102 protein-coding genes, 1 tRNA gene, 2 pseudogenes and 1 riboswitch (2 of these 106 only partly in view) are annotated in these 113,270 nt (G+C 72.1%); of the genes and pseudogenes, 57 read left to right on the top strand and 48 right to left on the bottom strand.

Annotation, left to right across the window (positions count from 1 at the left end; genetic code table 11):
- Nucleotides 1-2,296, top strand: the 3' portion of a protein-coding gene (locus ACIQM3_RS01125; protein ID WP_401617121.1) for a helicase-associated domain-containing protein. The gene continues 170 nt to the left of window position 1, outside the view; the window shows 2,296 of its 2,466 coding nt (coding positions 171-2,466); the start codon falls outside the window, past its left edge; the stop codon is at nt 2,294-2,296.
- A 38-nt stretch (nt 2,297-2,334) separates the two neighbouring features.
- Here the strand turns inward: ACIQM3_RS01125 and ACIQM3_RS01120 are convergent, their stop codons facing one another.
- Entirely contained in the window at nt 2,335-3,144 is an 810-nt protein-coding gene (locus tag ACIQM3_RS01120) for a uracil-DNA glycosylase (RefSeq protein WP_401617118.1), read from the bottom strand.
- A 272-nt stretch (nt 3,145-3,416) separates the two neighbouring features.
- On the opposite strand from ACIQM3_RS01120, the gene ACIQM3_RS01115 reads away from it, so the two are divergent.
- Nucleotides 3,417-5,060, top strand: coding sequence for a DNA repair helicase XPB (locus tag ACIQM3_RS01115; RefSeq protein WP_401617115.1), 1,644 nt, complete (start codon nt 3,417-3,419; stop codon nt 5,058-5,060).
- Between the two features lie 20 nt (nt 5,061-5,080).
- Here ACIQM3_RS01115 and ACIQM3_RS01110 read toward each other — a convergent pair whose 3' ends face one another.
- Together ACIQM3_RS01110 and ACIQM3_RS01105 are read right to left on the bottom strand one after the other, a co-directional pair.
- A complete protein-coding gene (locus ACIQM3_RS01110) occupies nt 5,081-5,272 on the bottom strand; it encodes a hypothetical protein (RefSeq protein ID WP_401619916.1) in 192 nt (63 codons plus the stop codon).
- 147 nt (nt 5,273-5,419) lie between these two features.
- Nucleotides 5,420-5,635 (bottom strand): annotated as a pseudogene (locus ACIQM3_RS01105) (zinc-binding dehydrogenase); the annotation flags it as partial.
- Between the two features lie 285 nt (nt 5,636-5,920).
- Here ACIQM3_RS01105 and ACIQM3_RS01100 point away from each other — a divergent pair.
- Nucleotides 5,921-7,981 (top strand): HelD family protein, encoded by a 2,061-nt coding sequence (locus ACIQM3_RS01100; RefSeq protein ID WP_401617112.1) that lies wholly within the window; start codon nt 5,921-5,923, stop codon nt 7,979-7,981.
- 76 nt (nt 7,982-8,057) lie between these two features.
- Here ACIQM3_RS01100 and ACIQM3_RS01095 read toward each other — a convergent pair whose 3' ends face one another.
- Entirely contained in the window at nt 8,058-8,723 is a 666-nt protein-coding gene (locus ACIQM3_RS01095; RefSeq protein WP_401617109.1) for a GPP34 family phosphoprotein, read from the bottom strand.
- A gap of 216 nt (nt 8,724-8,939) precedes the next feature.
- Here ACIQM3_RS01095 and ACIQM3_RS01090 point away from each other — a divergent pair, with 216 nt between their 5' ends.
- Nucleotides 8,940-9,914 carry a lytic polysaccharide monooxygenase gene (locus tag ACIQM3_RS01090; protein ID WP_401617106.1) on the top strand — a complete coding sequence of 325 codons (975 nt, stop codon included), beginning with the start codon at nt 8,940-8,942 and terminating at the stop codon, nt 9,912-9,914.
- 69 nt (nt 9,915-9,983) lie between these two features.
- Here ACIQM3_RS01090 and ACIQM3_RS01085 read toward each other — a convergent pair whose 3' ends face one another.
- From ACIQM3_RS01085 to ACIQM3_RS01065, 5 genes are all read right to left on the bottom strand, one after another.
- Nucleotides 9,984-10,673 carry a copper homeostasis protein CutC gene (locus ACIQM3_RS01085; RefSeq protein ID WP_401617103.1) on the bottom strand — a complete coding sequence of 230 codons (690 nt, stop codon included), beginning with the start codon at nt 10,671-10,673 and terminating at the stop codon, nt 9,984-9,986.
- Nucleotides 10,674-10,848: 175 nt separating this feature from the next.
- Nucleotides 10,849-12,261, bottom strand: a complete 1,413-nt coding sequence (locus ACIQM3_RS01080) for a lipase family protein (protein ID WP_401617100.1) — start codon at nt 12,259-12,261, stop codon at nt 10,849-10,851.
- A 150-nt stretch (nt 12,262-12,411) separates the two neighbouring features.
- A complete protein-coding gene (locus ACIQM3_RS01075; RefSeq protein ID WP_401617097.1) occupies nt 12,412-13,272 on the bottom strand; it encodes a biotin-dependent carboxyltransferase family protein in 861 nt (286 codons plus the stop codon).
- Nucleotides 13,269-13,904 (bottom strand): allophanate hydrolase subunit 1, encoded by a 636-nt coding sequence (locus ACIQM3_RS01070; protein ID WP_401617094.1) that lies wholly within the window; start codon nt 13,902-13,904, stop codon nt 13,269-13,271. Before ACIQM3_RS01070 ends, ACIQM3_RS01075 begins: the two co-directional genes overlap by 4 nt.
- The gene (locus tag ACIQM3_RS01065; protein ID WP_401619913.1) at nt 13,901-14,650 is read right to left on the bottom strand and encodes a LamB/YcsF family protein; all 750 of its coding nucleotides are present in this window, start codon (nt 14,648-14,650) and stop codon (nt 13,901-13,903) included. Before ACIQM3_RS01065 ends, ACIQM3_RS01070 begins: the two co-directional genes overlap by 4 nt.
- 156 nt (nt 14,651-14,806) lie before the next feature.
- On the opposite strand from ACIQM3_RS01065, the gene ACIQM3_RS01060 reads away from it, so the two are divergent.
- From ACIQM3_RS01060 to ACIQM3_RS01035, 6 genes are all read left to right on the top strand, one after another.
- Nucleotides 14,807-15,532 (top strand): GntR family transcriptional regulator, encoded by a 726-nt coding sequence (locus ACIQM3_RS01060; protein ID WP_401617091.1) that lies wholly within the window; start codon nt 14,807-14,809, stop codon nt 15,530-15,532.
- A 191-nt stretch (nt 15,533-15,723) separates the two neighbouring features.
- A complete protein-coding gene (locus tag ACIQM3_RS01055) occupies nt 15,724-16,455 on the top strand; it encodes a DUF969 domain-containing protein (RefSeq protein ID WP_360368389.1) in 732 nt (243 codons plus the stop codon).
- Nucleotides 16,452-17,420 carry a DUF979 domain-containing protein gene (locus ACIQM3_RS01050; protein ID WP_401617087.1) on the top strand — a complete coding sequence of 323 codons (969 nt, stop codon included), beginning with the start codon at nt 16,452-16,454 and terminating at the stop codon, nt 17,418-17,420. Before ACIQM3_RS01055 ends, ACIQM3_RS01050 begins: the two co-directional genes overlap by 4 nt.
- A 71-nt stretch (nt 17,421-17,491) precedes the next feature.
- Entirely contained in the window at nt 17,492-18,532 is a 1,041-nt protein-coding gene (locus ACIQM3_RS01045) for a DUF2891 domain-containing protein (RefSeq protein WP_401617084.1), read from the top strand.
- A 49-nt stretch (nt 18,533-18,581) separates the two neighbouring features.
- Nucleotides 18,582-19,250 (top strand): hypothetical protein, encoded by a 669-nt coding sequence (locus ACIQM3_RS01040; RefSeq protein WP_401617081.1) that lies wholly within the window; start codon nt 18,582-18,584, stop codon nt 19,248-19,250.
- A gap of 72 nt (nt 19,251-19,322) precedes the next feature.
- The gene (locus ACIQM3_RS01035) at nt 19,323-20,558 is read left to right on the top strand and encodes a Cmx/CmrA family chloramphenicol efflux MFS transporter (RefSeq protein ID WP_401619910.1); all 1,236 of its coding nucleotides are present in this window, start codon (nt 19,323-19,325) and stop codon (nt 20,556-20,558) included.
- On the opposite strand, the gene ACIQM3_RS01030 is transcribed toward ACIQM3_RS01035, so the two are convergent.
- Both ACIQM3_RS01030 and ACIQM3_RS01025 read right to left on the bottom strand, forming a co-directional pair.
- A complete protein-coding gene (locus tag ACIQM3_RS01030) occupies nt 20,509-20,781 on the bottom strand; it encodes a DUF4031 domain-containing protein (RefSeq protein ID WP_362941310.1) in 273 nt (90 codons plus the stop codon). The two genes, ACIQM3_RS01035 and ACIQM3_RS01030, sit on opposite strands and share 50 nt — an antisense overlap.
- The gene (locus ACIQM3_RS01025; protein ID WP_401617078.1) at nt 20,778-21,146 is read right to left on the bottom strand and encodes a hypothetical protein; all 369 of its coding nucleotides are present in this window, start codon (nt 21,144-21,146) and stop codon (nt 20,778-20,780) included. Before ACIQM3_RS01025 ends, ACIQM3_RS01030 begins: the two co-directional genes overlap by 4 nt.
- A 104-nt stretch (nt 21,147-21,250) precedes the next feature.
- Between ACIQM3_RS01025 and ACIQM3_RS01020 the strand changes: the two genes are divergently transcribed.
- The 5 genes from ACIQM3_RS01020 (at nt 21,251) to ACIQM3_RS01000 (ending at nt 25,612) form a co-directional block, all read left to right on the top strand.
- On the top strand, nt 21,251-22,168 hold the full coding sequence (locus ACIQM3_RS01020; protein WP_393757478.1) for a MurR/RpiR family transcriptional regulator: 918 nt from the start codon (nt 21,251-21,253) through the stop codon (nt 22,166-22,168).
- A 65-nt stretch (nt 22,169-22,233) separates the two neighbouring features.
- Complete coding sequence (gene murQ / locus ACIQM3_RS01015; protein WP_401617075.1) at nt 22,234-23,199, top strand: N-acetylmuramic acid 6-phosphate etherase; 966 nt, start codon at nt 22,234-22,236, stop codon at nt 23,197-23,199.
- Nucleotides 23,200-23,234: 35 nt separating this feature from the next.
- Nucleotides 23,235-24,752 (top strand): PTS transporter subunit EIIC, encoded by a 1,518-nt coding sequence (locus ACIQM3_RS01010; protein WP_401617071.1) that lies wholly within the window; start codon nt 23,235-23,237, stop codon nt 24,750-24,752.
- Nucleotides 24,753-24,896: 144 nt separating this feature from the next.
- The gene (locus ACIQM3_RS01005) at nt 24,897-25,067 is read left to right on the top strand and encodes a hypothetical protein (protein ID WP_031093367.1); all 171 of its coding nucleotides are present in this window, start codon (nt 24,897-24,899) and stop codon (nt 25,065-25,067) included.
- A 191-nt stretch (nt 25,068-25,258) separates the two neighbouring features.
- Nucleotides 25,259-25,612 carry a PRC-barrel domain-containing protein gene (locus ACIQM3_RS01000; RefSeq protein WP_393757472.1) on the top strand — a complete coding sequence of 118 codons (354 nt, stop codon included), beginning with the start codon at nt 25,259-25,261 and terminating at the stop codon, nt 25,610-25,612.
- Nucleotides 25,613-25,681: 69 nt separating this feature from the next.
- Here the strand turns inward: ACIQM3_RS01000 and ACIQM3_RS00995 are convergent, their stop codons facing one another.
- Nucleotides 25,682-26,287 carry a Uma2 family endonuclease gene (locus ACIQM3_RS00995; protein ID WP_401617068.1) on the bottom strand — a complete coding sequence of 202 codons (606 nt, stop codon included), beginning with the start codon at nt 26,285-26,287 and terminating at the stop codon, nt 25,682-25,684.
- Nucleotides 26,288-26,547: 260 nt separating this feature from the next.
- On the opposite strand from ACIQM3_RS00995, the gene ACIQM3_RS00990 reads away from it, so the two are divergent.
- The gene (locus tag ACIQM3_RS00990; RefSeq protein WP_401617065.1) at nt 26,548-27,540 is read left to right on the top strand and encodes a hypothetical protein; all 993 of its coding nucleotides are present in this window, start codon (nt 26,548-26,550) and stop codon (nt 27,538-27,540) included.
- Nucleotides 27,541-27,555: 15 nt separating this feature from the next.
- On the opposite strand, the gene ACIQM3_RS00985 is transcribed toward ACIQM3_RS00990, so the two are convergent.
- Together ACIQM3_RS00985 and ACIQM3_RS00980 are read right to left on the bottom strand one after the other, a co-directional pair.
- The gene (locus ACIQM3_RS00985; protein ID WP_393757466.1) at nt 27,556-27,789 is read right to left on the bottom strand and encodes a hypothetical protein; all 234 of its coding nucleotides are present in this window, start codon (nt 27,787-27,789) and stop codon (nt 27,556-27,558) included.
- Complete coding sequence (locus tag ACIQM3_RS00980; RefSeq protein WP_401617062.1) at nt 27,779-27,979, bottom strand: hypothetical protein; 201 nt, start codon at nt 27,977-27,979, stop codon at nt 27,779-27,781. The genes ACIQM3_RS00985 and ACIQM3_RS00980 overlap by 11 nt, the downstream gene beginning before the upstream one ends.
- Nucleotides 27,980-28,136: 157 nt before the next feature.
- On the opposite strand from ACIQM3_RS00980, the pseudogene ACIQM3_RS00975 reads away from it, so the two are divergent.
- Nucleotides 28,137-28,834 (top strand): annotated as a pseudogene (locus tag ACIQM3_RS00975) (Scr1 family TA system antitoxin-like transcriptional regulator); the annotation flags it as partial.
- 121 nt (nt 28,835-28,955) lie between these two features.
- On the opposite strand, the gene ACIQM3_RS00970 reads toward ACIQM3_RS00975, so the two are convergent.
- The gene (locus ACIQM3_RS00970) at nt 28,956-29,195 is read right to left on the bottom strand and encodes a hypothetical protein (RefSeq protein WP_401617059.1); all 240 of its coding nucleotides are present in this window, start codon (nt 29,193-29,195) and stop codon (nt 28,956-28,958) included.
- Nucleotides 29,196-29,698: 503 nt separating this feature from the next.
- Here ACIQM3_RS00970 and ACIQM3_RS00965 point away from each other — a divergent pair.
- Both ACIQM3_RS00965 and ACIQM3_RS00960 read left to right on the top strand, forming a co-directional pair.
- A complete protein-coding gene (locus ACIQM3_RS00965) occupies nt 29,699-31,351 on the top strand; it encodes a sensor histidine kinase (RefSeq protein ID WP_401619907.1) in 1,653 nt (550 codons plus the stop codon).
- An 88-nt stretch (nt 31,352-31,439) separates the two neighbouring features.
- Complete coding sequence (locus tag ACIQM3_RS00960; protein WP_401617056.1) at nt 31,440-32,093, top strand: response regulator; 654 nt, start codon at nt 31,440-31,442, stop codon at nt 32,091-32,093.
- A gap of 14 nt (nt 32,094-32,107) precedes the next feature.
- On the opposite strand, the gene ACIQM3_RS00955 is transcribed toward ACIQM3_RS00960, so the two are convergent.
- Nucleotides 32,108-33,061 (bottom strand): NAD(P)-dependent alcohol dehydrogenase, encoded by a 954-nt coding sequence (locus ACIQM3_RS00955; RefSeq protein ID WP_401617053.1) that lies wholly within the window; start codon nt 33,059-33,061, stop codon nt 32,108-32,110.
- Nucleotides 33,062-33,119: 58 nt separating this feature from the next.
- On the opposite strand from ACIQM3_RS00955, the gene ACIQM3_RS00950 reads away from it, so the two are divergent.
- Nucleotides 33,120-33,761 carry a TetR/AcrR family transcriptional regulator gene (locus ACIQM3_RS00950; RefSeq protein WP_401617050.1) on the top strand — a complete coding sequence of 214 codons (642 nt, stop codon included), beginning with the start codon at nt 33,120-33,122 and terminating at the stop codon, nt 33,759-33,761.
- A gap of 12 nt (nt 33,762-33,773) precedes the next feature.
- On the opposite strand, the gene ACIQM3_RS00945 is transcribed toward ACIQM3_RS00950, so the two are convergent.
- Nucleotides 33,774-34,355, bottom strand: coding sequence for a hypothetical protein (locus ACIQM3_RS00945; RefSeq protein WP_401617047.1), 582 nt, complete (start codon nt 34,353-34,355; stop codon nt 33,774-33,776).
- A gap of 309 nt (nt 34,356-34,664) precedes the next feature.
- Between ACIQM3_RS00945 and ACIQM3_RS00940 the strand changes: the two genes are divergently transcribed.
- The 4 genes from ACIQM3_RS00940 to ACIQM3_RS00925 all read left to right on the top strand — a co-directional run bounded on the left by ACIQM3_RS00940 (nt 34,665) and on the right by ACIQM3_RS00925 (nt 40,318).
- Entirely contained in the window at nt 34,665-36,914 is a 2,250-nt protein-coding gene (locus tag ACIQM3_RS00940) for a hypothetical protein (protein WP_401617044.1), read from the top strand.
- A gap of 156 nt (nt 36,915-37,070) precedes the next feature.
- The gene (locus tag ACIQM3_RS00935; protein WP_401617041.1) at nt 37,071-38,276 is read left to right on the top strand and encodes an NAD(P)/FAD-dependent oxidoreductase; all 1,206 of its coding nucleotides are present in this window, start codon (nt 37,071-37,073) and stop codon (nt 38,274-38,276) included.
- Nucleotides 38,273-39,193: an RNA polymerase sigma-70 factor gene (locus tag ACIQM3_RS00930; protein WP_401617038.1), complete on the top strand. Its 921-nt coding sequence runs from the start codon at nt 38,273-38,275 to the stop codon at nt 39,191-39,193. The genes ACIQM3_RS00935 and ACIQM3_RS00930 overlap by 4 nt, the downstream gene beginning before the upstream one ends.
- Nucleotides 39,194-39,487: 294 nt before the next feature.
- Complete coding sequence (locus tag ACIQM3_RS00925) at nt 39,488-40,318, top strand: hypothetical protein (RefSeq protein ID WP_401617035.1); 831 nt, start codon at nt 39,488-39,490, stop codon at nt 40,316-40,318.
- 11 nt (nt 40,319-40,329) lie between these two features.
- Here the strand turns inward: ACIQM3_RS00925 and ACIQM3_RS00920 are convergent, their stop codons facing one another.
- Nucleotides 40,330-43,080: an AAA family ATPase gene (locus ACIQM3_RS00920; protein WP_401617032.1), complete on the bottom strand. Its 2,751-nt coding sequence runs from the start codon at nt 43,078-43,080 to the stop codon at nt 40,330-40,332.
- A 359-nt stretch (nt 43,081-43,439) separates the two neighbouring features.
- Here ACIQM3_RS00920 and ACIQM3_RS00915 point away from each other — a divergent pair, with 359 nt between their 5' ends.
- From ACIQM3_RS00915 to ACIQM3_RS00905, 3 genes are all read left to right on the top strand, one after another.
- Nucleotides 43,440-44,096 carry a LuxR C-terminal-related transcriptional regulator gene (locus ACIQM3_RS00915; protein ID WP_401617030.1) on the top strand — a complete coding sequence of 219 codons (657 nt, stop codon included), beginning with the start codon at nt 43,440-43,442 and terminating at the stop codon, nt 44,094-44,096.
- Between the two features lie 163 nt (nt 44,097-44,259).
- Nucleotides 44,260-44,940 carry a DUF4255 domain-containing protein gene (locus ACIQM3_RS00910; protein ID WP_401617027.1) on the top strand — a complete coding sequence of 227 codons (681 nt, stop codon included), beginning with the start codon at nt 44,260-44,262 and terminating at the stop codon, nt 44,938-44,940.
- Nucleotides 44,937-47,084: an ATP-binding protein gene (locus ACIQM3_RS00905; RefSeq protein WP_401617025.1), complete on the top strand. Its 2,148-nt coding sequence runs from the start codon at nt 44,937-44,939 to the stop codon at nt 47,082-47,084. The genes ACIQM3_RS00910 and ACIQM3_RS00905 overlap by 4 nt, the downstream gene beginning before the upstream one ends.
- A 30-nt stretch (nt 47,085-47,114) precedes the next feature.
- On the opposite strand, the gene ACIQM3_RS00900 is transcribed toward ACIQM3_RS00905, so the two are convergent.
- Both ACIQM3_RS00900 and ACIQM3_RS00895 read right to left on the bottom strand, forming a co-directional pair.
- Nucleotides 47,115-48,500: a hydrolase gene (locus ACIQM3_RS00900; RefSeq protein ID WP_401617022.1), complete on the bottom strand. Its 1,386-nt coding sequence runs from the start codon at nt 48,498-48,500 to the stop codon at nt 47,115-47,117.
- Nucleotides 48,501-48,616: 116 nt separating this feature from the next.
- A complete protein-coding gene (locus tag ACIQM3_RS00895; RefSeq protein ID WP_401617019.1) occupies nt 48,617-50,158 on the bottom strand; it encodes a DUF4157 domain-containing protein in 1,542 nt (513 codons plus the stop codon).
- A gap of 241 nt (nt 50,159-50,399) precedes the next feature.
- Between ACIQM3_RS00895 and ACIQM3_RS00890 the strand changes: the two genes are divergently transcribed.
- From ACIQM3_RS00890 to ACIQM3_RS00835, 12 genes are all read left to right on the top strand, one after another.
- Entirely contained in the window at nt 50,400-51,986 is a 1,587-nt protein-coding gene (locus ACIQM3_RS00890) for a phage tail sheath subtilisin-like domain-containing protein (protein WP_401617016.1), read from the top strand.
- A gap of 65 nt (nt 51,987-52,051) precedes the next feature.
- Nucleotides 52,052-52,495, top strand: a complete 444-nt coding sequence (locus ACIQM3_RS00885) for a phage tail protein (protein WP_104787890.1) — start codon at nt 52,052-52,054, stop codon at nt 52,493-52,495.
- Nucleotides 52,495-52,992 (top strand): hypothetical protein, encoded by a 498-nt coding sequence (locus tag ACIQM3_RS00880; protein WP_401617013.1) that lies wholly within the window; start codon nt 52,495-52,497, stop codon nt 52,990-52,992. The genes ACIQM3_RS00885 and ACIQM3_RS00880 overlap by 1 nt, the downstream gene beginning before the upstream one ends.
- A complete protein-coding gene (locus ACIQM3_RS00875) occupies nt 52,989-53,147 on the top strand; it encodes a DUF6760 family protein (protein WP_393757426.1) in 159 nt (52 codons plus the stop codon). The genes ACIQM3_RS00880 and ACIQM3_RS00875 overlap by 4 nt, the downstream gene beginning before the upstream one ends.
- Nucleotides 53,148-54,992: 1,845 nt before the next feature.
- On the top strand, nt 54,993-56,630 hold the full coding sequence (locus ACIQM3_RS00870) for a hypothetical protein (RefSeq protein WP_401617010.1): 1,638 nt from the start codon (nt 54,993-54,995) through the stop codon (nt 56,628-56,630).
- Nucleotides 56,631-56,696: 66 nt separating this feature from the next.
- Nucleotides 56,697-57,119 (top strand): phage tail protein, encoded by a 423-nt coding sequence (locus ACIQM3_RS00865; protein WP_104787882.1) that lies wholly within the window; start codon nt 56,697-56,699, stop codon nt 57,117-57,119.
- A 27-nt stretch (nt 57,120-57,146) separates the two neighbouring features.
- On the top strand, nt 57,147-57,869 hold the full coding sequence (locus tag ACIQM3_RS00860) for a LysM peptidoglycan-binding domain-containing protein (RefSeq protein WP_401617007.1): 723 nt from the start codon (nt 57,147-57,149) through the stop codon (nt 57,867-57,869).
- A complete protein-coding gene (locus ACIQM3_RS00855) occupies nt 57,869-59,770 on the top strand; it encodes a VgrG-related protein (protein ID WP_401617004.1) in 1,902 nt (633 codons plus the stop codon). Before ACIQM3_RS00860 ends, ACIQM3_RS00855 begins: the two co-directional genes overlap by 1 nt.
- A gap of 58 nt (nt 59,771-59,828) precedes the next feature.
- Nucleotides 59,829-60,281 carry a GPW/gp25 family protein gene (locus tag ACIQM3_RS00850; RefSeq protein ID WP_401617001.1) on the top strand — a complete coding sequence of 151 codons (453 nt, stop codon included), beginning with the start codon at nt 59,829-59,831 and terminating at the stop codon, nt 60,279-60,281.
- Nucleotides 60,281-62,239, top strand: coding sequence for a putative baseplate assembly protein (locus ACIQM3_RS00845; RefSeq protein ID WP_401616998.1), 1,959 nt, complete (start codon nt 60,281-60,283; stop codon nt 62,237-62,239). The genes ACIQM3_RS00850 and ACIQM3_RS00845 overlap by 1 nt, the downstream gene beginning before the upstream one ends.
- A gap of 28 nt (nt 62,240-62,267) precedes the next feature.
- Nucleotides 62,268-62,825: a phage tail protein gene (locus tag ACIQM3_RS00840; RefSeq protein WP_401616995.1), complete on the top strand. Its 558-nt coding sequence runs from the start codon at nt 62,268-62,270 to the stop codon at nt 62,823-62,825.
- Nucleotides 62,822-64,153, top strand: a complete 1,332-nt coding sequence (locus tag ACIQM3_RS00835; RefSeq protein WP_401616992.1) for an NADase-type glycan-binding domain-containing protein — start codon at nt 62,822-62,824, stop codon at nt 64,151-64,153. The genes ACIQM3_RS00840 and ACIQM3_RS00835 overlap by 4 nt, the downstream gene beginning before the upstream one ends.
- A 120-nt stretch (nt 64,154-64,273) precedes the next feature.
- On the opposite strand, the gene groL is transcribed toward ACIQM3_RS00835, so the two are convergent.
- From groL to thrC, 4 genes are all read right to left on the bottom strand, one after another.
- Complete coding sequence (groL, locus tag ACIQM3_RS00830) at nt 64,274-65,896, bottom strand: chaperonin GroEL (RefSeq protein WP_351272810.1); 1,623 nt, start codon at nt 65,894-65,896, stop codon at nt 64,274-64,276.
- A gap of 333 nt (nt 65,897-66,229) precedes the next feature.
- A complete protein-coding gene (locus tag ACIQM3_RS00825) occupies nt 66,230-66,436 on the bottom strand; it encodes a cold-shock protein (RefSeq protein ID WP_003967346.1) in 207 nt (68 codons plus the stop codon).
- Between the two features lie 449 nt (nt 66,437-66,885).
- Nucleotides 66,886-67,161, bottom strand: coding sequence for a MoaD/ThiS family protein (locus ACIQM3_RS00820; protein ID WP_033297195.1), 276 nt, complete (start codon nt 67,159-67,161; stop codon nt 66,886-66,888).
- A gap of 29 nt (nt 67,162-67,190) precedes the next feature.
- Complete coding sequence (gene thrC, locus ACIQM3_RS00815) at nt 67,191-68,492, bottom strand: threonine synthase (RefSeq protein ID WP_401616988.1); 1,302 nt, start codon at nt 68,490-68,492, stop codon at nt 67,191-67,193.
- Nucleotides 68,493-68,510: 18 nt separating this feature from the next.
- A riboswitch (SAM riboswitch) is annotated at nt 68,511-68,638 on the bottom strand.
- Between the two features lie 153 nt (nt 68,639-68,791).
- Here thrC and ACIQM3_RS00810 point away from each other — a divergent pair.
- Nucleotides 68,792-69,742, top strand: a complete 951-nt coding sequence (locus tag ACIQM3_RS00810) for a glucosyl-3-phosphoglycerate synthase (RefSeq protein WP_401619904.1) — start codon at nt 68,792-68,794, stop codon at nt 69,740-69,742.
- A gap of 69 nt (nt 69,743-69,811) precedes the next feature.
- Entirely contained in the window at nt 69,812-71,188 is a 1,377-nt protein-coding gene (locus ACIQM3_RS00805) for a trehalose-6-phosphate synthase (protein WP_401616986.1), read from the top strand.
- Between the two features lie 5 nt (nt 71,189-71,193).
- Here the strand turns inward: ACIQM3_RS00805 and otsB are convergent, their stop codons facing one another.
- From otsB to ACIQM3_RS00790, 3 genes are all read right to left on the bottom strand, one after another.
- Nucleotides 71,194-72,042 carry a trehalose-phosphatase gene (otsB, locus tag ACIQM3_RS00800; protein ID WP_401616983.1) on the bottom strand — a complete coding sequence of 283 codons (849 nt, stop codon included), beginning with the start codon at nt 72,040-72,042 and terminating at the stop codon, nt 71,194-71,196.
- 200 nt (nt 72,043-72,242) lie between these two features.
- Nucleotides 72,243-72,503, bottom strand: coding sequence for a DUF3263 domain-containing protein (locus ACIQM3_RS00795; RefSeq protein WP_401616980.1), 261 nt, complete (start codon nt 72,501-72,503; stop codon nt 72,243-72,245).
- A 14-nt stretch (nt 72,504-72,517) separates the two neighbouring features.
- Nucleotides 72,518-73,795 (bottom strand): ABC transporter substrate-binding protein, encoded by a 1,278-nt coding sequence (locus ACIQM3_RS00790; RefSeq protein ID WP_401616977.1) that lies wholly within the window; start codon nt 73,793-73,795, stop codon nt 72,518-72,520.
- Nucleotides 73,796-74,023: 228 nt separating this feature from the next.
- Between ACIQM3_RS00790 and ACIQM3_RS00785 the strand changes: the two genes are divergently transcribed.
- The 3 genes from ACIQM3_RS00785 (at nt 74,024) to ACIQM3_RS00775 (ending at nt 77,167) form a co-directional block, all read left to right on the top strand.
- Nucleotides 74,024-74,917, top strand: a complete 894-nt coding sequence (locus ACIQM3_RS00785) for an ROK family protein (RefSeq protein WP_401619902.1) — start codon at nt 74,024-74,026, stop codon at nt 74,915-74,917.
- On the top strand, nt 74,917-76,071 hold the full coding sequence (gene nagA / locus ACIQM3_RS00780) for an N-acetylglucosamine-6-phosphate deacetylase (RefSeq protein WP_401616974.1): 1,155 nt from the start codon (nt 74,917-74,919) through the stop codon (nt 76,069-76,071). Before ACIQM3_RS00785 ends, nagA begins: the two co-directional genes overlap by 1 nt.
- A 163-nt stretch (nt 76,072-76,234) precedes the next feature.
- A complete protein-coding gene (locus tag ACIQM3_RS00775) occupies nt 76,235-77,167 on the top strand; it encodes a 1-phosphofructokinase family hexose kinase (RefSeq protein WP_401616971.1) in 933 nt (310 codons plus the stop codon).
- Between the two features lie 79 nt (nt 77,168-77,246).
- Here ACIQM3_RS00775 and ACIQM3_RS00770 read toward each other — a convergent pair whose 3' ends face one another.
- Nucleotides 77,247-78,233, bottom strand: a complete 987-nt coding sequence (locus tag ACIQM3_RS00770) for a carbohydrate-binding protein (RefSeq protein ID WP_401616968.1) — start codon at nt 78,231-78,233, stop codon at nt 77,247-77,249.
- Between the two features lie 132 nt (nt 78,234-78,365).
- Entirely contained in the window at nt 78,366-80,018 is a 1,653-nt protein-coding gene (cdgB, locus tag ACIQM3_RS00765; RefSeq protein ID WP_401616965.1) for a diguanylate cyclase CdgB, read from the bottom strand.
- A gap of 347 nt (nt 80,019-80,365) precedes the next feature.
- Between cdgB and ACIQM3_RS00760 the strand changes: the two genes are divergently transcribed.
- Nucleotides 80,366-80,872, top strand: coding sequence for a flavin reductase family protein (locus ACIQM3_RS00760; protein WP_401616962.1), 507 nt, complete (start codon nt 80,366-80,368; stop codon nt 80,870-80,872).
- 31 nt (nt 80,873-80,903) lie between these two features.
- Here the strand turns inward: ACIQM3_RS00760 and arfB are convergent, their stop codons facing one another.
- A complete protein-coding gene (arfB, locus tag ACIQM3_RS00755; protein WP_187355791.1) occupies nt 80,904-81,338 on the bottom strand; it encodes an alternative ribosome rescue aminoacyl-tRNA hydrolase ArfB in 435 nt (144 codons plus the stop codon).
- Nucleotides 81,339-81,510: 172 nt separating this feature from the next.
- Between arfB and ACIQM3_RS00750 the strand changes: the two genes are divergently transcribed.
- Together ACIQM3_RS00750 and ACIQM3_RS00745 are read left to right on the top strand one after the other, a co-directional pair.
- Complete coding sequence (locus ACIQM3_RS00750) at nt 81,511-82,086, top strand: TerD family protein (protein ID WP_104787851.1); 576 nt, start codon at nt 81,511-81,513, stop codon at nt 82,084-82,086.
- A 211-nt stretch (nt 82,087-82,297) separates the two neighbouring features.
- The gene (locus tag ACIQM3_RS00745; RefSeq protein WP_401616957.1) at nt 82,298-83,875 is read left to right on the top strand and encodes a M4 family metallopeptidase; all 1,578 of its coding nucleotides are present in this window, start codon (nt 82,298-82,300) and stop codon (nt 83,873-83,875) included.
- Between the two features lie 22 nt (nt 83,876-83,897).
- Here ACIQM3_RS00745 and ACIQM3_RS00740 read toward each other — a convergent pair whose 3' ends face one another.
- Nucleotides 83,898-85,319, bottom strand: coding sequence for a M1 family metallopeptidase (locus tag ACIQM3_RS00740; RefSeq protein ID WP_401616954.1), 1,422 nt, complete (start codon nt 85,317-85,319; stop codon nt 83,898-83,900).
- Between the two features lie 48 nt (nt 85,320-85,367).
- Nucleotides 85,368-85,925, bottom strand: a complete 558-nt coding sequence (locus tag ACIQM3_RS00735; RefSeq protein ID WP_401616951.1) for a heme-binding protein — start codon at nt 85,923-85,925, stop codon at nt 85,368-85,370.
- Nucleotides 85,926-86,174: 249 nt separating this feature from the next.
- On the opposite strand from ACIQM3_RS00735, the gene ACIQM3_RS00730 reads away from it, so the two are divergent.
- From ACIQM3_RS00730 to ACIQM3_RS00720, 3 genes are read left to right on the top strand one after another with little or no spacing between them, the layout of a single operon-like run.
- Nucleotides 86,175-87,512, top strand: coding sequence for a sensor histidine kinase (locus tag ACIQM3_RS00730; protein ID WP_401616948.1), 1,338 nt, complete (start codon nt 86,175-86,177; stop codon nt 87,510-87,512).
- On the top strand, nt 87,509-88,153 hold the full coding sequence (locus ACIQM3_RS00725) for a response regulator (protein WP_401616946.1): 645 nt from the start codon (nt 87,509-87,511) through the stop codon (nt 88,151-88,153). Before ACIQM3_RS00730 ends, ACIQM3_RS00725 begins: the two co-directional genes overlap by 4 nt.
- Nucleotides 88,154-88,206: 53 nt before the next feature.
- Nucleotides 88,207-88,704 carry a hypothetical protein gene (locus ACIQM3_RS00720; RefSeq protein ID WP_033297163.1) on the top strand — a complete coding sequence of 166 codons (498 nt, stop codon included), beginning with the start codon at nt 88,207-88,209 and terminating at the stop codon, nt 88,702-88,704.
- Between the two features lie 12 nt (nt 88,705-88,716).
- Here ACIQM3_RS00720 and ACIQM3_RS00715 read toward each other — a convergent pair whose 3' ends face one another.
- Nucleotides 88,717-89,424 carry a pentapeptide repeat-containing protein gene (locus tag ACIQM3_RS00715; protein ID WP_401616944.1) on the bottom strand — a complete coding sequence of 236 codons (708 nt, stop codon included), beginning with the start codon at nt 89,422-89,424 and terminating at the stop codon, nt 88,717-88,719.
- Between the two features lie 100 nt (nt 89,425-89,524).
- Between ACIQM3_RS00715 and ACIQM3_RS00710 the strand changes: the two genes are divergently transcribed.
- Both ACIQM3_RS00710 and ACIQM3_RS00705 read left to right on the top strand, forming a co-directional pair.
- A complete protein-coding gene (locus ACIQM3_RS00710) occupies nt 89,525-90,721 on the top strand; it encodes an NAD(P)-binding protein (RefSeq protein ID WP_401616941.1) in 1,197 nt (398 codons plus the stop codon).
- 74 nt (nt 90,722-90,795) lie between these two features.
- Entirely contained in the window at nt 90,796-91,785 is a 990-nt protein-coding gene (locus ACIQM3_RS00705; RefSeq protein WP_401616939.1) for a zinc-binding dehydrogenase, read from the top strand.
- A gap of 7 nt (nt 91,786-91,792) precedes the next feature.
- Here the strand turns inward: ACIQM3_RS00705 and ACIQM3_RS00700 are convergent, their stop codons facing one another.
- Both ACIQM3_RS00700 and ACIQM3_RS00695 read right to left on the bottom strand, forming a co-directional pair.
- Nucleotides 91,793-92,269, bottom strand: a complete 477-nt coding sequence (locus tag ACIQM3_RS00700) for a GNAT family N-acetyltransferase (RefSeq protein ID WP_401616936.1) — start codon at nt 92,267-92,269, stop codon at nt 91,793-91,795.
- Between the two features lie 32 nt (nt 92,270-92,301).
- Complete coding sequence (locus ACIQM3_RS00695) at nt 92,302-93,213, bottom strand: aminoglycoside phosphotransferase family protein (RefSeq protein ID WP_401616933.1); 912 nt, start codon at nt 93,211-93,213, stop codon at nt 92,302-92,304.
- Nucleotides 93,214-93,272: 59 nt separating this feature from the next.
- Here ACIQM3_RS00695 and ACIQM3_RS00690 point away from each other — a divergent pair, with 59 nt between their 5' ends.
- Nucleotides 93,273-94,673: an NAD(P)/FAD-dependent oxidoreductase gene (locus ACIQM3_RS00690; RefSeq protein ID WP_401616931.1), complete on the top strand. Its 1,401-nt coding sequence runs from the start codon at nt 93,273-93,275 to the stop codon at nt 94,671-94,673.
- A gap of 30 nt (nt 94,674-94,703) precedes the next feature.
- On the opposite strand, the gene ACIQM3_RS00685 is transcribed toward ACIQM3_RS00690, so the two are convergent.
- From ACIQM3_RS00685 to ACIQM3_RS00670, 4 genes are read right to left on the bottom strand one after another with little or no spacing between them, the layout of a single operon-like run.
- Nucleotides 94,704-95,849, bottom strand: coding sequence for an XdhC family protein (locus ACIQM3_RS00685; RefSeq protein WP_401616928.1), 1,146 nt, complete (start codon nt 95,847-95,849; stop codon nt 94,704-94,706).
- Nucleotides 95,842-97,971 (bottom strand): xanthine dehydrogenase family protein molybdopterin-binding subunit, encoded by a 2,130-nt coding sequence (locus ACIQM3_RS00680; protein WP_401616926.1) that lies wholly within the window; start codon nt 97,969-97,971, stop codon nt 95,842-95,844. The genes ACIQM3_RS00685 and ACIQM3_RS00680 overlap by 8 nt, the downstream gene beginning before the upstream one ends.
- On the bottom strand, nt 97,968-98,960 hold the full coding sequence (locus tag ACIQM3_RS00675; protein ID WP_401616924.1) for an FAD binding domain-containing protein: 993 nt from the start codon (nt 98,958-98,960) through the stop codon (nt 97,968-97,970). Before ACIQM3_RS00675 ends, ACIQM3_RS00680 begins: the two co-directional genes overlap by 4 nt.
- On the bottom strand, nt 98,957-99,556 hold the full coding sequence (locus ACIQM3_RS00670; protein WP_401616921.1) for a (2Fe-2S)-binding protein: 600 nt from the start codon (nt 99,554-99,556) through the stop codon (nt 98,957-98,959). Before ACIQM3_RS00670 ends, ACIQM3_RS00675 begins: the two co-directional genes overlap by 4 nt.
- 239 nt (nt 99,557-99,795) lie before the next feature.
- On the opposite strand from ACIQM3_RS00670, the gene ACIQM3_RS00665 reads away from it, so the two are divergent.
- Nucleotides 99,796-100,425, top strand: a complete 630-nt coding sequence (locus ACIQM3_RS00665) for a TetR/AcrR family transcriptional regulator (RefSeq protein ID WP_401616919.1) — start codon at nt 99,796-99,798, stop codon at nt 100,423-100,425.
- Between the two features lie 15 nt (nt 100,426-100,440).
- Here the strand turns inward: ACIQM3_RS00665 and ACIQM3_RS00660 are convergent.
- Nucleotides 100,441-100,515 (bottom strand) — tRNA-Thr (locus ACIQM3_RS00660).
- Nucleotides 100,516-100,691: 176 nt separating this feature from the next.
- Here ACIQM3_RS00660 and ACIQM3_RS00655 point away from each other — a divergent pair.
- The 3 genes from ACIQM3_RS00655 to ACIQM3_RS00645 all read left to right on the top strand — a co-directional run bounded on the left by ACIQM3_RS00655 (nt 100,692) and on the right by ACIQM3_RS00645 (nt 103,222).
- The gene (locus ACIQM3_RS00655) at nt 100,692-101,828 is read left to right on the top strand and encodes an ABC transporter ATP-binding protein (RefSeq protein ID WP_401616916.1); all 1,137 of its coding nucleotides are present in this window, start codon (nt 100,692-100,694) and stop codon (nt 101,826-101,828) included.
- 224 nt (nt 101,829-102,052) lie between these two features.
- Nucleotides 102,053-102,466, top strand: a complete 414-nt coding sequence (locus tag ACIQM3_RS00650) for a hypothetical protein (protein WP_401616914.1) — start codon at nt 102,053-102,055, stop codon at nt 102,464-102,466.
- A 36-nt stretch (nt 102,467-102,502) separates the two neighbouring features.
- Nucleotides 102,503-103,222, top strand: a complete 720-nt coding sequence (locus tag ACIQM3_RS00645; protein ID WP_401616912.1) for an NDP-sugar synthase — start codon at nt 102,503-102,505, stop codon at nt 103,220-103,222.
- Between the two features lie 74 nt (nt 103,223-103,296).
- Here ACIQM3_RS00645 and ACIQM3_RS00640 read toward each other — a convergent pair whose 3' ends face one another.
- The 8 genes from ACIQM3_RS00640 to ispF form a co-directional block, all read right to left on the bottom strand.
- Nucleotides 103,297-104,931 carry a DoxX family membrane protein gene (locus tag ACIQM3_RS00640; RefSeq protein WP_401616909.1) on the bottom strand — a complete coding sequence of 545 codons (1,635 nt, stop codon included), beginning with the start codon at nt 104,929-104,931 and terminating at the stop codon, nt 103,297-103,299.
- Nucleotides 104,932-105,136: 205 nt separating this feature from the next.
- Complete coding sequence (rlmB, locus tag ACIQM3_RS00635; RefSeq protein ID WP_401616906.1) at nt 105,137-106,093, bottom strand: 23S rRNA (guanosine(2251)-2'-O)-methyltransferase RlmB; 957 nt, start codon at nt 106,091-106,093, stop codon at nt 105,137-105,139.
- Between the two features lie 106 nt (nt 106,094-106,199).
- A complete protein-coding gene (gene cysS, locus ACIQM3_RS00630; protein WP_401616904.1) occupies nt 106,200-107,597 on the bottom strand; it encodes a cysteine--tRNA ligase in 1,398 nt (465 codons plus the stop codon).
- A gap of 60 nt (nt 107,598-107,657) precedes the next feature.
- Complete coding sequence (locus ACIQM3_RS00625) at nt 107,658-108,914, bottom strand: MFS transporter (protein ID WP_401616901.1); 1,257 nt, start codon at nt 108,912-108,914, stop codon at nt 107,658-107,660.
- 46 nt (nt 108,915-108,960) lie between these two features.
- Complete coding sequence (locus tag ACIQM3_RS00620) at nt 108,961-110,673, bottom strand: ABC transporter permease subunit (RefSeq protein ID WP_401616898.1); 1,713 nt, start codon at nt 110,671-110,673, stop codon at nt 108,961-108,963.
- A gap of 4 nt (nt 110,674-110,677) precedes the next feature.
- On the bottom strand, nt 110,678-112,195 hold the full coding sequence (locus tag ACIQM3_RS00615) for an ABC transporter substrate-binding protein (RefSeq protein WP_401616896.1): 1,518 nt from the start codon (nt 112,193-112,195) through the stop codon (nt 110,678-110,680).
- Between the two features lie 27 nt (nt 112,196-112,222).
- Nucleotides 112,223-112,822 (bottom strand): GNAT family N-acetyltransferase, encoded by a 600-nt coding sequence (locus ACIQM3_RS00610; RefSeq protein WP_401616893.1) that lies wholly within the window; start codon nt 112,820-112,822, stop codon nt 112,223-112,225.
- Nucleotides 112,823-112,987: 165 nt separating this feature from the next.
- Nucleotides 112,988-113,270, bottom strand: partial view of a 2-C-methyl-D-erythritol 2,4-cyclodiphosphate synthase gene (gene ispF, locus ACIQM3_RS00605; RefSeq protein ID WP_401616890.1) — the 3' portion only. 230 nt of this gene lie beyond the right edge of the window; only the last 283 of its 513 coding nucleotides appear in the window; the start codon falls outside the window, past its right edge — the gene reads right to left on this strand; it ends in the stop codon at nt 112,988-112,990.

Raw genomic sequence — 113,270 nt, 5'->3', positions numbered from 1 at the left:
GGAGCACCTCGACCGCTTCGCCCTGCAGACCGCGGAGGCGCTGGCCGTGGCGCCGGACCCGGCGCCGTACGACACGCTGCTCGCGCTCCTCACCGGTGACGGCCAGGACGACGGCGACGGGCGCGACGACGCGGGTGCGGCGATCACCGCCGCGCTGCCCGGCGCCCTCTCGACGCTCCGCGAACAGGCCCTGGTCTGGGGCGAGGACACCCGGCTGCACCTCGTGCGCACCGCGCGCGAGCTGCTCGCCCCGTCACCGCAGCACCCCTCCCCCACGGGCCTCGGCCCGACCGTCTCCGAGGCCACGGCCGGGATGTCGCCCGGCAGGCTGCAGGAGATCCTGGCCGCCGCCGGGCTGCCCGCCACCCACGACCCGGTGTCCGCCGTCTCGGCGCTGGCCGGGCTCTTCACGGACCGGACGAGGATGGCGGAGCTGCTGGACACCGCCCCCGTCGAGGCGCTGTCCGTGCTCGACCGGCTGGTGTGGGGGCCGCCGTACGGGGAGGTCACCCCGAACCCCGCGCCGCCCGTGCAATGGCTGCGCGACCGCGGGCTGTTGCTGCCCGTGTCCACGCGCACCGTCGTCCTGCCGCGCGAGGCGGCGCTGCATCTGCGGGCCGGCCGCGCCCACCGGGTGCCCGAGCCCGTGCCCCCGGTGATCGTGGCGGCGGCCGAGCGGGATCCCCAGGCTGTGGACAGAGCGGCGGCGGGTCAGGGCTTCATGGCGCTGTCCACCGTCGAGGAGCTCCTCAAGCTCTGGAACGACGGCGGTCCGGCCATCCTCCGCGCGGGCGGCCTGAGCGTGCGCGAGCTGAAGCGCGCCGCGAGCGCGCTCGACGTCTCGGAGACCGTCGCCGCCTTCTGGATCGAACTCGCCTACGCGGCGGGCCTGCTGGCCTCCGACGGCGAGACCGACGAGCGGTACGCCCCGACGCCCGCGTCCGACGAGTGGCTGGACCTCCCCGCCCAGGACCGCTGGACCCACCTCGCCACCGCCTGGCTCGCCGCCACCCGCACCGCGGGTCTGATCGGCGGCCAGGACGCCAAGGGCAGGGCGCTGTCCGCACTCGGCCCCGATCTGGACCGCTCGGCCGCCCCCGAGGTACGCCGCCGGGTGCTGGCCCTGTTCGCCTCGCTCCCGCCGGGCACCGCTCCCGACCCGCAGACGCTGCTCGCCCGGCTCCGCTGGGAACGGCCGCTGCGCTCCCAGGCCCCGGGCGGACCGCCGGCGCCGGGCGACGCCTCCGACCTCCGTTCCCGGATCGCCCTGTGGACGGTCAACGACGCGGAGCTGCTGGGGATCACCGGCCGCGGCGCCCTCTCCTCCCAGGCCCGCGCGCTGCTCGACGAGGGCCCCGACGCGGCCGCCGCCCGCCTCGCCCCGCTGATCCCCGAACCCCTGGACCACGTGCTGCTCCAGGCCGACCTGACGGCGGTCGCCCCCGGCCCGCTGGAACGCCCGCTCGCCGACATGCTCTCGGTGCTCGCCGACATCGAGTCCAAGGGTGGTGCGACGGTCTACCGCTTCACCCCCGGCTCCGTACGCCGCGCGCTCGACGCCGGACAGGCCGCGACGGACCTGCACGCCTTCCTGGCCACCCACAGCCGTACGCCGGTGCCGCAGCCGCTGAGCTACCTCATCGACGACGTGGCCCGACGCCACGGCCACCTGCGGATCGGCGCCGCCTCCGCGTACGTACGCTGCGACGACGAGGCCGTGCTCAACGAGATCCTGGCCGACAAGCGCTCGGCCACCCTGCGGCTGCGCCGGCTGGCACCGACCGTCCTGGCCTCGCAGGCCGACCCGGGGTCGCTCCTCGAAGGGCTGCGCGAGATGGGGTACGCCCCCGCCGCCGAGTCCGCCGAGGGTGACGTCCTGATCACCCGCGCCGGCGCCCGCCGCACTCCGCCGCGTACGCCTCCCGTCCCCGTCCCCGAGGGCCCGCCGGTCCCGGACGCCACCCTGCTGAGCGCCGCGGTCCGGGCCGTCCGGGCGGGCGACTCGGCAGCCAGAGCCGTCCACAAGGAGGGCCCGGACACGGCCACGGCGGGCTCACTCCCCCGCACGGCCCCCGCCGAGACCCTGGCCACGGTGCAGGCGGCCGCGATGACCGGCTCGGCCGTCTGGATCGGCTACGTCAACGCCGACGGCGCGGCCAGCCAGCGGGTGATCGCCCCGGTCAAGGTGGAGGGCGGCTTCGTGACGGCGTACGACCACACGGCCGACGAGGTCCGGACGTATCCGCTGCACCGGATCACGGGCGTGGCGGAGCTCGCCGACGAGCAGATGCCCTGAGAAGTCGTCGGGAAGTTACGGACACACATCGGTCCCATTTACCCGATATCGCCGTCCGCAACTTCCCCACGACCGGGCCGTCCGACGGTCGCGGCCTCGCGGAGCACGTCGACCAGCATGGGCATGGTGAGCCGGCCGGTGAACGTGTTGCGCTGACTCGGGTGGTAGCTCCCCAGCAGGTGCAGTTCCTGCCTGCGCTCCGTGGCGGGCAGCACGACGTGCGCACCGTGGCCGAAGGCGGGACGCGGGCGCGGCAGCCGCCACCCCGCCTCGGCGAGCACCGGGAGCACCGCCTGCCAGCCGAACCCGCCGAGGACGACCACCGCGCGCAGTCCCGGGCTCAGCAGGTCCAGTTCGGCGGCCAGCCAGGGACGGCAGTTGTCGCGTTCCTCCGGCGTGGGCCTGTTCGCCGGGGGCGCGCAGTGCACGGGGGAGGTGAGCCGTACGCCGCGCAGCGTGAGCCCGTCCTCCGCGTGGACGGAGGACGGCTGGGAGGCCAGGCCCACGGTGTGCAGCGCGGCGAAGAGGAAGTCGCCGGCCGCGTCGCCGGTGAACATCCGGCCGGTCCTGTTGCCGCCGTGGGCGGCGGGGGCGAGCCCGACCACCGCCACCGTGGCGTCGGGCGGCCCGAAGCCGGGGACGGGCCGCGCCCAGTAGTCCCAGTCCTGGAAGGCCGCGCGCTTGGTCGCGGCGATCTCCTCCCGCCAGGCGACCAGCCGGGGGCAGGCGCGGCACCGCGTGACGAGGGCGTCCAGCTCCCCCGGCGTGCCGCACCGCGGCGCGTGGTGCGCCGGGAAGCCCCGGTCCTCGGCGCCCGGCGCCCGTCCTGCGGCTTCCGCTCCGTCCATCCCTCCACGCTACGGGCCCGGGGCCTTCGTCCGGGTCAGCGCCGGAGGAACATGGCCGGCAGCACTGCGGATCGCGGACGACCGCGGCGGTCGGAACGGACGTCGTCCGTGCCATGACGTGCGTCACAGGCGGTCTCAGGGTACGTACGCGCGGTGCCCGCTTCCAGGGGCGTCGGCCGCAGGAGCCCCGCCCGTCGGCGGCCGATGAGGCACACTGGACGTTTGGCCGTTCGCACCCGGCGGCCACCCCACGCCGGAAAGGGCCGACGCGCGTGACCGGACCCCTCATCGTCCAGAGCGACAAGACGCTGCTCCTCGAGGTCGACCACGACCAGGCCGAGGCCTGCCGCCGTGTCATCGCACCCTTCGCCGAGCTGGAGCGTGCCCCCGAGCACATCCACACCTACCGGGTGACCCCGCTCGGCCTGTGGAACGCCCGCGCCGCGGGGCACGACGCCGAGCAGGTCGTCGACGCGCTCGTGGAGTACTCGCGCTACCCCGTGCCGCACGCGCTCCTCGTCGACATCGCCGAGACGATGGCGCGGTACGGCCGCCTCACCCTGTCCAAGCACCCGGTCCACGGGCTCGTGCTGACGTCCAACGACCGGCCGGTGCTGGAGGAGATCCTCCGCTCGAAGAAGGTCCAGCCGCTGGTCGGGGCGCGCCTCGACCCGGACACCGTGGCCGTGCACCCCTCGGAGCGCGGCCAGATCAAGCAGACACTGCTGAAGCTGGGCTGGCCCGCCGAGGACCTCGCCGGATACGTCGACGGCGAGGCGCACCCGATCGAGCTCGACCAGGAGAGCTGGTCGCTGCGCCCGTACCAGAAGCAGGCCGTCGAGGGCTTCTGGCACGGCGGCTCGGGCGTCGTCGTCCTCCCCTGCGGCGCGGGCAAGACCCTGGTCGGAGCCGGCGCCATGGCGGAGGCCAAGGCGACCACCCTGATCCTGGTCACCAACACCGTCTCCGCCCGGCAGTGGAAGCACGAGCTGGTGAAGCGGACCTCGCTGACCGAGGAGGAGATCGGCGAGTACAGCGGTACGCGCAAGGAGATCCGGCCGGTCACCATCGCCACGTACCAGGTGCTGACGACCCGCCGTAAGGGGATCTACCCGCACCTGGAGCTGTTCGACTCCCGTGACTGGGGGCTCGTGATCTACGACGAGGTGCACCTGCTGCCCGCGCCGGTCTTCAAGTTCACCGCCGACCTCCAGGCCCGCCGTCGTCTCGGGCTCACCGCGACGCTGGTGCGTGAGGACGGGCGCGAGTCGGACGTCTTCTCGCTCATCGGGCCCAAGCGGTTCGACGCCCCGTGGAAGGAGATCGAGGCGCAGGGCTACATCGCGCCCGCCGACTGCGTCGAGGTCCGCGTGAACCTCACGGACTCGGAGCGCCTCGCCTACGCGACGGCGGAGGCCGAGGAGAAGTACCGGTTCTGCGCGACGACCGCGACGAAGCGGAAGGTCACCGAGGCGCTCGTACGCAAGCACCAGGGAGAGCAGACCCTGGTCATCGGGCAGTACATCGACCAGCTCGACGAGCTCGGTGAGCACCTGGACGCCCCGGTGATCAAGGGCGAGACGAGCAACGCGCAGCGCGAGAAGCTGTTCGAGGCCTTCCGTCAGGGCGAGATCAGTGTGCTGGTCGTCTCGAAGGTCGCGAACTTCTCGATCGACCTGCCGGAGGCGACGGTCGCCATCCAGGTGTCGGGGACGTTCGGCTCGCGCCAGGAGGAGGCACAGCGGCTCGGCCGGGTGCTGCGGCCGAAGGCGGACGGGCACGAGGCCCGGTTCTACTCGGTGGTCGCGCGCGACACGATCGACCAGGACTTCGCGGCGCACCGCCAGCGGTTCCTGGCCGAGCAGGGGTACGCGTACCGGATCGTCGACGCGGACGAGTTGCTGACGGAGAGCTGACAGGGATCGGTGGCCGGGGCCTAGCGGTGGCGGCGGACGACGCCCGCCTCCTCCGCGTACTCCCCGAGGACGGCCACACCGAACGCGGTGCGTGTGAAGACCGAGACGGCGCGCACCGCGTTTCCTATGCGGTGGCCGCGTGGGTGACCGGTGGCCGCCGTGGCGCCGTGCGCGGGGCCGGTCCTTCGTGGGTTCAGCTGGACGGTGCTCATGTACTCCATGGTGCTCCGCCGGCCCGCTCCCCTGCATCGGCCGACCGGCCGAAGAATGTGCGGATCCGGGTCGGCCGAAAGACGGACCCGTCCCCTACGGGACGGACGGTGCCGCGCCGCTCGCGGTCGGACCGTCAAGACGGTCTTACCGACCTGTTGTCCCCGCTCCAGGTACCGGTGCGCCCGGACGATCTCGTCGAGGCCGAACTCCCTGTCGGCGGCGGGCCGTAGCACCCCGGTGCGCAGACCGGCGTACCACCGTGGGATCGGGCGTGTGCTCGGAGCCGGCGGGACCCTGCGGCGAAGCCGCCATCGACTTCCAGGGGTCGGAGCAGGACGCTTCCGACGGCCGGTAGGCGACACCGGGCGCCCCGACGCCCGGCGGGGACGTCCGGTCCCCGTGATCTATTCGTTCGCCCCCGGGGGCGGCGGTCGATACAATCGCCGGTCTGCCCGCCTCCCGCACCGTGGTACCGGCCTGCCCTTCGAGCGGCCGGCAGCCGGGGGAGCGCCGCCGACCGGACGGAAACCGGCCGACAACAGCCGCACGCGCCCACCCCGCGTGCGCATCTGTGTGTGAACGTCCCCGAGCGGACCGGGCGGTGAGCCCTGTCCGCCGTCCTGCGACGAAAAGCCGGAGGCAACACCGTGCCCGCGCACGAAGAGTCAAGCAATCCACTGGTCAGGGAGCGGGCGCACCTTGCCGCGTCCCGTGCCGCGCTGCGCGCCATGCGCGAGGACGTGCAGGCGCTCGACATCCGCGACGTCACCGCGAACTGGGTCAACGCCGCGGTCCTCCAGTCGCAGATCGACGACCGCATCAAGGCGCTCGCCGACCTCACCCACACCCCGCTGTTCTTCGGACGCCTCGACTATCTGCACGTGGTCGGGGCCGAGAAGGCGGAGGGCGCCGAGGGAGAGCGGTTCTACATCGGGCGCCGCCACGTCCACGACGCCCATGGCGACCCCATGGTCATCGACTGGCGCGCCCCGGTCTCCCAGCCGTTCTACCAGGCCTCCAGGAACAACCCGCTGGACGTCGACCACCGCCGCCGCTTCGGCTACACCGGCGGGGAGCTGACCGCGTACGAGGACGAGTACCTCACGGACCCGGCGGAGACCGAGCAGACCAGCAAGCTCCTCCAGGCCGAGATCGAGCGGCCCCGTGTCGGCCCGATGCGCGACATCGTGGCGACGATCCAGCCGGAGCAGGACGAGATCGTCCGAAGTGGTCTCGGCGGCACGGTCTGCGTCCAGGGAGGCCCCGGGACCGGGAAGACGGCCGTCGGCCTGCACCGTGTCGCCTACCTCCTGTACGCGCACCGCGAGCGCCTCGCCCGCACCGGCACCCTCGTCGTCGGCCCGAACCGGTCGTTCCTCCACTACATCGAGCAGGTCCTGCCCGCGCTGGGCGAGCTGGAGGTGCAGCAGGCCACCGTCGAGGACCTGGTGGCGGCGCGCGTCGAGGTGCGTGGCACGGACGAGGCCGCCGCCGCGGTGATCAAGGGCGACGCACGGATGGCGCAGGTCCTGCGCCGGGCGATCCGCTCGCACGTGACGCCTCCGACGGAGCCGGTCGTGGTGGTGCGCGGCTCCCGCCGCTGGCGGGTCCCGGCGTACGAGGTCGAGGAGATGACCACCGAGCTGCTGGCCCGCGACATGCGGTACGGGGCCGCCCACGAGGCCCTTCCGCAGCGCATCGCCCACGCCGTCCTCGTGCGGATGGAGGAGGCGGGCGAGGCCCCCGACGACCGGGTGCAGAACGCGGTGGCGCGCAATCCCGCGGTGAAGGCGGCGGTGAAGGCGGTCTGGCCGGCGGTGGACCCGGCGAAGCTGGTGCTGCGGCTCCTGACGGACGCGGAGTTCCTGGCCGCGCACGCGGAGGGGCTCCTCACCGATGACGAGCAGAAGCAGATCGTCATGGCGAAGCCCGCCCGCAGCGTGAAGTCGGCGAAGTGGACGGCGGCGGACGCGGTCCTGATCGACGAGGCGGCCGACCTGGTGGCCCGGACGCACTCGCTGGGCCATGTCGTGATCGACGAGGCGCAGGACCTGTCCCCGATGCAGTACCGCGCGGTGGGCCGCCGCTGCTCGACCGGTTCGGCGACGGTGCTCGGCGACCTGGCGCAGGGGACGACGCCGTGGTCGACGGGGAGCTGGGAGCAGGCGCTCTTCCATCTGGGCAAGGCGGACGCGGTGGTGGAGGAGCTCACGGCCGGTTTCCGTGTGCCGCGCGAGGTCATCGCGTACGCCTCCCGGCTGCTCCCCGCGATCTCGCCGGGCCTGGCCCCGGTGGAGTCGGTGCGTGAGACGCCCGGCTCCCTCGCGGTGCGTGAGGTGGCGGAGGCCGACGAGCTGGACTCCGCGGTGGTCGCGGCGTGTGCGGAATCGCTGCGGAACGAAGGCTCGATCGGCCTGATCGCCGCCGACGCCCGCATCCCGGCCCTGGCGGCGGCGCTCGGGGCGGCGGGCCACGCGTATCTCTCCCCGGGCGAGGAGACGACCGCCGCGTCCCGGCTGACGCTGGTCCCGGCCTCGCTGGCCAAGGGCCTGGAGTACGACTACGTGGTGCTGGACGAACCGGCGGCCGTGGTCGACGGCGAGCCCGACGAACGCACGGGCCTGCGCCGCCTGTACGTGGCCCTGACCCGCGCGGTGTCGGGCCTGGTCGTGCTGCACGCGGCCGCGCTGCCGGAGCAACTCGGCTAGTCCGGACCGCCACACGCGGGACCCGACCGGCACACGCGGGACCCGACCGGCACACGCCGGGAAAGGTCGGCTCAGGTCAAGCGGTCACCACCACCGTCGTGGCGACGGTGACCGCCACCATCGCCGCCTGCATGTTGCGGATCGCCGTACGCACGTCATCGCCCGCCCACTGGCCCTCCGCGATCTTCTCCATGCGCGGCTTCAACTCCCGCACCGGCACCTCGGGGAACGCGAGCCGGTGCAGCTTGGCGGCGTGGATCAGGGCGACGAGGCCGGCCGTGCGGTCGTCCGGATCCGCGCCGTGCAGCACCACCGAGGCCAGGCGCTCGCGCAACTCCGCCTCGGTCGACCCGTCCGCCTCGGGGTAGCGGCGCACCGGGAAGACGCCGAGCACCTTGCGCCGCTCCTCGCTCACGAGGCCACCTGCCCGCAGGCTCTCTGTCGTGGCCTCGACCGCCTTGCCGTGATCCCTCGTCAGCCAGTCCGTCACCTTGGGCGGCTTGCTCTTCTTCGCCACCCAGGCGTCGATCAGACCGAGCCGGTCGTCGAGCAGGGCGACACCGGTGGGCGTGCGGTCGGTCACCGACAACCGGCCGCCGTCCACCGAGAGCCGCCCCGCCAGGACGAGTTCGAGCAGGATGCCGCCCGCGACGGCCCATCCGGCGGCCTGCCGGTCCTTGGCCGCCCCGGACTCGTCGTCCAGGGACAGCAGCATGATCTCTTCGCCCAGTGTGACCGTCACGATTCCACTCCCCGTCCATTTGCTTACTCTTAGTGACGAACAGGGGCGGCGATCAGTTCCCGGCCACCCAGATGTCCGTAACTCCCGCACATTCGCGGGAAGTTGCAGCAGTCGCTGCGCGAGGCGTTTACAGACCACCCGGCGCGCGCTACGTTTTTGGGAGCGCTCCCACAGACCCTGGCACTCTCCTTCATCCCCCCAGAGGAGATCAACCTCATGGCCATGCGAACCCTCTTCCGGAGCACGTCTCCGATGCGCGCGCCTCGCGTGCTGAGCCTCCTGGGGGCCGGCCTGTTGGGCCTCACCCTGGCCGGCCTGCCCTCCCCCGCATCCGCCCACGGCGTCGCCATGGATCCGGGCTCGCGCAGCTATCTGTGCTACAAGGACATGATCGCGAGCGGGAACCAGATGCCCTCGAACCCGGCCTGTGCCGCAGCGGTCGCGGCCACCGGCACCACTCCGCTGTACAACTGGTTCGGCGTCCTGGACTCCAACGGCGGCGGGAAGACCAAGGGTTACATCCCGGACGGCGAGCTCTGCAGCGGTGGCCACAACGGCCCGTACAACTTCTCGTCGTACAACGCGGCCCGCAGCGACTGGCCGACGACCCACCTCACGGCGGGCACCACCGCCCAGGTGAAGTACAGCAACTGGGCAGCCCACCCGGGCAAGTTCAACGTCTACATCACCAAGGACGGCTGGTCGCCGAGCCAGCCCCTGGCGTGGGACGACCTGACGCTCACCCAGACCGTGACCAACCCGCCGCAGGCGGGTGGCGCAGGCTCGGACGGAGGCAACTACTACTGGAACCTCCAGCTCCCGCAGGGCAAGTCCGGCAAGCACATGATCTTCATCCAGTGGATCCGCTCGGACAGCCAGGAGAACTTCTACTCCTGCTCCGACGTCGCCTTCGACGGCGGCAACGGCGAGGTCACCGGCATGAAGGGCGGCGGGATGTCGGCGGCCGAGCTGGCGGCGGCCGAGAAGAAGGCCGGAATCAAGCCCGCGCAGGTCCATGCGGAGCACGCCGGGCATGTGGCCGAGGCCGGTGAGGCGGACCTGGTGTCCGCCGACTCCTCGGCCGGTTACCTGCCCGTCGCGACGGCGGTGTCACTGACCGGCGCCGCCCTGATGTTCGCCGCCGGGGCCGTGGCTCAGAGCCGGCGCCGCCGACGAGCCGAACAGGACTGACGGCGCGGGACAGTTCGTGGCCCCGGCCCGGTGACCACCGGGCCGGGGCCACGACGCACGCCCCCCGCCTCACCCGTCCAGGGCATCGCGCCACTCCCGTACCGCCGCCTCGCCCACCGGGCCGCTCCAGCCGCCGGGCCGCGCCGCCCCTCCGATGTGGAAGGCCCCGATGCCCGCGGCGCGCAGGCGCGGCAGGTGGTCCAGGCGCAGGCCGCCGCCCACCATGATCTGCGGCTCGTAGCCGGGCAGGTCGGAGTGTTCCGCTTCGGCGAGCAGGGTCTCCAGGCCCGCGTCCACGCCGTTGGGCGAGCCCGCCGTGAGGTAGGTGTCCAGGCCCGGGAAGTCGGCGAGGTGCTTGCGCAGGACATCGCGGTCGGCCGCACGGTCGATGGCGCGGTGGAAGGTCCACGAGCAGCCGTTCAGCGCGGCGACGAGCCGCTCGACGGCGACCAGGTCGACGTGGCCGTCCTGGTCGAGGAAGCCCAGGACGAATTCGTCGGCACCGGCGCCGCGCATCGTGCGGGCCTTCTCCACGAGGACGCCGATGTCACCGGCCGCGAAGCCGTCCGCGACCCTGAGCATGACCCGCAGGGGGATCGCCACGGCGGCCCGGATCTCCTCGAAGGCGGCGAGCGAGGGCGTCAGGCCGTCGGCCGCCATGTCGGTGACCAGTTCGAGGCGGTCCGCACCGCCCGCCTGCGCCGCGACCGCGTCCTCCGCGTCGAGAGCGATCACCTCCAGGAGTGCACGGTTGCTCATGGTGTTCCCATCCTTCGGAGCGGCTACGGACTACAGGTCTAGTCCAATAAACCAGACTACGGGTCGCCCACCCGGCGCGCAGCTCCCCATGGGGACACGTGCGTGAAAATACGCGAGGCCGCGGCGGCATCCGGGAACGGACGCGCCGCGGCCTCGATGGTCACGAGGAGGACGGTCAGGGCTGGAGCGGCATCGACCAGCAGTTGGAGGCGGCCTTCCTGCCGGAGAGACGGTCGGTCATCCAGGAGATGGCACTGCCCTGATCGGTGAGGTAGGGGGCGAGGTGATTGGTGAGGATCTTGTCCCCGAGGTTGGGCAGCTGCACGGCCTCGTACGTGACGTTCGCGCCCTTGCGGCACCAGTCCACCGCGAGCTGCCTGGCCTGCTCGTGACCGACGATGTCGTCCTGCACCCCGGTCGCCAGCCGCACCGGGGCCGCCGGCTTCAGATTGCCGATGCGCTGCTGGGCGAGGACCGCCTGCAGCTTCGGCTCGGCCGCGATGACGTCGGCGATCGGCTTGCCGTTCGCGGTCCACTTCTTGCTGTTGGTGAAGCCGTGGCCGAGGATCGCGTCGCCCACGCACATGGTCGAGGCGTCCTTCAGCGCGGCTTTGCCGACGTCGTTCGTGTTCGCGTCGACGACCGCCTTCAGGGACGGGTCGGACTGGGCGAAGCCGTTGATCGACCAGGCCAGCGCGCCGGCCAGGGCGCTGCCGTCGATGCCCTTAATGACCTCGGTGAGGTCGGCGGGCGGGGCTCCGGCGTAGGTGCCCGCCAGATTGACGTCGGGTGCGTACGACGACTGCAGCTCGGCGGCCGAAGCACTGGCCCCGCCGCCCTGGCTGTAGCCGTAGAGACCGACCCGTGAGGCGGAGGTGATCGAGGCGCCGGAGACGGAGCGCGCCGCGCGGGCCGCGTCCAGGAGGGCGTGCCCCTCGTCGACCCGGTTGACGTAGGTGTGGAGCCGGTCGGTCGCGCCGAGGCCGGCGTAGTCGGTGACGACGACGGCGGCACCGGCGGCGAGGAAGCGGTAGACCGCGATGTTGTCGTAGCCGATGGAGACCGTGCCCTCGCCGATGGTCAGCGGGTGCTGGAGCGAGAGCGAGGGGGCGCACTGGTCGCCCTGGCCCATGGTTCCCGAGGCCAGCGCCACCAGGGGGCGGGGGCCGTCGCCCCTCCACGCGGCGGACGGCTCGATGTACGCGCCGGTGACGGCGACGGGCCCGCCGCCGGCGTCGGTGGACTTGTACATCAGCCGCGTCGCGGTGCCGGGTATTCGCCGGCCGTCCAGCCCGGGGAGGCTGAGCCCGAGCGGCAGCGGCTCGGTACGGACGAGGGACCCGTCGGCGGAGGGCAGCTGCGCCGGCGGGTTGTAGAAGGCGGGGATGGTCACTCCCCGGGACACCACCGGCTCCGGCCCGGCGGAGGTGGCGGCGGCGGAGGCGGGTACGGCCACCGCGCCGAGACAGGCCGCGGCGGCCACCGAGGCGGCCAGCAGGCGCCCCGTACGGCGTCCCGGCCGTCGGGGTCCAAGGAGGTGGGGGGTGTTCACGGTCGAGCTCGAACGGGTGGTCTTGCGCGGACTCACGGCTCACTCCTCGCTCTGCTCCGATGAAGGTCTGCGCAAGCTAGCACCGTGGCGTTACCTTAGGTAACTCGTCGGTAAGTTACGCTTCGGTAACGTGAGATTCCGAGGCGGGCCCGCCCCCGGTCCTGCCCGAGACGCGTCCGGCTCCCGTCACGCGCGTACGAAGCGCACCGGCGTCCCCGGGGCCGCCTGCGCCGCGCCCGCCAGCGCGGCTTCGGCGACCACGCCCACGACCGGATAACCCCCCGTCGTCGGATGGTCGTTGAGGAACACCACGGGCAGGCCGTCCGGTGGGACCTGGACGGCCCCCAGCACCATGCCCTCGCTGGGCAGTTCGCCGTCCCGGGTGCGCCGCAGGGCAGGGCCCTCCGTGCGCAGCCCGATGCGGTTGCTGCGCTCCGAGACCCGGTACGCGGCGCTCGTGAGCGTGTGCAGGGCCTCCTCGGTGAACCAGCCGTCGCGCGGGCCCCGGTGCAGGGGCAGCACCAGCTCGGCCGGGGTGCCCGGCCAGGGCACGGGAGCGGCGTGCGGGACGTCGCCAGGACGGCCCAGCGGCAGGACGTCGCCGTCGCGCAGGACCGGCGGACCGAGGCCGGAGAGCAGGTCGGCGGACCGGCTGCCGAGCACCTGCTCGGGCACCAGGCCGCCCGCGAACGCCAGGTAGCCGCGCAGCCCGTGCACCGCGGGGCCGGCCTCCAGCACCGCGCCGCCGGGCACCCGGACGGGTTCGCCCCATGCGACGGGGCGGCCGTCCACCGTGACCCGGCACCCCGCCCCGCCGACGACGGCGTACACCGGCCGTGTGCCGGTCACCCGGACCGCGCACCCCGTGAGCGTGGTCTCCAGCACGGCCGCGTCCGGCGCGTTGCCGACGAGCCGGTTGGCCAGCCGCCGGGCCGGTGCGTCCAGCGCCCCGGCCCTGGGTACGCCCAGGTGGGCCCAGCCGGCCCGGCCCTCGTCCTGCACCGTGGTCAGGGCGCCGGCCCGGACCACTTCGAGCCCCGGGCTCATCCGGACACCCCCGTCGGCACGAAGCGCACACGGACCCCGGGGCCGAGCAGCGCCGCGGGCTCACGTCCCGGGTCCCAGAGCGCGTCCGGCCCGGGCATCCGGCCGATGAGCTGCCAGCCGCCGGGCGACTCGCGCGGATAGACCCCGGTGTACGTCCCCGCGAGGGCCAGCGCCCCGGCCGGCACCCTGGTCCGGGGCGTGGCCCGGCGCGGCACGCTCAAGTGACCGGGCAGGCCCGTCAGATAGCCGAAGCCGGGCGCGAACCCGCAGAAGGCCACCCGGAATTCCGTACGCGCGTGGATGTCCCCCACCTCCTCCACGGCGACACCCCACGCGTCGGCCACATCGGAAAGGTCCGGGCCGTCGTAGACCACGGGTATCTCGACGGCCTCCCCCGCGCTCCGGCTCAGCGACGGCACGGTCCACGACCGCAGCCGCCCGGCGAGCGTCCGGTCCTCCACCCCGTCCAGCAGCACGGTCCGGGCACCGGGGACGATCTCGCGTACGCCGGGGAGCTCCCCGGCGGCCCGGCGGCGGAGCAGCTCCGCGTGGAAGGCCTCCGCGTCCTCGCCGGACGCGAGCTCCACGAGCAGGGCGCGGGGCCCGGCCTCGAAAACCTGGACGCCGCTCACGCGAACGCCTGTACGCGGACGCCCGCCTCTTCCAGCGCCGTACGCACCCGCAGGGCGAGCGCGGCGGCACCGGGGGTGTCCCCGTGGACGCACAGCGACCGGGCCGCGACGGCTATCCGGCTGCCGTCCACCCCGGTCACGGCACCGTGGACGGCCATGCCGACACTGCGGCGTACGACCTCGTCGGCGTCGTGCACCACGGCGCCGGCCCGGCCCCGTGGCACGAGGGTGCCCTCGGGGGTGTACGCGCGATCGGCGAAGGCCTCCTGGACGGGGGCCAGGCCCGCCGCCTCCGCGTGGGCGAGCAGCCGCGAACCGGGCAGCCCGAGGACCGCCGGCCGGCCACCCGCGAGCAAGACGCCCGCGACGACGGCGGCGGCCTGCTCCTCGTCCCGGACGACACGGTTGTAGAGGGCCCCGTGCGGTTTCACGTACGACACCGTGGACCCGGCCGCCTCCGCGAAGACCCGCAGGGCACCGATCTGGTAGGCGATCTCGGCGGTCAGCTCGTCCGCCGGTACGTCCATGGCGCGCCGCCCGAATCCGGCCAGGTCGCGGTAGGAGACCTGCGCGCCGATGCGCACACCCCGCTCGGCCGCCGTGTCGCAGACCCGCCGCATCACGGATGCGTCGCCCGCGTGGAAGCCGCAGGCCACATTGGCGCTGGTGACACAGGTCAGCAGCGCCTCGTCCTCGGTGAGGGTCCAGCGCCCGAACCCTTCTCCCAGGTCCGCGTTGAGGTCCATCGGCCGCGCCGGGCGCGTCACACTCGTCAGATCCGTCACGGACGCACGCTAGCGATCGTTCAACAATCTGACAAGGGCCCGCTCACCGCCCGAGACGCCCGTACGGTTCACTGGGCACTGAACACAGCTGACGGAACACCAGGCAAGGGGCGGGGCATGGCGGGGACGACGAACGGCGGGCGGGCCGGCTCCACCCCGGATCTCTCGGAACTGGCGACGCACAGCGCCTCCCTGGAGCGGTCCGGCACGGCCGAGCGGGTCGCCGCCATCCTGCGGGACCGGATCACCGAAGGCTACTTCCCGCCGGGCAGCCGCCTGTCCGAGGAGAGCATCAGCGGCGCCCTGGCCGTGTCCCGCAACACGCTGCGCGAGGCGTTCCGCCTGCTGTCGCACGAACGCCTCCTGGAGCACCGCCTCAACCGGGGCGTCTTCGTCCGCGTCCTGACCGTGGACGACCTGGTCGACATCTACCGGGTGCGACTCCTCGTCGAATGCGCGGCCCTGCGGACCCTGGGTGAGCCCCCGTTCGACCTGGCGGCGGTCGAGGCGGCGGTGTCGACGGGCGAGCAGGCAGCCCTCCGTGACGACTGGCCCGCCTGCTCCACCGCCAACATCCGCTTCCACCAGGCGCTGACCGGCCTGGCGGACAGCCCCCGCACCGACGAACTGATGCGCAGCGTCCTCGCAGAACTGCGGCTCGCCTTCCACGTGATGGCCGACCCCCGCCGCTTCCACGAGCCCTATCTCACCCGTAACCGTGAGATCACGGACAAACTGGCCAAGGGGGACGCGGCCGGGGCCGAGCGGATGCTCGCCTTCTACCTGGAGGATTCCCGGCGTCAGCTGGCGGAGGCGTACGCGCAGCGGCTCACCGAGAGGTAGTCCCGGATTGTCCTCCGGTCCGCACCCCGCTCACCACCCCGAAAGCGGTCTTCCCTCCCGTACCGCCTGATTCCGATCGATGTAGCCCACACTCTTGTGGGATTGTTGAACGAACCCTAAGGTCTCGCGTAATACCCCCGTCTGAGCAGGACCGTGCACCGCCACGCCCCTGCGCGGAAGAAGGCCGACGCGTGATCGTTCTCCTCGGCGTGCTCGTGGTGATCCTCGGATTCGCCACCCGCCGCAATCCCCTCCTTGTCGTGGGTGTCGCTGGCATCGTCACGGGGCTGCTGGGCAAGATGTCCCCGCAGGAGGTGCTGGCCTCCTTCGGGGAGAGCTTCGCCTCCGCGCGTTCCGTGACGGTCTTCGTCATCACGCTGCCGGTCATCGGGCTCCTGGAGCGCTACGGACTCCAGGAGCAGGCCCGTACCCTCATCGGCAAGCTGGGCAAGCTGACCACCGGCCGTTTCCTGACGCTCTACCTGCTGATCCGGCAGCTCACCGCCGCCGTCGGCCTCACCAGCATCGGTGGCCCCGCGCAGAGTGTGCGGCCGCTGATCGCCCCGATGGCCGAGGCCGCCGCCGAGACCAAGGCGGGTGGTCCGCTGCCGCAGAAGCTGCGCGAGAAGGTCCGCTCGCACGCGTCCGGCGCCGACACCATCGGAGTGTTCTTCGGCGAGGACTGCTTCCTCGCCATCGGATCGATCCTGCTGATCACCGGCTTCGTGAACTCCACGTACGACCAGCACCTGGAGCCCCTGCACCTGGCGATGTGGGCGATCCCCTCCGCGATCTGCGCCTTCCTGATCCACGGGGCCCGTCTGCTCAACCTGGACCGGCAGCTGGAGCGCGAACTCGCCGTCGCCGCCGCCGAGAACGACCTGACGGCACACGCCGGGCTCCGGACGGAGGACGCCAAGTGATCAAGTCCGAGTACTTCTTCTGGCTGGTCGGCGCGGTGTTCCTCGTCATGGCCGCGCAGATGGCCATGGACCGCACCAACCCCAAGCGCTTCGGCTCCGCCGGCTTCTGGGGTCTGCTCGGCGCCGCGTTCTTCTACTCCACCGGAGTCGTCGACAAGTCCCTCCCCGCCGAACCCCTGGGCGTCGTCGTCCTGATCCTGATCGTCCTCGGCGGCTTCGGTCTGACCGGCAAGGGCGAGGCACACACCCCGGCCCGCGAGAAGCGCGCGGCCTCGGCCGCCCGCTTCGGCAACAAGCTGTTCCTTCCGGCTCTCACCATCCCCGTCGTCGCGATGATCTGCGCGACGCTCGTGAAGAACTGGAAGATCGGCGGCGAACCGGTCCTGGAGCCGGGGTCCGAGACCATCCTCGGCCTCGGTGTCGGCGCGATCGCCGCGCTGGCCGTGGGCATGGTGCTCCTGCGCGAGCGGAAGGTCTCCGTGCCGCTGCACTCCGGCCGCAACATGCTCGAATCGATGGGCTGGGCCCTGCTCCTCCCGCAACTGCTCTCCGTCCTCGGCTCGATCTTCCAGACCGCCGGCGTCGGGGAGCAGGTCGGAAGGATCACCGAGGCGGTGCTGCCGGACGGCCAGAAGTTCGTGGCCGTGGCCGTCTACTGCTGCGGCATGGCGCTGTTCACCATCGTCATGGGCAATGCCTTCGCCGCGTTCCCGGTGATGACCGCCGCGATCGGCTGGCCCGTCCTCATCGAGCAGATGAACGGCAACGCGCCCGCCGTCCTCGCGATCGGCATGCTGTGCGGCTTCTGCGGCACGCTCGTCACGCCGATGGCCGCCAACTTCAACCTGGTCCCGGCTGCGCTCCTCGAACTCAAGGACCAGTACGGCCCGATCAAGGCCCAGCTCCCCACGGCAGCGGCCCTGCTGGTCTGCAACGTCGTGATCATGGCCCTCTTCGCCTTCTGACCCGAGCCGCCCTCCTGCCCGAGCCGCCCCTTGACCCGAGCCGCTCACCCACCACCCCTGGAGTGACCCCGATGTCCCCCGCGCTCCCCGCCGCGTACGCCGTCCCCTTCGCGGAACTGGCCCTCGCCAACGTCGTACGCGAATACCCCAACGCGCCCGCCCACCTCTACGCCGGGCCCGAGGAGCTCGTCGCACCCCGCACGCTGCACCCCGCGTTCTACGGGGGCTACGACTGGCACTCCACGGTGCACATGCACTGGCTGCTCGTCCGCATCGTGCGCCGCTTCTCCGCCACCGGCGATCTCCCGGCCACCGTCACCACCCGTATCCGCGAGGTGCTCGACACCCACCTGACCCCCGGGAACATCGCCGTCGAGGCGTCCTACCTGCGCGGCCGGCCGCACTTCGAGCGCCCCTACGGCTGGGCCTGGCTGATCGCGCTCGCCGGGGAGTGCCGGGCGCTCGCCACGCCCGACGGCGACCGCTGGGCCGAGGCTCTGGTCCCCGGCGTGGAGGCGGTCGGCGACCTGCTCGGCGCCTGGCTGCCCAAGGCGACCTACCCGGTCCGGCACGGCGTCCACAACAACAGCGCGTTCGGTCTGGGCCTGATCCTCGACGCGGGCGGGGCGGCCGGGCTGCCGGCACCGGTCCTCGACGCGGCGACGGACCGGCTGCGGACCTGGTTCACCGACGACCACGACGCCCCCGCCCACTGGGAACCCTCCGGCCAGGACTTCCTCTCCCCCGCCCTGGCGGAGGCGGACGCGATGCGGCGGGTGCTGCCGGTGACGGAGTTCCGTACCTGGATCGCCACGTTCCTGCCGGACCTGGTCTCCGCCACGCCCGACTCCACGCTGCTCGTCCCACCGGTGGTCTCCGACCACGCCGATCCGCAGATCGGCCACCTCCTCGGTCTCACCCTGAGCCGGGCGGCCGCCCTCCGGTCGATCGCCGGCGCGCTCCCGGACGGCCCGGCCCGCACCGCGCTCCTGGCCTCGGCCGAGGCCCATCTCACGCTCGGCCTGCCGACGGTGTCCTCCGGGGACTTCTCCTCGGACCACTGGCTGGCGACGTACGCCGCACTGGCCCTGGACACGGCGCCCGGTCACTGACCGGCGGGGGTGGGCCGTGCGCGCGGGGCGCACGTCCTACCCTCGGCGTATGAGCGACAGCGCCCCCGACACGTCCGGCACCTCCGCGCTCCGTGGCCGCTGGCGCGAGGCCCTGCTCGCCGCACGCGGCGGGACGGGCCTCGCGCCCGATCCCGAGCCGTACGCCGACGCCCTCCTCGCGCGCTGGGCCGAACCCCAGCGGCGCTACCACACCACGGCTCACCTCACCCAGGTCCTGGACCGCGTCGACACCCTGGCCGGCCACGCCGCCGACCCGGACCTGGTGCGCCTCGCCGTCTGGTTCCACGACGCGGTGTACCGCCCCGACCGCTCCGAGAACGAGGAGCGCAGTGCCGCACTCGCCGAGCGGGCCCTGCCCGAGGCCGGTCTCCCCGACGCGGCGACGGCCGAGGTCGCCCGGCTGGTCCGGCTCACCGTCACGCACGACCCGGCGGACGGCGACACCAACGGCGAGGTGCTGTGCGACGCGGACCTCGCGATCCTGGCGGCGTCCCCCAAGGAGTACGCGGCGTACGCGGCGCAGGTACGGGAGGAGTACGGCTTCGTCCCGGACGACGCCTTCCGCGAGGGGCGGGCCGCCGTCCTGCGGCAGCTTCTGGAGCTGCCCTGCCTGTTCCGCACGCCCCACGGGGCGCAGGAGTGGGAACCGAGGGCCCGGCAGAACCTGACCACCGAACTGGAGCTTCTCAGCCGCTGAGACATGGGAATGACAGGGACGAAAGCACTGTTGGCCACTGTCATGCCCGACTCTGTTTCCAGCCGCTCCCGTATGCCGATGGCCGTCTACATCCTCGGCCTGTCGGTCTTCGCCCTCGGTACCAGCGAGTTCATGCTGTCCGGGCTGCTGCCGCCCATCGCCGAGGACATGGACGTGTCCATCCCGAAGGCGGGACTCCTCATATCCGCCTTCGCGATCGGCATGGTGGTCGGAGCCCCGCTGCTGGCCGTCGCCACGCTGCGGCTGCCTCGCCGCACGACCCTCATCGCCCTGATCTCGGTCTTCGGGCTGGGCCAGGTCGCCGGTGCGCTGGCACCGACGTACGAGGTGCTGTTCGTCTCCCGGGTGATGAGTGCGCTGGCGTGCGCCGGCTTCTGGGCGGTCGGCGCCGCGGTCGCCATCGCGATGGTGCCGGTGAACGCGCGCGCCAGGGCGATGGCCGTGATGATCGGCGGGCTGTCGATCGCCAACGTGCTCGGGGTGCCGCTGGGCGCCTTCCTCGGGGAGAGCTTCGGCTGGCGTTCGGCGTTCTGGGCGGTGGGCGCCGCGTCAGCCGTGGCACTGGCCGGGGTCGTCACACGCATCCCGCGCATTCCACTGCCGGACGAGAAGCCGCAGCTCAAGAAGGAAGTCGCGATCTACAGGGACCGTCAGGTGTGGCTGTCCATCGTGATCACTGCTCTCGCGGCCGGCGGCGTGTTCTGCGCGTTCAGCTATCTCGCGCCCCTGCTCACCGACGTGGCGGGGCTGAGCTCGGGCTGGGTGCCGTGGGTCCTCGCGCTCTTCGGCGCGGGTGCGCTGATCGGTACGACGATCGGCGGCCGGGTCGCGGACGCGCATCTCTTCGGTGTGCTGCTCAGCGGCATCAGCGCCTCGACGGTCTTCCTGGTGGCCCTGGCCCTCTTCGCGTCGAACCAGGTCGCCGTCGTCGTCCTGGCGTTCCTGCTGGGGCTGTCGGCGTTCTACACGGCCCCGGCGCTCAACGCCCGGATGTTCAACGTCGCGGGTGTGGCCCCGACGCTGGCGGGTGCGACGACCACGGCCGCGTTCAACCTGGGCAACACGAGCGGGCCCTGGCTGGGCGGTGCGGTGATCGACGCGGACTTCGGCTTCCGGGCCACGGCCTGGGCGGGGGCCGCGATGCTGCTGCTCGGCCTGGTGGCCGTCACGGTCTCACTGCGGCTGGGCGGCGACGGGAAGCCGTCCCGGCGCATCGCCACGGGCACACCGGCGCACGTCATCCCGGCGCAGGACGCCCCTTCGGCCTCCGCAGCCCCGCGTCGGTGAGCCGGCGCACGATCTCCTTCGAGCCGACCTCCAGCGCCCCGGCGCGCACCGCGTCCGCGTAACGCGCCTCGGGCACGTCGTAGTGGTCGCGCTCGAAGGCGCGGGGCGGGCAGCCGATCGTGGCGGCGAAGGCGTGCAGCTCGTCGAACGACACGTCGCTGACCAGGTGCGACCACATGCGGCCGTGCCCCGGCCAGGTCGGCGGATCGATGTAGACGGTCACCGCCCGAGCACCTCGGCGAGCGACCCCACCCGTGCGACGGACACCGTCGCCTTCGTGCAGACCCAGTGCGGATCAGGGCCGAGCTCCGGCTCGACGTCCAGGGCGTGCGGTCCTTCCTCCGTGCAGACCGGGCACAGCGGCCAGCGCCCGTGCTCCTCGAGGAGAGCGTCCTGGACGTCCTGCGCCACGAGCCCCGTGACGAAGGCCACACCCTCGGGCCACTGCTCGACCCACCACCGCCGGTGGGCCACCGCGTCCTCGACCATCGAGACGATTCCGGCCTCGGCCACGTCGCCCGCGACGAGGTCGGCCATCACCAGCGCACGGGCGGTGTGCAGCTCCTGTTCCAGGGTGTTCAACTCCATGGCTCCATTGTCCCCCGGCCGCGCGACAGCCCGGGTCTTGATCCTTCAGAGGTAGGGACCAAAGGGGGGTTGACGGGATTCATGACTGAAAATATCTTTCAAATGTGACCAATGACGTGAAGGAAAGTTTCAACCCGGACTCCCCGCCCGCCCCCGCGGCTCTCGCCGCCAAGGTGCGCACCCTCGCCCCGACCATGACCCGTTCCATGCAGCGGGTCGCCGAAGCGGTCGCGGGGGACCCCGCCGGGTGTGCCGCCCTCACCGTCACCGGTCTCGCCGAGCTCACCGGCACGAGCGAGGCGACCGTGGTCCGCACCGCCCGCCTTCTCGGCTACCCGGGCTACCGGGACCTGCGTCTCGCGCTCGCCGGCCTCGCCGCCCACCAGCTGTCCGGCCGGGCACCCGCCGTCACCGCCGACATCGCGGTCGACGACCCGATCGCCGACGTCGTCACGAAGCTCGCCTACGACGAGCAGCAGACCCTGGCCGACACGGCGGCCGGTCTCGACACCGTGCAGCTCGGGGCCGCAGTGGCCGCCGCCGCGACCGCTCGCCGCATCGACATCTACGGCGCCGGGGCGTCCTCCCTGGTCGGCCAGGACCTGGCCCAGAAGCTGCTCCGGATCGGCCTGATAGCCCATGCACACATGGACCCGCACCTCGCCGTGACCAACGCGGTGCAGCTCCGCTCCGGCGACGTGGCCATCGCGATCACCCACTCCGGCTCCACGGGCGACGTCATCGAGCCGCTCCGGGTCGCCTTCGACCGCGGCGCGACGACGATCGCGATCACCGGCCGCCCCGACGGGCCGGTCTCGCAGTACGCCGACCACGTGCTCACCACGTCCACCGCCCGGGAGAGCGAGCTGCGGCCCGCCGCCATGTCGAGCCGCACGAGCCAGCTCCTCGTCGTGGACTGCCTCTTCATAGGGGTCGCCCAGCAGACGTACGAGACGGCCGCACCCGCACTGTCCGCCTCGTACGAGGCGCTCGCCCACCGCCACACCCCCCGCAGCCGCTGACCCCGGCAGCACCCCGCACCCGCACCCGCGAACCGTACGAGCCCGAGAAAGCAGAGCCGCTGTCCATGACCTCCACCACCGACCCCAGCACCGACGCCGAGCCCGGCGGTTACGGCGAGCTGCGCGCCCAGCTCGCCACCCTCACCACCGAGGCGTTCCGCCCCGAGCTCGCCGAGATCGACCAGCTCCCCACGCAGGACATAGCGCGGATCATGAACGGCGAGGACACCACCGTCCCCGCCGCCGTGGCCGAGAAGCTGCCGCAGATCGCCGCCGCGATCGACGCCACCGCCGAGCGCATGGCGCGCGGCGGCCGGCTGATCTACGCGGGCGCCGGCACCGCCGGCCGTCTCGGTGTGCTCGACGCCAGCGAGTGCCCGCCCACCTTCAACACCGACCCGTCCGAGGTCATCGGCCTGATCGCGGGCGGCCCCTCCGCCATGGTCACGGCCGTCGAGGGCGCCGAGGACAGCAAGGAGCTGGCCGCCGCCGACCTCGACGGACTGAACCTCGGCGCCGACGACACCGTGGTCGGAATCTCCGCCTCGGGCCGCACGCCGTACGCCATCGGGGCCGTCGAGCACGCCCGCGCCAAGGGCGCGCTCACCATCGGCCTCTCCTGCAACGCGGACTCCGCGCTCGCCGCCGCGGCCGAACACGGCCTGGAGATCGTCGTCGGCCCCGAGCTCCTCACCGGCTCGACCCGGCTCAAGGCGGGCACGGCGCAGAAGCTCGTCCTGAACATGCTCTCGACGATCACCATGATCCGGCTCGGCAAGACGTACGGGAATCTCATGGTCGACGTGCGCGCTTCCAACGAGAAGCTGCGCGCCCGCTCCCGGCGGATCGTCTCCCTCGCCACCGGAGCCTCCGACCAGGAGATCGAGGCGGCGCTCGCCGCCACCGACGGCGAGGTGAAGAACGCCATCCTCACCATCCTCGGCGGGGTCGACGGCCCCACCGCCGCCACCCTCCTGACCGACTCCGACGGTCACCTCCGCGCCGCTCTCGCGGCCGTCCGAACCACCTGACGCACCACTCCCCGCACAGCAAGGCACCACGCACCATGGCTACTGAAGACAAGAACCGCGCCACTGCCGCCGCGATCCTGCCGCTTGTCGGTGGCGCCGCGAACGTCAGCTCGATCGCCCACTGCATGACCCGGCTCCGGCTCGGCCTGCACGACCGTTCCCTCGTGGACGACGAGGCCCTCAAGGCGGTCCCCGCCGTGATGGGCGTGGTCGAGGACGACACCTACCAGATCGTCCTCGGCCCGGGCACCGTCGCCCGGGTCACCCCCGAGTTCGAGCAGCTGGTCGAGGAGGGCCGGGCGTCCGGCACCCCCGCACCCGCCCCCGCCCACACGGCCGAGGAGCTCGCCGACAAGGGCGCGTCCCTCAAGGCGCAGCGGAAGGCGAAGAACGCCACCCCGTTCAAGCTGTTCCTGCGCAAGATCGCGAACATCTTCGTCCCGCTGATCCCCGCCCTGATCGGCTGCGGCATCATCGCCGGCCTCAACGGCCTCCTGGTGAACCTCGGCTGGCTGCCCTCGGTCACCCCCGCCCTGGCGGCGATGGCCTCCGGCTTCATGGCCCTGATCGCGGTCTTCGTCGGCTACAACACGGCGAAGGAGTTCGGCGGTACGCCGATCCTCGGCGGTGCGGTCGCGGCGATCATCGTCTTCCCCGGCGTCGCCAACATCGACGCCTTCGGCCAGACCCTCTCCCCTGGCCAGGGCGGCGTGCTCGGCGCCCTGGGCGCGGCGGTCCTCGCTGTGTACGTCGAGAAGTGGTGCCGCCGCTGGGTGCCGGAAGCCCTGGACGTCCTGGTCACCCCGACCCTGACGGTCCTGATCTCCGGCCTCGTCACGATCTTCGGCCTGATGTACGTGGCCGGTGAGGTCTCCACCGCCATCGGCACCTTCGCCGACTGGCTGCTCTCCACGGGCGGCGCGGGCGCGGGCTTCCTGCTCGGCGGCTTCTTCCTGCCCCTGGTGATGCTGGGTCTGCACCAGGCCCTGATCCCGATCCACACGACGCTGATCGAGCAGCAGGGCTTCACGGTCCTGCTCCCGATCCTCGCGATGGCCGGAGCCGGCCAGGTCGGTGCGGCGGCCGCGGTCTACCTCCGCCTCCCCCGCAACGAGTCGATCCGCAAGACCATCAAGTCCGCCATGCCTGCGGGCCTGCTCGGCGTCGGCGAGCCCCTGATCTACGGCGTCTCGCTCCCGCTGGGCCGCCCGTTCATCACGGCCTGTGTGGGCGGCGCGTTCGGCGGTGGCTTCGTGGGCCTGTTCAACCAGCTCGGCGACTCGGTCGGCTCGACGGCCATCGGCCCGTCCGGCTGGGCCCTGTTCCCGCTCCTCGACGGCAACCACGGCCTCGGCTCCACGATCGCGATCTACGCGGGCGGGCTGCTCGTCGGCTACGTCGCGGGCTTCGTGGCGACGTACTTCTTCGGCTTCAGCAAGGCGCTGCTGGAGGAGTTCGACGTCTCCCAGGAACCGGCCCCGTCGACGGTCGCGGCGACCGGCCCGGCCGCCGCTTCCGGCGGCTCCCCGGCGAAGGAACCGGCGGGCGTCTGAGCCGTCGCTGGGAAGCTACGGACCACCGAACCGTCACATATCCGCCTCCCGCCCGTCCTCAATCTCCCAACGACCCACCAAGTGTGATGGGCCGGTGTGTAAGGGAAATTCTTTCGGGCACTAGGGGGGCGGAGGTTGATAACAATGGTTCCCCTGCTTCTCGTTCTTCTGCTCGCCCTGATCCTTTTCGGTGCCGGTTTCGCACTCAAGGCACTCTGGTGGATCGCGGTGATCGTGCTCGTGGTCTGGCTGATCGGATTCTTCGTCCGCCCGGCTGCCGGTGGTGGCAAGCGGGGCCGGTGGTATCGCTGGTAGTCCGACCTGACCAGCAATGACGCGGGTGGCGCGGGACCTTCGGGTCCTGCGCCACCCGCGTTTTCTGCGTTCGCCGAATTCACGGGGTGTGGACCGGAAAAGTACGGGCAGCCGAAATAGTGAGCGGCACTCGTCCTCATCACGATGGGATTCGCCGTACCGAATGAAACCGTCGAGGAAGGAGCCGTAAAATGAGCGACAACCTGTGGGGCTACCAGCCCACGAGCGGTCACACCGCGGGCGCCGACCTGACCGGATTCTCGGTCGAGGCGACGGACGGAAGCATCGGCAAGGTCGACAAGCACTCCGACGAGGTGGGCTCGGCCTACCTGGTCGTCGACACCGGGGTCTGGATCTTCGGAAGGACCGTCCTGCTTCCGGCAGGCACGGTCAAGGGGATCGACACGGAGCACAAGACGATCTTCGTCGACCTGACCAAGGACCAGATAAAGGACTCCCCGGTGTTCGACAAGCACAACCACGCGAACGACCCGGGTTACCACGCACAGGTCGGCGGCTACTACGACAGCTACCGCATCATGTGACCCCGACGCACAGCGCACCATGATCAGAGGCGGGGCCGGCTCCCATCACGGAGCCGGCCCCGCTGTCGTTCAGCCCGGGAAGTCTCCCGTGAGCAGGGTGACAGCGAAGGGTTCGGGCAGCGGAAGCGGCTTCCCGAAGGGCACGGCGTCGGAACGCTTGTATGTTCCGTCCTCGTTCGGCTCGGTGAACAACGTGGCCGTCGCACCTCGCGTGTCGAAGCGGTCGATCAGCAGGTACATCGGGACGCCTGCCCGCGCATAGGCGCGGTACTTCTTCGTCCTGTCCTCCCGGGCGTTCCCCTTGGACGTGATCTCGACGATCAGCAGCGCCTCCGACGCGTCCATCGGTTCGCTGGTCTCCGGGTCGGCGGCTGCGATCAGCTCCCTGGGCATCACGACGAGGTCGGGCACGTAGAGCTTGTCGAGCGGCGCAACATGTACACCGAGCGTCTGGTAGATCCCCAGCCCGCCGGGAAGACCTCGGTAGAGGAGGCTCTGTACCACCTCGGCAATGCCGTTGTGGTGCGCATGAGGCGGCGGTACCAAGACGATCTGCCCTTCGTCGATCTCGGCGCGCCACCCCTCGGGCACGTCCAGTTCCTGCCATGTCCGCAGCAGGTACTCCCACGGGCGGCCTTCGGAGCCCTGATCGCTTTCGACCATCGCGGCGGTCATCGCGGGTCCCTTCTCCTGTGGCCTGATCTGGAAGCGTAGATCGACGTTCGAGCAGCGGTGAGCCACTCCGTCCAGCGTCCCACGATCGGGTGAGGCCCGCACTGACCCCGTCGCAGGTGTCCTCGCGTCGCGGCGATGCCCTTCCCCAGGAGCTGCCGATTCTGTCCCCGCCGGAGAACCGTGCGGCCGTCCCCCCGCATCTCAGTGTGCAGACGCTGATCACCGAGCAGCGCGCATCTGGACGGCGAAAGGCGGAAAGCATGACGCAGGGTCCCACCACGCCCGAGCAAGCGCGGGCGGAGGAGGGCGGGCACGGGCCACTTCATGGCATCGTCCGCACAGCCTTCAGCGCCCTGCGCCGCGACGGGCGCCCGCTGTTCGGAGTGACGGCGCGCGTGACCGGGTTGGCCGCGCTGGGGGGCATGGCGGTGACGGTCGTGGCATTCCTCGTCATGTGGCCCACGTTCACCGAGATACGCCTGGGCGCGATCCGGGCCCGCATCGACGAGGACTCCTACGCCCCCGACGGCAGCCGGGTGAACGACATGTGGCTCACCCTCCTGGCCTGCCTGCCGTTCCTGATACTCCTGCTGCACCTCGCGTGCGCCGCCATCCAGACCGCTGCGGCCCGTGCGACCGGCGGGGGACGCGGCCGCTTCCGCGCGGTCCTGGGCGTGTACGTGCTGCGCGGAGTGCTCGTGTGGGCCCCGGTGGTGCTCGGGATCCTGGTGGAGGAGTACTTCACCACCACCACGTTCAGGGAGTACACCGCGCTCGTCCCGAAGTGGGAGTACCCCAACCTGTTCGAGGTGCTGCGCTACGGCCCGCCCCTGCTGGGCATGACGACCGCACTGGTGCTCCGGCTCGGCTGGACCCTGGCCCCGGCCACCGCCGCGACGGAGGGCCTCGGGCCCTGGGCCGCGATGCGACGCTCCTGGTCGCTCGTGTGGGGCCGGGCCTCCGCCTGGTTCCGGACCGTGGCCTTCGCGCTTCCCCTGGGCGGGCTCACCGTCGGCATGTACGTCCTGCTCCACCTCGCCGCACGGCCCCTGCGCTCCGGCACGGTCCACGTCTTCCTGGAGTGGGGCCCGGACAACACCTACGCGGCGTACGTCGTCGGGCTCCTCGTCCCGATCGCCGTCGCCCTGCTGCTCACCGGCGCCCTGGCCCTTCCGCCTGCGCACGCCATCCTCGCGGTACTCCAGCAGCGGCTCGCCCGGTCCCGGGAGCGGCAGGCTGCGGCCCGGACGTGACGCCCCGGGGCGGCTTCACGGCAGCCGCCCCTCCCGGTTGATCTCCCGTACCCGGGCCCGGAGCACGAGCCCCGGCGGGGCCGGCCGGACGGCGTCCGGCGGGCAGTCCCACTCCGCGCCGCCGCCCGGCGGACGCAGTTGTACGTACGGTCCGACGTGGCCCATCACCCGGCCCACCCTGCCGTCCCTGCCGTCCACCGCGAACGTCCCGGGCTCCGGCTTGCACGGCTCCAGTCCTTCAACTGTCATGAGCCGCCGCCGCTTCCAACTGCACGCTCAGCCGCGTGGCCGTCTCCAGCGAGCACCGGCCGAGGTCGACGAGCGGGGTCGGCTCGTCCCCCGCACACGAGACCAGGTCGATCCGCAGCGAGGGCAGCTTCACGCCGACCCCCGCGAGGCCGGCCCGCAGCCGCGCCACCGCGTCCTCCGCAGCCCGCACTCTGCCCGCTGCTTCTTTGCGCCGTTCCGTAGCCGTCATCATGATCTTCCCCATTTCCACGCTGAGTAGTGGCTATGCCTACAGAGCGTGTCCAATTCGTCGCTACCGTGGAAGAGGCGCAGTTCCGACACCCGCAGATGTGTCACAGGGAGTCGCCTTGCCCGGACCCGAGAAGCTCGATCCCTCGTCCTCGCCTCGCGCGCTCCTGGGCGCCGAACTCCGCCACCGCAGGGAGGCGGCGGGCCTCTCGCAGGACGAACTGGGGGCACCGCTGTTCGTCAGCGGCTCCTTCATCGGCCGGCTGGAGGCCGGCACGCGGCGCATGCAGGTGGCCAGGCCCAGAAACTGGACGAGGTGCTGGGCGCGGGCGGGTTCTTCGTACGGAACTGCGCGGCCCTGAAGAAGTCCAAGTACCCGGACCACTTCGCGGAGGCGGCGGAGGCGGAGCGGGAAGCGATCACCATCAAGGAGTACGCGCCCCTCCTGATCCCGGACCTGTTGCAGACCGAGGCGTACGCGCGCGCTGTGTTCCGGGCCGGCCTGCCGACCGCGACCGAGGACGCCATCGATGAGCTGGTGGCCGCACGCCTTGAGCGAGCGCAGTTGCTGACCGATCCAACAACGCCCCTGGTTTGGGTGGTTCTCGACGAAGCGGTCCTGCGCCGCGAGTCGGGTGGCGGAGCCGTGATGGCCGCTGCGCTCAAGCACATCGCCGCGCTCGCTCGGGAGCACCGCGTGATCGTGCAGGTTCTGCCGTTCTCCGCCGGGGCGCACATGGCTCTCGAAGGACCCCTGAAGCTGATGTCCTTCTCCGGCGCTCCCCCGCTCGCCTATCTGCAGGGCCTGGGCACCGGGTGTTCCGGACCGCCGCATGGTCCGCCTTCGTCGCCGGCCTGAAGCGCGGCTGACCGGGTCCGGCTCCCCCGGCGGGCGCGCTCCGCCGGGGAAGCCGGAAATGCCTGTCAGGTAAGGGTGATCAGCCCTTGTAGAACGGGGTCAGCTCGTACGTGTTGGGCTCGGAGCCCACCATGCAGGCGAAGTCCTCGACCGTACCGTTCGCCTTGAGCGCCTTGCCCCAGTTCATGCAGTCCTGGAAGCTGCCGGTTCCCATGATGTCCGGGCCCTGCACCGACGCCTGAGCGGCGCCGGCGGTGATACCGGTGAGGGCAAGGACGCTCGCACCGACGACTGCGGCCTTGATGAGGGTCTTGCGCATTGTTCGCTCTCTTTCGCCTGAGGGCACGCGCGCCGAAGGGCGCACGACCGCTGGTGGGGGGACGGACGCGGGGACATCACACGTTTCCGCCCTACCGCCCCGGCCCGCGTCGATACGGGGCCGGAGGGGCGACGCAGCTGATACGCCTCGCACTCCGGAACGGTCGAGGATTCAGACCGGGCGGAGCACTGGTACGCGCCGGGGATTCCCCGGGCATTTGTCATCTGATCACACTCGCAACGGCTTCCACAGAGATCGACAAGCCCTGTTACAGGCCCCGGACGAAGCCTTGAAGAGGCCATTACGCCGACGCTGGAACGACTTTCGTCGTCCGCCGTCGCGACCAATGGCTACAGCGGTGCCGGCCCGGGGCTCTCTACCGTGGGCGCGTGACTCGTGTTGATTCCATGGCCCCCGCAGACCCCTCCCCCCTGGCATCGGCGGTGAGGACGCGGCTGGTGTCCTGGTCGGCCGTGCCGGGGCGGGCCCTCCTCGCGCCCGGGATGTGGCCGGCCCAGCGCATCGTGGGGGAGATCTTCCTGAGCCTGGTGCTCGCGCTGCTGGCGGTGGGCGCCGGGCTGCTGGACGACGAGAGCACGGTGCAGGCCCTCGTGGTCGGGGTGCTGGCCGGGCTGTTGTCGCTCCTGCGCCGCGGGCTGCCCGCGGCCGTGCTGCTGGCTGCCGCGGCCGGTTCCGCGCCGTTCTTCGGTTTCGCGCCCCTGCTCCTCGTCGTCGCCTGGTCGGCCGGGCGGCGGATCGGCGGCCTCGGCAGGGCATGTGCCGTCTTCGCTCTTGCGTACGGTCTCTGCCTCGGCCTGACCGCCGCATGGGAGTCGCACGCGTCGTGGTCGCTGCTGGCCGTCGCCGGGATGTTCATCCTGGTCGCGATCATCGTCCCGGGACTCGCGGGACGCTACTGGTCGCAGCGCCGGACGCTGACCGACACCCTCCACGAGTACAACGCCCAACTCCTGCGCGAGCGGGAGATGCTCGTCGGGCAGGCCAGGATGCTGGAGCGTCAGCGCATCGCGCAGGACATGCACGACAGCCTCGGCCACCAGCTCGCGCTGATCGCGGTGCACACCGGCGCGCTGGAGGTGGACCGCGAGCTGACCGGGCAGCAGCGCGAGGCCGTCGGTGTGCTGCGTGAGGCGTCGGTGGCCGCGATGCACGAACTGCGCGACGTGGTGGGCGTGCTGCGGGACGGCGCGGACGCTCCGCCCGCCGGGGACAGCGCTCAGGGCGAGGACCTCGGGGCGCCGTCGCGTGGTGTGGGGGGCATCGACAGCCTGGCCGAGACGTCCCGGAGGGCGGGCGCGACCGTGGAGATCCGGCGCTCGGGCGAGGCACGTCCGCTCGCGACGACCGCCGACCACGCGGCGTACCGCGTGGTCCAGGAGGGTCTGACCAACGCCCACAAGCACGCTCCGGGTGCGCCGATCACCATCGGCCTGCGGTACGAGCCGGACTCACTGGTCGTGGAGGTCGCCAACGGACCGGTGCCGGTCCCGGTGCGCGGCGGTGTGGCGAGCGGGGGCCAGGGGCTGCCCGGTCTCGAGGAGCGGGCCCGGCTCGTCGGCGGCATGGTGCACGCGGGTCCCACGGCCGGCGGAGGGTTCCGCCTGGCCGGCGTGCTGCCGTACACGTCGCCCGGTGACACGAGGAAGACGTTCGTCGCTCCGCCCGACGACTTTCGGGCGCAGAGTCCGGCGGGCCCCGCGGGTGAGAGTGATCCGGTCATCGACTGGAACGGTCTCCCGAAGGAGTTGGCCAAGGCAGTGAACAGGACCAAGAGGGGCAACGGAGTAGCCATCGGGTGCGGGGTGGCGGCTCTGGTCGCCGTCGTGCTCGTGATCGGGGTGGTCGTGGCGGGGGTCCTTCTCGTACGGGAGGCGGACAAGGCGATGATCGAGCCCAAGCAGTACGACGCGGTGACGGTCGGCCGGTCGGAGCGGTCCGTACGCGATGAACTGCCCAGCGGCGACTCGTTCATGAACACCGGTCCGGGCGACGGCGCACCGCCGGAGCCGGACGGCGCGACGTGTCTCACCCTGCTCTCCACGGAGATCGGGTCCAGCCTGGACGCCGATCCGGTCTTCCGGTTCTGCTTCAAGGACGGCAAGCTGATCGAGAAGAAGTCCTTCGAGGCGGGCTGAGGGAGCGCAGGCCCCCGGCGGGCCGGGTGATCGGGGATGATGGCCCGATGCCCGCAGAGTTGACCGATCAGCACCGCTCAGGAGAGTCGTGATCAGGGTTCTAGTGGCGGATGACGAGCCGCTGATCCGGGCGGGCATCCGGATGATCCTCTCCTCGGCCGACGACATCGAGGTCGTCGCCGAGGCGGCGGACGGCCGCGAGGCGGTCGAACTCGCCCGTTCCCAGCGGGTGGACGTCGCGCTGCTGGACATCCAGATGCCGGTGATGGACGGGCTGACGGCCCTGACCGAGCTGCGCCGGGCGGTCCCCCAGGTGAGGGTGCTGATCCTGACGACGTTCGGGGAGCGGCAGAACGTGCTTCGTGCCCTGACCGGGGGGAGCGCCGGCTTTCTGCTGAAGGACTCGGCGCCCGCGGAGCTGATGCGGGCGGTCCGGGCGGCGGCGGCCGGGGAGGCCTATCTGTCGCCGGGCGCCACCCGGCATGTCGTGGACTCGCTGGCCTCCGGAGGCGCCACGCAGCGTGCGGAGGACGCCCGCCGCAGGCTGGAGAAGCTGACGGGCCGCGAACGTGACGTTTTGGCCCTGCTCGGCGAGGGCCTCTCCAACGCGGACGCGGGTCAGCGGATCCATATGAGCGAGGCGACGGTGAAGGCGTATGTGAGCCGCATCCTCGCCAAGCTGGAGTGCGAGAACAGGGTGCAGGCCGCGCTGCTGGCACGGGACGCCGGCCTCGGCGTGTGAGTGCGGGGCGCGTCTCAGACCACCTGGATCACATGCTTCCCCCGTACGCCGCCGGCCTCAAGGGCCCGGTGGGCTGCGGCGATTCCGGAGAGCGGGTGGACGGTGTCCACGACCGGGCGGATGGCACCGCTCTCCACGTACCGGGTGAGTTCGGCGAGCAGGCTGTGGGTCGGGTTGCCGCTGAAGAAGCGGACACGCCCCCGGCCGTGGGCCGTCGAGGCCAGCATGTAGCCGAGGCTCGCGGCGATGTGGTCGATGTCGAAGGAGATGGAGACCATGCGGCCGCCGGGTGCCAGCTGCCTCCGGAAAGCCCGCAGTTCGGTGCCGACGGTGTCCATGATGACGTCGAACCGGCCCAGGTCGGACGGTCCGGTGGTCGCGTAGCTGTGGGCCTCGTCCGCGCCCAGCTCCCGGACGAGGTCGAGGTTCTTCGTGCTCGCGAGGCCCGTGACGTGGGCGCCGAGAGCCTTGCCGAGCTGGACGGCGATGCTGCCGACTCCCCCGGTGGCCCCGCGTACGAGCAGGCGCTCGCCTGCCTTCAGCCCTGCCTTGGTCCGGAGGGCGGTGATGGCCGTCGTGCCGACGGGAAGGGAGGCGGCCTCGACGAGGCCGAGGTTCTCGGGGGCGTACGCGAGGTTCCGGGGGCGTACGGCGACGTATTCGGCCGCGCTGCCGAAGGTGCGGGGCAGGACGCCCCACACCCGGGTGCCGGGGCGCAGGCCGGTGACGGCCGGGTCCACCTCGGCGACCTCGCCGGCGAAGTCGATCCCCGTGCGCTTCGGGAAGGTACGGCCGGTCACCAGGCGCACGCGTCCGGCCCGTCCGTACAGCTCACCGCCGTTGACGCTCGCCGCGTGGACGCGGACCAGCACCTCGCCCCGCTGTAGTGCCGGTACCGGGACCTTGCCGACGTAGAGCACTTCGGGAGGGCCATAGCTGTCGTAGAGCGCCGCGCGCATGTCGTTCATGACTCCAGGCTATGCGCGTAAGTGGATGACCCCCTCCACTTGGCCTAAAGTGAGAAACATGCCTGATCAGACCTCTCACAAGTCGTCCGGTGACGGCCTGCGCGCCGATGCCCGGGAGAACCGGGAGCGGATCCTCCGGGCGGCGCGCGAGGCCTTCGCCGCGCAGGGCATCGACGTCCCCGTGGCGGCGGTCGCCCGGCGGGCCGGGGTCGGGGTCGCCACGCTGTACCGGCGGTTCCCCACCCGCGACGCGCTCGTGACGGAGGCATTCGCGGAGGAGCTCACCCACTGTGTCTCCGTGCTCGACGAGGGGCTGGCGGACCCGGACCCCTGGCGCGGGTTCTGCACGGTGATCGAGCAGGTCTGCCTGATGCAGGCGGTGGACCGGGGGTTCACGCAGGCGTTCCTCGCGGAGTTCCCCGGCCAGGCGGACTTCGCGCTCGAACGCACCCGCGCCGAGGAACGTCTGGCCCTGCTGGTCCGACGGGCCAAGGACGCGGGCGGGCTGCGCCAGGACTTCGACCCGAGCGACATCACCCTGCTGCTGCTCGCCAACTGCGGGGTCGCGGTCGGCTCGGGCAAGGAGGCGGCCGCCGCGTCCCGGCGTCTGGCCGCCTATCTGCTCCAGGCATTCCGGGCCGACCGGGCAACACCCCTGCCGCCGCCCGCGTCTCTGGGGCTGGGCGACATCGCCCAGTAGTCGGCGGGCGTCTCAGCCGTTCCGGTGGTAGCGGCAGTCCGGGTCGTCACATGAGGCGGGGACCTCCCACCGGGTGTCGATCCGGTGCAGCAGCCCCCGCTCCGGCGGCCGTGCGGGCAGGGAGCAGATGACGTCGGTCGGCGTGTACACCGGCCGGGCGTCCTCCTCGATGTGTTCGGGGTCGGTGAAGTAGAACTCGTCCCGGCGGTCCCACGGCGGTGTGATGCGGGGCTTCGGCAGACCGCTGCCACCGGGGGTGAGGCGCCACCCGGTGCCGGAGGCCCGGTTGTGGACCTCGCCGAGATACCAGGCGGCCACCGTGATCTCCGCCTCGCCGGCCTTCTCGCGCGCCCGGTCCGGGCTCGCGTACGCGGCGCGGACCATCGCCTCCAGCCGGACCAGGGAGTCGACGGTGAAGTCCCACGGTCCCCACTCCTCCCGGTGCCGCTTCCACGTCTCGAACGCCTGCTCCTGGGCGTCCAGCCACGCCGTCAGGGCCGGGTTGTGGGCTGCCTCCTCCTCGGCCTGCTTCTCCTCGCGCAGGTAGGCGGCGTGCTCCTCGGGATCCATGTCGCGGGGGTCTGTCCATTCCATGGGGCGCGAGCCTAGTCCCTCACCGAGAGACGGCCGCGCGGCCGTGTGTGCGGAGTGTGACGTTCCGGTGGAACAGCGGAGTTGACGGCCACGCCACGCCAAATACCCCGTGCGGAGGGCCAGTTGAGTCCCTAGTGTGAGCGGTCGCTCGGGCGGCACCGATCGACCACGGGGGCCCGTGGTGCCGCACGGAGCACTGTGCTGATCTGGGCCCCCTGGGGGTTTCGCGTGACACAAGCGAACCGTGCCCGCCGGCGAAGCTGGTGGGCGAGAACTGCGATAGCCGCGGCCTGTGCCGGGGCCTTGACCATGACCGGTCTGCCGTCGCTGACGGCGGCGGAGGCGGCGCCGAAGGCCCTCAAGCCCGGCAAGCGCTGCGACGAGATGTTCAGCGATCTCTACGACTTCACCGATGTCGTGGAGGGCGCCATGCCCGACGACGGCTTCGAACGTAACAAGGCCGACTGGGACGAGTTCGACTACGTCAACGGGCAGAAGCAGTGGGACGGGCTGAGGGAACCCACCCAGGCAGAGCTGGACGGCATCAGCGACGACCCCGACGACTACAAGAAGGGCGACAAGCGCCGCGTCTGGGCCTACTGGAAGCGGGCCAAGGAGACCAGCCGGTGGAAGAACGCGTCGTTCACCGCCTACCGGGACGACTTCTACATCCCCCAGGGCGGTCATGACCCGCGCGGCCGTGCCTACATGGCGAAGCTCGTGCACGACCGGGGTCTCGTCGGGCCGGACTGGATCTGCGAGAAGGAGATCGAGGTCCGCGACCCCGAGACCAAGAAGACCTACGTGCGGCGCCTGGACGCGTACAACACACGCACCGGGGAGGTCGTCGAGGGCAAGTCGAACAACAAGCCCGACCGCACGCAGCGCCCCAAAGACATCGCCATGCTCAAGGACCCCGCCCACAAGGGCAAGAGCCTGACCTACGCCTACGGTCAGGAGCCGAAGGGCGGCGCCAAGAACCATGACGAGGCGATGCGGAAGCTCGCACCGGACCGGGTGAAGAAGGTCTACTACCGGTCCGACGCCGTCGAGAACGCCCCCAAGGGGACCCAGAACGCGCCCACCCGCCGCGTCGACCCCTACATGAACGCCAAGCCCGGCACCTCCACCGGCTCGCGTGGCGGCGGCAACGACCTCATCAACAGGTCCGCCCCCACCCCCGAGGACATGAAGCAGCGGCTGGAGCGGATCGGGAAGATCCCCAGCATGGACCGGGGCATGAAGGGCCCGGGCGGCGTCGACTTCACCACGATGGACCTCCAGTACGTCGGAAAGCCCGTGAAGGGCCAGGGGCTCGACTACTCGTTCGCAGCGAACGAGGCCCCCGAAGGCCAGGAGATGGGCTGGGGCGGCAAGACCCGCGCCCAGTTGATCTCCGACTCGTTCTTCACCTGGCTGGCCCTCACGCCGGACAAGTTTTGGGTCAATCTGAACCCGGACCAGCCCGGCAAGGTCATGGACACCAAGTTCGGCAGGACCGACGCCGGGCGTGTCCTGCTGGAGGCCGACCTGGAGATGAAGCACGACTTCGCCGAAGCCGTGAACCCCGACAAGCACGCGGGGGCCAAGCGGTACTGGGACACCGCACCGCGCCGTGACGGCATCCCGTGCTTCCCCGGTGTGCGCATGTGGATCAGCCCCGAGACGGCGAAGGTCCGCCAGCAGGACGGCGGCATCTACATCCTGGACGCACCCCTCAAGGTGGACGTCCAGTGGCTCGACGTCGACTACACGGTGCCCGGCAGCACCGAGTGCAAGGATCTGTCCGACGCGGAGAAGACGTCCATCGAGCGGAGCATCAGCACCAACGTCATGCCCGTCGTCGAGGAGCGCATCAACAAGGACGCGGACTACGCCGACCTGCGCGCCGTCTACACCGCCCGCGTCGCCGCCGAGTACATCCGGCAGCAGGACGCCCAGCAGCCCACCGACTACCGCACGATCATCAACAGCGACGACGCCTCCGCGTGGCCGCTGCGCGCACCGAACCAGGACTGGACCCGCGAGGGCGTCTGGGAGCGGTACATGAAGAGCATCCGCGACGGTGTGGAGTGGTTCGAGCTCCGTTACGGCGGCAAGGTCTACAACCAGGGCGTAGGCGGCGTCGACTTCTCCAAGCAGCCGAAGCGGAACGTCTCCCAGGCCGAGTTCCGCGTCGAACACCCCTACCGGCCCCGCCAGACCAGGACGTCGGTCAAGACCGTCACCAACGACACCCGCACCGATGACCTGCTCCTCCTCGGCGGCAACAGCGCGGGCCGCAACGACGAGGGCGACACCACGCCCACCCCGACGCCGACCCCGACGGGCACCGGCAAGCCGACCGACCCCCCGACGTCACCGGCTCCGGACCCCACCACCCCCGGCCCCGGTGACACCGGCAGGCCGGCCCCGCCGGCCGGGGAGCCGGGCGGCGACCTCGCCGGCACCGGCTCCGACACCCCCGTCGGCCTCATCGCAGGCGCCGCCGCCGCTCTCGCGGTCGCGGGTGGCGCCCTGATGTGGTGGATGCGCCGTCGCAAGGCTGCCCAGGAGTAGCCGACAGCACAGCGATACGACTGGAAGGGCCCCACCCGAGGCCGGGTGGGGCCCTTCACGTCACATGTGACGCAGGTCACATTCATGTCGCGTCACAGGCGGGCCCGCAGCTTCCGTCCCGAGGTCATCAGCAAGCGACGGAAGAAGGCGGAAGCGATGAACGCACAGCACGAGACGGACCGGCCGGCCCCCCACCACGTCCTGATCCTGGGCGCCGGGTACGCGGGCATGGCAGCGGCGATCCAGCTGGCGGCCCGGGTCAAGCGGCAGAAGGACGTACGCGTCACCCTGGTCAACGCGCAGGACCACTTCACCGAGCGGCTGCGGCTGCACATGACCGCGACCGGACAGCAGGTCGACGAGCTGAGCATCCCGGAGCTGCTCGACGGCACGGGCGCGCAGTTCGTACGCGGCTGGGTGACGGCGGTGGACGCGGACGCGAGGACCGTACGGATCGACGACGACCGGGTCCTGCACTACGACACGCTCGTGTACGGGCTGGGCAGCGTGGCCGACACCTCGGCGGTGCCGGGCGTCGAGGAGTACGCGTACACCCTGAACAGCCCGCAGGACGCCGAGGCGGTGGCCCACCGGCTGGCCCGGCTCGACAGCGGCACGGTGGTCGTCGGCGGCAGCGGGCTGACGGGCGTCGAGTCGGCCGCGGAGATCGCCGAGCAGCACCCCGGACTGGACGTCGTGCTCCTGGGCCGCGACGAACCCGGCGCGCTCATGAACCCGAAGGCCGGGGCGTACGTACGGTCCGCGCTGGACCGCCTGACCGTCCGGGTGCGCGGCGGGGCCGAGGTGGTGAAGGTGCTGCCGGACTCGGTCGAACTGGCGGGCGGGGAGAGCATCCCGGCCGACCTCGTCCTGTGGACCAGCGGCACGCGGGTGTCACCGCTGGCCGCCGCCGCAGGCCTGGAGGTCGACGAGCGCGGCCGCATCGTCACGGACACCACACTGCGGTCCACGTCCCACCCGGACGTCTACGCCGTGGGCGACGCGGCCGCCGTCCGCCAGGGGTACGGCGTCATGCACGGCACCTGCCAGAGCGGGATGCCGACCGGCGTGCACGCGGCGGTGTCGGTCGTCCGCGCCCTGCGGGGAAAGCGCCCCAAGCCCTTCCGCTTCGGCTACTACCACACGCCGGTCAGCCTCGGCCGGCACGACGCCGTCGTGCAGTTCACCCGGCCCGACGACAGCCCGCGGAGGATGTACCTGACAGGCCGTTCGGCCGCCAGGTATAAGGAGACCGTGACCGCATCCCCCTGGGCGACCTACGTCCGCATGAAGAAGATGCCCGCGTCGGGCGCGTTCTGGCCCCGTGGCGGCCGCTTCACCCGGATCCGGGGTGCCCGATGACCCGGACGGCACCCGACACCGGCCAGGACGCCTTCGACCGGTACCGCAACCTGCTGTTCTCGGTGGCCTACCGCATCCTCGGCACCGCGGCCGACGCCGAGGACACGGTGCAGGACGCCTGGATCAAGTGGTCGGCCGCCGACCGCTCCCAGGTGGCCGACCCCAAGGCCTACCTGGCGCGGATCGTGTCGAACCTGGCGATGGACCGGCTGCGCTCCACCCGGCACAAGCGCGAGGTCTATGTGGGGCCGTGGCTCCCGGAGCCGATCCTGACCAGCGCGGACACCGCCGACACCGTCCTGGACGCCGAGTCGGTGTCGATGGCGATGCTGGTGGTGCTGGAGACGCTGAGCCCGCTTGAGCGTGCGGTGTTCGTGCTGAAGGAGGTCTTCGACTTCAGCCATGCCGAGATCGCGGAGGCGGTGGAGCGGTCCGAAGCCTCGGTGCGGCAGGCCGCGCACCGCGCCCGCGAACACGTCCGGGCCCGGCGCCCGCGTTTCACGGCGGACCGTTCGCAGCAGCGCGACGCCACCGAACGGTTCTTCACCGCAGCGACCGGCGGGGACATGAACTCCCTGATGGAGCTGCTGTCCCCGGACGTCACGCTGTGGACGGACGGCGGCGGCAAGGTCCGCCAGGCCCTGCGCCCGGTCGTGGGCGCGTCCACGGTGGCCGCCTGGTTCGCGGCCATCGGGACCGTCACCTACCAGGGCGTCGAGCCCGCCGACATGAAGGCCGAACTCGTCGAGATCAACGGCGGTCCGGGCCTGGTCTTCAGCGGCGCGGGCCGCGTGATCGCCACGGTCACCTTCGACTTCGACGAGGACGGGCGCATCTCGACCATCCACAACGTCGCCAACCCAGACAAGCTGCGGGCGGTCGGCTCGGGCGCACCGTATCCCCTCCGGACGCGGTGAGCCGGTCGCGGGCCCGAGGCTCAAGCCTTGGGCCCCGAGCGCTCTTTCCAGGGAATGGATGGTGGGTCTCTTTCCCACCCACCCACCCTCCCCGCCTGCGAAGTTGACCGGATGTGACCGACTTGCCACGGACCGTCGCCACGCTCTAGCGTGCCAACAACCAGACGACCCCCGTCGGTGCGCCAACACCTGACAGGGGTCTGACCAACGAGATCGACTGAATTGGAACCCGATCTGATGGCTGTCGACCAGCTTAGTGCTGCCTCCCGCCCCCCGTACGTGACCCCGCACCCCATGGCGAACCCCGGTTACGGAAAGCGTTCCGCCCCGGACCAGCGCCCGCGCGACGAGCGCGACTTCTCGCATCTGGCGCCTCGTGAGGCCGCCGTCGCCGCCTACATCGACCGGCTTCCTGACGGCTCCGACATCTCCGTGAAGACACTGGCCAAGGTGCTTCCGTACGGACAGTGCGCCCTGCGGACCGCGCTCAACAGGCTCCAGGCGGCCGGGCATCTGCGCCGGGGCCGGGAGTGCGTCGCCACCGACGAGGTCATGCTCTGGGTGACCCGGACGTTCTTCTCCCGGACCGCGCGCGACGACGACTGGTGGGTGGCGTTCATCCGGGGCGACGTACCGCAGGAGAGGCAACAGCCCACCCGCACACGGGCGTTCGTCCTGCTGGCCGCCCTGGGACGTACGGCTCCCGCGCTGAGCCTGTCGGCGGCGGAGTGCGCGAGCCTGGAGCCGCAGGTCGGCGAGTGGTTCGAGCGGGGTGCCACGGAGGCGGAGCTGCTGCACGCCCTGACCGACGGGCTCCCCGTGCCGGTCCATCACGCGGCCTCGCTGCTCCGCAGGCGGCTCACCGACAAGTTGCCCCCGTATCGCCCGGCCCCGGAGCGGCGGACCGCGCTGCTCACGCTGGAATGCGGCGAGTGCCGTGCGCCGGGCAGCCCCGAGGCGCTGGCGGGCGGACTCTGCGCGCCGTGCCGGGGCGAGGCGGCGTACGTGCCGGCGGGTCCTCCCGGCGCCGTGTCCACCGGCGGGGTGCAGGAGCGGATGGCGTCGGTGCGGGCGGGTCTCGTCCCCCGCCCGGACAGGACGTCCTGGGCGCGCCGCCGTCGCTGAACGCGAGACGCTCAGGCCTCCTCGCCGCGCTTCCCCAGCGCGCCGGTGAGCTCGGACCTGCGCCGTATCCGCAGCTTGCGGTAGGCGTGGGTGAGGTGGGTCTCCACCGTGCGCCGCGCCAGGTGCAGCAGCCCGGCGATCTCCGCGTTGGTGCGTCCGTCCGCGGCCAGTTCGGCGACGCGCCGCTCACTTGCCGTCAGGGCGGCGGACCCGGTCCGGGACGAGGAGTGATGGCGGGCGCCTCCCTCGCGCAGCGCCCGGGCGGCCAGGGCGTGGAACCGTACCGCACCCTTGCGTTCCGCCCGTTCCGCGGCCTCGCGCAGGCAGTCGCGGGCACGGGAGCGCTCCCCTGCGCCCATGAGCTGGCGGCCCTGCGCGAGCAGCGCCGGGATCAGCTCCATGTCCGTGTCGGCCGTCGCGCCGCGTAAGATCCGCACCGCTTCCCCGGCCAGTTCCAGGCCGCGCCGTCCACCGGTCACGGTGCCCAGTACCCGCAGGGCGCGGCCGACCGTGCGCGGGGTGTTCCACACCTCGGCGAGCCGCAGCTCCTCCTCCGCCAGCTCCACCGCCTCCCCCGCCCCCGGCCCCGGGCCGCACTCGGCGACCGCGGTCCGCCACGGCGTGACGACCGGGCTGACCACCTCGCGCGCCAGCTGGCGCCTGCCGCACTCAAGCCAGTCGTGGAGCGCTCCCGCCGAATCGCCCACGGCGGCCCGCAGCACGCCCCGGGCGTACAGGAAACGGTTCAGCTCCCAGGAGTCCGGCGCCCGGCGCAGGTCGAACCCCGCGGCGAGCCGCTGTGCCTCATCGGTGCGGTCGGCGTGCACGAGCGCCATCAGCACATGGGCGTCGATGTTGCCCGGCCCCGCGTCGGCCGGTATCCGGCGCGGATCCGCGGCGGCGGCGAGCAGCGCGGCCTGGTCGCCCCGGGCGGCGGCGATGTCGGCCCGGGTGTTGACCAGGGCGCGGTGCATCGGGTGCAGCAGGGAGCAGCTCTGGAGGGCCAGGCCGCGCTCCACGAGCCTTTCCGCCTCGTCGAGTTCGTCCGCCCACTGGGCGACGGCGGCCGCCGTGCCCAGCAGGAACGGCTCCGCGGACGGGTCGGCGGGCACGGCCAGCAGGGCGTGCACCTGTTTCATCGCGTCCTGTGCCGAGACCAGCCCGGCCGTCGCCGCGTACCGCACGAGCAGGGCCTGTCCCGCGGTGCCGACCAGCTCCGGGGAGCGCGCGGCCGTCTCACCCAGCCATCCGTACGCTTCCTGCCGCTGGACCTGGTCCTGGTCGGACAGGATCGCCGTGGCGGTCTGCACGGTGCGGGCCAGCCCGGGGTGCTCCGACAGTCCTGCCTCGGTCCGGCGCAGCATCCCCATCGCCGTACGGACCTCGCCCTGGCCTGCGAGCGCGGTGCCGAGGGCGATCGCCGTGTGCACCCGGTCGCGGGGATCGCCCTCCAGGTGCAGGGCCTCCGCCAGCCTCGATATCGCGGCCCCGGCGTCCGCCGAGTGGTATTCCAGGGAGCCCAGTTCGGTCAGCAGGCGCTGCCTGCGGGCGTCGGACAGCGGTTCGTCGAGCGCCCGGCGCAGATAGGCGACGGCGTCGTCGGCCCGCGCACCGTCGACGGCCACCGTCACCGCGTCCCGCAGGACGCGCAGCGCCCACGGCTTGCCGACGACCGGGGCACGGAGCAGATGCCGGGCGACCGCCTCCACCCGTCCGCCCCGGGACAGCAGCGCTTCCGCGGCCGCCCGGTGCACCTCCTGCCGCCGCGGTGTCGGCCAGCCGGTGAGCACCGCGTCCCGCAGCAGCGGGTGGGCGTAGCGGGGCTGCCCGTCGGGGCCGAGGCGCAGCAGTCCGAGCCGGGTCATCGCGGTGAGCCAGCCCGCGACCCGGGCGGGATCGGCTCCCGTCGCCTCGGCGAGCAGAGCGGGCGGATCGTCGCCGGGGTCCGGCGTCCCCACCTCCTCCAGCGCGGCGAGGGCGCGCGCCACGTCGGCGGTCGCCGTCCCGGCGCTGTCCAGCCACCAGGCGACGGCCGCCGGATACGCCCCCGGGTACAGGGCGGCGCAGGAGTCCGGCAGCGGGAGCGGCGGAGTGCCGCGCAGATCGTCCAGCAGGGCGAGCAGCAGCAGCGGATGGCCCGCCGAGGCCCGCACGCACTCCGCCGTCCACTCCGGGTCCGCCCCGGGGAGGAGGGCTCCGAGCATCTCCGCCGACGCGCCGTCGGTGAGCGGGGCGAGGGTGTGCGTGCGGACGAAGGAGGCGGAGAGCGCGTGGGTGAGACCGGCGGGCTGCGGTTCGATGTCGTACTGGCTGCGCTCGGTCGCCACCACCAGGACCGGCATCCGGTCCAGGTGACCGGCGGCCTCGGCGAGCCAGCGGCGCGAGGAACGGTCGGCCAGATGGACGTCGTCCACGGCCAGCAGCAAGGGGGACCGCGCCGCCAGGGAGCGGAGCAGCTCCCACAACCGGGCGGCTCTGCGGTGGTAATCGGAGGACGGCATGCCCGCGTACTCCGGAACGTGGCCGAGAAGTCGCCCTACGGTCGAGAGGGGCATGCCGTCGTCCTCGGGGGAGCAGCGCGCACGCAGCACGCACACCCCGCGCTCCACGGCGTGTGCGGCGGCGGCCTCCAGCACGGCGGTGCGGCCGGTGCCGGTCGCGCCGCGCAACAGGACGAGGCCGCCCACGCCACGGAGGGCGCGCTCGGTCCCGGCCGCCAACAGTGTGTGTGCGTCGTCGCGTTCGCGCAGCGCATTGATCATGCATGCCTCCTGAGAAGATGGTGCGCGCCGTCGCACTGTGAGAGTGACCGGCGCGCGCCCGGGTGGCGTGATATGACCCACAGGGCAGATTTTCTGCCCCCTTTTCTGCCCTTGGTGTGTCGAGACTCACGGCATGGATGTGCATCGCTCCCGCAAGGCCACCACCCCGCGTACGCACCCGCGTTGACCTGCGGTGATACGGCTTCCCGGCGGGACGTTCGGGTGACCGCCGCGCTTCTCTCGTGGTCCGCGTCGTGGTGGTCCACGATTGCCCGTTCCGCGGGATTCGCAGAAGTGTGGATCAGGTCCTTCCGCCGACGGCCCTCACGCCCGGCGGATCCGTGAACAGAGGAAAACGGTTGCTCAGCTCACCCCGGACCACTTCGGACACCGCCCTGGGAAGCCGGGTGCCCGTGTCCGTGACCGCCCCCGACCCGATCAGCCGCGAAGGTGCCGTCAGTCAGCTGCGCCGGCATCCGGAGGTCGAACTGCGCGAGGAGTCCCGCCCCGGCACGGTGGCCCTGCTGATCGAGGACGCCCTCGACGAGACGGCTCTCACCCGGCTGCGCCGGGTCGTGCGCAGCGAGGGTGCGCGTGCCGTGCTCGTGGTGGACACGATCCGCGAGAACGAACTGCTGGACGTCATCGAGTGCGGTGTCGGGGCCATCGTGTGGCGGCGCGAGGCCACCGCCCACCGGCTGGTGCAGGCGGTGCTGGCCGCCGCCCGTGGCGAGGGCGACCTGCCTGCGGACCTGCTCGGCCGGCTCATCAACCAGGTGGGGACCCTGCACCGGGGCGGCACCGGACGGCAGGGCAGCCCCTCCCTGGGGCTCACCCCCCGCGAGGTCGATGTACTGCGGCTCGTCGCCGAAGGCCTCGACACGGGCGAGATCGCCGGAAAGCTGTCCTATTCCGAACGCACCGTCAAGAACGTGATGCACGGGCTCACGACCCGCCTCCATCTGCGTAACCGCGCGCACGCCGTGGCCCATGCCCTCCGGGAGGGCTACATCTGACCGTTGGGGCAATCCCGGGCGGGCCGCCGGGCAGAACCGCTGTCCGACGGCCGTCCCCGGCGAGCCTGGGGCTCCGGCGGCACACAGGGCACGATCGGTGGCATACGGCGCCCAACGGCGCCGGACGTACGGCAGGCACCACGGCAGGGCAGGAGCGGCAAGAGTGATCCACGAGGTGGACGAGGTCCTCAAACGCCTGCTCAGCGGCGGGTCGTTGGCCGGCTCCGGGATCGAGGTGTCCTTCGAGGCGCCCACCCGTGACTGGGCGGCCCGGCGCAATGCCCCCGTGGTCAACACCTACTTGTACGACATCCGGGAGGACGTGACCCGGCGGCAGCGCGGCCACACGTCGGTGCGCGACGAACGGAACATCGTGGTGCGCCGCAGCCAGCCGCCGCGCTGGTTCCGGCTGTCGTACCTGGTGACGGCGTGGACGAAGACCCCGCAGGACGAACACCGGCTGCTCTCCGCCGTGCTGGCGACGCTGCTGCCCCGGGAGCTGCTGGCCCCCGAGGAGCTCCCCGGCTCGCTGGGGCGGCTCGGCCTGACGATTCCGCTGACGGTGGCCGGTCTCCAGACCGAGTCGCGCTCCTTCGCCGAGATCTGGTCCGCGCTGGGCGGTGAGCTCAAGCCCTCCCTGGACCTGGTGGTGACCGCGCCCTTCCCGGCCTTCCCCGAATACGACGCCGGGCCCCCGGTCACCGAGGGCGCGACGGTCCGCGTGGGCGACCTGGAGGGCGAAGCCTCCCAGTCCCGGGGGCGCTCCCACCGGCCGCACCAGGTGGCGGCGGCCCGCGCCGCCCACGAGGAGGCGGCGGCGGCCCGCCGCGCGGAGAAGCGATGAACGCCCCGCACCCGCCCGCCGAGGCGCTGCACGGCGACATCCCGGACACCCCGCCCCGCGACCCCTCCCACCCGCTGCTCACGCGGCTGGCCGGACTGCGGGAGGCGGTGACCGCGCTGGTCGAGCAGCGCTCCGCCACCGACCCGACGGCGGGCGACCCGCTGCGCGGCCTGTATCTGTCCGACGAGGCCGTGCTCCACCTGCTGAACACCTGGCCCGCCACGGACCCGGACGGCTCCCTCCCGCCGGGGACGCGGGCCGGACAGCCGGACGACGCCGACGACCGGCTGGCCCGGACCGCCGCCCGGCTGCGGCTGACCGAGTGGGACGCGGCCGTCCTGCTCATCGCGCTCGCCCCGGACCTCGACCGCACCTTCGAGCCGCTCTACGGCTACCTCAACGACGACGTGAGCCGCCGCCGCGCCACGGTGGGCCTGGCCCTCGAACTGTGCGGGCTCCCCGCCCATCTGCCGGAGGGCCGCGCGCGCTTACATCCGACGGCGCCGCTGCTCGCCCTCGGGCTGCTGGAGGTCGAGGAGCCCGAACGCCCCTTCCTCTCCCGCTCGTTGCGCGTGCCGGACCGGGTGGCCGCACATCTGCTGGGTGACGACACCCCGGACGCCGCGCTGCTCGGCCGTCTCCAGCCCATGCCGGACCCGCTGTCCGCCGCAGAGCAGGACGAGGCCTTCGGCCGGCAGCTGGCCGCCCGGCTGCACGCCGGTCCGATCGCCGTCTACCTGCGGGAACACCGCGAGGGCGACGGCCTGGCCGCCCTCGCGTCCGCCCTGCACACGGCGGGCGTCGACGCGCTGCGCTACTCGGGCCACTCCGGCCCCCCGGACCCTTCCGGCCACGCCCACCCCTCGGACGCCCCCGGCACCTCCCTCGGCACCTCTTCCGGCACCTCTTCCGGCGCCTCGGCAGCCGGCACCGACGACAGCGTGCACGCGCTGCTGCGCGAAGCGCGCCTCAGCGGCCGGGCGATCGTGGTGTCCGGCCTGCCCGGCCGGCCGGGCCCGCTGGTCGAAGCGCTGACCCGGGCCACGGACGTGACCGTGCTGCTGGCCGACCCACGCCCGTACGACCCGCACTGGTCCCCGGACGACCCGCTCGTCCTGGAGGCGCCACGGCGACCGGCCGGCGGCGCCGCCGTCTGGCAGGCCGCTCTGGGCCCCGACGCCGGCCATCTCGACCTGACCGCCACCGTGGCGCCGTACCACCTCGGCGGCGAGCGCATCGGGCGTGCGGCCCGTGCCGCCCTGTCACTCGCCGGCTTCGACGGGACACCGCTCACCGCCGAGCACATCCGGCTCGCGGCGCGGCAGCAGTCGGCGTCGGGCCTCGAACAGCACGCCCGCCGGATCCGGCCCGCCGTGGGCTGGGGGGACCTCGTCCTCCCCGACCAGCCCCTCACGCAGCTGCGCGAACTCGCCCTGCGCGCCCGCCACCGCGACCGGGTCCTCGGCGACTGGCGGCTCAGCGCCGGCGGGGGGCGCGGCCGTGGCGTCGTCGGCATGTTCGCGGGCGAGTCCGGCACCGGGAAGACCCTGGCGGCGGAGGTCGTCTCGGCCGATCTGGGCCTCGACCTCTACGTGGTCCAGCTGTCCTCGATCGTGGACAAGTACATCGGCGAGACCGAGAAGAACCTCGAACGGATCTTCACCGAGGCCGACAGCACGGACGCCGTGCTCCTCTTCGACGAGGCCGACGCCGTCTTCGGGAAGCGCTCCGAGGTCAAGGACTCCCACGACCGGTACGCCAACATGGAGAGCTCCTACCTCCTGCAGCGGCTGGAGTCCTTCGACGGCATCGCCCTGCTCACCACCAACCTGCGGTCCAACATCGACGAGGCGTTCACCCGGCGTCTGGACCTGGTGGTCGACTTCCCGTTCCCGGACGCCGGCCAGCGGCTGGCGCTGTGGCATCACGGCCTGGCGCACGTCCCGTCGGCCGAGGACATCGACGCCACGCCCCTGGCGCGGGACTTCGAGCTGGCCGGGGGGTCGATCCGCAGCGCGGTGGTCACCGCCGCCTACCTCGCCGCCGGGCGGGACGAACCGGTCGGCGCGGACGACCTGCTGGAGGGTGCCCGCCGCGAGTACCGCAAGGCGGGCCGGCTGGTGCCGGGCGAGGCGAACTGGTGACGGTGCCCGGCAAGACGCGGGCCGCGCTCGTCACACCCTGAGCCTGATGGCTTCCAGCTGGAGCTTCAGGTTCATGGGACTGCCGCTGTAGACCCATTCACCGGGCTTGGTGCAGGAATGGCCGTACCATCCCTTGTCCTTCACGTTGCTGTCCTGGCAGACGCTCCCCTCGGTGACCCCGATGGTGAAGCCCTGCATGGAGGAGTACGACTCCTTGGTGCTGCCGAGGTACATGTCCTTACCGGTGCTCTGCTGCTGCCACTTGTCGCCCTTCCTCCAGCCCTCGACCACGTAGGCGGACGCGCCCCGGACGCCCTTGGTCTTGGACACCGCGATGTTGATGGCCTTGATGGGCAGGCCCTTGCCGACCGTGCCTGCCGTGGCGCCGTCGCACACCGGGTCCTGCCAGCCGCGGTCAGCCACGTAGACGCGGTAGCAGATGTGACGGCCCTCGCTGAGCGCGGCGATCTCGTGCACCGCGACTGCCGCGGTCCGCTCCGGCGGCTTCTTCGTCTCCGAACCGCCGCCGCCACCGCCGTCGCCGTCGGGGCTCTTGGTCTCGGTCTCGGGGGTCTTCTCGGGCTCCGGGGTGGGCGGAGCGGACGTGGGCGCGGCGCTCTCCTTGGGCGGCGGGATGGCGCTGACGGTCTCCGAGCTCTTCTCCGTCGCCATGCTCCGCACCTGGGGCTTGTACGCCAGCCAGATCACCACGAACGCGATGGTCAGCGTCAGGAGCAGACCGAGCACGGTGGCCAGCCAGCCCGGCAGGAACCCCCGCTGGACGTAGGTGCCGTCCACGTCCACGCTCTTGGCACCGGAGCGCCGCAGGGCCAGCGCGTAGGGCTGCTCCTCCTTCGACCCGAACCAGATGATCTGCCGAGGCTTCAGCGTCGTCCTGACGAAGGTGGCCCGGCCCGGCTCGATCTGGACGTTGCTCGGCTGGATGTCGTACGACAGCCGGTCGCCGGAGTCACTGCCGCTGAGCGAGGCGGTGACCTTGGTGTTGCCGAGGTTGTCGACCGCGAGCCGGGGCCGGCCGCGGAAGCGGCCCTTGACGACCGGCGGCACCAGCTCGGCACGCACCTCCGTGAAGGGGGTGATGGTGAGGTTGCCCTCCGGGACGGTCACCGCCTCCGGATGCTCGGTCGGCGTGATCCGTACGGCGTACGGATTCGGCCCGGCGGTGGCGTCCGGCGTACGCGGCGGAGCGAACGTCAGCTCCACCGAGCCGGTGGTGCCGGGATAGAGGCGGAGCGTCTGCGGCTCCACGGTGGTCCAGGGGGCGAGGCCGCCGATCGGTTCGAAGCGGTATTCGTCCACCACATCGCCGGTGTTGCGAAGCCGGAGCCGCACGGTGGCGCTGCTGCCGGGGTCGACGGTGGTGGAGAGGGGTTCGAGAGAAGTCCACAGGCTCACACGCCCACGTTAGGCGGGGACGTAGCGCGCGTCAGGGGCCACGAGGGCACACCGGGTGCCCTCAGGGCTCACCCGTATGACCCACCCCCGCGGCGTACGGTCCGGGCTCCGTACCGCTACGCGGCGTCCCACTCGGAGTCCGAGGAGTCCGGATTGTGGCCCACGGTCTTGTCCGTCATGGCCCCCTGGAGAACCCCGTTCTCCAGCTTCGCACCGATCTTGCCTGCCTGCGCCTCCACCTCCGCCACCACCTTGGGGTACGCCTTCATCCACTCCGGCATCCGCCAGCCGGGGAAGAACTGGGCGTGGGTACCGGAGGCCTGGACCTCGTAACCGTTGGGCCGGCCGATGTGCTCGTTGACGGCCTCGAAGGCCCACTGGCAGCTGGCGCACGCCTTCTTGACGCCGCCCATCATGACCTGCTCGATGTCCCCCGAGGTGTTCGGGTTCGCCACCCAGCCGGCGACGTGCTGGCCCAGCACCGTCATCTCACCGTGCTGCGAGCTCTTGCCGGACTCCGTGCCCCCGACCGCGAACCACTGGATGGGCCTGCGCAAGGCGTCGCCGACAGCGATCAGCCCGGGTGCGTTGCCGTGCCCCTCGGAGTAGTCACCCGCCGTCAGGGCCTTGAGCTTCGTCCGGTCCCTCTCTTTGGCGTGCTTCATCTCGGGGGTCCCGTCCACGTACTTCCGCAGCTCCGCCTCGACCACACTCTTGTCGTTGTCGGTGACCCGCTTCTCGCCGGTGTTCCCCGCGATGGCCAGGGTCTGGCCGCCGGGGAGGAGCGACACCGCCAGGTGGGGAGTGATCTTGCTCTTGCCGCGCTGGGGGTTGCCACGTTGGTCCGTGTAGTCGCTGTTCGTCTTGGTGATGGTCTCCAGGGCGATACGGGACATCCGGTCCAGCATGCGCAGGGTCACGTCCCGGTCTTCCGGGGCGGACGGCTTCGTCTGCTGGTACTTGGCCGGGGCCTCCTCGGTCTCGGAAGCGACCCGCTGGACCTCGGGTGTGTCCGCCCCGGGAAACTCCACGGCGCGCTGCACCGGCGCGGACGAGCCCGGCAGGGAGAGGTCGGGTGCGCCGCCCTGGGCCAGCTTCCGGCCGTTGGCGGCGGACTGCTTCTCGAACGGGTCGTCCTGGTGCGAGACCTTGGCCCCCGCACCGTTGTCCGTCCCCGCCACCGGGCCCATCGTCTGCTGACGGACGTGGTCCAGCTCGTGGAAGATCGTCTCGTCGTCCAGGTGCGGCTTCTGGCTGACGATGTCCGAACCCGTGGTGTAGGCAACGGCGTTGAACTCCATCGCCGAACGCTGCGCGACCGGCCCGGTGTGCAGCCGGACGTGGTCGAAGCTCATCCCGTACGCCTGCTGCGCCTTGTCGAGGATGCGGGGTTCCGGCCGGCTGCCCGGCGAGGAGATCGCCTCCTGCACCGACACCCTCCGCTGCACGGCCGACTGCTCGCCTGACGGCGCCGCCTCACCGTGGCCGCACCCGGGCCCGTGCGCGTGCCGCTCCTCCTCGATGGCGCGCGACACCGCCGCGTTCCCCGCCGTGCGCTGGAGGGCCAGCATCCGGCCGGCCTGCGTGCTCGGCGCACCGGTGCGGCGAGGTTTGCTCCGGTCCCCGGGCTGCGGGGCCGGTGTTTCGTGTGCGCGCACGACGCTCCCTTCGGAACCGGACAGCTGACCACCCAGCTCTACCCGACCGCACCGGCCCCGGACAGGTCCGCGAGGGCAACCTTGCGGGCAACGGCGTCACGCAGAGGGGGACGCATCGCACAGAAGTGCCCTTGTGGGCAAGAGAGGTGCCCCCGATCGGGCCCCGGAGGACGTTTCGGGGGACGCGCTTCGCGCGTGAAGGTGAAAGCCGTCCTGTCTCGTACCCCGAGGAGAGCAGAGCATGCCGTCCTACCTGTCGCCCGGCGTATACGTCGAGGAGGTGGCCAGCGGCTCGCGCCCGATCGAGGGTGTGGGCACTTCGGTCGCGGCCTTTGTCGGCCTCGCGTCGACCGGGCCCCTGAACGAACCCACCCTGGTGACCAACTGGACGCAGTACGTCGCAGCGTTCGGTGACTTCACCGACGGGTACTACCTGGCGCACTCCGTCTACGGCTTCTTCAACAACGGTGGCAGCGCCGCCTACGTCGTGCGGGTCGGCGGCTCGGCCGAAGGCGTGTCCGACGCCGCCCCCGCCGCGGTCACCGGCTCCAGGACCCCGGCCGCGCTGCCGACGGGTGAGCCGCAGCAGCTGGGCACCTTCTCGGTGACGGCGCTCGCGCCCGGGCAGAGCGGCCAGCTGACCGTCGAGGTCGCCGACCCCGAGGGCGAGGGCCCGGCCGAGCGCTTCAAGCTGGTCGTCAAGGACGGCGACAAGACCGCCGAGACCTTCGACGTGACCGCCAAGAAGAGCGGCCGCAACTACGTCGTCACGCAGGTCAAGGAGCGCTCCAAGCTCATCACCGTGCAGGAGGCCGCGCCCGCCGCGCAGCTCGCACGGCCCGACAACCAGACCGTGGCGCTCGCGGCCCCGGCCCCGGCCGCCGCCCCGGCCGTCCCCGCGGCGGACACCTCCGCCCACCCCGGGCCCGCCCAGTACCTCGGCGACTCCGCCGACCGTACGGGCTTCGGCGGTCTGGAAGCCGTGGACGAGATCTCCATGGTCGCCGTCCCCGACCTGATGTCCGCCTACCAGCGCGGGGCGATCGACATGGAGGCCGTCAAGGCGGTCCAGCTCGGTCTGATCGCGCACTGCGAGCTGATGGGCGACCGCGTCGCGGTCATCGACCCGCCGCCGAGCCTGAACGCCCGCCAGATCAGGGTCTGGCGCCAGGAGACCGCCGGCTACGACTCCAAGTTCGCGGCCCTGTACTACCCCTGGGTCAAGGTCTTCGACCCGGCGTCCGGCCAGTCGAAACTGGTCCCGCCGAGCGGTCACGTCTCCGGCATCTGGGCCCGCAACGACTTCGAGCGCGGCGTGCACAAGGCGCCCGCCAACGAGGTCGTACGCGGCGCGGTGGACCTGGAGATCCAGATCACCCGCGGTGAGCAGGACCTGCTCAATCCCATCGGCGTCAACTGCATCCGCGCCTTCCCCGGCCGCGGTGTCCGCGTCTGGGGCGCCCGCACCATGTCCTCGGACCCGGCCTGGCGCTACCTGAACGTGCGCCGGTACTTCAACTACCTGGAGGAGTCGATCCTGATCGGCACCCAGTGGGTGGTGTTCGAGCCGAACGACACGAACCTGTGGGCCCGCATCCGGCGCAACGTATCGGCGTTCCTGGTCAACGAGTGGCGCAGCGGCGCCCTCTTCGGCTCGCGTCCCGAGGAGGCCTTCTACGTCAAGTGCGACGAGGAGACCAACCCCCCGGAGTCGGTCGACGTCGGTCGCGTGATCTGCGAGATCGGCATCTCCCCGGTCAAGCCCGCCGAGTTCGTGATCTTCCGGCTGGCCCAGTTCTCCAGCGGCAACGGCGAGCTGGAGGAGTAGGCCCCCGGCCTGCGCCCACAGCCCTCGCACGCAATCGACAAGACTTTCGGTAGGACGGGAAACAGATGAGTATCGGCCCGGGTGACGCATTCACCTCACACAACTTCGGCCTCCAGATCGACGGCGTCATGGTCGAGTACCTCGCGGAGGTCAACGGCCTCACCATCGAGCAGGACGTCATCAAGCACCTTTCCAACTCCGCGCAGGGCAAGCCTGAGGTGAGCCTCATGCCGGGCACGCAGAAGGACGGGCAGTGCACGGTGGTCCGGGGTATGACCCCGTCGGCGTCGTTCACGACGTGGATCAACGACTCGATCGCCGGTCAGATGTCCACGGCGCGCAAGAACGCCTCCATCATCGTGATGGACTACCAGAACAACCCGACGAAGCGTTACAACATGCGCAACGCCTGGTGCAGCAAGATCGACGCCAGCGCCCTGAAGGCCGGTGAGGCCTCGGCGCTGACGGAGACCGTGACCATCGTCTTCGAAGAACTGGTCATCGAGTAATGCGGCGTACTACGGCCAGGGCCGGCGCGGGCCCGATCACGGACGTACCGGCGCCCGAGGCCGTGGCGGGGCCGGAGCAGACGCCTGCTCCGGCCCCGGCCCCCGCCCCCGCTCCGGTGCCGCAGCGGTTGCAGACGGAGTTCCCCTTCGAGCTGCCGCGCGGCTACGTCGACGACGCGGGCACCGTGCACAAGGACGGCGTGATGCGTCTGTCCACGGCCCGGGACGAACTGATCCCGCTGCGGGACGTCCGGGTCCAGGAGAACCCCGCGTATCTGTCGGTGGTGCTGCTCGGCCGGGTCATCACCCGGCTCGGCACGCTGTCGATGGTGCACGACGGGACGGTGGAGAACATGTTCGCCTCCGACCTCGCGTTCCTCCAGGACTTCTACCGGCAGATCAACGCCGAGGGCCACACCCGGGCGGCGGTGGAGTGCCCGCACTGTTCCGAGCCGTTCGAGGTGGAACTCGGCGGGAGCCGCCTGGGGGAATCGTGACGTACGCGACCGACCGGCTGCATGAGGAGATCGCGTACGTCGCCTATCACTTCCACTGGAGCCTCGACGCGATCCTGGACCTGGAACACCACGACCGCAGGCTGTACGCGGACCAGATCGCGTCCTTCGTGACGCGCGCCGGAGCGGAGGGCTGAGCCGTGGGGTTCCTGGACCGGATGCGGGGCCGTGAGGCCCGCGCAGACGCACAACACACCGCACCCGCCGGGGCCGGGGCCACCGGGCCCACCGACTCGGCGGGCTCAGGCGCGGGAGCCGACCCGGGCCCGGCGTCCGGCTCCGGCTCCGGGCCGGTGCCGACGGCCGTCGCGTCCTGGTCCGGCCTGCCGCCGATCCAGCGGGCCATGGGCGCCGGACGGTCGGTGGTCGCGGACGCCGGTTTCGGCGGGCGGCTGCCGACGTGGCAGAACCCGTCGTTCACCGGGCCGCCGTCGCTCGGCGTCATGAACACCGCGGCGGACAGCCTCCTCTCGGGGGCGCTGACCCGCTCGGCGCGCCCGGTGGCGGGGCTCGAAGGGCGCTCCGGCGCACTGCCGTTGGCGACGGGTGCGGCAGCAGAACCGGTGGTGCAGCGTGCCCCGGCGGTGCCGCTACGAGCGCTGCCTTCGGCACGGCCGGCCCGGTCTGCGCCCACGTCGGGGCCGACCTCGGCGTCGGCACCCGCGTCGGTGCCCGCGTCACAGGGGCCCAGGGGGCCCGCGCGCGCGGCCGGACGTCCTGTGGCTGCGGCGCCTGCTGCTCCGGCGGCCTCCTCGGCGCCCGCGTCAGCCGCCCCGGCCGTGCGGACGCGGTCCCTGGGCAGTCCTTCCGCGTCAACTCCCGCGTCCCTGCCGGTGTCTCCGGCGGTGACGCCTCCAGCCGCCGGCGACCGCGCGGCTGTCGCCGCACCGCCCGCAGCGGGGAGCACGGCCCGTGCGGACGCGGCCCCCGCGCCGGGTCGGGCACCCGCTGCCGAGGCATCGGCACCGTCCGGGGCGTCCCCCGCACCCGTACGGGCGGTCCGGAGCCCGGGGCCCAGGAACGCCCCCGCCCCGGCGCCCGGCGTCCGCGTGGCGCCGGTACCACCCGCCCCCACCCGGACCCGGCCTCTGACGAAGGCACCGGCAGTGCAGCGACGGGTCCTGCCGGCCACCCGGCGAGAGCCCTCGGCCCCGGGGAGCACGCGGAGTGCGCCTGGTCCGGCCACATCAACTGAAGGTGACCGAGGGGGAGTCGGCGCGACCGGCTCCCCCCGCACCGCGCCCTCGCCCCAGCCCTCGCACTCTCCTTCGCCCGCGCCCGCGCCTGCGCCGTCGCCCGCGCCCTCGCCCTCGCCTGCGCCTGCGCCTGCGCCGCAAAGGATCGCCGGGGGTACGTCGACCGGTGACGCCGCCGTGCAGCGTGCGGTGGCCCCGCGTGACACCGCACCGGGCCGCCCCGGCGACGGCGTGACCACGGGGACACGCGGTGCCGAAGCGCCCCGAGCCTCCTCTTCCGGTGCGGGATCAGCAGGCAGCGGCTCACGCGGTGCCGGTTCGCCGGGGGCTGCTTCGTCCGGCGCTGCTTCGCCTGGTGGCGGTTCACGCGGTGCTGCTTCGCCCGGCGCTGCTTCGCCCGGTACCGGTTCACGCGGTGCTGGTTCGTCCGGTGCCGGTTCGCGCGGTGGAGCAGAGGCGGGCGCTCCCAGGACGGAAGGCGCACGCAGCGCCCCCGGCTCGGCCCCGTCCGGGCCGGCCCCGGCATCCGCCCCGGTCCAGCGAGCCGTGGCCGAAGGCGCGGCCCCTCGTGGCCCCCGCGACAGGGCAGCCTCCCCACCCGTACGGCCCGCCGGTCCCGGCGGAACGGCACCGGCGGAGCAGAGCGCCCCGCGCGGCCTCGGCCGCCCGACGAACGTGCCCCGGACCGCGCCCCCGCAGGCGGCGACGCCCTCGAGCGCGCACCGCGATCCGGCTGCCCCGAGCGCCCCCACAGCCTCCGCCGGTCCGCGCGACGCGAAGGCCGCTGTGCAGCGGCGCACCGCCGACGCCGGCAGTCCCGGCACACCGCCGCCCACCGGCGACCGCGCCCGCCCGGTGGCCCCTGCCGCACCTGCGGGGCCGGCCGGCCCCGCTGCCTCCGCCCCGCGCGGCGGCACCGTACGCGCGGACGGGCAGCCCCCGGTGCGGCGCACCGAGCCGAGCCCCTCCGCCCCCGGCTCGGACACGCCTGCCACCCGGCCGTTCGGGGCAGCAGGCTCCGGCAACGGCGGAGCGGGGCGCACCACTTCTCCGGCCTCGGGCTCACCGGCCCCGGTCCGGCGCGCCGCAGCGGACACCCGTAGCCCGGCCACCGGTGCCACCCCCACCGGCCCTTCGACCTCCCCGGCGCCCGTCCAGCGCACCGCGTCGGACACCCGTGGTCCGGCCACCGGTGCCGCCCCCGCCGGCCCTTCGGCCTCTCCGGCGCCCGTCCGGCGCGCGGCATCGGACACCCGTGGTCCGGCGTCCCCCACGCCGCCTACGGCCGCCGCCCCCGCCGCCCTCCCGGTGTCGGCTCTCCCTCGCACCACACCGCCGGGTACGGTCAGCAACCGGCCGGCCGGTCCGCGCGGCAACCCGCCGAAGTCGGCCCGCCCGGGTCTCGGCGCCCCGATGTCCTCCGCACCGGCCCCCGTGTCTCCCACGGCCCCCGCGCCCGCCTCACAGCCACACGTGCGGACGGCCCCGCAGTCGCCGCCCCCCGCGCACAATCCGCCGCCCACCGCGCCGGCCCACGGCTCCCCCGCACCCGCGCTCCCCGTGCAGCAGGTCCGGCGCGCGGTGGCCCCCGCACCCGTCGGGCAGGTCCAGCGCACCACGGCCGCGCCCCCCGCCGCCGCGCCCCGGCGTCGTACCCCGCTCGGCGCCCCGATGTCCTCGGCGCCCACGGACGTGGCCCCGCTCATCGCCCCTCCCACCCCGCCGGCCATCGGCCCCCGAGCCACGGCGCCGGCCATCCCCGCACCGAGCACCCAGGCTCCGCTGCCCCCTCTGCCACCGCCTCCGGCCCCTCCTCAGGCCGCCCGGCCCCCGGCCGCCGTCCCGCCCTCGTCGCCCACCCGCGTCCAGCGCCGTGCCATGCCCCTCAGCGCCGTACCGATGCGCGGCCTCACGCCGCCAGGCGTCGCCGCCGCGTCCCCGCTCCCCGTGGCGCCTCTCACCCCGCCCCCCGCGACACCGCCGGCGCCCTCGCGCCCCGTACAGTCCAGCGGCAGCAGCGCCTCGGACCCCACCGTCCAGCGCCTCGGCGGCGGTTCCACCATCGGCGCACTCGCCTCCGCGGCCGCCGGCACGGTGGCCTCCTCCCTGAGCCGTATCCGGCCGCACCGGAGTGGCCACACCACCCCGCCACCGCCGGCCTACCAACCACCCTCCGGGAGCCCGCCCCCGTACTCCCCGCCCGCCGGCGGCTCCACCCCGCCCCCGGGCTCCACGACCTCGCAGCAGGAGCCGCCGCCCGAGTACGCGGCCGTCCCGGCCGGCGGGTTCGACCCCCGCGAGCTCACCGACTTCCAGCTCGACGAACTCGTGCACCGGATCATCGGCCGCATCACCCGCCTCATCCGTACCGAGTTGCGGATGGACCGCGAACGGATCGGCAGACTCCGCGACCCCCGTCACTGACCCGGGCGCCCCGCCGTCCGACGACCACCTCCGACGTAGACGTATCCGACGAAAGGCCCACCCGCGATGCCCCGCCAGGACCCGGGCTCAACCATCTGGTTCACCCTCACCATCGACGGCGAGAGCCTCGGTTACTTCAACGGGTGCGAAGGCCTGTCGTCCCAGGTGGAGATAGAGCAGCGCCAGGAGGGCGGCAACAACGGGTTCGTGTGGCAACTGCCCACCCGCGTCTCCTTCTCCAACATCCGGCTGACCCGCCCCCTCACCCCGGACACGGCCAAGGTCGCCAAGTGGATCTCCTCCGTCCAGACGGGGATCAAGCGGCCGACAGCCCAGATCTCCGCCCTGCGCGCGGACGGCTCGCTGGTCGCCCGCTGGGGGCTGATCGACGTACTGCCCGTCAGCTGGCAGGGCCCCAGCCTCGACCCCGGCAACCCGGCCGTGGCCAACGAGGTCCTGGAGATCGCCCACCACGGCTTCACGGACTGACGGCGCCGAAGAGCAGAGAGGAAGACCATGGCCCAGAGCAGCAAGGGCGCCGGCAAGAGCCTCGTGCGAGCCGGCCTCGCCATCCACGAGCCCCCGGTGGGCACGAGCACCACACCCGGCGCGCTCATGCGGACGTTCAGCTTCGAGTTCAACCCGGCGCAGCTGTCCCTCAGCCAGCGCGCCCAGTGGAAGTCGACCCCGACCGCGGCCGTACGGGACGGCTCGAAACCGGAGTTCATGGGAGCCGAGCCCCGGGAGATGACACTGGAGATCTTCCTGGACTCCTCCACCAAGCCGACCGGCAACACCGTGCTGAAGAAGGTGGAGTCGCTGCTGGGCTGCTGCGAGGTGACCGCCAAGAGCATCGCCGCCAACCAGCCGTCGCCGCCGTGGGTGGTCTTCCAGTGGGGGTCGTTCTCCACGGCCCGCTTCACGGCGTACGTCAGTTCCATCGAGGCGTCGTACACCCTCTTCGGCACGACCGGCGTCCCCATCCGCGCCACCTGCCAGGTGCAGCTGCACGAGATCCCCGGCAAGACCAAGGGCCAGAACCCGACCTCCGGGGCGCTCACCGCCCAGCGCGTGCACCAGGTCGTCGCGGGCGACTCGCTCCAGTCGCTGGCATGGCGCGAGTACGGCAACGCCACCGCGTGGCGCGCGATCGCCGAGGCCAACGGCATCGACGACCCGTCCCGGCTGCCCTCCGGCACGGAACTCGTGCTGCCCGCGGCGGAGGAGGTGCGTCACTGATGGTGCAGACCGCGTTCTCCAGCATCATGCAGGTCACCGTCGGCGGTGCGAAGCTGCCCGCCGCCATCGCCCCGATGCTCGTCGAGGGCTGGGTCGACCAGGGCGCCGGTGTCCCCGCGGCGTTCCGGCTCACCTTCCGCGATCCGTACCACCTGGTGCTCGGCGAGCTGAGCGTGAAGTTCGGCACCCGGGTGGTCCTCACGCCGGTGGCGGACGGCCAGGGCATCGGCAAGCCGCTGCTGACCGGCGAGGTCACCGGCATGGAGGCCGACTACGACGGCACCGGCAGCTTCACCGTCATCCGCGGCTACGACTTCGGGCACCGCCTGATGCGCCAGCGCCGGGTCGCCGCCTACCGCAACCAGTCGGCCTCCGACATCGCCCGAAAACTCGCCGGCATGGACGGCGTGCCCATCGGCCGCATCCAGTCGACGAAGGGCGCGTACGCGTTCATCAGCCAGTCCAACGTCACCGACTGGGACTTCCTCGCCCGGCTCGCCGACGAGAACGGCATGGTGATGTCCCTGGACCCCAAGGGGAAGTTCCGCTTCGTCAAGCCGAACCCGTCGTCCGGCGCGCCCTCGCCCAGCACGGACGGCGACAAGAGCCCCTTCGTCCTCCAGGCCGGCCACGACATCCTGCGGCTGCGGGCCGCCGTCACCGCCGCCGACCAGGTCGGTGAGGTCGAGACGCGCGGCTGGAACGTCACCACCAAGAAGAAGATCACCGAGGTCTCGCCCGCCAAGACCGACCCGGGCATCACCATCGGCCTCACCCCCGGCGAGGCCGCCGGCAAGTTCAAGGCGGCCAAACTCGTCGAGACCGGCAACCCCTACGACAGGCAGGACGAGGTCAGACACGCCTCGAAGGCGCTCGCCGCCGACGTCACCTCCTCCTTCGCCGAGCTCGAGGTCGTGGTGCGCGGCAACCCGGACCTGCGGCCCGGCGTGCCCGTGGCCCTCGCCGACGTCGGCAAGCCCTTCGAGGGGAAGTACACCGTCACCTCCGTACGCCATGTGTTCGGCGACGGGAAGCACTACGAGTCGTGGGTCACCGTCAGCGGACGCCAGTGGCGCTCGCTGTACGGGCTGACCTCGGGCGGCGGCACCCCGGACGGCGGGCGGCTGCCCAGCGTCGCCAACGCCATCGTCACCGACGTACAGGACCCGCTCAAGCAGGGCAGGGTCAAGCTCCAGTTCCCGTGGCTCGACAACACCTATGTCAGCGACTGGGCGCGCAGCGTGCAGCTCGGAGGCGTGGGCGGTGGCGGCGTCTTCCCCATGGACGTCGGCGACGAGGTGCTGGTCGCCTTCGACCGGGGGGCGCTGGACCACCCGTTCGTGATCGGCGGGCTCTACAACGGCCGGGACGTACCCACCACCAACGACGTGCCCCTGCACGACGGCCTGAAGAAGAAGGCCACCCGGCACACCGTGTCCGACCGCCAGGGCAACCGCGTCGACCTGCTCAGCCAGCGGACCGGCGGCCGGAATCAGGGCGTCCGGATCGCCAGCGGCGACGACAGGCTGACCATCAACCTCGACCGCACCAAGACGGAGATCACCGTCGACAGCAAGGGCGCGGTCAGCATCACGGGCAGCCGCTCGGTGTCGGTGGAGGCGGGCACGAACCTCTCGCTGAGCGGGCGCCGGTCGGTGTCGATCAAGAGCGGCGGGCCGCTCACCCTCCAGGGGCAGGGCATGGTCAACCTCCGGTCCACGGGCGGCGTGGTCAGCGTGAACGCGATGGGTGCACTGAACCTGTCGGCGACCGGCGCCGCGTCGCTCTCCGCCACAGGGATCATCTCGGTCCAGTCCGTGGCCAACGTGAACATCAAGTCCGTGAAGCTCGACCTCATGGGCGGCTTCTTCGTCAACACCATCAAGTACCCGTTCGGATGACCGGACGACCGTACCGGCATGCCGGGTCCGTACCGAGAAGAAGGCAGGTGGCTCCCTGATGGCCGAACAGTTCGTCGGATCCGGCTGGGCCTTCCCGCTGCGCATCGGGCCCACGGGCGGCATCGCCCTCGTCAGCGGGGAGCGGGAGGTCGAGGAGGCCATCAGGCTCGTCCTGGCCACCGCCCCGGGCGAGCGGCCGATGCGGCCCGAGTTCGGCTGCGCCATCCACGACCTCGTCTTCGCGCCGGTCAACGAACAGACCGCCGGCCGCATCCAGCACGAGGTCCACACCAGCCTGGACCGCTGGGAGCCCCGCATCGAGGTCCACGAGGTCGAGGTCACCGCCGGCGCGGAACAGAACGTCCTGTTCATCGACGTCCGTTACGCCATCCGCGGCACCAACAACCCGCGCAGCCTGGTCTTCCCGTTCTACGTCATCCCCTCCCACGACGAACCCGGGGGGCCGGGCCCCTCCGGTGGCTCCGGTGCCCCTTCCGAAAGCGACGGCTGATGTCTCTGCCCTCCCCCAATCTCGACGACCGCCGCTTCCAGCAGTTCGTCGACGACGCCAAGCGCTACATCCAGCAGCGCGCCCCGGAGTGGACCGACCACAACGTCTCCGACCCGGGTGTCACCCTCGTCGAGACGGTCGCGCACATGGCCGACCAGATCGTCTACCGCCTCAACCGGGTGCCGGAGAAGAACCACCTGGCCTTCCTCGACCTCGTCGGCATCACCCTCTTCCCGCCGGCCGCCGCCCGCACCGACGTCACGTTCTGGCTGTCCGCCCCGCAGGAGGAGGCGATAGCCGTACCGGTCGGCACCGAGGTGGCGACCGTACGCACGGAGCGGGAGAGCGCCGTCGTCTTCGCCACCGAACGCGAACTGACCGTCGTGCCCAGCGCGCTCCGGCACCTCGTGGTGCAGCACCAGGGCGAACCCGTCGCCGACCGGACCGACGACCTCGCCGAGGGCAAGGACCTGCTCTGCTTCGCCGAGTCGCCCACCCCCGGCGACTGCATGCTGATCGGCCTCACCGCCGCCGTCCCGCACTGCGCCCTCGCCCTCGAACTCGACAGCCGCGTCGACGGTGTCGGCGTCGACCCCCGGCAGCCCCCGCTCGTGTGGGAGGCGTGGACCGAGGACGGCTGGCGGCCCTGCGAGGTCGACCGCGACGGCACCGGCGGTCTCAACCGGCCAGGCGACATCGTCCTGCACATCCCCGGCGGCCACGTCCTCTCCCGCAACGGCGGACAGGAGGCGGGATGGCTGCGCTGCCGCGTCACCGAGCCCCAGCCCGGCCAGCCCTTCTACGCCACGTCGCCGACCATCCGGTCCGCCGAGGCCTACACCATCGGCGGCACCACCGGCGTCGTGCACGCCGAGGCCGTGTACGACGAGGCGCTCGGCGAGTCCATCGGGCTGCCCGGCCAGCGGCTGCGGCTCACCAACGCGCCCGTGGTCGGCGACGACCCGCCCCTCTGGCTCCAGACCGCCGAGCACGACGGCTGGGAGGACTGGCAGGTGGTCCCGCACTTCGCCGCGTCCCGGCCGGACGACCGGCACATCACCCTGGACGCCGCGACCGGCGAGATCGCCTTCGGCCCCGCCGTCCGCGAACCCGACGGCACCCTCCGCCAGTACGGCGCCGTCGCACCCAAGGGCTCCGTCATCCGCGCCCGCCGCTACCGCACCGGCGGCGGCCGGGAGGGCAACGTGGCGCGCGGCACCGTCCAGGTCCTGCGCACCTCCATCCCGTACGTCGCCGAGGTCGTCAACCGCGAAGCCGCACGCGGCGGCGTCGACGGCGAGACGGTCGAGGAGGCCAAGCTCCGGGCGCCCATCACCCTCCGGGCCCAGGAACGTGCCGTGACCCTGCGCGACTACGAGGAACTCGCCCGCCGGGCCGCCCCCGAGACGGCCCGCATCACCTGCCTGGAGGGCGAGGAGAGCGAGTACGGGGCCTACGCGATCCGGGTCCTCGTCGTGCCCCAGGCCGTCCCCGACCCCGGCGGCCGGCTCCGCTTCGAACAACTCGTCCCGGGCGACGCGCTGCTCGGCCGCATCACCCGCCACCTCGACGAACGCCGTCTCATCGGCACCCGGGTCGCCGTGGGGCCGCCCTACTACCAGGGGGTCACCGTGGTGGCCACCGTCCACGCCTTCCGCGGGGTGGACACCGACCGCGTACGCCGCCAGGTCCACGACGCCCTCTACCACCATCTCGACCCGCTCACCGGGGGCGCCGACGGCCGCGGCTGGCCCTTCGGCCGCCCGGTCCAGGCGGGCGAGGTCTTCGCCGTCCTCCAGCGGGTCCCCGGTGTCGAACTGGTCGACGAGGTCATCCTGCACCCCGCCGACCCGCTGACCGGCAAGCGCGGCGACCCGACCAACCGCATCGACCTCGAACCGCCGGCCCTGGTCTTCTCCTTCGACCACCGCGTACGGGTGATCGGAGACGGGGCGTGACGGCCATCATCTGCACAGGAGGTCCCCGATGAGAGGCTCCGTCGACGGCCTCGGCTCGTCCACACCCATCAGCACGATGCTCCCCGCCGTCTTCGCGGAGGACGATCTCGCCCAGCGCTTCGTCGGCGGGCTCGACGACGTCCTGGCACCGATCCTGAACGTACTCGACTGCGTGGACGCCTACTTCGACCCCGCCCTCACCCCGGTGGACTTCGCCCAGTGGCTCAGCACCTGGGTCGGCGCAGAGACCGACGGCACCGAACCTGAGCCACGGCTGCGCGCAGCCGTGGCCGCCGCCGCCCGCCTGCACCGCGTACGCGGCACCCGGCGCGGCCTCGCCGAAGCCGTACATCTCGCCTTCGGCACCGACCCGGAGATCTCCGAGAGCGGCGGCGCCACCTGGAACGCCCGCCCCCTCGGCCCCGTCCCCGGCAAGCCCCGCCCCCACCTCCACGTCACCATCGCCCTCCCCGATCCCACCCCCGCGGACACGCACCGCCTGGACGCCCTCGTGGCAGCCGCCCGCCCCGCACACATGCCCTACACCGTCACCGTGACGGCCGCCGAAAGGACCCCGGAGAGATGACCACGCAGAACTGCGCCGAGTGCGGCACCCGCGCGGAACCGGGTCAGTCGTTCTGCGACGCCTGCGGCGCCGTGCTCAGCTGGAGCCCAGGCCCCCGCACCGGTAACACGGCACAGACCGCCGGATCCACCCCGCCCGCCGGATCCGCGTCGCCCGGCCACCGCCCCGAAGCGACGCCCCCTGCCGGCGTCGGTGTCCACACCGGCGCCACCACCGCGACGGCACCCGGCGAGGCCGGCCCTTCGGCCGCGACACCCGACGCCTCGCGCCTGCCGCGCCACCACCGCGACGTCCAGGAGCCCGGCCGGGCGGACGCGACGGGCGGGGGCACCGACGGCTGGGCCGTCGCGGCGCCCGGCGCCTCCGGCGGCCGGCACCCGGGCGAGACCGACCCCACCGTGCCGCTGCCCACCTCCGGCGAGAGCGCGGCCGACCGCGCCCGCTCCCTCCTCGTCCCGGTCGCCGAGCCCGAGCCGTCCCACTCCTCACCGCCCCCCGCCGCCGCTCCGGTCCTCCCCGGCCGCCCCGACACCGACCGGCCGCAGGTACGCGTCCCCGGCCCCCAGCAGGACACCGGGAACGGCCCGCCCTGCTCCTGGTGCGCCACCCCCAACCGCCCCGACCGCCACTACTGCGCCCGCTGCGCGATGCCGCTGGCCGGCAACGACGAACGCGCGCCCGCCCCCCGCCCGTGGTGGCGCCGCCTCGCCGGCTCCCGCCGGAACGAGAACCCGTGGGCCGGCGACAGGCCCCGCATCCGCCGCGCCTTCGACCGCATCGGCACGTGGATCACCGCCGCCGTCGTCGTCACCCTGGCCGTGCTCGGCGTGATGTACCTCCCCGACGGCATCCAGGCCACCAGGGACCACTTCGCCAAGCGCGCCATGGTCGCCCCCGACGACATCGTGGCGTCCCGCTCCTGGACCGGCCACAAGCCGCAGCTCGCCTTCGACAAGGTGAACAACACGTGGTGGGGCCCGGGGGTCACACAGTCCGGTGAGGGCGAGTGGATCGAGGCCCGCTTCGACCAGCCGACCCGCCTGCTGGACGTGATCATCACTCCGGGCGTGTCCATCCGCCCCGACGACCTCAACAAGTCCGCGCTGCCGCAGCGCATCAAGGCGACGATCATGACGAAGGACGGAAAGACCACGACCCGCCAACTGACCCTGGACCAGGGCACGGGCGGTCAGCGGCGCGCCTTCCGCGTCGGCGAGGCCGTCAAGGTGCGCTTCACCGTCGAGTCGGCCCACGCCGCGTCCTCGGACAAGCAGGTGGCCATCGCCGAGATCGAGTTCTTCGGCCGGTCGAACACCGACGGGTCCTGACCCCGCCGCACCTGAACACCGCACAGCGGCGAAAACGACGACGCCGGCCCCCGGGAACGAATCCCGGGGGCCGGCGTCGTACGGATACCGCGGTACCGCCTGGAGCTGCTGATCCGAGGATCAGAAGTCCATGTCACCGCCCGGCATGCCGCCCGGAGCGGCCGCAGAGGCCTTCTCCGGCTTGTCGGCGATGACGGCCTCGGTGGTGAGGAACAGCGCGGCGATGGACGCGGCGTTCTGCAGAGCGGAGCGCGTGACCTTCGCCGGGTCGATGATGCCCTCGGCGATCATGTCGACGTACTCGCCGGTCGCGGCGTTGAGGCCGTGACCGATCGGCAGGTTGCGCACCTTCTCGACGATGACGCCACCCTCGAGACCACCGTTGACGGCGATCTGCTTGAGCGGGGCCTCCAGCGCGAGCTTCACGGCGTTGGCGCCCGTGGCCTCGTCACCGGTCAGGTCGAGCTTCTCGAAGACGGCCGAGGCCTGGAGCAGAGCCACGCCACCACCGGCGACGATGCCCTCCTCGACGGCGGCCTTGGCGTTGCGCACCGCGTCCTCGATGCGGTGCTTGCGCTCCTTGAGCTCCACCTCGGTGGCGGCGCCGGCCTTGATGACGGCCACGCCGCCGGCCAGCTTCGCGAGGCGCTCCTGGAGCTTCTCGCGGTCGTAGTCCGAGTCGGAGTTCTCGATCTCGGCACGGATCTGCTTGACGCGACCCTGGACCTGGTCGCTCTCGCCGCCACCGTCGACGATGGTCGTCTCGTCCTTGGTGATGACGACCTTGCGAGCGGTGCCGAGCAGGTCGAGACCGGCGTTCTCCAGCTTGAGACCGACCTCCTCGGAGATGACGGTGCCACCGGTGAGGATGGCGATGTCGCCGAGCATGGCCTTGCGGCGGTCACCGAAGCCCGGAGCCTTGACGGCGACGGACTTGAAGGTGCCACGGATCTTGTTGACGACCAGGGTCGACAGCGCCTCGCCCTCGACGTCCTCCGCGATGATCAGCAGGGGCTTGCCCGACTGCATGACCTTCTCGAGCAGCGGAAGGAGGTCCTTCACGTTGCTGATCTTGGAGTTGACAATGAGGATGTACGGGTCGTCGAAGGACGACTCCATGCGCTCCATGTCGGTGGCGAAGTACGCCGAGATGTAGCCCTTGTCGAAGCGCATACCCTCGGTGAGCTCGAGCTCCAGACCGAAGGTCTGGGACTCCTCGACGGTGATGACGCCTTCCTTGCCGACCTTGTCCATAGCCTCGGCGATCTTGGCGCCGATCTCGGTGTCAGCAGCGGAGATGGAGGCCGTCGAAGCGATCTGCTCCTTGGTCTCCACGTCCTTCGCCTGCTCCAGCAGAGCGGCGGAGACGGCCTCGACGGCCTTCTCGATGCCACGCTTCAGAGCCATCGGGTTGGCACCCGCGGCGACGTTGCGCAGGCCCTCGCGGACGAGTGCCTGAGCGAGAACGGTGGCGGTGGTCGTACCGTCGCCGGCGACGTCGTCCGTCTTCTTGGCGACCTCCTTGACCAGCTCCGCACCGATCTTCTCGTACGGGTCCTCGAGCTCGATCTCCTTGGCGATGGAAACACCATCGTTGGTGATCGTGGGCGCGCCCCACTTCTTCTCGAGGACGACGTTACGGCCCTTGGGGCCGAGGGTGACCTTGACGGCGTCGGCGAGCTGGTTCATCCCGCGCTCGAGACCGCGCCGTGCCTCCTCGTCGAACGCGATGATCTTGGCCATGTGAAGTGGTCCTCCCGGACAGGGGTGGATTTCTCCGGACCGAGTGGCGCCCGCGACGGACGGCCAGCGTGCTCAGTGGTTCCTTGCCCCACCGAGCCTGCGGGCCTCACCGGCCCGGTCCAAGTTTTCTGTCACTCTCACCTGGAGAGTGCTAACGCCAATGATTAGCACTCGACCCCTTCGAGTGCAAGCGTCCTCTTCGCGATGTGGACAACCTGCGGGCGCGCCGGGAGCACCCCGCCGGACGGACGAGGACGCACGTGAGGCCCGTACCCCTGGCCGGGGTACGGGCCTCACGTGCGTGAGTAGTGTCGTTGGCCGACCGCGCCGAGCTCAGCCGACGGCGAGCTTGACCATGTCCGCCTGCGGCCCCTTCTGGCCCTGCGAGATCTCGAATTCAACTCGCTGACCCTCTTCGAGGGTGCGGTACCCGTCCATCTGGATCGCGCTGTAGTGGACGAAAACATCCGCACCACCGTCGACCGCGATGAAGCCGTACCCCTTCTCCGCGTTGAACCACTTGACGGTGCCCTGAGCCATGCCTAACTCCCCTATTACTGGCCCTTGCACGAGCACCGCACTTCGCGGGCCCGGGTCAGAACTCACCCTCCGACAGGAGAGGGTGGCGTGCGCCGGAACGCGTCGACCGCGGCCGAATGTATCTGCCCAACTGCCCTCTGCAACAGGTCAATCGGACGAGAATTCTGGGCACAGGTGACCGCACGCAATGGGGGGATTCACAAGATTCCAGGGCAAGTCGGGCCTGACAAAGGCGACTTATGCCACAAGGCGTTCACTTACTTTGGCTGCTTCTTGTCGCGGCCGGGCGCATTCTCATATGCGGGCGGCATGGGCAGCTGCGGGGACTTCCCCAACTGTACCGTGCTCAACCATGCAGAATGGCCCCCTCCGCTTCTCTCGCGGAGGGGGCCATGGTGCTCACGCTGTGCGGTCGGGCCGCCGATCGGGCCCGTGACCGTATGGGGGGATCAGCCTCCGGCGACGGCCGGGATGATCGAGACGCCCGCGCCGTCCGGGGTCTTCGCGTCCAGACCGCCCTCGAAGCGCACGTCGTCGTCGTTGACGTACACGTTGACGAAGCGGCGCAGCTTGCCCTGGTCGTCCAGGACACGGGCGCCGATGCCCGGGTGGTTCTGCTCCAGGGACGCGATGACCTCGGAGAGGGTCGCACCCTCGGCCGGGACCTCGGCCTGACCGCCCGTGTAGGTGCGGAGGATGGTGGGGATACGGACCTTGACGCTCATGTGGGTGCCTTCCTCGGTCTCTCGGGTGGTCAGTTGGCGGCGGCAGCGAGGCCGGCGTCGCGGAACGCGTCCAGGCTGGGCCTGATCGTCGCCGACAGGCCGGTCGTGGGGGCGACCGCGTCGAGCGTCTTCAGTCCGTCGCCGGTGTTCAGGACGACGGTGGTGAGGGACGGGTCGAGCAGGCCGGCGTCGATCAGCTTCTTCGTCACACCGACCGTCACCCCGCCCGCGGTCTCCGCGAAGATGCCCTCGGTGCGGGCCAGCAGCTTGATCGCGTCGACGACCTGCTCGTCGTTCACGTCCTCCACGGCGCCGCCGGTGCGCCGGGCGATGTCCAGGACGTAGGGGCCGTCGGCCGGGTTGCCGATCGCCAGGGACTTGGCGATGGTGTTCGGCTTCTGCGGACGCACCACGTCGTGGCCGGCCTTGAAGGCGGTGGAGACCGGGGAACAGCCCTCGGCCTGGGCACCGAAGATCTTGTACGGCTTGTCCTCGACGAGGCCGAGCTTGATCAGCTCCTGCAGCCCCTTGTCGATCTTCGTGAGCTGCGAGCCGGACGCGATCGGGATGACGAGCTGGTCGGGCAGCTGCCAGCCGAGCTGCTCACAGATCTCGTACGCCAGGGTCTTGGAGCCCTCACCGTAGTACGGCCGGAGGTTGACGTTGACGAAGCCCCAGCCCTCGCCGAGCGGGTCACCGATGAGCTCCGAGCAGAAGCGGTTGACGTCGTCGTAATTGCCCTCGATGCCGACCAGCTCGCCGCCGTACACCGCGGCCATGACGACCTTGCCCTGCTCCAGGTCGTGCGGGATGAACACGCAGGAGCGGAAGCCGGCGCGGGCGGCGGCGGCACCCACCGCACCGGCGAGGTTGCCGGTGGAGGAGCAGGAGAGGGTGGTGAACCCGAAGGCGCGGGCGGCCTCGACGGCGATGGCGACGACACGGTCCTTGAAGGAGTGCGTCGGATTGCCGGAGTCGTCCTTGACGTACAGACCACCGGTCACGCCCAGCTCGCGGGCGAGGTTGTCGGCCTTGACCAGCTTGGTGAAACCGGGGTTGATGTTGGGCTTGTCCGCGACATCGGCGGGGACCGGCAGCAGCGGCGCGTAGCGCCAGATGTTGTTCGGACCCTCGGCGATGCGCTTCTTCAGCTCTTCGGGGGAGCCGCTCGGCAGGTCGTACGCCACTTCGAGCGGCCCGAAACAGGACGCACAGGCGAAAATGGGGCCGAGCTCGAAACGCTCGCCGCATTCGCGGCAGGAAAGTGCCGCGGCGGGACCGAGGTCCACTGCGGAGGTATTGGTGTCGGCTGCAACTGTCTGCACGGCCATGATGGCGGAGGCCCTTTCTCCTCATCTTCCTTGCGACGTATTTCGCCACAAGACGGAATTGGCACCTTCCCCACCGTGACCTCGCGGTCGGCAGGAGGGTTGCCGGGACTTCAACGGGCCGTTCCCTCAGTCCCTCTGGATGAGCGCTATGGCACCGGACCATGGATCCGGGCGTTTATTCGCGGACCGACCCCGACATGCGAGGGTCATCCGCGTTGTTCAAGACTGTAACCGAAGCACCGGACGATTGAGATAGTCGTCCGAACCGCGAGATGGATCACATACAGGGAGTATCGACCGTGCTGGAAGAGGTGGAACGCTGGCTGACCAGGCGTTCCTGGTCTGCTGCCGACCGCCCGCTGGACCGGCTCACGGCCGCGCGGGCGAGGGATCCGCACCGCTCGCGCGTGAGCGTCGTCCTGCCCGCGCTGAACGAGGAGGCGACGGTCGGCGCGATCGTCGCGGAGATCCGGCGCGAGCTGATGGAGAAGGTCCAGCTCGTCGACGAACTGGTGGTGATCGACTCCGGATCCACCGACGCCACCGCCGACGCGGCGCGGCTGGCCGGCGCCCGGGTCGTGCACCGGGACGCGATACTCCCCCGGATCCCCGCCCTCCCCGGCAAGGGCGAGGTGCTGTGGCGATCACTGCTGGTGACCAGCGGGGAGATCGTCTGCTTCGTCGACGCGGACCTCAAGGACTTCTCCGCCGACTTCGTCTCCGGGATCGTCGGCCCGCTGCTGACCGACCCCTCGGTGCAGTTCGTGAAGGCCATGTACGACCGGCCACTGGGCGACGCCGCAGGCCAGGGCGGCCGGGTGACCGAACTGGTGGCCCGCCCGCTGCTCAATCTGCACTGGCCCCGCCTGGCCGGCTTCGTCCAGCCGCTGGGCGGCGAGTACGCGGTGCGGCGCTCCCTGCTGGAGCAGCTCCCCTTCCCCGTCGGTTACGGAGTGGAGCTGGGCCTGCTCGTCGACGCGCTGCACACGGTCGGCCTCGACGCGCTGGCCCAGGTCGACGTCGGCATACGCAAACACCGCCACCAGGACGGCCAGGCCCTCGGCCGGATGGCGGCCACGATCTACCGCACGGCGCAGCTGCGGCTCTCCCGGGGAGCCCTCGTACGCCCCGAGATCACCCAGTTCGAGCGGGGGCCCGACGGATTCGTCCCGCACACCCATGCGGTGGACACCGAGGAACGCCCCCCGATACGGGAGATCGCGGAGTACGCCTCGCGGAACGCGGCGTAACGGTTCCTCCCGCCCGGCTCCGCACACACTTCACGTTTGGCGGCTTCCCGAACGGGCTAGGTTCGGGACATGGTCTCCGAGCACGCTGCCCAGGTCCTCGTCGCGTCCAACCGCGGTCCGGTGTCGTACACACGGCGGGAGGACGGCACGCTCGACTCGAAGCGGGGCGGGGGCGGGCTCGTCTCCGGCCTCAGCGCCGTCGACGACAAGCTGTGGGTCTGCGCCGCCCTCAGCGACGGCGACCGCGAGGCGGTCCGGCGCGGTGTCTCCGAGCCCGGGGTCCGGATGCTCGACATCGACGCCGGGGTCCACGCCGACGCGTACAACGGCATCGCGAACTCCGTGCTCTGGTTCGTCCACCACATGATCTACCAGACGCCGCTGGAGCCCGTCTTCGACGCGGAGTTCCGCCGCCAGTGGGCCTCCTTCGAGGCGTACAACCAGGCCTTCGCCGAGGCGCTCGCCGAGGAGGCGGGCGAGGGTGCGGCGGTCCTGGTGCAGGACTACCACCTCTCGCTGGTCCCCGGCCTCCTGCGCGAGCTCCGGCCCGACCTGCGGATCGGGCACTTCTCGCACACCCCCTGGGCGCCCGTCGACTACTTCCGGCTGCTTCCCGACGACATCGGCGAGCAGCTGCTCAACGGCATCCTGGGCGCCGACCGCGCCGCGTTCCTCACCCGCCGCTGGGCGGACGCCTTCATCAGCTGCTGCACGGAGGTCCTGGGGGGCACCGGCCGCACCCGGATCGGGGTGCACGGGCTGGGCGCCGACGGGGACTTCCTGCGCCGCCGCTCCCACGAGGCGGACGTGGACGACCGCATGGAGATCCTGCGGGAACAGGTCGGCGCGGACCGGCGCACGATCGTGCGGGTGGACCGCACGGAGCTCTCCAAGAACATCGTGCGCGGCCTGCACGCCTACCGTGCGCTGCTGGAGGAGCGCCCCGAATGGCGCGAGCGCGTGGTGCACATCGCCTTCGCCTACCCCTCCCGGCAGGACCTCACGGTCTACCGCGACTACACGGCGGAGGTCCAGCGGGTCGCCGACGCGATCAACGCGGAGTACGGCACGGAGGGCTGGACCCCGGTCCTGCTCCATGTCGACGACGACTTCGCCCGCTCCCTGGCCGCGTACCGGCTGGCGGACGTGGCCCTGGTCAACCCGATCCGTGACGGCATGAACCTGGTCGCCAAGGAGGTCCCGGTCGTCTCGGACCACGGCTGCGCGCTGGTGCTCTCCCGCGAGGCGGGGGCGTACGAGGAGCTGGGCGAGGACGCGATCGTGGTCAACCCGTACGACGTCTCGGCCACGGCGGCGGCGCTGCACGAGGGGCTCACGATGGACCCCGACGAGCGCGGCGCCCGCTCGAAGCGCCTGGCCGCCGCCGCGACCGCCCTGCCACCGCAGCAGTGGTTCCTGGACCAGCTCGACGCGCTGCGGGCCTGAAGACCCTAGGACTGCGTGACGCGCCCGGCGATGGAGCGGAGCAGTTCCGCGACCGCCGCCGGGCCCGGAAGCAACAAGTCGGCGCGGTCCGCGAGTTCGGGGACCTCGGTGCCGCTGCACACCAGCAGACCCTTGATGCCCCGGGTGCGGAGCTTCTCCACGGCGGCGTACGCGGCGAGGTCGCCGAGGTCGTCACCGGCGTAGAGCACCGTCTCGGCGCCGGTCTCCTTCACGTACTCCTCCAGTGCCACGCCCTTGTCCATGCCCGGCGGGCGCAACTCCAGGACGAGGCGGCCGGGTTCGACGACCAGGTTGTGACGCGCGGCCAGGCTGCCCAGCGGAGTGCGCAGGGCCTCGAAGGCGGCCTGCGGGTCGGCGGCACGGCGGGTGTGCACGGCGACCGCGCGGCCCTTCTCCTCGATCCAGGTGCCGTCGTCCCCACCGGCCTCCTCCAGCACGGCGGGGAGCTCCGCCAGAGCAGCCGCGACGCCGGGGTCCGGCGGAGGGGCGTGGACGGTGGCGGTGGCGGCGTCCCAGCGCTCGGCGCCGTAGTGCCCCAGGACGACGAGGTGGTCCAGGCCCGGCGCCCCCGCGAAGCCTCCGTACCGTACGGCGGTGTCGGCCGGGCGGCCGGTGATCACGGCGACGGCGGCGACCTGGGGAGCGAGCGCGGAGAGGGCCGGGACGACATCGGGGTGCGCCCGGGACCGCTCCGGGTCCGGGACGATGTCGGCGAGCGTGCCGTCGAAGTCCAGCGCGACGACCGCACGGGCGGGCCGGGCCAGGAGTGCGGCGAGGCCTTCGCGGCCGGCCTGGGTGGACGGGGTCGGGATGGGGTGTGCCGAATTGCCCATGGCCCGAGCGTAGCGGTGAGCAGAACAAAACCCAGCCCAGCCGCCATCCCTGCGCCTCACCGGGGCAAAGCCCGGCCCGCCGTCATCCCTGAGGCTCACCGGGGCAAAACCCAGCCCCGCCGGCGTTTGAGGCGCGGGGTCGGGGACGGAGCCCCGGGAGGGCCGGGGCTCAGCGGGCGGAGCCCCGGGAGGGCCGGGGCTCAGCGCCGCCCCCGCCTCGCGTCCCGGACCCGCCGCAGCCGGTTCACCGTCACCGGGTCCGCCTCCAGCGCCCGTCGGTCCTCCAGGAGCGCGTTGAGCAGCTGGTAGTAGCGGACCGGCGAGATCCCCAGGTCTTCCCGGATCGCCCGCTCCTTCGCGCCGGGGCCCGGCCAGGAGCGCCGTTCCAGGGCCAGCACCGCGCGCTCCTGGTCGGAGAGCGGGGCAGCGGAGTCCGCGTCGTCAGCGGGAGGGCCGGTCATATGAACCAACCTACCTATTCGGCACTCTCCGCCTGCCGGGCCTGGGACGCGATCTCCACCAGCACGCTCTCCGGGCTGCCGCCGGGCTCGACCGCCGAGCCGATCTTCTCCTTGATGCTTTCGCTGGCCTGCGCCCACGACGTCTTGCCGAACGGGTACAGCTGCGAGTTCGGCAGCGCCGACAGGAACTCGCGCAGCTGCTTGTGCTTGCTGTCCGTCTCCATCGCGGCGGACGCGGTACCGGTCACGGGCAGCAGGTCGTACTGGTCGGCGAAGGCGAGGACGTTCTCGTCCGTGTAGGCGAAGTCGAGGAACTTGCCGATCTCCGCCCGGTGGCCGTTCTGCTTGAAGCCCATCATCCAGTCGGCCACGCCCATCGAGCCCTTGCTCGGCCCCTCGACCCCGGGCAGCGGGACCATGCCGACCTCGACGCCCTGCTTCTCGGCCTCCTGCATCAGCGTCGGGTGGCCGTTGAGCATGCCGACGTCACCCTTGGTGAACGCGTCGAAGGCCTTCGCCCGGTCGAGCTTCCCCGGGGCGACGGGGCCGGTGAGGCCCTTCCCCACGAGGTCGTTCTTCAGCCACTTGAAGGTCTCTATGTTGGCCTGGGAGTCGATGTTGTAGTTGCCGACCTCGTCCGTGTAGCCCCCGCCCCCGCTGAGCAGCCACATCAGGGTCTCGGCCTGGGACTCCTCCTGGCCGAGCGGCAGGGCGAAGGGGTAGGTCACACCGCGCTGCTTGAGCGCGGCGGCGTCTCTCTGGATGTCGTCCCAGGTCTGCGGGGCCCCGAGGCCCGCCTTGGCGAAGAGGCCCTTGTTGTAGAAGAGGAGCCGGGTGCTGGCCACGAACGGAAGGCCGTACAGAGTGTTGTCGACCTCGCCCGCGTCGGTGAGCGAGGGCAGGAAGTTGGACCCGGTGCGGATGGCGATCATCTCGTCGGCAGCGTAGAGCTTGTCCGCCTTGGCGTAGTCGGCGTACGCCCCGATCTGCGCGATGTCGGGGGCCTCGCCTGCCTTCACCATCTCGGCGACCTTGCGGTCGACGTCCTTCCAGGAGTAGACGCTGACCTCGACGTCGATGTCGGGGTTGGCCTTCTCGAACTTCCCGGCGACGTCGTCCCAGTACTTCTGGGAGCTGTTCTCCGCATTCGTGCCGTAGTCGGCCGCGACCAGCCGCAGGGTGACATCGCCGCCCCCGGTGTCCGAACCGCACCCCGACAACGTCGCCGTCATCCCGAATGCGGCCACCACCGCGGTCAGACCCACATAGCGCCGCTGCACAGCCTTGCCCATCCCTACATTGGTCGACGCGGACACCGCCGCTCCCGACGGCGAACCCGCGATACTGCCTCACGACCGCACGGAGGTCTACACCACCTGCGTATCGATTCGGCAATCTAGCAGGACCGTTTTGTATGGGTGCTCAACAAACCACGATAGTGGACTAGACCTTTTAGGGGTCGGCGGGCGAAACTGTCTTCCGTGAGACACGTCATCGCCCTCGATGTGGGCGGCACAGGAATGAAGGCCGCTCTGGTCGGGGCCGACGGCACCCTGCTCCACGAGGCGCGCCGGGCCACCGGCAGGGACCGCGGCGCCGAGGCCGTCGTGGAGACGATCCTCGGCTTCGCCGAGGACCTTCGCGCGTACGGCGAGGAGCACTTCGGCGAGGGCGCCGTCGCCGCCGGGGTCGCCGTGCCCGGCATCGTCGACGCGGAACGCGGGATCGCCGTCTACGCCGCGAACCTGGGCTGGCGCGACGTGCCCCTGCGCAAGCTGCTCGGCGAACGGCTCGGCGGCATACCCGTCGCGCTCGGCCACGACGTCCGGACCGGAGGCCTCGCCGAAGGACGGATCGGTGCCGGCCAGGGAGCGGACCGCTTCCTGTTCGTGCCGCTGGGCACCGGAATCGCCGGCGCCATCGGCATCGCGGGCACCATCGAGGCGGGCGCCCACGGTTACGCCGGTGAGATCGGCCACATCGTGGTCCGCCCGGACGGCCCCGACTGCGGCTGCGGCCAACGCGGCTGCCTGGAGACCCTCGCCTCGGCCGCCGCCGTGTCCAGGGCCTGGGCCGCCGCGTCCGGAGACCCCGACGCGGACGCCGCGGACTGCGCGAAGGCCGTGGCCTCGGGCGACCCGGCGGCCCTGCGCGTGTGGCGGGACGCCGTCGACGCGCTGGCCGCGGGGCTGGTCACCGCACTCACCCTGCTGGACCCCCGCACGCTCATCATCGGTGGCGGTCTTGCCGAGGCAGGGGAAACCTTGTTCACACCACTGCGTGCGGCTGTCGAGGAACGGGTCACGTTCCAGAAGCTGCCTCACATCGTCCCGGCGGCCCTCGGGGACACCGCCGGATGCCTGGGCGCAGGGCTGCTCGCCTGGGATCTACTCTCCACGGAGGTTTCCGCCTGATGGCCGGACGCGCAGACAGCACGGTTCTCGCAGGTGCCCGGGTGGTGCTTCCCACCGGCACCGTCGAGAACGGCCGGGTGATCATCGAGGGCACCCGGATCGCCGGCAGCACGCGGGAGGACACCCGGACCGTCGACCTCTCGGGCCACTGGGTGGTCCCCGGATTCGTGGACATCCACAACCACGGCGGCGGCGGCGCGTCCTTCGCCACCGGCACCGCCGAGGACGCCCTGACCGCGGTGCGGGCGCACCGCGCACGCGGCACGACGACCGTCGTCGCCTCGACCGTCACCGGCGAGATGGACTTCCTGGCCCGGCAGGCCGGCATGCTCTCCGAACTGGTCGAGCAGGGCGAGCTCGCCGGAATCCACTTCGAGGGCCCCTTCATCTCCCCGTGCCGCAAGGGCGCCCACAGCGAGGGCCTCCTCCGCGACCCCGACCCCGCAGAGGTCCGCAAGCTGCTCGACGCGGCGCGCGGGAGCGCCAGGATGGTCACCCTCGCCACCGAGCTCCCCGGCGGCATCGAGTCCGTACGGCTGCTCGCCGAGCACGGGGTGATCGCCGCCGTCGGCCACACGGACGCGACGTACGAGCAGACCGTCGAGGCGATCGACGCGGGCGCCACCGTCGCCACGCACCTCTTCAACGCCATGCCCGCCATCGGCCACCGCGCCCCCGGCCCGGTCGCGGCGCTGCTGGAGGACGAGCGGGTCACCGTCGAGCTGATCAACGACGGCACGCATCTGCACCCCGCCGCCCTGGAGCTCGCCTACCACCACGCGGGCGCCGGCCGGGTCGCGCTGATCACCGACGCCATGGACGCGGCCGGTGGGGGCGATGGCTTCTACGAGCTCGGACCACTCGCCGTCGAGGTCAAGGACGGCGTCGCACGCCTGGTGGAGGGCGGTTCCATCGCGGGCTCCACCCTCACCCTGGACACCGCGTTCCGCAGGTCCGTGACCATCGACCGGATCCCCGTCGAGGACGTCGTCCGGTCCATCTCCGCCAACCCGGCCCGGCTCCTCGGCCTGTACGACAAGGTCGGCTCGCTGGAACCGGGCAAGGACGCCGACCTGGTGGTCCTGGACGCGGACTTCGCGCTCAAGGGCGTCATGCGCCGGGGCGAGTGGATCCTGGAGCCCTCGGTCGGCTGACCGTCCGGGCCGGCCGACGGGCGGTTGAACACGTAACGAAGAGACGGCGGTTGTCCCGCGGACCTGGGACGGCCGCCGCCTCTTTGGCATGATCATCAGGGACGGCGCCGCCGGGGAGACGGCGCGTGGACAGGGACGATCAAGGAACCGGGGGCCGGTACAGGTGATACTGACCGTCACGCTGAACACGGCACTCGACCTGACCTACGCCGTCCCCGCACTCGTCCCGCACACCAGCCACCGTGTCGACGAGGTGACCGAGCGCCCCGGCGGCAAGGGCGTCAACGTGGCCCGGGTGCTCTCCGCCCTCGGCCACGAGACCGTGGTGACCGGCTTCGCCGGCGGCGCCACCGGAGCGGTCCTGCGCGAACTCCTCGGCGCACTCCCCCACCGCCCCACCGACGCCCTCGTCACCGTCTCGGGGAACACCCGCCGCACCCTCGCCGTCGTCGACCGCTCCAGCGGTGACACCACCCAGCTCAACGAGCCGGGCCCGCACATCGGCGCCGGCGAGTGGGCGGCCTTCCTCGGCACGTTCGGAGAACTGCTCCCCGGCGCCGCGGCCGTCGCCCTCTGCGGCAGCCTGCCCCCCGGCATCCACGTCGGCGCGTACGCGGAACTCGTGCGGCTCGCCCGCACGGCCGGCGTACCCGTGCTACTGGACACCGACGGCGAACCCCTGCGCCGCGGTATCGCCGCCCGCCCCGACCTCGTCAAGCCGAACGCCGACGAGCTCGCCCGGCTCACCGGCTCCCGCGAACCCCTGCGTGCCACCCGCGACGCCCGCCGCCGGGGCGCGCACAGCGTCGTCGCGTCGCTGGGCGCGGACGGGCTCCTCGCCGTCACCCCCGACGGCGTCTGGCGGGCCGCACCGCCGACCGCCGTACGGGGCAACCCGACGGGCGCGGGCGACTCCGCCGTGGCCGGACTGCTGTCCGCCCTCGCCGAAGGGCTCGGCTGGCAGGACCGGCTGACGCGCGCGGTGGCCCTGTCCACGGCGACCGTGCTGGCGCCGGCGGCCGGCGATTTCGACCGCGCCGCCTACGAGGACCTGCTGGCCCGCGTCACCGTCGAACAGGACGCGGCGGCCGCCTGAGAGGTCCCCGGGAACGACCGCGTCCCGGCTCGCTGGGCGATGACCGGGACGACGGTGGTGCGATTTTCTGAGCGGCGGATCAGTCCTTGACGTGACCCGACTTCAGCGAGAGCTGGTCGAGGTTGGCGTCGCACGAGTCGCCCTCGTTGCACGACAGCATCAGGGTGTTCGACCCCTTGTCGAGCTGCACGTACGCGAACGTCCTGGTCCAGCCCTTCTCCAGGTCACCCTCCGCGGCGTGCGCGAAGTTCGTCATGTTGATGGACCGGGGCGCCTCGTCGTTGACGGTCAGGGACGTCTTGGCGTCCTTGCCCGGCACGCCGTACGTCACGAACAGCGTGTACGCACCGCTCCGGGGCACGTCGACCGTCCAGGTCGCCGACCGGCCGACCTCGTTGAGGCTGATGTACTGGCCGTTGGCGCTCTTGGCGCCCTTGACCGTGTTGTCCAGCGAGGCCGTACCGCCGAGCGTCAGCGTCGCCGCGTCCTGCTCGGGCAGGTCGACGGGCTCCTTGGACGGCTTCGCGGACTTCTCCGGCTTCGGGGAGTCCTCGACCTCGTCGGCCGGACCCGCCGACGATCCGGCCTCGTCCTTCTTGCCGTCGCTGTCGTCGCCGGTCATCAGCGCCGCACCGATGCCGATGAGCACGACCGCGACCACCGCGACGGCCGCGATCAGCAGCGCCTTGGTGTTGGGGCCCCCACGGCCGGGACCGCCGTTCCCGCCGGGCACCGACCCGTGCTGCGCGGTCACCGCACCGCCGGGGTAGGTCTCCGGCGCCGCGTACTGCGGGTTCGGCTGGCCGTACTGGGGCTGCTGGCCGTACTGCGGCGGAGGCTGCTGGCCGTACGCCTGCTGCGGCGGTACCTGCCCGTACTGGCGCTCACCGACCGTCCGCACCTGGTTGTAAGACGTTCTGGGCACGCCGGGCTGCGCGGCCGGACCCGGGTAGCCGTATCCACCCTGCCCGGGCGGCTGTGCGCCTGCCGCCCGTCCGTCCTCGTACAGATAGCCGAACGGATCGTCGTCCTCGGGCTTGCTCGCGCCGTTGTTTCCGGCCGTCATCCCTGGGTCACTCCTCACCATGTCGCCAGCCGTCGCCGACCGGCCGAGCCTACCCCGAACGGAGCACGCGTCGAATTGCTCTCGGTCCCCCGGAAAACCGGGCGGTGTACGGGGACAGCCAGGGCGTGAACGTCAGCCGGCTCTGCGGTGAACCTTCGATCGGGACCGCTTTTCCACATACATCCGCTGGTCGGCGGAGTGCAGGACCTCTTCCTCGGTCATGCCGCACTCGGCCCAGCCGATACCGAAACTCGCCCCGACCCTGACTGCCCGGCCGTCCACCCGGATGGGCGGAATGATGGCGTTACGCAAGCGTACGGCCAGATCCGCGGCATCTGCGGCCCCGAGACCGTCCGCGAGGACGACGAATTCGTCACCCCCGAGCCGCGCGACCGTGTCACCGTCCCGTACGCAGGTCGTCAGCCGCCGGGCGACCTCGATGAGAACCGCGTCACCCGCGTGATGCCCGAAGCGGTCGTTGATGGACTTGAAGCCGTCCAGGTCGCAGAAGAGCACCGCGAGCCCCTTGGTGCCGTCGTCGCGGTCCGGGTCGGGCGCCTCGATGTGCACATGGTGGTCGTAGGGGCCGACCCCCGGGGCGACCTCCCCCTCGTAACCGTCCGCCCGGTAACCGTGCGCCGCGCTCTCGACGTCGCCGTAGGCCGCGTCCAGCGCCTCGATCGCGCTGGAGGTGACCGAGTGAGGCCTCTCACACAGCCGCGCGCCGAGCCGGGAGCGCAGCTCGGCACTGTTGGGCAGACCGGTGAGCGCGTCGTGCGACGCGCGGTGCGCGAGATTCAGCTCGTTGCGCTTGCGCTCCTCGATGTCCTCGACATGGGTGAGCAGGAAGCGCGGCCCGTCGGTGGTGTCGGCGACGACGGAGTTGCGCAGCGAGACCCAGAGATACGTGCCGTCCCTGCGCCCGAGCCGCAGCTCCGCCCGCCCTCCCTCGGCGGACGTGCGGAGCAGGGTGCCGATGTCCTCGGGGTGGACGAGGTCGGCGAAGGAGTAACGGCGCAGGACGGACGCGGGGCGTCCCAGGAGCCGGCAGAGCGCGTCATTGGTGCGCAGCAGCCTGCCGTGCTGGTCGCCGCCCATCTCGGCGATGGCCATGCCACTGGGGGCGTACTCGAACGCCTGGCGGAAGGATTCCTCGCTTGCGCGGAGCGCCTGCTGTTCACGCTCGAGCCTGACCAGTGCGCGCTGCATGTTTGCTCGAAGGCGAGCGTTACTGATCGCAATGGCCGCCTGGGAGGCGTACATCTGGAGGGCCTCACGGCCCCAGGCGCCGGGGCGGCGGCCGTTGCGCGGCCTGTCGACCGATATGACCCCCAGGAGGTCCAGACCTCCGCCGGAGGCGTACATGGGGGCGTAGAGGCGGTCCAGGGGGTGCCACTCGTCCTCGAAGCGGGGCTCGGGCCCCTCGGTGTGCCACTGCGGTACGTCGTCGTCGAGGAGCACCCAGCCCTCGGTGTGGGGTATGAACCGGAGCTCGTCCCAGGCCTCGCCCATCGACAGCCTGCGCTCCCAGGACTCACGGGAGCCGACACGGCCGGTGATCAGGGCTTCCGCGGCGCTGTTGCCGGCGAAGGCGGCGACCACGAGATCGCCGTCGGGGCGTACGAGGTTCACGCAGCCCAGCTCGTAACCGAGACCGGTGACGATGCCGTCGGCCACGGACTGCAGCGTGTCCGCCAGGCTCCGCGCCGTATTGAGATCAGCGACGGCCTGGTGCAACTGCCGCATGGTCGCAAGGCGGACGTACGGCTCCGACTCGGCCTCCATTGCTCGCACTCCCTGAGACCTCGACAGCAACTCCAGGTTTCATATCGACGTACTTGTTGCACTGTCACGGCCACTGAATCACAGTGAGCTGTGCACCCGGTACACAGGGTCAACAAATATTGCTCTCTGTGACTCAAGTCACAACATATGGTAAAGGCCTTCCGAGGCGCCTCCGGGGACTCCCTCTATTTGCCGAACGCAAATCGGCGCCCCTGGGGCGGTGGTCCTAGGACCCGGCTGGTCCCCTGGCCCGATGCGACGGGGCGTACCGCGGCACTAGCGTGCCCCGTGTGCTGCAGAAGACTCCCCCCGCCCCGCGCCCCGAAGCCGTCCCCCATGCTGAAGGGGTGAGCAACGACGAATTCCGCGCCGCCCTGTCCAGACTGGCCGCGGGCGTGGTGCTGATCACCGCCCAGGAGCCGCCGCTGGACGAGGACGGCCGGGGCGAGGACGTCGGGATGACGGCGACGGCCTTCATGTCGGTGTCCCTGGACCCGCCGCTGGTCATGGTGAGCGTGCGCAACGACTCACGGATGGACGACCTGCTGGACGAGCAGCCCCAGTGGGCGGTGTCCGTGCTCGCGGAGAGCCAGCGGAGCATCGCCGGGCGGTTCGCCATGAAGGGACGGATCAGCGACCGGCTGCTGTTCGAGAACATCCCCTGCGTGCGGGGCGAGGCCACGCAGGCGTTCCTGGTGGAGGGGGCACTGGCCACCCTGGAGTGCCGCACGGAGCAGCGCGTCCTGGCCGGTGATCACACGCTGGTGATCGGCAGGGTGCTGACGGCTTCGCTGCCGAGCGCGGACGGAGAGCCGCTGACGTACTTCAAGGGCCGCTACCGGCAGCTGGGCTGACCGGCCCGCCCGCGGACCCCCGCGGGGGCCGTCACCAGTCGCGGCCGGAGCGCCCGCGCTTCGTGTCGCCCCGCTGCTTCTTCTCGCGCAGCCTGCGCTCGTTGATGCCGCGCGGAATCTTCTTCTTGAGGCGTGGCTTGGGCGGCGGGGCCGTGGCCTCCGCCAGGAGCGCCGCGAGCCGCACGGCCGCCGTCTCACGGTTGCGCCACTGGGAGCGGTGCTCCGAGGAGCGTACGGACACGACACCGCCGACCAGCCGGCTCGCCAGCCGTTCGAGGGCCCGGGCCTTCCACACCTCGGGCAGGGCCTCGGTCGCCGCGAGGTCGAAGCGGAGCTCCACCTGGGAGTCGCTCGTGTTGACGTGCTGCCCGCCGGGCCCGGAGGACCGCGAGAAACGCCACATGAGTTCGGCCTCCGGCAGGGAGACCGAACCGCGGATGACATAGGGCCCGGACATGACACCCATGTTCCCTGGCGTACGACCGGTTCGTCACCTTGTTTTGCGAGCGTTCGGCCAGAAGTTCGGCAAAGAAAGTAAAGGGAACAGGAACCTCGTGGTCTCTTGTCTGCGTTAGGACGGGTGACGGTAGCTTTCGTGATGGCACGAAGCCCGCACATGACGAGGAAAGGGACTTCCCATGGCTGTAAGCCTGTCCAAGGGCGGCAACGTCTCGCTCACCAAGGAGGCCCCGGGCCTGACCGCCGTCACGGTCGGCCTCGGCTGGGACGTCCGCACCACCACCGGCACCGACTTCGACCTCGACGCCTCGGCGATCGCGGTCAACACCGCCGGCAAGGTCTTCTCCGACGGCCACTTCGTCTTCTTCAACAACAAGGCGACGCCGGACCAGACCATCGTCCACACCGGTGACAACGTCACGGGTCAGGGCGAGGGCGACGACGAGCAGATCAACGTCAACCTCGCGGGCCTCCCGGCGGACATCGACAAGATCGTCTTCCCGGTCTCCATCTACGACGCCGAGGCCCGCAGCCAGAACTTCGGCCAGGTGCGGAACGCCTTCATCCGCATCATCAACCAGGCCGGCGGCACCGAGATCGCCCGCTACGACCTGAGCGAGGACGCCGCCACCGAGACCGCCATGGTCTTCGGCGAGCTCTACCGCAACGGCGCCGAGTGGAAGTTCCGCGCCGTCGGCCAGGGTTACGCCTCGGGCCTCCGCGGCATCGCCCAGGACTTCGGCGTCAACCTCTGACGTAGACGACTTCCCCACGGGAGCCCTCGCCCGACTCAGGTCGGCCGGGGGCTCCCGTGCGTTCGCTTCATATAGCGGACACGAACGCACCCCAGTCGGACAAGAAATGGTCAAAAACATGTGAGGTAATTGTCGGCGCCCCGTCAAAACTGTTCATTCGGTGGCACGCTCTCCGCTCGTAACCCCCACAGGAACGAGCAACGGAGAAGGCATGACCCCCCACATGAACACCCGTCGCGCCGCCGCCCTGGCCGCAGTTGCCGCGATGGTCGTCGTCGGCGTCCAGACGGGTACGGCAACGGCCGGTTCCCGCACCGCGGATGACACCGCCTCTTCCGCCGGCGCCACCGCCCTCGGCGTGAACACGGCCGGCCACCGTGCCACCGCCCTGCGGGCCGCCCAGGCCGACGCCTCGTCGGCCGCCGAGACCCTCGGGCTGGGCAGCCAGGAGAAACTGATCGCCCGTGACGTGATCAAAGACGCCCACGGCACCGTCCACACCCGTTACGAGCGCACCTACGCCGGGCTGCCGGTCCTCGGCGGTGACCTCGTCACCCACACCGCCTCCGACGGCACCTCCAAGGGCGTCGACAAGGCCACCGAGGCCCGCATCGCCGTGCCCTCGACCCAGCCGAAGCTGAAGGCCGCGGCCGACGCGCGCACGGTCGTCTGGGCGGGCAGTGGCAAGCCCACCCTCGCCTTCGAGACCGTCAGGAACGGTGTCCAGAAGGACGGCACCCCCAGCCGGCTCCACATCATCACCGACGCCACGACCGGCAAGCGCCTCCACAGCTACGAGGCCGTCGAGACGGGCACCGGGAACAGCCAGTACAGCGGGAAGGTCACGCTCTCGACCACCCAGGGCGGTTCGGGCTTCGAGCTGACAGACGGCGACCGAGGCGGACACAAGACGTACGACCTCAACCAGGGCCAGACCGGCACCGGCGACCTCGTCACCGACGCCGACGACACCTGGGGCGACGGCACCGGGAACGACCGCCAGACCGCGGCGGTCGACGCCCACTACGGCGCCGCCACGACCTGGGACTTCTACAAGTCCGAGCTCGGCCGCGACGGCATAGCCGGCGACGGCCGCGCCGCGTACTCCCGCGTCCACTTCAGCACCGGCTACGTCAACGCTTTCTGGGACGACAGCTGCTTCTGCATGACCTACGGCGACGGGGCCGACGACAAGAGCGCGCTCACCGCGATCGACGTCGCCGGCCACGAGATGAGCCACGGCCTGACCTCGGCCACCGCCAACCTCGACTACGCGGGCGAGTCCGGCGGCCTCAACGAGGCGACCAGCGACATATTCGGCACCTCCGTGGAGTTCTTCGCCGACAACGCCACCGACCCCGGTGACTACCTCATCGGCGAGAAGATCGACATCAACGGCGACGGGACGCCCCTGCGCTACATGGACAAGCCGAGCAAGGACGGCGGCTCGGCGGACTTCTGGGACTCCGGCGTCGGCGATCTCGACGTGCACTACTCCTCCGGTGTCGCCAACCACTTCTTCTACCTGCTGGCCGAAGGCAGCGGCGCCAAGACCATCGACGGCGTCGACTACGACTCCCCGACCGCCGACGGCTCCACGGTCACGGGCATCGGCCGCCAGAAGGCCTACCAGATCTGGTACAAGGCGCTTTCCGTCTACATGACGTCGAGCACCGACTACGCCGGAGCCCGCGAAGCGACCGAGAAGGCCGCCACCGACCTGTTCGGTGCCGACAGCGCCGAACTGAAGGCCGTCCAGGCAGCCTGGACCGGCGTCAACGTCAAGTAACCGGAGCACCACCGGGAGCCGGTCAGCCTCTGGCGGGCCGGCTCCCGCCGTTGAGCCAGGTGTCCCACACCTCCGTCAGATCCAGGCCGGACTTCTCCCCGGCGTACGCGGTGAAGTCGGCCGTCGAGGCGTTGCCGTGCCGGTGGGCCGTCAGCCATCCCCTGACCAGGCCGAAGAAGGCCTCGTCGTCGTCCATCTCCTGCCGGATCCTGTGGACGACCATCGCACCACGGCCGTACACCGGGGGCCGCGACAGATCGGCGGCGCCCGGCGGGCGGGCGGCCGGAAAGGCCCAGTTCGCCTCGTCGGCGTACGCCTTCCCGAAACTCTCCGCCACGGGAACGCCGTCGTGGTCCTCGCTCCAGAGCCATTCGGCGTACGTCGCGAAGCCCTCGTTGAGCCACATGTCCCGCCAGCTCGCGGGCGTGACCGAATTGCCGAACCACTGGTGGGCCAGCTCGTGGACGAGCAGCCCGGTGTCCGGCGGGCCGGGGAAGAACGGCCGGTTCTGGGTCTCCAGCGCGTACCCCGCGTCCCCACGGCGGCCCACGACCGCCCCGGCCGAGGAGAAGGGATACGGCCCGAACCGCTTCTCCCCCCACGCGATGACCTCCGGAATCCGGGCGAGCACCGGGGCGCTCGCTCCGGACACGTCCGGGTCGACGGCGGTGACCACCGGCAGGCCGTTCCCGGTGGCCGACTCCCGCACCGTCCAGCGGCCCACCGCGACGGTCGCGAGGTAGCTCGCCATGGGTTCGCGGACACGCCAGTGGAACGTCGTGCGCCCCCGTGCCGTACGACGGGACGTCAGCTCGCCGTTGGAGACGGCGGTCCGCCCTTCCGGGACGGTGATCCTCACGTCGTACGAGGCCTTGTCGCCCGGGTGGTGGTTCCCGGGGAACCAGGCCATGGAGCCGGTCGGCTCCCCCAGCGCCACCGCCCCGTGCGCGGTCCTCAGCCAGCCCTCCTCGGAGCCGTCCGGATCGGTCACCGTGCGGGGTGAGCCGGCATAGCGCACGACGGTGCGGAAGGTGGACCCCTCACGGAGGCGGCCCGCGACCCCGCGGTCCGGACGCAGCGTCAGCTCCGAGCCCGCCCGGTTCACGGCGGCGGGGCGGCCCTCCACGGTCGCCGAGGCGACCTTCAGCCCGGTCAGATCCAGGTTGAACGCGCTGAGGTCCTGGGTGGCCCGGGCAGTGATCACGGCCGTGCCGCTCAGCCGGCCCGCCGTGGAGTCGACGTCGAGGGACAGCCCGTAGTGCGTGACGTCGTAACCGCCGTTGCCGAGCCGGGGGAAGTACGGGTCACGCACCCCGGCCGCACCCGGGGTCCACCCGCTCCCGCCGAGGCCCGCCGTGCAGCCCGTGACCAGGGTGAGCACAGACAGCAGCAGGGCGCCGCCGCGCGCGGTGCGGGGGCGCCCTGCTGCTGTCGGCTGTTCCACGCCGCCGATCCTAAAGACGTGCGCCGCTCCTCGGCGGCGGCCGCCCCGCTACTTGGAGACGGCGGCGACGCCCGCCGCGGCGAACTTCTCGTCCAGGTCGCCGCTCGGGGCCCCCGCGACGCCGATGCCCGCCACCGGAGCGCCCTTGGCCTGCACGGGTGAGCCGCCCGCCAGGAACAGGGTGCCGGGGATGTCCTTCAGATTCGGGGCCTGCTCCAGACGCTTGACCAGCTCCGAGGTGGGCGCGTTCCAGGAGACGGCGGTGTACGCCTTCTCCACGGCCGACTCGGGGGACTGCGGGCCCGCGCCGTCGCCGCGCAGGGTGACGAGGGTGTTGCCGTTACGGTCGACGACCGCCACCGAGATCCGCTGGTTCTCCTTCTTCGCGGCGTCCAGCGCGGCCTGCGCGGCCTTGGTGGCGGCGGCGACGGTCAGGTGCGTGGACTGCTGGAGATTCCGGTCGGAGGCGTCGGCCTTCACGGCGGCGGCGGGCGCGGCGGCCGGGGTGGACGCGTTCGCGGACATCGCGCCGAAGGTTCCGGCGCCCAGGGCTGCTGCGGCGACGGCACCGGTCAGGACTCGGGTGCGCAGCGACATCTTCTTCATGGTGGTCTCCTCGGGTGTTCTCGGCTCTGTCTCGAACCGTCCGGCTTCCTGCTTCGATCCTCCGGCCGGATCCGGGCCCGCACGGTCGGCGTACCGGCTGGAAGCCGCACCCGGGTCGGCTGACCGCCCCGTCAGCCGATCGGTTGATGCGGAGGTGGCCCCGCGGGGTGACCATGGGGTGTCCGCGCAGGTCAGCAGCGCGGTTGCTGGGGCGGCACAGGTCACGGTCGAGGGAGGGCGGGGTACGAGGTGCGGCGGAACGGAACCGGCCCGGACACGGAGCGGACGGCAGCGCCGGACGCGGCGGGCTCGACCAACCGGCCGGACGCGGCAGGCTCGACAAGCCGACCGGACGCGGCGGGTGATCCGGACGCCCGGTGGATGGCCCTCCTCATGCACGCCGCGTTCTTCCTGCTGCTCGGCGCCTCGCTCGCGCGCTTCCTGATGCGCCACCCCGGCGAGACCCGTACCCCCTGGATCATCGCCCTGTCGACCGTGCTCGCCGTGCTGTACCTCGTCGGCCCGGTGCTCGGCTCCCGCCCCACCCCCCGACGGCTGACCTGGCTCGGCGTCCTCGTCGTGGTGTGGATGGTCCTGGTCGTCCTCGCGCCGAGCTTCGCGTGGTGCGCCGTCCCGCTCTTCTACACGGGCCTGCGGATCCTGCCGCCGCGTGCCGCCCTGGCACTCGTCGCCCTGCTCACCGTCTTCGTCGTCGCCGCACAGCTGCGGCTCGCCACGGGCTTCGACCCGAATCTCGTCCTGGCCCCGCCCGCGGTCGCCGCCGTCGCCACCGCCGTCTTCGTCCACATGCGGCGCCAGGCCGTACGCCAGCGGGACCTGGCCGCACGTCAGCGCGAACTCATCGACGACCTGCTGCGCACCCGCCGGGAACTGGCCGCCACCGAACGCCGGGAAGGCACCCTCGCCGAACGCCAGCGGCTTTCCATGGAGATCCACGACACCCTGGCCCAGGGCCTCTCCAGCCAGCAGATGCTGCTCCAGGCCGCCGACCGCTCCTGGGACACCGACCCGGCCGCCGCCCGCCGCCACGTCCTGACGGCGACCGGCATCGCCGAGCGCAACCTCGCCGAGGCACGCCGCTTCGTGCACGACCTCGCCCCCGCCGACCTCGCGGAGGGCGGCGGACTGGAGGCAGCCCTGCACGCGCTCGCCGTCCGGGAGACCGCCCAGGCCGGAGGCCACCTCACCGTCCGCTGCCACGTGGAGGGCGTGCCGGCCGCCGCGCTGCCCGACCGGGTGCAGTCAGCGCTGCTGCGGATCGCGCAGGGCGCCCTCGCGAACATCACCGAGCACGCCGAGGCCACCGTCGCCGCACTGACCCTCACCCACCTCGGTGACCGGGTCGCCCTCGACGTCGCCGACAACGGCCGGGGCTTCGCTCCCGGCCGGACGGCGCCCCGCCCGCCCGAAGGCGTACGCGGCCACGGGCTGCCGGCGATGCGAGCCCGGGTCCAGCAGCTCGGCGGCACCCTGACCATCGAATCGGCGCCCGGCGAGGGCACGGTCCTGTCCGCCGCCGTACCCCTGCCCCAGACCGCCCCGACGCCCCCGGAGGAACCCGCATGACCCCGCCCGTAAGGCCCGTACGGATCCTGCTCTGCGACGACCACGCCGTCGTACGGGCCGGGCTGCTCGCCCTCCTCGGCGGCGAACCCGAGATCGAGGTCGTGGGCGAGGCCGGCAGCGGCGAGGAGGCCGTCGCCCTCGCCGCCCGGCTCGGCCCCGACGTCGTGCTCATGGACCTCCAGCTGGGCCCCGGGATCGACGGCGTCGAAGCCACCCGCCGCATCACCTCCGGAGCCGGAGCCGGCACCGCCAACGTGCTCGTCCTCACCACGTACGACACCGACGCCGACATCACCCGCGCCATCGAGGCGGGGGCCACCGGTTACCTGCTGAAGGCCGAACGCCCGGAGGAGCTCTTCGCAGCGATCCGCGCCGCCGCGCAGGGCCGCACGACGCTCTCCCCGCCGGTCGCCAGCCGGGTCATGGCCCGGATGCGCAGCCCCCGGCCCACGCTCACCGAACGTGAACTCGACATCCTGGGCCAGCTCTCCCAGGGCCTCGGCAACCGTGACATCGCGCGGGCCCTCTTCATCAGCGAGGCCACCGTCAAGACCCACCTGGGCCGGATCTACGAGAAGCTCGGCGTGGACACCCGGGCGGGAGCCGTCGCCGTCGCCAACGAACAACGGCTGCTCTCTTGAGCCCTCTCCGGAGAGCGGCACGGGGCGCTCGCGCGGCATGACACCATCGAACCGTGCTCGACATCGGCTACTCCCTCTCCCGGCGCTTCCCGGACCCCCCGCAGACCGACTACCGCCGCGCGGACGTCCACGCCCTGCGGCACGACCTGTTCTCCGGAGACGTCTACCTCGCCGACACCAAGGCCGACCGCGAGGTGTCCACAGCCTGGGGATGGGTCCCGGTGCTCGACTTCGCCTGGGCACTCTGCGACATCGTCGAGCAGATCGACCGCGACCCGCGGGGCAACCGCTCGCACCGCCAGCAGTACGCCGAACTCGACTTCACCGAATCGTCCGACCGCATGCTCTTCGAGCGCCGCTTCGGCTGGGTGGACGTCGAGGCCGACTGGATGCCCGGCGACGAACCCCCGCTCACCTTCAGCCACTCGCTGCTGCGCCGCGAGGCCCGCGACTTCCTCCACGACCTGATCGCCGACCTGGCCGACATGCACGAAGGCCTCGCCGACAACCCCGTCGTCTGGGACCTCCAGGCCCGCTTCCCCCGCCTCTGAGCGGGCCCGTGGCTACGCCTCCACCCGCACCCCGATCTGCGCCGCGAACGCCGGAGCCAGCTCCATCAGCTGGGACGGGCTGATCACCGCCCCCGCCAGCCGCTCCACACCCCGCGCGATGTCGAGCTCCGCGACCGTCCGCAGATCGACGGACTCCATCCGCACCGAACTGAAGTCGGCACGCTTCAGCACACAGTCCCGGAACTCCACCCGGACCAGCTGCGCCTCCCCGAAATCCGGCTCCGAGAGCACACACCCCTCGAACACGACGTCCTTCAGCCGCGCCTTGCGGAGATTCAGGTAATCGATCTTCCCGCCCCGCACCAGCACCCTCTCCAGCACCGCACCGTGCAGCTGCACCCCGCCCAGCCGCGCGTCCAGGACCTCCACGTCCCGCAGCGACGCCCCCGCGAGATCGGTGCCCACACCCCGCACCCCCGTCAGCACCGAGTCGATGAACCTGGCCCGCACCAGCTCCGTACGGTCCAGGGCGCAGCCGCGCAGCTCGCAGTCCATGAAGCGCGCCCCCGGACCCGACGCGTCGGCCAGGTCCGTCTCCCCGAACCGCACCCCGTCGTAGTCCCCGTCGGGCTCCAGGCCCTCCCCGCCGTACTCCACGAGGGGCGGCAGCCGGACCTCCGGCCGCCGCGCCTCGGCCACCCCGTCCCTCGCGCCCGCGCTCCTGCTGCTCCTGTTGCCTGTACGTGCCATGCCCCCCATCGTGACGCACACCACTGACATCGCCCCGGCCCGGTGTCACAGAACGAGAAGGCCGAACCGTCCTCCATGCAGAAGCGCCCCACAGCAAGGAGACCCAGCCATGCAGCGCATCCACATCGTCGGCGGTGGCCTCGCCGGACTGACCGCCGCCATCACCGCCGCCGAGTCCCGGGCCCAGGTCACCCTCCACGAGGCCCACCACACCCTCGGCGGACGGGCCAGGACCTCCGACGGCCCCTACCTCACCAACGAGGGCCCGCACGCCCTGTACCGCCGTGGACCGCATTGGACCTGGCTCGCACAGCGGAAGCTCCTCGGCCCGATGGCCTCGGTACCGCCCCTCGAAGGGACCCGCTTCCTCTTCCGCCGCGACGGCGCCCTGCGCAGGACCCCGCCCCTCGCCATGCTGCGCCTCGCCCGCCGCAGCGCCCGCACGGCGCCCGTCGACACCGACTTCCTCAGCTGGGCCACCGGCCAGGTGGGCGAGGACGGCGCCCGCGCGGCAGCGCACTACATGGGCGTCGCCCTCTTCCACCACGACCCCGGTTCGCTCTCCGCCGCCTTCGTCCAGCCACGCCTGCGCCGCGCGACCGCTCTGCCGCCCGAGGCCCACTACCCCGTCGGCGGCTGGGCGCAGCTCGTCGACCGGATGGCCTCCCTGGCCTGGGAGCTCGGCGTGCGCATCGAGACCGCCGAGCGCATCGGCCCCCGCGACCTGGCCGGCCTCCGCGACGGCGGACCGGTGATCGTCGCCACCCATCTGGACTCCGCCCGCACCCTGCTGGAAGACCCCTCCCTGACCTGGGACAGCGGCCGCACCACCCTGCTCGACCTGGCCCTGCGGACCCGGCGCGGCGACCCGTTCATCGTCTCCGACCTCGACGCCCCCGGCTGGATCGAACGGTTCACCGCCCAGGACCCGACCCTCGCCCCCGCCGGCGAACAGCTCATCCAGGCACAGATCCCCCTCGCACCGGGCACCCCGCGCGCCGACGCCGTCCGCCGCGCCGAGGACCTGCTCGACCTCGGCTTCCCCGGATGGCGCGACCGCACCACCTGGCGCCGCGAAGCACTCGCGGCCGGCCGCACCGGCGCCGTCGACAAACCCGGCACCACCTGGCGCGACCGGCCCGCCGTCGACCGCGGCGACGGGATCCTGCTCGCGGGCGACCAGGTGGCCGCCCCGGGACTCCTCAGCGAAGTCGCCTTCAACAGCGGCATCGAAGCGGCGGTCCTGGCACTGAAACTCCTCGGCAGGACGGCACAGGGGACCCCCCGCACGGCAGAAGCTCCTTGACCTCAAGCGCACCTGAGGTCGGAGGGTGGAGAGCACCAGTCACCACCACTACGCCGCCACCCGGGGAGCCCACCATGTACGCCATCCGCCTCCACGCCTTCGGCCCCGCGGAGAACCTCGTCCACGAACGGACCGAGGACCCCGTCCCCGCCCCCGGCCAGGTCCGCGTCGCCGTGGCCGCGGCCGGCGTGCACCTCGTGGACACCCACCTGCGCGAAGGCAGACCCGGCCCCTACCCGATCAGCGCCGCCGACCTGCCGACCATCCCCGGCCGCGAGATCGCGGGCACCGTCGAATCCCTCGGAGAGGGCACCGACCCCGCCTGGCTCGGCCGCGACGTCGTCGCCCACATCGGCGCGGCCCCCGGCGGCTACGCCGAACTGACCGTCGTCGACGCGGAGAAGCTCCACCCGCTCCCCGCCGGTCTCGACGCGGCCGAGGCCGTCGCCATGATCGGCACCGGCCGCACCACCCTGGGCATCGTGCGGTTCACCGACCTCGGCCCCGGCTCCGTCGTCCTCGTCACCGCCGCGGCCGGCGGCATCGGCACGCTCCTCGTCCAGTACGCCAAGAACGCCGGAGCCACCGTCGTCGGACTGGCGGGCGGACCCGCCAAGACCGCCCGCGTCACGGAGAACGGGGCCGACCTCGCCGTCGACTACACCCTCCCCGACTGGCCGCGCCGCGTCCGCTCCCACCTCGAAACCCTCGGCCGCCCCGCCACCGTCCTCTTCGACTCGGTCGGCGGGATCACCGCCCGCGCCGCCGTCGGCCTGCTCGGCCCCGGCGGCGAGCACCTCGTCTACGGCGCCTCCGGCGGGCAGACGCCGGCCCTCGGCGAGAAGGAACTCGCCGAGCGCGGCATCACGTCCCGAAGCGTCCTCGGCCCCGCCATGATCGAGAAGGGCGGCGGCATGAGGGCCCTGGAGACCCGTTCCCTCGCCGAAGCCGCCGCGGGCCGCCTCCGCCCCGCAGTCCAGCGCTTCCCGCTCGCCGAAGCGGCCGAGGCCCACCGCGCACTCGAAACCCGCGGCACGGTGGGCAAAGTCGTCCTCGTACCGTAAAAGGCCCTCAGGCCGCTCCTAGCTCCGCCAGCGCCCCGCCGTGAAGCCGGTACACCGTCCACTCGTCCTGGGGACGCGCACCCAGCGACTCGTAGAACGCGATGGACGGGGTGTTCCAGTTCAGCACCGACCACTCCAGGCGCCCGTAACCGCGCTCCACACAGATCCGCGCCAGCTCCGTCAGCAGCGCCTTCCCGTAACCGCCGCCACGCCGCTCGGGGCGCACGTACAGATCCTCCAGATACACCCCGTGCACCCCTCGCCACGTCGAGAAGTTGAGGAACCACAGCGCGAACCCGACCACCGCGCCATCGTCGTCCGCCACCGCGACATGCGCGTACGCGGCGGGCCGCTCTCCGAACAGCGCCTCGCGCAGCTGCTCCTCGGTGGCGTTCGCCTCGTCGAGCGCCTTCTCGTACTCGGCGAGCTCACGGACCATGGCGTGGATGGCGGGAACGTCTTCAGGAGTGGCTACGCGAATCATGGGGGCAGCCTAGACAGCCGGGACCTCGCGCCTCAGTCCCGCCCCAGCAACTGCCGGGCGATCTCCGCATGGTCCGCGTAGAGCCGCGGCCTTCCCCGCCGGATCCCCCACAGCGCGTTCTGCAGCACCCGCCCCAGCGTCCACGCCGTCGCCCGCTCCCGGTCCAGCTCCAGCACCCCGCACAGCAGATCGAACCGCCAGAGCACCTCCGACGCGTCCCACCTCTGGTCCAGCGCCGGAAAGAGGTCGAACGCCGGATCCCCGGCCAGCGGCTTCGGGTCCAGGGCCACCCACTCCCCCGCCCGGCCCTCCTCCGCGCGCCCGGCCAGGATGTTGGCGTAATGCAGGTCCCAGTGCAGCAGGCGGTCCCCCGGCTCCCCCGCCACCTCCCCCACCGCGGCCGCGCAGTCCAGCAACAGCCGCCGCTCGCCCGCGTCGTCCAGCACCCCGACCGCCCCGGGCGTCTCCGCCAGCATCAGCGCCGCCAGGTCCCCCAGCCGCCGCATCCCCGGCGGAGCCGGCACACGCGCCAGCCGGGCCAACGACTCCGCGAGGACCCGCACCGCCACCCGCGCATCCGGCACGTCGGTCAACGGGCGCCGCTCGTCCAGCCGTTCCAGCAGCATCGTCCCCGTCGCCGCGTCGTACTCCAGCAGGCCCACCGCCCCCGCGCCCGCCGCACCCCACACCCGTAGCGCGACCGGCTCCCCCACCGTCTCCGCGTCCACCATCTGAAGCTTCAGCGCCGCCCCGCGGCCGTCCGCCTCCCGCACCACCGGAAGCACCAGCGCGCACATCCCGCACATCGAGGCCCCGTCGAGCCGCAGCCCCCACCCGTCCAGGAACCTCCCGGCCAGCGCGGGCAACGCGGCGGCGAACTCCCGCCCCTCCGCCCCGTGGTGCTCACCCAGTTTCACGGCCAGGTCATCCGGAACGTCGATCACACCACGAGCCTAGAGGTACCCTCCAGCGACCGGTCTGCACACGGACAAGCAGGGGACACATGAGCACCGTCAGTACGGTCAACGGCGGCATTTCGTTCTGGTACGCGGACGAGGGCACCCCCGCCCCCCGCGAACCCCTGCCCGGCGACACCAGCGCCGACGTCTGCATCGTCGGCGGCGGCTACACCGGTCTCTGGACGGCGTACTACCTCAAGAAGGCCGTCCCCTTCCTCAACATCACCGTCCTGGAAGCCAAGTTCTGCGGATACGGCGCCTCCGGCCGCAACGGCGGCTGGCTCTACAACGGCATCGCCGGCCGCGACCGCTACGCCGGACTGCACGGCCACGACGCCGCTGTCCGCCTCCAGCAGGCCATGAACGACACCGTCGGCGAGGTCATCCGGATCGCCGGCGAGGAGAACATCGACGCCGACATCCACCACGGCGGCGTCCTCGAAGTCGCCCACACCCCCTCCCAGCTCGCCCGCCTCAAGGACTTCCACTCCGTCGAGATCGCCTTCGGCGAGACCTACCGCGTCCTGCGCGGAGCCCGCGAGACCGCCGAACGCATCCGCGTATCCGGAGCCGTCGGCTCCAGCTGGACCCCGCACGGCGCACGCCTGCACCCCGCCAAACTGGTCAAGGGCCTCGCCGACACCGTCGAAGCCCTCGGCGTCACCATCCACGAGTCGACACACGTCACCGAGATCAAGCCCAAGCACGCCGTCACCCCCTACGGCACGGTCCGCGCCCCCTACGTGCTGCGCTGCACCGAAGGCTTCACCTCAGCCCTCAAGGGCCAGAAGCGCACCTGGCTCCCCATGAACTCCTCCATGATCGTCACCGAGCCCCTGCCCGCGGCCCTCTGGGACACCATCGGCTGGGACGGCCGCGAGACCCTCGGCGACATGGCCCACGCCTACATGTACGCCCAGCGCACCGCCGACGACCGCATCGCCCTCGGCGGCCGGGGCGTCCCCTACCGCTACGGCTCGGCCACCGACCACGACGGACGCACCCAGCCCGCCACCATCGAGGCCCTCCGCGACCTGCTCGTCCGCTTCTTCCCCACCACCGCGGGCACCCGCATCGACCACGCCTGGTCCGGCGTGCTCGGCGTCCCCCGCGACTGGTGCGCCACCGTCACCCTCGACCGCTCCACCGGCCTCGGCTGGGCCGGCGGCTACGTCGGCTCCGGCGTCGCCACCGCCAACCTCGCGGCCCGCACCCTGCGCGACCTGATCCAGCAGGACTCCGGCCAGGCCGGCCCCACCGACCTCACGGCCCTGCCCTGGGTCAACCACAAGGTCCGCCGCTGGGAACCCGAACCCTTCCGCTGGCTCGGCGTCCACAGCCTCTACGCCGCCTACCGCGCCGCCGACCGCCGCGAAGCCGCCTCACCGCACCTCGGCACCGACCGCCTCGCCAAGGCGGCGGACCGCATCGCGGGCCGGCACTGACCGACCCGCGACACGGTCCGCTCCCGGCCCTCAGGCGGCGTCCGCCCGGGCCGGCCGCCTCCCGTCGTGGTGGATCGGCGTCGCCGAACCCGTGAGAGGAACACCCGTCCCGCCCCGCCGCGCCGCGACGATCTCCGCCGCGATGGACAGAGCCGTCTCCTCCGGCGTACGGGCCCCGAGGTCGAGGCCGATCGGCGACCTGAGCCGCCCCAGCTCGCTCTCCTCCAGACCGGCCTCCCGCAGCTTCCGGTCACGGTCCGCATGGGTCCGGCGCGACCCCATCGCCCCGACGAACGCGACCGGCAGCCGCAAGGCCTGCTCCAGCAGAGGCACGTCGAACTTGGCATCGTGCGTGAGCACGCACAGAACCGTCCGCCGGTCGGTCGCGGTGCGCCGCAGATACCGGTGCGGCCAGTCCACGACCAGATCGTCCGCCTCGGGGAAGCGGGCCCGGGTGGCGAAGACAGGACGGGCATCGCACACCGTGACGTGATACCCGAGGAACTTGCCCGCGCGCACGAGCGCCGAGGCGAAATCGATCGCACCGAACACGATCATCCGAGGCGGCGGCACATTCGACTCCACGAGGAGCGTGAGACCACCCGGGCACCGCGTCCCGTCCTCCGCCAGGTCACGGGTGCCGGTGCGCCCCGCGTCCAGCATCGCCCGCGCCTCGGCCGCCGCCGTCCGGTCCAGCTCCGAGAAGCCACTCCCGTACGACCCCTCGTACGACCCGTCCGAGCGCACCGACAGCGCCATGCCCAGGAGTTCGGCCGGACCACGGACGACCCGGACCAAAGCCGTCGGCTCACCCGAGGCTGCGGCCGACAGCGCCGACCGGACCACCTCCCGGGCAGGCGACCCCGCGCCGAACGGGGTGACCATGACATCGATGACCCCGCCACAGGTCAGCCCGACCGCGAAGGCGTCCTCATCGCTGTAGCCGAACCGTTCGACAACGGTCCCGCCGTCCTCCAACGCCTGGACACACAGGTCGTACACCGCCCCCTCCACACACCCGCCGGAGACCGAACCGACAGCCGTACCCTCACTGTCGACGGCGAGGGCAGCACCCGGACCACGCGGCGCGCTGCCACCGACGGCCACGACGGTCGCGACGGCGAACTCCCTACCCTCCTCGGCCCAACGCGCCAGCTCACCGGCGATGTCAAGCATGCGGGCCTGCCGTGAGAACACGGTCGGGCCTGATCGGCAGGGAACGATGGCGCACACCCGTCGCGTGCCAGACGGCGTTGGCGATCGCCGCCGCCGCCCCCACGATCCCGATCTCACCGATGCCCTTGATCCCCACCGGGTCATCCGGGTCGAAGTCGTCCACCCAGTCCGCCTCGATCACCGGCACATCAGCGTTCGTGGAGACGTGATAGCCCGCGAGATCGGCACCGTAGAGGGCACCGGTGTTCCCGTCCCTCAGCGCCTCCTCGTGCAGAGCCATGGAGATGCCCCAGGTCATCCCGCCGACGAACTGACCACGAGCCGTCAGCGGGTTGACGATCCGCCCCGCGGCGAAGATGCCGAGCATGCGGCGTACGCGCACCTCCCCCGTCGTCACGTCCACGGCCACCTCGGCGAACTGCGCCCCGAACGAGTGCCGCTCCTTCTGCGCGAGAGCCCCGATCGCCTCGGTCGTGTCCGACCGCACCGTGATGCCCTCCGGCGGAACGACACCGCTCAGCGCGAGCCGCTCCCGCAGTTCCTCGGCCGCGGCAGTGACCGCCCACGCCCACGACCGGGTGCCCATCGAGCCGCCGGCGATCATCGCAGGGCCGAAATCACTGTCGCCGATCCGCACCCGCACCTGGCCGGTCGGCACCTCCAGGGCATCGGCCGCGACCAGAGTGAGCGCCGTCCGCGCCCCCGTGCCGATGTCCGCCGCATTGATCCGCACGGTGAAGGTGCCGTCGGCCTCCGCGGTCACAGCCGCCGTGGACGGCATCGCCCCCGCACCGAAGGACGCCGCCGCCGTCCCCGTACCGAGCAGCCAGCGCCCGTCCCGGCGCAGACCCGGACGCGGGTCCCGGTCGGCCCAGCCGAACCTGCGGGCACCTTCCCGGAAACAGGCGGGCAGGTTGCGCGTCGCGAACGGCAGTCCGGAGACCGGACCCACCTCGGGCTCGTTGCGCAGACGCAGCTCGACCGGGTCGATCCCGCACTTCTCGGCGAGCTCGTCGAACGCCGACTCCAGCGCGAACGACCCAGGCGCCTCACCAGGAGCGCGCATGAACGTCGGACTCGGCACATCGAGCCGCACGACCCGGTTGGCGGTGTGGTGGGCGCGGGCGTCGTACATCACCCGGGCCGGCCCGCCCCCCGACTCGACGAACTCGTACACCGTCGAGGTGAGACTCACACAGCGGTGCTCCAGCGCGCGCAGCCGCCCCTCGGCATCGGCACCGAGCCGCACCCGCTGCGCCGTGGGGCTCCGGTAGCCCGCGAGCGAGAACATCTGACGCCGCGTCATGACCACCCGGACCGGGCGAGACAGGGCGGTGGCCGCCATCACCGCGGCCACCTGATGCGCACGGACACCCTTGCTCCCGAAGCCGCCACCGACGTGCTCGGACCGCACACGCACCGAGGCCGGATCGAGCGAGAAGAGATTCGCGAGCTCACCCGCCACCCACACGGTGCCCTGGTTGGAGTCCACGACCTCCAGCCGGCCACCGTCCCACAGGGCGGTCGCCGCATGCGGCTCCATCGAGTTGTGGTGCTCCTCCGGCGTGGAGTACTCGGCGTCCAGGACGACGGCGGACGCAGCCAGCTCGGCCTCCAAGTCCCCCTTCTCCTCCACCCCGGCGCCGCTGGGGCCGGCCACCGCGTACGCGTCCGGGTGCTCGCCGGCGAAGGAGACGTCGTGCGGCTCCTCCTCGTACCGCACCACCAGCGCCTCGGCGGCTTCCCGGGCCTGCTCGGAGGTCTCGGCCACGACGAGCGCGACCGGCCAGCCCGCGTGCGGCACCCGGTCGTGCTGGAAGACGGCGACGGTCGGGTCCGGCGGCATACCGAGCATGCCGGTGTAGTCCGTGTCGACCCGCGGGGCGTTTCCGTGGTGCAGGACCATGAGGACGCCCGGCATCCCCAGCACCGCGTCCGTCTCCACCGAGCGGATGCGGCCACGGGTGATCGTCGACAGCACCAGCCATCCGTGCGCGAGCCCCGCGAAGGGGATCTCGCCCGCGTAGCGGGCCGCTCCGGTGACCTTGTCGCGGCCCTCCACGCGGGTGTGCGCGGTGCCGACGGCCTTGGCCGCCCTGGTCCCGGTCGTGGTGGTGGTCATCGGGCGGCCTCCTCGGTGAGTTCGCTGAGCACGGCGACGACGAGGTTGCGCATCAGTGTCACCTTGTACGCGTTGTCCGGCAGCGGCCGGGCGGCCGCCAGTTCGGCATCGGCCGCGGCGGCGAAGGCCGCGGCGGAGGCCGGCCCGCCGGTCAGGGCCTGTTCGGCCGTGCTCGCCCGCCACGGGCGGGAGGCGACCGCCCCGAAGGCCAGCCGCACCTCCTGCACGACACCGTCACGTACGTCGAGCGCGGCGGCGATCGAGCCGATCGCGAAGGCGTACGAAGCCCGCTCGCGCACCTTGCGGTAACGGGAGTGGACAGCCACCGGGGCCGGCGGCAGGGTCACGCCGGTGATCAGCGCTCCCGCCGGAAGGGCGGTCTCCCGGTGCGGGGTGTCCCCCACCGGCAGGTAGAACTCGGCGAGCGGCAGCCGGCCCGGCCCGTCGGCCGTCTCGTACTCGACGACGGCGTCGAAGGCCGTCAGCGCCACACCCAGATCGGAGGGGCTGGTGGCCACACAGTGGCCGGAGGCGCCCAGGATCGCGTGGTTGTGGTGCTCACCCCCGATCGCGGGACAGCCACTGCCGGGGACGCGCTTGTTGCACGGCTTGGTCACGTCGGCGAAGTAGCCGCAGCGGGTCCGCTGCAGCAGGTTGCCGCCGACGGTGGCCATGTTGCGCAGCTGCCCGGAGGCACCGGCCAGCACCGCCTGCGTCAGCGCCGGGTAGCTCCGGCGCACGTCGGGGTGGGCCGCGAGGTCGCTGTTGGTGACGGTCGCACCGATGCGCAGCCCGCCGCCCTCGGTCACCTCGATCCGGTCCAGCGGGAGTTCGCGTACGTCGACGAGCCTGCCGGGCCGCTCGACACCGGTCTTCATCAGGTCGACCAGATTGGTGCCACCGCCGAGGAACCGGGCGTCCGGGTCGGCGTCGAGCAGCGCCAGGGCGCCGGAGACGTCGACCGCGCGTTCATATCCGAACTCCTTCATGCCGCAGCCCCCTCGCGCTTCCCGTCCTGCGTACTCTCATCGGCCCGGACGGCCTCCGCGTGGATCCCGGCCGCGCGTTCGACCGCCTGCACGATCGACACGTACGCACCGCAGCGGCACAGGTTGCCGCTCATCCGCTCCCGTACCTCATCGGCGGTCAGCGGCGGCGGCCCCGCGTCGGGACTCAGGTCACCGGTGACGGCGCTCGGCCAGCCGGCGGCGTGTTCCTCGATCACCGCGACGGCCGAACAGATCTGGCCAGGCGTGCAGTAACCGCACTGGAAGCCGTCCAGGTCGAGGAACGCCTGCTGCACGGGGTGCAGTTCCTCGCCCTCGGCGATGCCCTCGATCGTGGTGATCTCCCGGCCCTCGGCCGCCACCGCCAGCTGCAGACAGGCGACGGCCCGGCGTTTGTCGAGCAGGACGGTGCACGCACCGCACTGCCCCTGGTCGCAGCCCTTCTTCGTACCGGTCAGATCGAGACGCTCACGCAGGGCGTCGAGCAGGGTGGTGCGGTGGTCGACGGTCAGCGTGTGCTTCTCGCCGTTGATGTTCAGAGTGACGGCGCTGTACGTCGACGAGGGTGCTGGGGCCATGATCAGCCTTCTTTCGCGTTCCCGGACCACATCGCGAGGGCGGTCCGGCAGGCAGGGGGAGACGGAAGACGTAAAGACGTACGGGAAGGGGAGGCCGGTGCCGACCATCGGCTGTCGCTCAAGGCCACCCACCGCTAAGGTGTACCTAAGTGGACAACTGTCCGTTCACTGGAAAACGTAGTGGACAGTTGTCCACTTAGCAAGGGTGGGATTCGGCCACGAACCCGCGAGGAGGACGAGTGCAGCAGAAGAAGGACGCACCTCTGCGCTCGGATGCGCAGCGGAATCGCGAGCGCATCCTGGAAGTGGCCCTGACGGAACTGACGCGCTGCGCGGACGTCCCGCTCAGCGTGATCGCCAGGAAGGCGGGCGTCGGACAGGGCACCTTCTACCGCAACTTCCCCAAGCGCGAGTCCCTCGTCCTCGAGATCTACCGCCACGAGATGCAGCAGGTCGCCGACGCCGCGACCGAACTGATCAGGACCCACGAGCCCGACCGGGCCCTGCGCGAGTGGATGGACCACCTCGCCCGCTTCGCCATGACCAAGGCAGGCCTGGCGGACGCGATCCGCCAGGCCACCAGCACCCCGGACGGCCCGGCGAAGCCGGGCCACACCCCACTGACGACAGCGACCGAGACGCTCCTCCGCGCCAACGAGGAGGCCGGGACCATTCGCCCCGGAGTGACGGCGGACGACTTCATCCTCGCCATCGCCGGCCTCTGGCAGCTCGACCCCCACGACGACTGGCAGCCCCGCGCCGCCCGCCTCCTGGACCTGGTCATGGACGGGCTGAGGGCGGGGGCGCCGGGCGGGGCGGGGCCGGGGAGCGGGGGGACAACCGAAAAGCCCAGGTCAGAGGATGCCTGACCTGGGCTTTCGCTGAGCCCCCTGTCGGATTCGAACCGACGACCTACGCATTACAAGTGCGTTGCTCTGGCCGGACTGAGCTAAGGAGGCGTGCGGGAGCAGTGTAACCAACGCCGGCACCGGAACCTGCTCGATATTCGAGACCTCGGACTACTGACAGATTCGAAAACGCCAGGTAGCGTCACCTCAGGTTCACTCCAGTGGACCACACCACTCCCTACTCGGATCGTCCGGCACGTTCCTGCCGGTTGAGGAGAAGCATCGTCATGGCCAGTGTCACGTTCGACAAGGCGTCCCGCGTCTACCCCGGCTCCACGAAGCCGGCCGTGGACCAGCTCGAGATCGACATCGAGGACGGCGAGTTCCTCGTCCTCGTCGGTCCTTCCGGTTGTGGCAAGTCGACCTCCCTGCGCATGCTCGCGGGTCTCGAGGACGTCAACGGCGGTGCGATCCGCATCGGTGACCGCGACGTCACGCACCTGCCCCCGAAGGACCGGGACATCGCCATGGTGTTCCAGAACTACGCGCTCTACCCGCACATGTCCGTCGCGGACAACATGGGCTTCGCGCTGAAGATCGCCGGGATCAACAAGACGGAGATCCGGGCGAAGGTCGAAGAGGCCGCCAAGATGCTGGACCTCGTCGACTACCTGGACCGCAAGCCGAAGGCGCTCTCCGGTGGTCAGCGTCAGCGTGTGGCGATGGGCCGTGCCATCGTGCGTGAGCCGCAGGTCTTCCTCATGGACGAGCCGCTGTCGAACCTCGACGCCAAGCTCCGTGTCTCGACGCGTACGCAGATCGCGTCGCTGCAGCGCCGCCTCGGCATCACCACCGTGTACGTCACCCACGACCAGGTCGAGGCCCTCACCATGGGCGACCGCGTCGCGGTCCTCAAGGACGGTCTGCTCCAGCAGGTCGACTCGCCGCGCAACATGTACGACCGCCCGGCGAACCTCTTCGTGGCCGGCTTCATCGGCTCCCCGGCGATGAACCTCGTCGAGGTCCCGATCACCGACGGCGGCGTGAAGTTCGGCAACAGCGTCGTCCCGGTCTCGCGTGAGGCGCTCACCGCCGCCGCGAACCGCGGTGACACCACCGTCACGGTCGGCATCCGCCCCGAGCACTTCGACATCGTCGAGCACGGCGGCGCCGCCGCGACCGGCCTCTCCAAGGCCTCCTCCGACGCCCCGGCCGGTCTGGCCGTCTCCGTCAACGTCGTCGAGGAGCTCGGCGCCGACGGTTTCGTCTACGGTGCCGCGCAGGTCGGTGGCGAGCACAAGGACCTGGTCGTCCGCGTCGGCGGCCGTGCCGTTCCGGAGAAGGGCACCGAGCTGCACGTCGTGCCGCGCCCGGAGGAGCTGCACGTCTTCGCCACCTCGACCGGTGAGCGTCTGACCGACTGATCCTCACGATCCAGCCGCTACGGCCCCGCTCCCTCCGAGGACGCGGGGCCGTTCGCGTGTCGCGGGCGGGATCGGGTTTCGGGCCGGGCGAGCCCCAAATACCCTGGCACACCGGTCAATTCACCCCAGGGCGTCAACACGTGATTCGAAAAGACCTCTCGAACCATCCCTCGCAAGGGTGACGAAATGTCGCCAAGTCATCACTGCCCGCTACGCTCGCCTGCGTGACCCACACCGCGCGCCGTATCGGCCGAACCCTAGCTCTCGTACTGCCCGTCGTCATGGTTCTGTCCGGGACCCTCGCGGTCACCCGTGTGCAGTGGTCGGGGCAGGACACCGAGACCCAGCTGCTGACCGCCGCCTCGGAGACCGTGTCCAAGCGGGCGAAGGCCCGGGCTCCTCAGGACGTCCTGCGGGACAAGCTCCTGCTGGAGCTCCGTGAGAAGGACCCGGGTGTCGCGTTGACGAGCCTCCAGCGCACCGTCGAGGGGCGGCCCTCCCTGGCCAAGCACTGCATGTCGATCGCCAGGGCGCTGGGCAAGGCCGCTGTGGACCAGTACGGTCCGACCCGCGCCCACCGCTTCTCGCGTCCGGTCTGCGACACCTCGTTCGCCTCGGGGGTCGCGCAGTTCAGCTGAGCCGGGTGCGTCCGGGCACGGCATATCGTGCCTGGCATGCATACGTATCCGACGCAGGCCGTGATCCTGGCGGGTGGTCAGGGCTCGCGGCTGCGCCCGTACACCGATGACCGCCCCAAGCCGATGGTCGAGATCCCGGGGACCGGGACCCCGATCATCGGCCATCAGCTTTCCTGGCTGGCCGCCGAGGGTGTCACGGACGCCGTGATCTCGTGCGGCCATCTTGCCGATGTGCTGCGGGAGTGGCTGGACTCGGCCGATCTTCCGTTGCGTGTCACGACCGTCGTCGAGACCGAGCCCTTGGGCCGGGGCGGCGGTCTCAAGCATGCCGCGGCGCGGCTGCCCGATCCGTCGGAGCCCTGGTACGCGACGAACGGCGACATCTGGACCCGCTTCTCGCTGCGGGAGATGGCCGCGTTCCACGCCGAGCGGGACGCCACCGCGACGCTCGCGCTCGCCCGTCCCCGGATCCCGTGGGGGGCCGTGGAGACCGACGCGTTCGGGCACATCACCGACTTCATCGAGTCGCCGCCGTCGCCGTATCTGATCAACGCGGGGGTGTACGTCTTCGCGCCGGCGTTCACCGCGATGCTGCCGGACCGCGGCGACCACGAGCGGACGACCTTCCCCCGGCTGGCCCGTGAGCGCCGGCTGGCCGGGTTCCCGCTGCCGCACGGGGCGTACTGGCGGGCGATCGACACCGCGAAGGACCTCACGGAGGCGGCGAAGGAGCTGGGCGCCCACGCGGGCGGCTGACCCGCCGCCCCCGTACGTGGGCGAGGACGGTCACCGGGCTCCGGTGACCGTCCTCGTGGTGTGTGGTGCCTGTGTCAGCCGAGCAGTCCGCCGATGGGGTTCTGTCCGGCGCCGCCGGACGAGCCGCCGTCGGATCCACCGGTGGAGCCGCCGTCGTCCGAACCGCCGGTGGCGCCGCCCGAGCCGTCGGAACCCGAGGAGCTGGGGCCCGCGTCGCCGGAGGGGGGCTCCTGCGGGGCCGGCTCCTGCGGGGGCGCCTGGCCGGTGCCCTGGGTCTGGCTGGGACGGCCGGTGCTCGCACCGGCCGTCGGGCCGGAGTCACGCCCGGAGCCGGAGCCCGGGGTGGACTCCTCGGCCGACGGGGTGCCGGGGGCGCTGGAGGGGGAGGTCTCGGGGGTGCGGTTGTCCGGGGTCCTGGAAGGCTTGCCCTTCCTGTCCTTGGACTTCTCGGGGAGCGGGGAGCCGGGCAGCTGGTTGGTCGGGTAGCTGTCGGGGCCCGGCACGGTGACGACCTCGGTGGAGCGGACGGCGCCGCCGAGCATGGAGCCGACCAGCAGGGTCAGGCCGACGACGACGGTGGCGACCGCGCTGCCGCGGCGCAGTACGCGGCGGCGGAGGTCCCAGATGCCGGAGCGCGGGCCGAGGGTGCGCCAGGCCTCCCCGGCGAGGCGTCCGTCGAGGGAGTAGACGGGGGCGCCGGCGATGACGAGCGGGCTCCAGGCGGCCAGCAGGATGATGTCGGGGGTGTCGTAGGCGGCGGCGGTGCGCCAGCTGACCGTCACCAGGATGGCGGCGGAGAGCAGGGCTCCGAAGGCCGCTGCGACGCGCTGCCAGAGCCCGAGGACGGTGAGGACTCCGACGACCACCTGGAGGAAGGCGACGGAGAGGCCGGCGGCGACGGGGTGGCCGAGCGCGAAGTCGCGCAGGGGTTCGGCGGCGGTCCAGGGGTGCAGCGAGGTCAGCCACTTGACCATGGAGCCGCGGTCGCCGCCGTCGAAGTAGGCGGGGTCGCAGAGCTTGCCCATGCCGGCGTAGATGGCGAGGAAGCCGAGGATGACGCGCAGCGGGAGGAGCACGACGCCGAGGTTCATCCGGCGGCCTGGGTAGTAGGCGTGCCGGACGGTGTCGTTGGCGTGGCGTCGTTCCCCGGCTGAGGTGCTGCCCTGGCCGTCGGTGTCGGGGTCGTCGTCGTAGGTGAGGTCGTGCGCGTCGCGGGCCGGGGTGGCGACGGCGTCGTACGCGCCGACGGCCTGCCGCATGGGAGGCAGCAGCGGGCCGGTGCGGCCCCCGGGCTGGTGGGGGGGCCGGAGCACGGGGTTGGGCTGGGTCTCGTCGAGGCGCGGGATGACCTGCGTGCCGCCGCCCGCGTCGTCGTGTCCCGCGCCGTAGTCGCCGCCGGTGCGGGTGTCGAGGTGGCCGGCGGTGGAGTTCCGTACGGCCTGCAGGAGTCCGGTCGCTCCGGGGTCGCCCGGTTCGGACCTGCCGCTCCAGACGACGGGGGCCCGCCTGCGGCCGCCCGCGCCGCTCATGGCGGGGATCCTGGCCGGTCCGGCGGAGCCCACGGGGCGCAGACGGGTGCGCTGGCCCGGGGCGAGCTGCACCCGGAAGCTGGCGTGGCTGACGATGACCTGCGCGGGGTCGCTGTCCACCTTCGTCATGCTCAGGGCGGGTTGGTCGTCGAACCGAGGCGTTCTGGTGTCCACACTCATCTAACCGAGTGATGTGTGATTAGGACACTGCCTTGACGCGTCCGAAGTGTCCGAGACCCGTCAACAGTCCTCCGCGGAACGCGGGGCAGCGTACGCGCGCACGGCCCGGGGGCGGGGACGTGCGTCATTCAGCGGGCGTACACCGCCCGGCCGGCGGGGCCCCGCGTGCCGCGTCGGCCGCGGGGCCAGGTCCGTGCGGCGGGGGTCACGCCCGGCGGCGTGCGACCTCGTACATCACGATGCCGGCGGCGACACCGGCGTTGAGGGATTCGGCGCCGCCCGGCATGGAGATGCGGACGCGGTAGTCGCAGGTCTCGCCGACGAGGCGGCCGAGGCCCTTGCCCTCGCTGCCGATGACGATGACGACGGGGCCACCGAGGGCTTCGAGGTCCTCGACGGTGTGCTCGCCGTCGGCGGCGAGGCCGACGATAGCGATGCCTTCCTTCTTGTACGCCTCGAGGGCGCGGGTCAGGTTGGTGACCCGGGAGACGGGCGTGCGGGCGGCGGTGCCGGCGGAGGACTTCCAGGCTCCGGCTGTCATGCCGGCGGCGCGGCGTTCGGGCACGACGACGCCGTGGCCGCCGAAGGCGGAGACGGAGCGGACGATGGCGCCGAGGTTGCGGGGGTCGGTGACACCGTCGAGGGCGACGATGAGGGGGTCCTCGCCGTTGTCGTAGGCGGCGGCGGTGAGGTCCTGCGGGTCCGCGTACTCGTAGGGCGGGACCTGGAGGACGAGGCCCTGGTGGTTCAGGCCGTTCGTCATCCGGTCGAGCTCGGGGCGCGGGGCCTCCATGAGGTGGATGTTGCCGCGCTCACCGGCGAGCTGGAGTGCCTCGCGGACCCGCTCGTCGTTGTCGATGTACTGCTGGACGTAGAGGGTGGTGGCGGGCACGCCGTCGCGGAGGGCCTCGAAGACGGGGTTGCGGCCGACGACCATCTCCGAGGTGCCCTTGACGCCGCCGCGCCGGGGGGCGGGGCGGCGGTTGGCGGCCTGCTTGGCCTTGGCGGTGGCCATGCGGTTCTTCTTGTGCTTCTTACGTTCCTCGGCGGGCGGCGTCGGTCCCCGGCCTTCGAGGCCACGGCGACGCTGCCCACCGCTGCCGACCTGCATGCCCTTCTTGTTGGACGTGCGGCGGTTCCTGCGCTGGCTGTTCCCGGCCATGACCTACCTGTTTCGTTGCTTCAGAAAGACGTCGTCAAGTGAAAGTGTGCCGCCCGGACGGCCGGGCGGCACATTTGCGCTGCTCACGCATGGTGCGAAGGTCCGCTCAGCGCGGTCCGAGTGTCCACCGGGGTCCGCTGGGGCTGTCCTCGATGACGAGGCCGGACTGGTTGAGCTGGTCGCGGATGGCGTCGGCGGCGGGCCAGTCCTTGCGGTCCCGCGCGGACTGGCGCTGGTCGAGGACGAGGCGTACGAGCGTGTCGACGACGCCGTGGAGGTCCTCGCCGCGGTCGCTCTCGCCGGCCCAGTGGGGGTCGAGGGGGTCGAGTCCGAGGACGCCGAGCATCGCGCGGACCTCGGCGAGGCGGGCGACGGCGGCTTCCTTGTCGTCGGCGGCGAGGGCGGAATTGCCCTGCCGGACGGTGGTGTGGACGATCGCGAGTGCCTGCGGCACACCGAGGTCGTCGTCCATGGCCTCGGCGAACGCGGGCGGCACCTCGGCTGCGGCCTCGACGGGGCCGGCCTTCTCGACCACGCGCTGGACGAAGCCCTCGATCCGCGCGAACGCGGACTCGGCGTCGCGCAGCGACTCCTCGCTGTACTCGATCATGGAGCGGTAGTGCGGGGTTCCGAGGTAGTAGCGCAGGACGATGGGACGCCACTGCTTGACCATCTCGCTGACCAGCACCGAGTTGCCGAGGGACTTCGACATCTTCTCGCCGGACAGGGTGACCCAGCCGTTGTGCACCCAGTACTTCGCGAACTCGTCGCCGAAGGCCTTGGCCTGGGCGATCTCGTTCTCGTGGTGCGGGAAGATCAGGTCGATGCCGCCGCCGTGGATGTCGAAGGCGGTGCCGAGGTACTTGTGCGCCATGGCGGAGCACTCCAGGTGCCACCCGGGCCGGCCGCGGCCCCAGGGCGTCTCCCAGCTGGGCTCGCCGGGCTTGGCGGCCTTCCACATGGCGAAGTCGCGCTTGTCGCGCTTGCCGGTCTCGTTGTCGCCGGAGGGCTGCCGCAGGTCGTCGAGGTCCTGGTTGGAGAGCTCGAGATATCCCTCGTACGAGCGGACGTCGAAGTAGACGTTGCCGTCGGCCTCGTAGGCGTGGCCGCGCTCGATGAGGCCGCGCATCATCTCGACCATCTCGGTGATGTGGCCGGTGGCCCGCGGCTCGTACGTGGGCGGGAGGCAGCCCAGGGCGTCGTAACCGGCGTTGAACGCGCGCTCGTTCTCGTAGCCGATGGCCCACCAGGGGCGGCCCTGCTCGGCGGACTTCTTGATGATCTTGTCGTCGATGTCGGTGACATTCCGGATGAACGTCACGTCGTACCCGCGGTATTCGAACCAGCGGCGCATGATGTCGAAGTTCAGCCCGGACCTGATGTGCCCGATGTGCGGGGCGGCCTGGACAGTCGCGCCACAGAGGTAGATCGAGACACAGCCCGCTGTGAGCGGGACGAAGTCACGAATCTGCCGGGCGTTGGTGTCATGCAGGCGAATAGTCACCCCTCAAGGGTAGTGGGCCCGCACCCGTGCCCAGCGCCCCCTGTGGAAAACGTGTCACAACTAATCGGTGACGGTGGTGACGGGCTCCGGCGTGCGCCGCCCGGTGGGCAGCGTCAGGGAGAGCGCGGCGCCGGCGAGGGGGACGGCGGCGAGCGCTGTCCAGAGGACGGGTCCGGGGCCGTCGAGGAGCGTTCCGGTGGCGGCGCTGCCCACGAGGACGGCGAGGCCCGATACGGAGGACAGGGCCCCGGTGGCGAGTCCGAGCCGACGGTCGTCGACCAGGTCGGGTACGAGGCCCCGGGCGGCGGGGACCAGCAGCATCTGGCCGAGTGTGAGCAGGACGACGAGGACGGCCCCGGGGAGCAGTCCGGCGGGCCCGTCCGGCGCGAGGGGCACCGCGGCGAATCCGGCGGCGACGACGGCGAGCCCCGCGACGAGGGCGGTCCGGGGCGCGACACGACGGGCGGACCAGCGGGTCAGGGGCAGCTGGGCGGCGACGACGAGCAGGGAGGAGAGCGCGAAGAGTCCGCCGAGCGCGCTCTGGGAGCCGGTGGCCCGCTCCACCTCGGCAGGCAGGGCGAGGTAGAGCTGGTTGTAGGAGACGAGGTAGGTGCTGTAGGCGAGGCAGAGCACGAGGAAGGGGCGGTTGGCGAAGACCTGGCTGAGGGGGACGGCGTTTGCCCGGTCGGTGCGGACGCGGCGGGGCCGGCGGGGCATGAGGCGGGCGTGTCCGGCGAGTACGCCGACGAAGACGACGGCCCCGGCCAGGCACGCCGTCCGGAAGTCTCCTCCCAGGAGCAGCAGCAGGCTGCCGAGCAGGGGTCCGAGGAATGCCCCGGCCTGGCCTGCGGCGGAGAAGACGGCCAGTACCTGGGCGCGCGGCGTCCCGGTCCCGGCCTCGTGCGCGACGGCGGCCCTGGCGGTCTCGGATTCGACGGCGGGTGAGAAGAGGGCGGCGGCGAAGCCGATGAGGAGGACGGCGCCGATGACGGTGACGGTGGTGCCGGCCTGGGCGAGCCAGCAGAATCCGGCGATGCGCAGGACGCAGCCGGTGAGGACGACGGGCCGGGGGCCGTAGCGGTCGGTGAGGGCGCCTCCGACGACGAAGAGGCCCTGCTGGCTGAAGGTGCGCAGGCCGAGCACGAGGCCGACGAGCCACCCGGCCATGCCGAGTCCGTCGCCGAGGTGTGCGGCGAGGTAGGGCAGGACCGCGTAGAAGCCGGTGTTGAAGGCGAACTGGGTGGCGGTCAGGAGCCGCAGGTAGGGCGTGAGCCCCCGGGCGGTACCGGACCGGCTGCGGGCCGTGGAGGTCGTCATCGGTGCCGCCTGCCGCGTACGGCACGGGTGTGCGTCGTGGAGGTCGTCATCGGTGCCGCCTGCCGCGTACGGCCGCCGAGGTCAGCACCGCGAGCGCGCCGAGGGCGGCGAGGGCGGCGGCGGGGGCGAGGACGGCCCAGGGGGCGCGTTCGGCGTAGGGCATGTTCTCGGAGAGCATGCGGCCCCACTCCGGCGCGGGGGCCGGGGTGCCGAGGCCCAGGAAGCCGAGGGAGGCGAGTGCCAGGGCGATGGCGGGGACGCGCAGGACGGCGTGGCGTACGACGGGTGGCAGGACGCCGGGCAGGATGTGGCGGCGCAGCCGGTGCCACGGCCCGGCGCCGAGGGCGCGGGCGACGGTGACGTGCGGTGCGGCGCGTTCCTGGGCGTACAACGCGGAGGTGTGGGCGGCGAGCGGGGCCCAGGCGACGGCGGCGACGGCGGCTGCCGCGCCCCAGGGGCCGGGGCCCGCGATTCCCGCGACGACGAGACCGGCCAGGACCGCGGGCAGGGCGTTGGCCGTCTCGGTGAGGGCTCCGGCGCGGGCCGCCCCCGCGAGCAGTCCCAGGAGGAGCGTGACGGCGCCGACGGCGATCGCGGTGAGCACGGTCCGGGCCGCCCCGTGGCCGAGGCGGGCGAGGACGTCGCGGCCCAGGGAGTCGGTGCCCAGCGGATGTGCGGCCGAGGGGGGTGCGAGGCGGGCGGCGGTGTCGGCGTACAGGGGGTCGCGCAGCAGGCCCGTGAGGACGACGGCGACGAGGAGGGCTCCCAGGACCGCCGCCCCGACGGCCACGGTGCGGCGGGCGGGGAGGGGTGGCGCGACGAGCGGGGGGAGGGCGCCGTCGGCCCGTGCGGGGCCGAGCAGGGCCCTGGAGCCGAGCCGGGCCGCGAGCCCGGCCGCGACGCCCAGGAGGAGCAGGAGCAGCACGCAGGCCTGGAGGACGGGCAGGTCCTGGGCCAGGGCGGCGGCCAGGGCCGTACCTCCGAGCCCGGGGATGGCGTAGAGCGTCTCGACGGCGACCGCCCCGCCGGTGAGCCCGACGACGACGAGGCCGAGCTGGGGCAGCAGTGCGGGCAGGGTGCGGCGCAGGGCGTGCGCGGCGATCCTTCGGGCGGGCATCCCGTGGGCGGTGGCGGCGCGCGCCCAGGGTTCGGCGAACGCGGCGGGCAGCGCGTCGTCGAGCAGCCGGCCGAGGAGCGCGCCGGCGGGGACGCCCATGGCGAGGGCGGGCAGGACGAGCTGTTCGGGCCCGCCCCAGCCGAGGGCGGGGAACCAGCCCAGCTGTACGGCGAGGACGGTGGCCAGGACCGCGGCGAGGAGGAACTCCGGCAGGGCGGCGAGCACGGCCGCGCCGACGCCCGCCCTGGTGGTGACGAGCCGTCGGCGGGCGCCCCGACGGAGCGTTCCGGCGACGAGGGCGAGCGCCAGGAGTACGGCGACGGCGAGCGAGACACCCATGAGGGTGAGGGAGACGCCGAGTGCGGAGGTCACGTCGGGGCCGACGGGCTGACCGGAGACCCAGGACTCTCCCAGGTCGCCGCGGAGCAGTCCGGAGGCCCAGCCGCCGAGTACGTGCAGCGGGCCGCCGTCGAGGCCGGTCTCGGCGCGGATGGCGTCGAGCACGGCGGGTGTGGGCGGGCGGTCCGCGTAGCGGGCGTGCAGAATGGTCAGCGCCGGATCGGTGCGGGTCAGCCTGGGCAGCAGACCGATGACGGCGAGGACGGCCAGGAGGGCGCCCAGTCGTCCGGCCAGGTACTTCACGGGGTCACCCGACGCGGGTGTCGGCGGTGATGAGGGTGCGTTCCATGGGGTCGAGGGCGACGCCTTCGACGCGGGCGTCGTCGTAGCCCTGGACGAAGCGCTCGTGGACGAGCGGTACGAGGGCGTCGGCACCCAGGACGGCGGCCTCGGCGGTCATCTCGGCGGTGTGCCGGGCGTCCGTACCGGTGAGCGAGGCGGCCTTGCCGACGGCGGCGTCGACCCGCTCGTCGCACAGCTGGGAGATGTTGAAGCTGCCGTCGCAGGTGAAGTCGGAGGCCAGGTAGGAGACGGGGTCCGCGGTGTCCAGCAGGGTGTTGCGGGCCTGGATGAAGGCGTCGTACTTCCCGGCGAGGGCGTCGGCCTCCATCTGCGCGTAATCGCGGACGACCTGCTTGACGGTGAACCCGCGCTTCTCCAGCTGCTGCTGGACGAGCGTCGCGACCTCGGGGAGCTCGGGCCGGTTGGTGTAGGTGGCGAGGACGATCTCTTTCGTCTTCGCCACCTCGGCGCGGCTCGCCGCCTGGGTCCGGCCGGTGGGCGTGGTGCGCTTTCCGGCGGCCCAGGGGATGCCGGGGCCGAGGAGCCCCTGTGCGGTGTCGGCGCGGCCCTCGTACACACCGTCGACCAGGGCCTGGGAGTCGATGGCTTCGCGGGCGGCGGCGCGCATGGCCGGGTCGGCGAAGACGCCGCGCTCGGTGTTGAGCGAGAGGCCGTTGGTCCGGGCGGACGGGAACTCGTGGACGTACGAGTCGCCGAGCAGGGAGGCCTGCGCGATCGGTACGTACTCGGCGACGTCGACGGTCTTCGTGCGCAGTGCGTTGGCGCGGGCGGTGCCGTCCGCGGCGAAGGTGACGTCGACGCCCGGGGCCTCGGCCTTGTCGCCCCAGTAGTCGGCGTTCCGTTCGAGAGTGGCGGCGACCGCGCCCTTGACGTCGGTCAGGGTGAACGGGCCGGTGGCGTGCCCGGCGGGGTTCACCTTGCCGTTCTTGTACGCGCCGGCGGACAGGATCGTGAGCGAGGGGTTGGCGAGCCGCTGAGGAAGCAGCGGGTCGGCCTCACCGGTGACGATCCGTACGGTGTCCTTGCTCGCGGCGGTGGCCTTCAGGGTGGTGTCGGAGAGGACCCGGGGCAGCGGGGAAGCCTTGCTCGCGGCGGTGAGGGACCGGGCGACCGCGGCGGCGTCGACCTTCCCGCCGTCCTGGAAGGCGGCGTCGCGGAGGGTGAACGTCCAGGTGGTGGGGTTGTCCTGCTTCCAGGACGTGGCGAGGGCGGGCTTCGCGGCGCCGTTCCTGTCCAGGGTCGTGAGGCCCTCGATGACGGCGAGCCGGCTGAGGGTGACCGCGTCGTCCCCGTACGGGGACATGGCCTGGGCGGGCGGGAAGGCCATGACGACCCGGAGCCGCTGTGCGTCGCCGGACGCTCCGGAGCCGCTCGACGAGGTACAGGCGGCGAGCGGGAGCAGCAGGGCGGTGGTGGCGACGATGACCGGCAGCGGGAAGCGGCGGCTTCGGGACGTAGGCATGACGGAGACCCTATGTGAAAACGATTGTCATCTGATATTCGGGGTGGCCATCCGGACCGTCCCCGCGGGCCCCTGGGGTGCGGGCATCGGCAGCTCGAAGTGGATGATGCCCTGCCCGCCACCCGGCAGCGTGCGCTCGTCGCAGACCTCTTGGGCGAGCGACCGCCAGAACGGCTCGGCGCCCGGCACGGCCGGATCGGTGTGCAGGTAGAGCGAGGTGTAGCCACCCGCCCGGGCGGCGAAGCCCTCGAGCTCCCGCACCAGCCTGCGGGCCAGGCCGTGCCTGCGGTGGTCGGGCCGTACGTAGATCCGGCACAGCTGCGCCGTCGACCCGGAGGGGAAGCGGTCCGCGACCCACTGCGGATTGGGCGGCGCCTGCGGTCCCCGGTCCCGTACCGCCCCGGTCGCCACGACCTCGTCGCCGCGCACGACGACCAGGAGGGTGCAGCGTTCGGGGCGCAGATAGGCGCCCTCGAGGTCGATGATGTCGGCGTGCCAGCGGGGCACGTAGCCCGAGCGCAGGTCGTGGTAGACGGTGTCCAGCATGACGGCCCGGGCGCCGCCGACGTCCTGGGCGGTGGCGGTCCGCAGGACGTATCCGTCCGCTCCGGCCGGCGCTTCCGGCATCCTTGTCGCCCCGGCGGTCGCGCTCACCACTGACGCTCACCCTCGCTCTCGGCCGTACGGCACATCACTTGCCGCACCAGCGTACGTGCAAGCGATGTGCAATAAGGCGGGCGGGGGCGCGTGACCGCCCGCCTGGGACGGCGTCAGGTGCTTGCGCGGCAGGCGTCAGGCGCCTGCGAGGTAGACCAGGGCGGTCGCGATGCCCGCGATGCCCGCGCCGCGGCCGGTGAAGCCGAGTCCGTCGGAGGTCGCGGCCGAGAGCGAGACGGGGGCGCCGACCGCGTCGGAGAGCACCTTCTGGGCCTCGTCGCGCCGCTTGCCGATCTTCGGCCGGAGACCGACGACCTGCACGGCGACGTTGCCGATGGCGAAGCCCTCGGCGCGGACGATCCGGGCGGCCTCCGTGAGCAGAGTGACACCGGAGGCGCCCGACCACTCCGGGCGGCCG

The sequence above is a fragment of the Streptomyces sp. NPDC091271 genome, assembly GCF_044757505.1.
GTDB lineage: Bacteria > Actinomycetota > Actinomycetes > Streptomycetales > Streptomycetaceae > Streptomyces.
Note: the sequence above shows the minus strand (reverse complement) of the source record. Positions and strands in the feature narration are given on the sequence as shown.

Coding starts and splice junctions, on each gene's coding strand:
- ACIQM3_RS01010 (WP_401617071.1), top strand. CDS start 23,235: ATGGCTACTGAAGACAAGAACCGCGCCACTGCCGCCGCGATCCTGCCG.
- ACIQM3_RS00735 (WP_401616951.1), bottom strand. CDS start 85,925: ATGAAGAAGATGTCGCTGCGCACCCGAGTCCTGACCGGTGCCGTCGCC.
- ACIQM3_RS00610 (WP_401616893.1), bottom strand. CDS start 112,822: ATGCCGGAAGCGCCGGCCGGAGCGGACGGATACGTCCTGCGGACCGCC.
- ACIQM3_RS00790 (WP_401616977.1), bottom strand. CDS start 73,795: ATGGGCAAGGCTGTGCAGCGGCGCTATGTGGGTCTGACCGCGGTGGTG.
- ACIQM3_RS01025 (WP_401617078.1), bottom strand. CDS start 21,146: ATGGAGTTGAACACCCTGGAACAGGAGCTGCACACCGCCCGTGCGCTG.
- ACIQM3_RS00795 (WP_401616980.1), bottom strand. CDS start 72,503: ATGACCGGCCCTCCCGCTGACGACGCGGACTCCGCTGCCCCGCTCTCC.
- ACIQM3_RS00710 (WP_401616941.1), top strand. CDS start 89,525: ATGCAGCGCATCCACATCGTCGGCGGTGGCCTCGCCGGACTGACCGCC.
- arfB (WP_187355791.1), bottom strand. CDS start 81,338: ATGGGTGTCATGTCCGGGCCCTATGTCATCCGCGGTTCGGTCTCCCTG.
- ACIQM3_RS00860 (WP_401617007.1), top strand. CDS start 57,147: ATGGCCCAGAGCAGCAAGGGCGCCGGCAAGAGCCTCGTGCGAGCCGGC.
- ACIQM3_RS01045 (WP_401617084.1), top strand. CDS start 17,492: ATGTCCCCCGCGCTCCCCGCCGCGTACGCCGTCCCCTTCGCGGAACTG.
- ACIQM3_RS00675 (WP_401616924.1), bottom strand. CDS start 98,960: ATGAAGGAGTTCGGATATGAACGCGCGGTCGACGTCTCCGGCGCCCTG.
- ACIQM3_RS00945 (WP_401617047.1), bottom strand. CDS start 34,355: ATGGAATGGACAGACCCCCGCGACATGGATCCCGAGGAGCACGCCGCC.
- murQ (WP_401617075.1), top strand. CDS start 22,234: ATGACCTCCACCACCGACCCCAGCACCGACGCCGAGCCCGGCGGTTAC.
- ACIQM3_RS01075 (WP_401617097.1), bottom strand. CDS start 13,272: ATGAGCCCGGGGCTCGAAGTGGTCCGGGCCGGCGCCCTGACCACGGTG.
- ACIQM3_RS00645 (WP_401616912.1), top strand. CDS start 102,503: ATGCATACGTATCCGACGCAGGCCGTGATCCTGGCGGGTGGTCAGGGC.
- ACIQM3_RS01085 (WP_401617103.1), bottom strand. CDS start 10,673: ATGAGCAACCGTGCACTCCTGGAGGTGATCGCTCTCGACGCGGAGGAC.
- groL (WP_351272810.1), bottom strand. CDS start 65,896: ATGGCCAAGATCATCGCGTTCGACGAGGAGGCACGGCGCGGTCTCGAG.
- ACIQM3_RS00805 (WP_401616986.1), top strand. CDS start 69,812: ATGGTCTCCGAGCACGCTGCCCAGGTCCTCGTCGCGTCCAACCGCGGT.
- ACIQM3_RS00685 (WP_401616928.1), bottom strand. CDS start 95,849: ATGCTTGACATCGCCGGTGAGCTGGCGCGTTGGGCCGAGGAGGGTAGG.
- ACIQM3_RS00715 (WP_401616944.1), bottom strand. CDS start 89,424: ATGGGGGGCATGGCACGTACAGGCAACAGGAGCAGCAGGAGCGCGGGC.
- ACIQM3_RS00905 (WP_401617025.1), top strand. CDS start 44,937: ATGAACGCCCCGCACCCGCCCGCCGAGGCGCTGCACGGCGACATCCCG.
- otsB (WP_401616983.1), bottom strand. CDS start 72,042: ATGGGCAATTCGGCACACCCCATCCCGACCCCGTCCACCCAGGCCGGC.
- ACIQM3_RS00700 (WP_401616936.1), bottom strand. CDS start 92,269: ATGATTCGCGTAGCCACTCCTGAAGACGTTCCCGCCATCCACGCCATG.
- ACIQM3_RS01040 (WP_401617081.1), top strand. CDS start 18,582: ATGAGCGACAGCGCCCCCGACACGTCCGGCACCTCCGCGCTCCGTGGC.
- ACIQM3_RS00880 (WP_401617013.1), top strand. CDS start 52,495: ATGCGGCGTACTACGGCCAGGGCCGGCGCGGGCCCGATCACGGACGTA.
- ACIQM3_RS00640 (WP_401616909.1), bottom strand. CDS start 104,931: ATGAGTGTGGACACCAGAACGCCTCGGTTCGACGACCAACCCGCCCTG.
- ACIQM3_RS01065 (WP_401619913.1), bottom strand. CDS start 14,650: ATGGACCTCAACGCGGACCTGGGAGAAGGGTTCGGGCGCTGGACCCTC.
- ACIQM3_RS00785 (WP_401619902.1), top strand. CDS start 74,024: ATGAAGGCCGCTCTGGTCGGGGCCGACGGCACCCTGCTCCACGAGGCG.
- ACIQM3_RS01000 (WP_393757472.1), top strand. CDS start 25,259: ATGAGCGACAACCTGTGGGGCTACCAGCCCACGAGCGGTCACACCGCG.
- nagA (WP_401616974.1), top strand. CDS start 74,917: ATGGCCGGACGCGCAGACAGCACGGTTCTCGCAGGTGCCCGGGTGGTG.
- ACIQM3_RS01090 (WP_401617106.1), top strand. CDS start 8,940: ATGGCCATGCGAACCCTCTTCCGGAGCACGTCTCCGATGCGCGCGCCT.
- ACIQM3_RS01005 (WP_031093367.1), top strand. CDS start 24,897: ATGGTTCCCCTGCTTCTCGTTCTTCTGCTCGCCCTGATCCTTTTCGGT.
- ACIQM3_RS00950 (WP_401617050.1), top strand. CDS start 33,120: ATGCCTGATCAGACCTCTCACAAGTCGTCCGGTGACGGCCTGCGCGCC.
- ACIQM3_RS00850 (WP_401617001.1), top strand. CDS start 59,829: ATGGCCGAACAGTTCGTCGGATCCGGCTGGGCCTTCCCGCTGCGCATC.
- ACIQM3_RS00855 (WP_401617004.1), top strand. CDS start 57,869: ATGGTGCAGACCGCGTTCTCCAGCATCATGCAGGTCACCGTCGGCGGT.
- ACIQM3_RS01035 (WP_401619910.1), top strand. CDS start 19,323: ATGCCGATGGCCGTCTACATCCTCGGCCTGTCGGTCTTCGCCCTCGGT.
- cdgB (WP_401616965.1), bottom strand. CDS start 80,018: ATGGAGGCCGAGTCGGAGCCGTACGTCCGCCTTGCGACCATGCGGCAG.
- thrC (WP_401616988.1), bottom strand. CDS start 68,492: ATGGCCGTGCAGACAGTTGCAGCCGACACCAATACCTCCGCAGTGGAC.
- ACIQM3_RS00725 (WP_401616946.1), top strand. CDS start 87,509: ATGACCCCGCCCGTAAGGCCCGTACGGATCCTGCTCTGCGACGACCAC.
- ACIQM3_RS00705 (WP_401616939.1), top strand. CDS start 90,796: ATGTACGCCATCCGCCTCCACGCCTTCGGCCCCGCGGAGAACCTCGTC.
- ACIQM3_RS00680 (WP_401616926.1), bottom strand. CDS start 97,971: ATGACCACCACCACGACCGGGACCAGGGCGGCCAAGGCCGTCGGCACC.
- ACIQM3_RS00930 (WP_401617038.1), top strand. CDS start 38,273: ATGACCCGGACGGCACCCGACACCGGCCAGGACGCCTTCGACCGGTAC.
- ACIQM3_RS00970 (WP_401617059.1), bottom strand. CDS start 29,195: ATGCGCAAGACCCTCATCAAGGCCGCAGTCGTCGGTGCGAGCGTCCTT.
- ACIQM3_RS00920 (WP_401617032.1), bottom strand. CDS start 43,080: ATGATCAATGCGCTGCGCGAACGCGACGACGCACACACACTGTTGGCG.
- ACIQM3_RS00655 (WP_401616916.1), top strand. CDS start 100,692: ATGGCCAGTGTCACGTTCGACAAGGCGTCCCGCGTCTACCCCGGCTCC.
- rlmB (WP_401616906.1), bottom strand. CDS start 106,093: ATGGCCGGGAACAGCCAGCGCAGGAACCGCCGCACGTCCAACAAGAAG.
- ACIQM3_RS00845 (WP_401616998.1), top strand. CDS start 60,281: ATGTCTCTGCCCTCCCCCAATCTCGACGACCGCCGCTTCCAGCAGTTC.
- ACIQM3_RS00750 (WP_104787851.1), top strand. CDS start 81,511: ATGGCTGTAAGCCTGTCCAAGGGCGGCAACGTCTCGCTCACCAAGGAG.
- ACIQM3_RS00840 (WP_401616995.1), top strand. CDS start 62,268: ATGAGAGGCTCCGTCGACGGCCTCGGCTCGTCCACACCCATCAGCACG.
- ACIQM3_RS00990 (WP_401617065.1), top strand. CDS start 26,548: ATGACGCAGGGTCCCACCACGCCCGAGCAAGCGCGGGCGGAGGAGGGC.
- ACIQM3_RS00670 (WP_401616921.1), bottom strand. CDS start 99,556: ATGGCCCCAGCACCCTCGTCGACGTACAGCGCCGTCACTCTGAACATC.
- ACIQM3_RS00890 (WP_401617016.1), top strand. CDS start 50,400: ATGCCGTCCTACCTGTCGCCCGGCGTATACGTCGAGGAGGTGGCCAGC.
- ACIQM3_RS00615 (WP_401616896.1), bottom strand. CDS start 112,195: ATGCCTACGTCCCGAAGCCGCCGCTTCCCGCTGCCGGTCATCGTCGCC.
- ACIQM3_RS00885 (WP_104787890.1), top strand. CDS start 52,052: ATGAGTATCGGCCCGGGTGACGCATTCACCTCACACAACTTCGGCCTC.
- ACIQM3_RS00865 (WP_104787882.1), top strand. CDS start 56,697: ATGCCCCGCCAGGACCCGGGCTCAACCATCTGGTTCACCCTCACCATC.
- ACIQM3_RS00995 (WP_401617068.1), bottom strand. CDS start 26,287: ATGACCGCCGCGATGGTCGAAAGCGATCAGGGCTCCGAAGGCCGCCCG.
- ACIQM3_RS00940 (WP_401617044.1), top strand. CDS start 34,665: ATGACCGGTCTGCCGTCGCTGACGGCGGCGGAGGCGGCGCCGAAGGCC.
- ACIQM3_RS00825 (WP_003967346.1), bottom strand. CDS start 66,436: ATGGCTCAGGGCACCGTCAAGTGGTTCAACGCGGAGAAGGGGTACGGC.
- ACIQM3_RS00625 (WP_401616901.1), bottom strand. CDS start 108,914: ATGACGACCTCCACGGCCCGCAGCCGGTCCGGTACCGCCCGGGGGCTC.
- ACIQM3_RS00745 (WP_401616957.1), top strand. CDS start 82,298: ATGACCCCCCACATGAACACCCGTCGCGCCGCCGCCCTGGCCGCAGTT.
- ACIQM3_RS00955 (WP_401617053.1), bottom strand. CDS start 33,061: ATGAACGACATGCGCGCGGCGCTCTACGACAGCTATGGCCCTCCCGAA.
- ACIQM3_RS00965 (WP_401619907.1), top strand. CDS start 29,699: ATGTGGCCGGCCCAGCGCATCGTGGGGGAGATCTTCCTGAGCCTGGTG.
- ACIQM3_RS00925 (WP_401617035.1), top strand. CDS start 39,488: ATGGCGAACCCCGGTTACGGAAAGCGTTCCGCCCCGGACCAGCGCCCG.
- ACIQM3_RS00820 (WP_033297195.1), bottom strand. CDS start 67,161: ATGAGCGTCAAGGTCCGTATCCCCACCATCCTCCGCACCTACACGGGC.
- ACIQM3_RS01110 (WP_401619916.1), bottom strand. CDS start 5,272: ATGAGCACCGTCCAGCTGAACCCACGAAGGACCGGCCCCGCGCACGGC.
- ACIQM3_RS00835 (WP_401616992.1), top strand. CDS start 62,822: ATGACCACGCAGAACTGCGCCGAGTGCGGCACCCGCGCGGAACCGGGT.
- ACIQM3_RS00985 (WP_393757466.1), bottom strand. CDS start 27,789: ATGACAGTTGAAGGACTGGAGCCGTGCAAGCCGGAGCCCGGGACGTTC.
- ACIQM3_RS01120 (WP_401617118.1), bottom strand. CDS start 3,144: ATGGACGGAGCGGAAGCCGCAGGACGGGCGCCGGGCGCCGAGGACCGG.
- ACIQM3_RS01060 (WP_401617091.1), top strand. CDS start 14,807: ATGGCGGGGACGACGAACGGCGGGCGGGCCGGCTCCACCCCGGATCTC.
- ACIQM3_RS00690 (WP_401616931.1), top strand. CDS start 93,273: ATGAGCACCGTCAGTACGGTCAACGGCGGCATTTCGTTCTGGTACGCG.
- ACIQM3_RS00935 (WP_401617041.1), top strand. CDS start 37,071: ATGAACGCACAGCACGAGACGGACCGGCCGGCCCCCCACCACGTCCTG.
- ACIQM3_RS00770 (WP_401616968.1), bottom strand. CDS start 78,233: ATGACGGCCGGAAACAACGGCGCGAGCAAGCCCGAGGACGACGATCCG.